93 protein-coding genes and 8 pseudogenes (2 of these 101 cut by a window edge) are annotated in these 114,975 nt (G+C 62.1%); 60 read left to right on the top strand and 41 right to left on the bottom strand.

The annotated features are described in order from the left end of the window. From yidC to ACSJJT_RS07230, 6 genes are all read left to right on the top strand, one after another. A protein-coding gene (gene yidC, locus ACSJJT_RS07255) for a membrane protein insertase YidC (protein ID WP_435917640.1) crosses the window boundary here: on the top strand, window positions 1-867 show its 3' portion. Its footprint begins 213 nt before the window's first position; only the last 867 of its 1,080 coding nucleotides appear in the window; the start codon falls outside the window, past its left edge; its stop codon occupies window positions 865-867. 75 nt (window positions 868-942) lie between these two features. Further along, window positions 943-1,548, top strand: coding sequence for a Jag family protein (locus ACSJJT_RS07250; RefSeq protein WP_435917639.1), 606 nt, complete (start codon window positions 943-945; stop codon window positions 1,546-1,548). Between the two features lie 293 nt (window positions 1,549-1,841). Beyond that, window positions 1,842-2,219: a hypothetical protein gene (locus tag ACSJJT_RS07245; RefSeq protein ID WP_435917638.1), complete on the top strand. Its 378-nt coding sequence runs from the start codon at window positions 1,842-1,844 to the stop codon at window positions 2,217-2,219. Between the two features lie 1,129 nt (window positions 2,220-3,348). Then, on the top strand, window positions 3,349-3,987 hold the full coding sequence (gene rsmG / locus ACSJJT_RS07240; RefSeq protein WP_435917637.1) for a 16S rRNA (guanine(527)-N(7))-methyltransferase RsmG: 639 nt from the start codon (window positions 3,349-3,351) through the stop codon (window positions 3,985-3,987). Window positions 3,988-5,456: 1,469 nt separating this feature from the next. Then, a complete protein-coding gene (locus ACSJJT_RS07235; protein WP_435917636.1) occupies window positions 5,457-6,449 on the top strand; it encodes a ParA family protein in 993 nt (330 codons plus the stop codon). Then, window positions 6,446-7,375, top strand: coding sequence for a ParB/RepB/Spo0J family partition protein (locus ACSJJT_RS07230; protein WP_435917635.1), 930 nt, complete (start codon window positions 6,446-6,448; stop codon window positions 7,373-7,375). The genes ACSJJT_RS07235 and ACSJJT_RS07230 overlap by 4 nt, the downstream gene beginning before the upstream one ends. A 315-nt stretch (window positions 7,376-7,690) precedes the next feature. Here ACSJJT_RS07230 and ACSJJT_RS07225 read toward each other — a convergent pair whose 3' ends face one another. The 3 genes from ACSJJT_RS07225 to ACSJJT_RS07215 all read right to left on the bottom strand — a co-directional run bounded on the left by ACSJJT_RS07225 (window position 7,691) and on the right by ACSJJT_RS07215 (window position 10,405). Then, complete coding sequence (locus tag ACSJJT_RS07225; RefSeq protein WP_435917634.1) at window positions 7,691-7,876, bottom strand: hypothetical protein; 186 nt, start codon at window positions 7,874-7,876, stop codon at window positions 7,691-7,693. Continuing rightward, window positions 7,869-8,816, bottom strand: coding sequence for a D-alanine--D-alanine ligase family protein (locus ACSJJT_RS07220; protein ID WP_435917633.1), 948 nt, complete (start codon window positions 8,814-8,816; stop codon window positions 7,869-7,871). Before ACSJJT_RS07220 ends, ACSJJT_RS07225 begins: the two co-directional genes overlap by 8 nt. A 242-nt stretch (window positions 8,817-9,058) precedes the next feature. Then, on the bottom strand, window positions 9,059-10,405 hold the full coding sequence (locus tag ACSJJT_RS07215; RefSeq protein WP_435917711.1) for an aminotransferase-like domain-containing protein: 1,347 nt from the start codon (window positions 10,403-10,405) through the stop codon (window positions 9,059-9,061). A 199-nt stretch (window positions 10,406-10,604) separates the two neighbouring features. On the opposite strand from ACSJJT_RS07215, the gene ACSJJT_RS07210 reads away from it, so the two are divergent. Continuing rightward, window positions 10,605-11,285, top strand: coding sequence for a hypothetical protein (locus tag ACSJJT_RS07210; protein ID WP_435917631.1), 681 nt, complete (start codon window positions 10,605-10,607; stop codon window positions 11,283-11,285). On the opposite strand, the pseudogene ACSJJT_RS07205 reads toward ACSJJT_RS07210, so the two are convergent. Beyond that, window positions 11,213-11,821, bottom strand: a pseudogene (locus ACSJJT_RS07205) ((2Fe-2S)-binding protein); the annotation flags it as partial. The gene ACSJJT_RS07210 and the pseudogene ACSJJT_RS07205 overlap by 73 nt on opposite strands. Before the next feature lie 249 nt (window positions 11,822-12,070). After that, the gene (locus ACSJJT_RS07200; RefSeq protein WP_435917630.1) at window positions 12,071-15,451 is read right to left on the bottom strand and encodes a PPi-type phosphoenolpyruvate carboxykinase family protein; all 3,381 of its coding nucleotides are present in this window, start codon (window positions 15,449-15,451) and stop codon (window positions 12,071-12,073) included. Window positions 15,452-15,778: 327 nt separating this feature from the next. On the opposite strand from ACSJJT_RS07200, the gene ACSJJT_RS07195 reads away from it, so the two are divergent. The 17 genes from ACSJJT_RS07195 (at window position 15,779) to ACSJJT_RS07115 (ending at window position 34,623) form a co-directional block, all read left to right on the top strand. Next, window positions 15,779-16,594 carry a DeoR/GlpR family DNA-binding transcription regulator gene (locus ACSJJT_RS07195; RefSeq protein WP_435917629.1) on the top strand — a complete coding sequence of 272 codons (816 nt, stop codon included), beginning with the start codon at window positions 15,779-15,781 and terminating at the stop codon, window positions 16,592-16,594. Between the two features lie 233 nt (window positions 16,595-16,827). Then, entirely contained in the window at window positions 16,828-18,354 is a 1,527-nt protein-coding gene (locus ACSJJT_RS07190; RefSeq protein WP_435917628.1) for an FGGY family carbohydrate kinase, read from the top strand. Then, window positions 18,344-19,390, top strand: coding sequence for an NAD(P)-dependent oxidoreductase (locus tag ACSJJT_RS07185; RefSeq protein WP_435917627.1), 1,047 nt, complete (start codon window positions 18,344-18,346; stop codon window positions 19,388-19,390). The genes ACSJJT_RS07190 and ACSJJT_RS07185 overlap by 11 nt, the downstream gene beginning before the upstream one ends. Before the next feature lie 14 nt (window positions 19,391-19,404). Continuing rightward, complete coding sequence (locus ACSJJT_RS07180) at window positions 19,405-20,055, top strand: class II aldolase/adducin family protein (protein ID WP_435917626.1); 651 nt, start codon at window positions 19,405-19,407, stop codon at window positions 20,053-20,055. A 63-nt stretch (window positions 20,056-20,118) separates the two neighbouring features. Further along, complete coding sequence (locus ACSJJT_RS07175; protein ID WP_435917625.1) at window positions 20,119-20,697, top strand: glycerol-3-phosphate responsive antiterminator; 579 nt, start codon at window positions 20,119-20,121, stop codon at window positions 20,695-20,697. A 74-nt stretch (window positions 20,698-20,771) separates the two neighbouring features. Beyond that, window positions 20,772-21,440, top strand: a complete 669-nt coding sequence (locus tag ACSJJT_RS07170) for an L-ribulose-5-phosphate 4-epimerase (RefSeq protein ID WP_435917624.1) — start codon at window positions 20,772-20,774, stop codon at window positions 21,438-21,440. Between the two features lie 242 nt (window positions 21,441-21,682). Further along, window positions 21,683-22,171, top strand: coding sequence for an RpiB/LacA/LacB family sugar-phosphate isomerase (locus tag ACSJJT_RS07165; RefSeq protein WP_435917623.1), 489 nt, complete (start codon window positions 21,683-21,685; stop codon window positions 22,169-22,171). Window positions 22,172-22,325: 154 nt separating this feature from the next. Further along, the gene (locus tag ACSJJT_RS07160; protein WP_435917622.1) at window positions 22,326-23,405 is read left to right on the top strand and encodes a DUF7973 family transport facilitator; all 1,080 of its coding nucleotides are present in this window, start codon (window positions 22,326-22,328) and stop codon (window positions 23,403-23,405) included. Between the two features lie 23 nt (window positions 23,406-23,428). Further along, complete coding sequence (locus ACSJJT_RS07155; protein WP_435917621.1) at window positions 23,429-24,283, top strand: HAD-IIA family hydrolase; 855 nt, start codon at window positions 23,429-23,431, stop codon at window positions 24,281-24,283. A 65-nt stretch (window positions 24,284-24,348) separates the two neighbouring features. Continuing rightward, window positions 24,349-25,911 carry an FGGY-family carbohydrate kinase gene (locus tag ACSJJT_RS07150; protein WP_435917620.1) on the top strand — a complete coding sequence of 521 codons (1,563 nt, stop codon included), beginning with the start codon at window positions 24,349-24,351 and terminating at the stop codon, window positions 25,909-25,911. 26 nt (window positions 25,912-25,937) lie between these two features. Next, window positions 25,938-27,302, top strand: coding sequence for a sn-glycerol-1-phosphate dehydrogenase (locus ACSJJT_RS07145; RefSeq protein WP_435917619.1), 1,365 nt, complete (start codon window positions 25,938-25,940; stop codon window positions 27,300-27,302). A 94-nt stretch (window positions 27,303-27,396) separates the two neighbouring features. Then, window positions 27,397-29,085 carry a ribulokinase gene (locus tag ACSJJT_RS07140; RefSeq protein ID WP_435917618.1) on the top strand — a complete coding sequence of 563 codons (1,689 nt, stop codon included), beginning with the start codon at window positions 27,397-27,399 and terminating at the stop codon, window positions 29,083-29,085. Window positions 29,086-29,247: 162 nt separating this feature from the next. Next, a complete protein-coding gene (gene tkt, locus ACSJJT_RS07135) occupies window positions 29,248-31,305 on the top strand; it encodes a transketolase (RefSeq protein ID WP_435917617.1) in 2,058 nt (685 codons plus the stop codon). 19 nt (window positions 31,306-31,324) lie between these two features. Beyond that, entirely contained in the window at window positions 31,325-32,296 is a 972-nt protein-coding gene (locus ACSJJT_RS07130) for a sugar-binding transcriptional regulator (RefSeq protein WP_435917710.1), read from the top strand. Window positions 32,297-32,443: 147 nt separating this feature from the next. Next, window positions 32,444-33,502, top strand: a complete 1,059-nt coding sequence (locus ACSJJT_RS07125; RefSeq protein ID WP_435917616.1) for an NAD(P)H-dependent glycerol-3-phosphate dehydrogenase — start codon at window positions 32,444-32,446, stop codon at window positions 33,500-33,502. 347 nt (window positions 33,503-33,849) lie between these two features. Beyond that, window positions 33,850-34,176, top strand: coding sequence for a thioredoxin (gene trxA, locus ACSJJT_RS07120; RefSeq protein WP_004809990.1), 327 nt, complete (start codon window positions 33,850-33,852; stop codon window positions 34,174-34,176). 9 nt (window positions 34,177-34,185) lie between these two features. Continuing rightward, on the top strand, window positions 34,186-34,623 hold the full coding sequence (locus tag ACSJJT_RS07115) for an OsmC family protein (protein WP_435917615.1): 438 nt from the start codon (window positions 34,186-34,188) through the stop codon (window positions 34,621-34,623). Between the two features lie 94 nt (window positions 34,624-34,717). On the opposite strand, the gene ACSJJT_RS07110 is transcribed toward ACSJJT_RS07115, so the two are convergent. After that, complete coding sequence (locus ACSJJT_RS07110) at window positions 34,718-35,647, bottom strand: alpha/beta hydrolase (RefSeq protein ID WP_435917614.1); 930 nt, start codon at window positions 35,645-35,647, stop codon at window positions 34,718-34,720. Beyond that, window positions 35,648-36,820, bottom strand: a complete 1,173-nt coding sequence (locus ACSJJT_RS07105; protein WP_435917709.1) for an MFS transporter — start codon at window positions 36,818-36,820, stop codon at window positions 35,648-35,650. It lies immediately after the preceding gene. A gap of 443 nt (window positions 36,821-37,263) precedes the next feature. Here ACSJJT_RS07105 and ACSJJT_RS07100 point away from each other — a divergent pair, with 443 nt between their 5' ends. Next, window positions 37,264-38,109, top strand: a complete 846-nt coding sequence (locus ACSJJT_RS07100; RefSeq protein WP_435917708.1) for a pseudouridine synthase — start codon at window positions 37,264-37,266, stop codon at window positions 38,107-38,109. 196 nt (window positions 38,110-38,305) lie between these two features. Here the strand turns inward: ACSJJT_RS07100 and trxB are convergent, their stop codons facing one another. After that, on the bottom strand, window positions 38,306-39,355 hold the full coding sequence (gene trxB, locus ACSJJT_RS07095; RefSeq protein WP_435917613.1) for a thioredoxin-disulfide reductase: 1,050 nt from the start codon (window positions 39,353-39,355) through the stop codon (window positions 38,306-38,308). 57 nt (window positions 39,356-39,412) lie between these two features. Continuing rightward, the gene (locus ACSJJT_RS07090) at window positions 39,413-40,459 is read right to left on the bottom strand and encodes a LacI family DNA-binding transcriptional regulator (RefSeq protein WP_435917612.1); all 1,047 of its coding nucleotides are present in this window, start codon (window positions 40,457-40,459) and stop codon (window positions 39,413-39,415) included. A gap of 161 nt (window positions 40,460-40,620) precedes the next feature. Here ACSJJT_RS07090 and arfA point away from each other — a divergent pair, with 161 nt between their 5' ends. The 6 genes from arfA (at window position 40,621) to ACSJJT_RS07060 (ending at window position 47,081) form a co-directional block, all read left to right on the top strand. Beyond that, window positions 40,621-42,138 carry an arabinosylfuranosidase ArfA gene (gene arfA / locus ACSJJT_RS07085; protein ID WP_435917611.1) on the top strand — a complete coding sequence of 506 codons (1,518 nt, stop codon included), beginning with the start codon at window positions 40,621-40,623 and terminating at the stop codon, window positions 42,136-42,138. A 56-nt stretch (window positions 42,139-42,194) separates the two neighbouring features. Next, window positions 42,195-43,523, top strand: coding sequence for an ABC transporter substrate-binding protein (locus ACSJJT_RS07080; protein WP_435917610.1), 1,329 nt, complete (start codon window positions 42,195-42,197; stop codon window positions 43,521-43,523). Next, on the top strand, window positions 43,523-44,491 hold the full coding sequence (locus ACSJJT_RS07075) for a carbohydrate ABC transporter permease (protein WP_435917609.1): 969 nt from the start codon (window positions 43,523-43,525) through the stop codon (window positions 44,489-44,491). The genes ACSJJT_RS07080 and ACSJJT_RS07075 overlap by 1 nt, the downstream gene beginning before the upstream one ends. Further along, the gene (locus ACSJJT_RS07070; protein ID WP_435917608.1) at window positions 44,488-44,697 is read left to right on the top strand and encodes an ABC transporter permease family protein; all 210 of its coding nucleotides are present in this window, start codon (window positions 44,488-44,490) and stop codon (window positions 44,695-44,697) included. The genes ACSJJT_RS07075 and ACSJJT_RS07070 overlap by 4 nt, the downstream gene beginning before the upstream one ends. Window positions 44,698-44,760: 63 nt before the next feature. After that, entirely contained in the window at window positions 44,761-45,318 is a 558-nt protein-coding gene (locus ACSJJT_RS07065; RefSeq protein ID WP_435917606.1) for a carbohydrate ABC transporter permease, read from the top strand. A 359-nt stretch (window positions 45,319-45,677) separates the two neighbouring features. Further along, the gene (locus ACSJJT_RS07060) at window positions 45,678-47,081 is read left to right on the top strand and encodes a S1C family serine protease (protein WP_435917605.1); all 1,404 of its coding nucleotides are present in this window, start codon (window positions 45,678-45,680) and stop codon (window positions 47,079-47,081) included. A gap of 80 nt (window positions 47,082-47,161) precedes the next feature. Here ACSJJT_RS07060 and ACSJJT_RS07055 read toward each other — a convergent pair whose 3' ends face one another. Beyond that, window positions 47,162-48,109: a sugar-binding transcriptional regulator gene (locus tag ACSJJT_RS07055; protein WP_435917604.1), complete on the bottom strand. Its 948-nt coding sequence runs from the start codon at window positions 48,107-48,109 to the stop codon at window positions 47,162-47,164. 186 nt (window positions 48,110-48,295) lie between these two features. Between ACSJJT_RS07055 and ACSJJT_RS07050 the strand changes: the two genes are divergently transcribed. After that, entirely contained in the window at window positions 48,296-49,084 is a 789-nt protein-coding gene (locus ACSJJT_RS07050; RefSeq protein WP_435917603.1) for an MIP/aquaporin family protein, read from the top strand. Window positions 49,085-49,145: 61 nt separating this feature from the next. Continuing rightward, the gene (gene glpK / locus ACSJJT_RS07045) at window positions 49,146-50,669 is read left to right on the top strand and encodes a glycerol kinase GlpK (protein ID WP_435917602.1); all 1,524 of its coding nucleotides are present in this window, start codon (window positions 49,146-49,148) and stop codon (window positions 50,667-50,669) included. Window positions 50,670-51,083: 414 nt separating this feature from the next. Here glpK and ACSJJT_RS07040 read toward each other — a convergent pair whose 3' ends face one another. Next, the gene (locus ACSJJT_RS07040; RefSeq protein ID WP_435917601.1) at window positions 51,084-52,889 is read right to left on the bottom strand and encodes a protein kinase family protein; all 1,806 of its coding nucleotides are present in this window, start codon (window positions 52,887-52,889) and stop codon (window positions 51,084-51,086) included. 67 nt (window positions 52,890-52,956) lie between these two features. Beyond that, on the bottom strand, window positions 52,957-54,888 hold the full coding sequence (locus ACSJJT_RS07035) for a DUF6049 family protein (RefSeq protein ID WP_435917600.1): 1,932 nt from the start codon (window positions 54,886-54,888) through the stop codon (window positions 52,957-52,959). On the opposite strand from ACSJJT_RS07035, the gene ACSJJT_RS07030 reads away from it, so the two are divergent. Then, window positions 54,887-55,129 carry a DNA-binding protein gene (locus ACSJJT_RS07030; protein ID WP_435917707.1) on the top strand — a complete coding sequence of 81 codons (243 nt, stop codon included), beginning with the start codon at window positions 54,887-54,889 and terminating at the stop codon, window positions 55,127-55,129. The genes ACSJJT_RS07035 and ACSJJT_RS07030 overlap by 2 nt on opposite strands. Before the next feature lie 20 nt (window positions 55,130-55,149). Here ACSJJT_RS07030 and ACSJJT_RS07025 read toward each other — a convergent pair whose 3' ends face one another. Further along, complete coding sequence (locus ACSJJT_RS07025; protein ID WP_435917599.1) at window positions 55,150-56,649, bottom strand: CCA tRNA nucleotidyltransferase; 1,500 nt, start codon at window positions 56,647-56,649, stop codon at window positions 55,150-55,152. 120 nt (window positions 56,650-56,769) lie between these two features. After that, complete coding sequence (locus ACSJJT_RS07020; protein ID WP_435917598.1) at window positions 56,770-57,024, bottom strand: hypothetical protein; 255 nt, start codon at window positions 57,022-57,024, stop codon at window positions 56,770-56,772. Window positions 57,025-57,073: 49 nt separating this feature from the next. On the opposite strand from ACSJJT_RS07020, the pseudogene ACSJJT_RS07015 reads away from it, so the two are divergent. After that, window positions 57,074-58,284 (top strand): annotated as a pseudogene (locus ACSJJT_RS07015) (glycerate kinase). A 175-nt stretch (window positions 58,285-58,459) separates the two neighbouring features. Here the strand turns inward: ACSJJT_RS07015 and ACSJJT_RS07010 are convergent. The 3 genes from ACSJJT_RS07010 to ACSJJT_RS07000 form a co-directional block, all read right to left on the bottom strand. Continuing rightward, window positions 58,460-58,699 (bottom strand): helix-turn-helix domain-containing protein, encoded by a 240-nt coding sequence (locus tag ACSJJT_RS07010; RefSeq protein ID WP_435917597.1) that lies wholly within the window; start codon window positions 58,697-58,699, stop codon window positions 58,460-58,462. Between the two features lie 597 nt (window positions 58,700-59,296). After that, the gene (locus ACSJJT_RS07005; RefSeq protein ID WP_435917596.1) at window positions 59,297-59,872 is read right to left on the bottom strand and encodes a P-loop NTPase family protein; all 576 of its coding nucleotides are present in this window, start codon (window positions 59,870-59,872) and stop codon (window positions 59,297-59,299) included. A 189-nt stretch (window positions 59,873-60,061) separates the two neighbouring features. Next, window positions 60,062-60,919, bottom strand: coding sequence for a mechanosensitive ion channel family protein (locus ACSJJT_RS07000; RefSeq protein WP_435917595.1), 858 nt, complete (start codon window positions 60,917-60,919; stop codon window positions 60,062-60,064). 124 nt (window positions 60,920-61,043) lie between these two features. On the opposite strand from ACSJJT_RS07000, the gene ACSJJT_RS06995 reads away from it, so the two are divergent. Continuing rightward, window positions 61,044-61,736 carry a suppressor of fused domain protein gene (locus tag ACSJJT_RS06995; protein ID WP_435917594.1) on the top strand — a complete coding sequence of 231 codons (693 nt, stop codon included), beginning with the start codon at window positions 61,044-61,046 and terminating at the stop codon, window positions 61,734-61,736. 4 nt (window positions 61,737-61,740) lie between these two features. On the opposite strand, the pseudogene ACSJJT_RS06990 reads toward ACSJJT_RS06995, so the two are convergent. Next, window positions 61,741-62,154 (bottom strand): annotated as a pseudogene (locus ACSJJT_RS06990) (substrate-binding domain-containing protein); the annotation flags it as partial. A 12-nt stretch (window positions 62,155-62,166) separates the two neighbouring features. Continuing rightward, a pseudogene (locus ACSJJT_RS06985) lies at window positions 62,167-62,564 on the bottom strand (LacI family DNA-binding transcriptional regulator); the annotation flags it as partial. Between ACSJJT_RS06985 and ACSJJT_RS06980 the strand changes: the two are divergent. Both ACSJJT_RS06980 and ACSJJT_RS06975 read left to right on the top strand, forming a co-directional pair. Beyond that, window positions 62,552-63,190 (top strand): annotated as a pseudogene (locus ACSJJT_RS06980) (carbohydrate ABC transporter permease); the annotation flags it as partial. The pseudogenes ACSJJT_RS06985 and ACSJJT_RS06980 sit on opposite strands and share 13 nt — an antisense overlap. A 1-nt stretch (window position 63,191) precedes the next feature. Continuing rightward, window positions 63,192-63,761 (top strand): annotated as a pseudogene (locus ACSJJT_RS06975) (hypothetical protein). A gap of 244 nt (window positions 63,762-64,005) precedes the next feature. Here ACSJJT_RS06975 and fumC read toward each other — a convergent pair. Further along, window positions 64,006-65,412: a class II fumarate hydratase gene (gene fumC / locus ACSJJT_RS06970; protein WP_435917593.1), complete on the bottom strand. Its 1,407-nt coding sequence runs from the start codon at window positions 65,410-65,412 to the stop codon at window positions 64,006-64,008. Between the two features lie 350 nt (window positions 65,413-65,762). On the opposite strand from fumC, the pseudogene ACSJJT_RS06965 reads away from it, so the two are divergent. Next, a pseudogene (locus ACSJJT_RS06965) lies at window positions 65,763-66,643 on the top strand (DUF559 domain-containing protein). A gap of 171 nt (window positions 66,644-66,814) precedes the next feature. Here the strand turns inward: ACSJJT_RS06965 and ACSJJT_RS06960 are convergent. After that, the gene (locus tag ACSJJT_RS06960) at window positions 66,815-67,678 is read right to left on the bottom strand and encodes a hypothetical protein (RefSeq protein ID WP_435917592.1); all 864 of its coding nucleotides are present in this window, start codon (window positions 67,676-67,678) and stop codon (window positions 66,815-66,817) included. 124 nt (window positions 67,679-67,802) lie between these two features. On the opposite strand from ACSJJT_RS06960, the gene ACSJJT_RS06955 reads away from it, so the two are divergent. From ACSJJT_RS06955 to ACSJJT_RS06945, 3 genes are all read left to right on the top strand, one after another. Next, window positions 67,803-68,639 carry a nucleotidyltransferase family protein gene (locus tag ACSJJT_RS06955; protein ID WP_435917591.1) on the top strand — a complete coding sequence of 279 codons (837 nt, stop codon included), beginning with the start codon at window positions 67,803-67,805 and terminating at the stop codon, window positions 68,637-68,639. After that, on the top strand, window positions 68,636-69,826 hold the full coding sequence (locus ACSJJT_RS06950; protein WP_435917590.1) for a galactokinase family protein: 1,191 nt from the start codon (window positions 68,636-68,638) through the stop codon (window positions 69,824-69,826). Before ACSJJT_RS06955 ends, ACSJJT_RS06950 begins: the two co-directional genes overlap by 4 nt. Before the next feature lie 113 nt (window positions 69,827-69,939). Further along, window positions 69,940-71,364, top strand: a complete 1,425-nt coding sequence (locus ACSJJT_RS06945) for a phosphoglucomutase/phosphomannomutase family protein (RefSeq protein ID WP_435917589.1) — start codon at window positions 69,940-69,942, stop codon at window positions 71,362-71,364. Between the two features lie 202 nt (window positions 71,365-71,566). On the opposite strand, the gene alr is transcribed toward ACSJJT_RS06945, so the two are convergent. After that, a complete protein-coding gene (gene alr / locus ACSJJT_RS06940) occupies window positions 71,567-72,694 on the bottom strand; it encodes an alanine racemase (RefSeq protein ID WP_435917588.1) in 1,128 nt (375 codons plus the stop codon). 238 nt (window positions 72,695-72,932) lie between these two features. Next, the gene (locus ACSJJT_RS06935) at window positions 72,933-74,441 is read right to left on the bottom strand and encodes an amino acid permease (RefSeq protein ID WP_435917587.1); all 1,509 of its coding nucleotides are present in this window, start codon (window positions 74,439-74,441) and stop codon (window positions 72,933-72,935) included. Window positions 74,442-75,063: 622 nt separating this feature from the next. On the opposite strand from ACSJJT_RS06935, the pseudogene ACSJJT_RS06930 reads away from it, so the two are divergent. Both ACSJJT_RS06930 and ald read left to right on the top strand, forming a co-directional pair. Further along, a pseudogene (locus tag ACSJJT_RS06930) lies at window positions 75,064-75,503 on the top strand (Lrp/AsnC family transcriptional regulator); the annotation flags it as partial. A gap of 230 nt (window positions 75,504-75,733) precedes the next feature. Beyond that, on the top strand, window positions 75,734-76,846 hold the full coding sequence (gene ald, locus ACSJJT_RS06925) for an alanine dehydrogenase (RefSeq protein WP_435917586.1): 1,113 nt from the start codon (window positions 75,734-75,736) through the stop codon (window positions 76,844-76,846). 64 nt (window positions 76,847-76,910) lie between these two features. Here the strand turns inward: ald and ACSJJT_RS06920 are convergent, their stop codons facing one another. The 4 genes from ACSJJT_RS06920 to ACSJJT_RS06905 all read right to left on the bottom strand — a co-directional run bounded on the left by ACSJJT_RS06920 (window position 76,911) and on the right by ACSJJT_RS06905 (window position 82,668). Continuing rightward, complete coding sequence (locus ACSJJT_RS06920; protein ID WP_435917585.1) at window positions 76,911-77,936, bottom strand: adenosine deaminase; 1,026 nt, start codon at window positions 77,934-77,936, stop codon at window positions 76,911-76,913. Between the two features lie 286 nt (window positions 77,937-78,222). Further along, window positions 78,223-79,509, bottom strand: coding sequence for a citrate synthase (locus ACSJJT_RS06915; protein WP_435917584.1), 1,287 nt, complete (start codon window positions 79,507-79,509; stop codon window positions 78,223-78,225). Between the two features lie 313 nt (window positions 79,510-79,822). Further along, a complete protein-coding gene (locus tag ACSJJT_RS06910; protein WP_435917583.1) occupies window positions 79,823-81,256 on the bottom strand; it encodes a septal ring lytic transglycosylase RlpA family protein in 1,434 nt (477 codons plus the stop codon). A 242-nt stretch (window positions 81,257-81,498) separates the two neighbouring features. Continuing rightward, entirely contained in the window at window positions 81,499-82,668 is a 1,170-nt protein-coding gene (locus ACSJJT_RS06905) for a L,D-transpeptidase (RefSeq protein ID WP_435917582.1), read from the bottom strand. Window positions 82,669-82,963: 295 nt separating this feature from the next. Here ACSJJT_RS06905 and ACSJJT_RS06900 point away from each other — a divergent pair, with 295 nt between their 5' ends. Then, entirely contained in the window at window positions 82,964-83,089 is a 126-nt protein-coding gene (locus ACSJJT_RS06900) for an acyltransferase (RefSeq protein ID WP_435917581.1), read from the top strand. A gap of 190 nt (window positions 83,090-83,279) precedes the next feature. Then, entirely contained in the window at window positions 83,280-84,020 is a 741-nt protein-coding gene (locus ACSJJT_RS06895; RefSeq protein WP_435917579.1) for a LolA-like protein, read from the top strand. A 446-nt stretch (window positions 84,021-84,466) separates the two neighbouring features. Here ACSJJT_RS06895 and ACSJJT_RS06890 read toward each other — a convergent pair whose 3' ends face one another. The 3 genes from ACSJJT_RS06890 to ACSJJT_RS06880 form a co-directional block, all read right to left on the bottom strand. Further along, window positions 84,467-86,713: a 6-phosphofructokinase gene (locus ACSJJT_RS06890; RefSeq protein ID WP_435917706.1), complete on the bottom strand. Its 2,247-nt coding sequence runs from the start codon at window positions 86,711-86,713 to the stop codon at window positions 84,467-84,469. Window positions 86,714-86,885: 172 nt separating this feature from the next. Continuing rightward, window positions 86,886-88,955, bottom strand: a complete 2,070-nt coding sequence (locus ACSJJT_RS06885; protein WP_435917578.1) for an NAD(+) synthase — start codon at window positions 88,953-88,955, stop codon at window positions 86,886-86,888. 38 nt (window positions 88,956-88,993) lie between these two features. After that, complete coding sequence (locus ACSJJT_RS06880; protein ID WP_435917577.1) at window positions 88,994-89,899, bottom strand: carbohydrate kinase family protein; 906 nt, start codon at window positions 89,897-89,899, stop codon at window positions 88,994-88,996. A 128-nt stretch (window positions 89,900-90,027) separates the two neighbouring features. On the opposite strand from ACSJJT_RS06880, the gene ACSJJT_RS06875 reads away from it, so the two are divergent. From ACSJJT_RS06875 to ACSJJT_RS06865, 3 genes are read left to right on the top strand one after another with little or no spacing between them, the layout of a single operon-like run. Continuing rightward, on the top strand, window positions 90,028-90,819 hold the full coding sequence (locus ACSJJT_RS06875; RefSeq protein WP_435917576.1) for a L,D-transpeptidase: 792 nt from the start codon (window positions 90,028-90,030) through the stop codon (window positions 90,817-90,819). Next, window positions 90,816-91,391 (top strand): hypothetical protein, encoded by a 576-nt coding sequence (locus ACSJJT_RS06870; RefSeq protein WP_435917575.1) that lies wholly within the window; start codon window positions 90,816-90,818, stop codon window positions 91,389-91,391. Before ACSJJT_RS06875 ends, ACSJJT_RS06870 begins: the two co-directional genes overlap by 4 nt. Next, window positions 91,388-91,783, top strand: coding sequence for a hypothetical protein (locus ACSJJT_RS06865; protein ID WP_435917574.1), 396 nt, complete (start codon window positions 91,388-91,390; stop codon window positions 91,781-91,783). The genes ACSJJT_RS06870 and ACSJJT_RS06865 overlap by 4 nt, the downstream gene beginning before the upstream one ends. A 12-nt stretch (window positions 91,784-91,795) precedes the next feature. On the opposite strand, the gene ybaK is transcribed toward ACSJJT_RS06865, so the two are convergent. Next, window positions 91,796-92,284, bottom strand: a complete 489-nt coding sequence (ybaK, locus tag ACSJJT_RS06860; protein ID WP_435917573.1) for a Cys-tRNA(Pro) deacylase — start codon at window positions 92,282-92,284, stop codon at window positions 91,796-91,798. Further along, complete coding sequence (locus ACSJJT_RS06855) at window positions 92,284-93,156, bottom strand: aminodeoxychorismate lyase (RefSeq protein ID WP_435917572.1); 873 nt, start codon at window positions 93,154-93,156, stop codon at window positions 92,284-92,286. Before ACSJJT_RS06855 ends, ybaK begins: the two co-directional genes overlap by 1 nt. Window positions 93,157-93,294: 138 nt before the next feature. Between ACSJJT_RS06855 and ACSJJT_RS06850 the strand changes: the two genes are divergently transcribed. Further along, window positions 93,295-93,942: a TetR/AcrR family transcriptional regulator gene (locus ACSJJT_RS06850; protein ID WP_435917571.1), complete on the top strand. Its 648-nt coding sequence runs from the start codon at window positions 93,295-93,297 to the stop codon at window positions 93,940-93,942. Then, entirely contained in the window at window positions 93,942-95,288 is a 1,347-nt protein-coding gene (locus ACSJJT_RS06845) for an MATE family efflux transporter (protein WP_435917570.1), read from the top strand. Before ACSJJT_RS06850 ends, ACSJJT_RS06845 begins: the two co-directional genes overlap by 1 nt. Window positions 95,289-95,359: 71 nt before the next feature. Here the strand turns inward: ACSJJT_RS06845 and ACSJJT_RS06840 are convergent, their stop codons facing one another. The 3 genes from ACSJJT_RS06840 to ACSJJT_RS06830 form a co-directional block, all read right to left on the bottom strand. Further along, window positions 95,360-97,969: an AAA family ATPase gene (locus tag ACSJJT_RS06840; RefSeq protein WP_435917569.1), complete on the bottom strand. Its 2,610-nt coding sequence runs from the start codon at window positions 97,967-97,969 to the stop codon at window positions 95,360-95,362. After that, entirely contained in the window at window positions 97,966-99,144 is a 1,179-nt protein-coding gene (locus ACSJJT_RS06835; protein WP_435917568.1) for a metallophosphoesterase family protein, read from the bottom strand. Before ACSJJT_RS06835 ends, ACSJJT_RS06840 begins: the two co-directional genes overlap by 4 nt. Window positions 99,145-99,241: 97 nt before the next feature. Further along, window positions 99,242-99,787: a YceI family protein gene (locus ACSJJT_RS06830; protein ID WP_435917567.1), complete on the bottom strand. Its 546-nt coding sequence runs from the start codon at window positions 99,785-99,787 to the stop codon at window positions 99,242-99,244. A gap of 140 nt (window positions 99,788-99,927) precedes the next feature. Between ACSJJT_RS06830 and ACSJJT_RS06825 the strand changes: the two genes are divergently transcribed. Both ACSJJT_RS06825 and ACSJJT_RS06820 read left to right on the top strand, forming a co-directional pair. After that, entirely contained in the window at window positions 99,928-100,419 is a 492-nt protein-coding gene (locus ACSJJT_RS06825; protein WP_435917566.1) for a MarR family winged helix-turn-helix transcriptional regulator, read from the top strand. Window positions 100,420-100,534: 115 nt separating this feature from the next. Further along, entirely contained in the window at window positions 100,535-101,941 is a 1,407-nt protein-coding gene (locus ACSJJT_RS06820; RefSeq protein WP_435917565.1) for an amino acid permease, read from the top strand. A 32-nt stretch (window positions 101,942-101,973) separates the two neighbouring features. On the opposite strand, the gene ACSJJT_RS06815 is transcribed toward ACSJJT_RS06820, so the two are convergent. Beyond that, complete coding sequence (locus ACSJJT_RS06815; protein WP_435917564.1) at window positions 101,974-103,746, bottom strand: chloride channel protein; 1,773 nt, start codon at window positions 103,744-103,746, stop codon at window positions 101,974-101,976. Then, window positions 103,743-104,261 (bottom strand): MarR family winged helix-turn-helix transcriptional regulator, encoded by a 519-nt coding sequence (locus ACSJJT_RS06810; protein WP_435917563.1) that lies wholly within the window; start codon window positions 104,259-104,261, stop codon window positions 103,743-103,745. Before ACSJJT_RS06810 ends, ACSJJT_RS06815 begins: the two co-directional genes overlap by 4 nt. A gap of 75 nt (window positions 104,262-104,336) precedes the next feature. On the opposite strand from ACSJJT_RS06810, the gene ACSJJT_RS06805 reads away from it, so the two are divergent. The 4 genes from ACSJJT_RS06805 to ACSJJT_RS06790 all read left to right on the top strand — a co-directional run bounded on the left by ACSJJT_RS06805 (window position 104,337) and on the right by ACSJJT_RS06790 (window position 109,947). Then, a complete protein-coding gene (locus ACSJJT_RS06805; RefSeq protein ID WP_435917562.1) occupies window positions 104,337-105,302 on the top strand; it encodes a 2-hydroxyacid dehydrogenase in 966 nt (321 codons plus the stop codon). A 417-nt stretch (window positions 105,303-105,719) separates the two neighbouring features. Further along, entirely contained in the window at window positions 105,720-107,354 is a 1,635-nt protein-coding gene (glpA, locus tag ACSJJT_RS06800; RefSeq protein ID WP_435917561.1) for an anaerobic glycerol-3-phosphate dehydrogenase subunit GlpA, read from the top strand. Further along, a complete protein-coding gene (gene glpB, locus ACSJJT_RS06795; protein ID WP_435917560.1) occupies window positions 107,351-108,694 on the top strand; it encodes a glycerol-3-phosphate dehydrogenase subunit GlpB in 1,344 nt (447 codons plus the stop codon). Before glpA ends, glpB begins: the two co-directional genes overlap by 4 nt. Before the next feature lie 2 nt (window positions 108,695-108,696). Then, a complete protein-coding gene (locus tag ACSJJT_RS06790) occupies window positions 108,697-109,947 on the top strand; it encodes an anaerobic glycerol-3-phosphate dehydrogenase subunit C (RefSeq protein WP_435917558.1) in 1,251 nt (416 codons plus the stop codon). Between the two features lie 276 nt (window positions 109,948-110,223). Here the strand turns inward: ACSJJT_RS06790 and ACSJJT_RS06785 are convergent, their stop codons facing one another. Both ACSJJT_RS06785 and ACSJJT_RS06780 read right to left on the bottom strand, forming a co-directional pair. Further along, the gene (locus ACSJJT_RS06785) at window positions 110,224-110,799 is read right to left on the bottom strand and encodes a DNA-3-methyladenine glycosylase (RefSeq protein ID WP_435917705.1); all 576 of its coding nucleotides are present in this window, start codon (window positions 110,797-110,799) and stop codon (window positions 110,224-110,226) included. Further along, the gene (locus ACSJJT_RS06780) at window positions 110,796-110,969 is read right to left on the bottom strand and encodes a hypothetical protein (protein WP_435917557.1); all 174 of its coding nucleotides are present in this window, start codon (window positions 110,967-110,969) and stop codon (window positions 110,796-110,798) included. The genes ACSJJT_RS06785 and ACSJJT_RS06780 overlap by 4 nt, the downstream gene beginning before the upstream one ends. A gap of 106 nt (window positions 110,970-111,075) precedes the next feature. On the opposite strand from ACSJJT_RS06780, the gene ACSJJT_RS06775 reads away from it, so the two are divergent. Further along, window positions 111,076-111,390, top strand: a complete 315-nt coding sequence (locus ACSJJT_RS06775) for an ArsR/SmtB family transcription factor (protein ID WP_036976361.1) — start codon at window positions 111,076-111,078, stop codon at window positions 111,388-111,390. After that, complete coding sequence (locus ACSJJT_RS06770; RefSeq protein WP_435917556.1) at window positions 111,374-111,697, top strand: hypothetical protein; 324 nt, start codon at window positions 111,374-111,376, stop codon at window positions 111,695-111,697. The genes ACSJJT_RS06775 and ACSJJT_RS06770 overlap by 17 nt, the downstream gene beginning before the upstream one ends. 104 nt (window positions 111,698-111,801) lie before the next feature. Here the strand turns inward: ACSJJT_RS06770 and ACSJJT_RS06765 are convergent, their stop codons facing one another. Beyond that, a complete protein-coding gene (locus ACSJJT_RS06765; protein WP_435917555.1) occupies window positions 111,802-112,812 on the bottom strand; it encodes a zinc-binding alcohol dehydrogenase family protein in 1,011 nt (336 codons plus the stop codon). A 70-nt stretch (window positions 112,813-112,882) separates the two neighbouring features. Continuing rightward, window positions 112,883-114,229: a replicative DNA helicase gene (dnaB, locus tag ACSJJT_RS06760; RefSeq protein ID WP_435917554.1), complete on the bottom strand. Its 1,347-nt coding sequence runs from the start codon at window positions 114,227-114,229 to the stop codon at window positions 112,883-112,885. Between the two features lie 664 nt (window positions 114,230-114,893). On the opposite strand from dnaB, the gene ACSJJT_RS12195 reads away from it, so the two are divergent. Beyond that, window positions 114,894-114,975, top strand: partial view of a metal-sensitive transcriptional regulator gene (locus ACSJJT_RS12195; RefSeq protein WP_462981540.1) — the beginning only. It continues 314 nt past the right edge of the window; the window shows 82 of its 396 coding nt (coding positions 1-82); it begins with the start codon at window positions 114,894-114,896; the stop codon falls past the right edge of the window.

Raw genomic sequence — 114,975 nt, 5'->3', positions numbered from 1 at the left:
GTCAAGCAGATCAACTCTGCGCGATCGATGCAGCTGATTCAGCCGAAGATGAAGGCCATTCAGGAGAAGTACGGCGATGACCGGGAACGTGCCGGTCAGGAAATGATGAACCTTTACCGCGAGGAAGGGGTCAACCCGGCGGCGTCCTGTCTTCCCGTGTTGCTGCAGATGCCAATCTTCCTGGCCCTGTTCCGCGTGCTCGACGGTGCCTCCCGCGGTATCGCCCGCGGTCACTTCTTCACCGAGAACCCGGGACTCATGGAGTCCCTGCAACATGCCAAGTTCTTCGGCGCTGAGCTGGCCGGCCGCTTCCTGCCGATGAACAACGGCTTCGGTGGCACCCAGATCGTCGCCCTGGTCCTCATCATCATCATGGTGGCGACGTTGTTCTACACCCAGCTTCAGCTGATGCGCAAGAACATGCCGCCGGAGTCCCTGACCGGCCCGATGGCACAGCAGCAGAAGATGATGATCTACCTCTTCCCTGCGATGTACCTGTTCTCCGGTGTGAGCTTCCCGATCGGCGTCATGCTCTACTGGTGCACCTCGAACCTATGGACCCTCGGTCAGCAGGAGATCCTCATTCGTAACAACCCGACGCCGAACACCCCGGCCTACATCGACTGGCGTGAACGCATGATTGCCAAGGGCAAGGACCCTGACGAGATCGAGCGTGCCCGTCGCGAGAAGCGTCGCCGCAAGGTCGTCGCCCCCACTGCGGTGGCAACCGCCGAGGATGGCGAGAAACCGATGGTTGCTCGTCAGGGTGTCACCCGTCAGACGGTGCGCAAGGACGTCAGTGGTGGTCGTCAGGTCGTCCGTCGTCAACAGCCTGCCAAGCAGACGCGAGCCCAACGCAAGAAGTGAGGTCGGGCCCCGGTCCGCCACGAACCATTCCACGGACCAGCATGACTGGTTGATCTTGAGAGGTAACGAACAACGATGAGCGAGAGCAGCGAGCGTATTGAGGAGCTCGACGTCGATCAAGTTGAGGATCGCGGCAGTCTTGATGTCGAGGATATTGAGGACGACGACGTCGACCTCGAGTCGGAGGATGACGTCGACGACGATGAGGAGGGCGGCGAGGAGTCTGGTGACCCCCTCGATGAGGAGGGTGACGTCGCCGCTGACTATCTCGAGGAGCTCCTCGACATCGCCGACCTGGATGGTGACATCGACACCTATGTGGAGAGCGGGCGAGCCCACATCTCCATCGTCACGGATTCCCAGATCCTCGTCGGCAAGGACGGCAAGGTCCTGGAGGCCCTGCAGGAGTTGTCCCGCCTGGCCGTCATGACTGAGGTCGGGCATCGCTCCCGCCTCATGCTTGATGTCGCCGGATACCGGGAGTCGCGTCGCAAGGAGCTAGTGGTCCTGGCAACCGAGGCAATTCAGTCGGTCAAGGAGACCGGTGAGCCAGCCCATCTGGCTCCCATGAACCCCTTTGAGCGCAAGATCGTGCACGACGCGGTTGCGGCCGCGGGACTCGTCAGCGAGTCCGAGGGTGTTGAGCCCAAGCGTCACGTGGTCATCACGCAGGAACAGTGACCCATACTCAGTCGAGTCATGAGCGTGGGACCCGGCGGGTGTGACACCCGCCGGGTCCCTTTTTGTGCATGAGTCGTGCCCGAAGTGAGCAGGTCAAGCCGACAGACATGGCTGTCATCTTTGATGAAGGGATTATTCCGACGTTGTGGTCAGAAGACAATTCCGTTCGCCTCATTCCCGTCCCTACGATGCTCGAGTTCATTGCGGCACGAAGGTCACGTTCTTTTTGCAAACCCCGGCTCGGGTGCAGGTGAAGGGGCAGTAGCGAGGTGAATGGATCGGGTCTTACGACGGTGACGAACTCACCTTGTTACCTGGCCTATTTTCCAGGAGGACCGGTCCTCAACGAGTACCGCAACGACATTGCCGAGCACCGTATCTGGGGTACCAAGACGATCAGGGACGCCATCACCAATCACAACGGCATCTCGCTAACCGAGGTGGAACTGGACGTCACGGCCCCTGAAGGCCAGCGCGTGACGTCGGTACTCAAACAGGGGACTCAGAGTGGCCACGGACTTGCCGCCGGAAAGCCACAGTTCAACGTCCAGCTTGCGTTGCGCCACGAGGACGGGACCCTCAAGACCGAGGACGAGCTTCGAGGGCTTGAACCAGCTGCTGAGGTGACCTGCAGGGCCCCGGTTGTAGAACCTTTGTGCGAGCCGCCCTGACGTGCTGAGGGTGAGTCGGTGGTGGCGCCACTCTCCTGCTGTCATCGCCAACCTGTGGGGACCGCCGAGCTGTATGGATGGCCGCGGTGCCAAAATCCTGCGTGCTGTTTGGTCATGGACGTCTGGCTGGGGGAGAGGTCGGAACTTGCAGGTCTCGCTCGGGCACATGGATCACCGACCCAGCGCGGATAGGATATTTATCGATAAACAGCTATATAGCTGGAGTCTGTCCCACGCGACACGTTCGAGTTCTTGAAGGGTGTCGTTGGTAGCCGATGCCTGGATATTGCCGGTCTTGTCGATGGGATACCAGAAGCGATACGTGAAGATGCGATGGTCCGTCCGCCGGCTGACCGTACGAAACCGAGCTCCATGGTGTGCCGATCGTATAAATCAGAGGACGATGTGTTCACAACTTGAGTCCTGAGGACTCTACAATTCGGGCATCACTGAGTCATGCTGGAGCCGAATGTTCGAAGCGCCACTCAATGGGTGACTGAAACATATGGCTGAAATTCTGTCGTGCACAAGTTATTGAATACCAGTGGTATCTTGAATTTGAGTAGAAGTATGGGTGACGAATTGGATGGGCCTCACTGGGTGGGTCTTACGAGCTAGGACGTCCAGTCCTCGCGTGAGCCGCGGCCTCACCGCGACGAGTCTGTGTTGAGGCAGCGCGCCACACTTGTTGGCACAACTGGGGCAGACCCTGAGATGGTCGGCCTTCACGGGAGGACAGTTCAAGGGCGTCGGTGACTACTCCCCCGGTGTGGGGCAACCAGTGTCGACACGTGGTCATGGTACCGCCTTGAGGCTTGTGGAGGTGATCATGGGCTTGGTTGGGTCTAATGGGGATGCCCGGTACTACCGGTGGCTGGGCCCGCGTCCGTGGAACAAGGAGCTCGCGGTGTGATGGAATCGCGACGATGGGAAGGTCGAGAAACCCAGGGTCCTCGGGGGAACGTGATGTGGCTGATACCCTCGAGGCGACCTGAGAGTCGCGATGAGCTCTGTCGGGGGTGGGCGGAACGAGTGGTGTCGGCGGATCGCGAGGACGCTGGAACTTGCCACCGTGGTATCGAAGTGCTGGAAGAGAGCGATCATGCTCACTGTATGCAGGCATGGCAGGATGTCTGCCATGACCCAGGTGACAGACGATGCGATAGCCGAGCGGCTTTACGGCGCCAGATATGAGACAATTAAACGATATGTCGATATATTGTCTAATCGCGGAGTTGAGTGGGGATTGATTGGACCCCGTGAGGTCGACAGGTTGTGGGAGCGCCATGTCCTCAACAGTGCGGCGCTGGAAAGCCTGATTCCGCAAGGATCTCACGTTGCCGACGTGGGAAGTGGCGCAGGCTTGCCTGGCATTCCACTAGCGGTTTTGCGACCAGACCTGGAGATGACCCTCGTTGAGCCGATGCTGCGACGCTACAACTTCTTGACTGACGCCGTTGATGAACTTGAGCTGAGCGATCGGGTGACGGTTGTGCGGGACCGTGCCGAAGACGCAGGCATTTCGGTCGACGTTGTCGTGTCCCGAGCGGTTGCGAAGCTGGTCACCCTTATTGCGTGGACGGCTGATTTGTTCGGACGGACTGGTTGTCTTCTGGCATTGAAAGGGCAGTCTGCCGATGAAGAAGTGGCCAAAGCGAAGAAGGAACTTTCCAAGCGTCATCTTTCTGCGGAGGTACTTCTCGTTCGCGCTGATAGATCGTCGGAAGTGACGCGCGCAGTGCGTGTCCGTCGATCTGAATCTGCCTGAAACGGTGTGATTGTCCAATAGCGAGATTCAAAGTCGAGATCCCCGACGAAAGTCTGCGTGATCGCTGTCTGACTAGGTTGGATTCGTAACCTCGATAGCGGGAGATCTGCTATGAGAGCTGGGTCGAGGTTGGGCGTCCTTCGTTGAGGTCAGGATGCCAGTTGGTTCACGAGGCGGTGTGGTGGGGTGCCTCAGTGGTGGGGTGGCCCATTGCCAGAGTGGCACCGTCGTGCGGTGTGGTTGACATAATGGTCTGTGGGGGCGAGGGCAAGACCTGGGTTCACAGCCATGCTCCGTGCGCGGAAGAAACTGACGCCACGGAGTGATTGGCGCAGCGAGCGTCGTTGGGATTTGTAGCGTGTATGGCCGAAAGTTGAAGTGACCGAGCTTGGTCGGTGCAGTGCGATCCTGGTTGCATCGCCGAGCGATCAGACAGTTCGACCGCGACCCGACTGAGATGGACCGGTCCTGTTTCACGTGAAACACGACTCCACATGCGTTGTTGGTGATCTCACGGTACCGATCGACATGACGCTGGCGAATCGTGCCGACCACCTCGTACTGGTCGACTTGGAGTAACCCCTGGTGCCGTCCCCATCAACATGGCCAGTAACGTAAAGTCCTCCGTTGGTGCGTGCATGACTCTGTACTGCGCAACAAAGATCGTTGGTGATGTTGCCCACAGGTGACCCCCACGTGGCTGCCAACTGTATTGGTGCAGCGTTGAGGGGCAACACCAACACCGAGTCGAAGGAGGAAGCGAAACTTTCTGAGGACTTATGTAGTCAGAAAGGTTACTGTCGACCGCGTGGCGGTATGAGGCACTGGAGGTAGTTCTCCAAGGCGGCGCATGAGGGGTGATCTGGTCACGTGGCGGGCCGGTCGGATCGACTGAGTCAACAGTTGGAAAGGCAGGTTCATCGGACAATTCAAGTGTCAACCGGGCTCGACGGAAGATTGCTACTGGGCGAGTTCTTGACCAACCAGGGGAAAGTGATCATGCGACATAGACCACGGTGCGACTGGGATCCTGGACCCGGTGGGTGATCTCGAGTGACTCTAGGTGTGAGGCACGCATCATGGAAGTTCGACCGAAAGACTTGGTATAACGGGATGGTTCTTGAGGCCGGAACGCGATGCATTTCCACGACCCGGATCACACAGGGGCAGTCTGTCTTGGGGACTCGTGAATTGATGTAGTCTTCAGCCAACATGAGTCGAGACAATTCCTGGCCTGGGGGTTCGTGGCGGAAGAGGCCGAAGAGAATCTTGAGTCGGCATGTTCTCAGTTCAATTATCTAAGTCACCGTTATCCACCTGCGCTATGAGGTTATCCACAGGATCTCGTGGTTGGGGTGTGTAGTTATCCACAGGCGAAGAGATGTCTCTAAGTCTGCGGGAGGTGCCCGGTAGAGTGACCAGACGACGGTGTCTCACGTGAAACATCACTCTCGCTCGCAACTGAAAGGATGCGCATGATCGACGAGGTCCCCATCTATGACGGAGCACCTAAGCGGGCGGCCTTTGATGGGCCCGAGGTGCCTGAGGCACCGGATCCAGCGGCCGATCGCGTCGACGATTCGAGGGCGTCTGCTGTACCATTGACACTCCCCCGTCCCACCAGAGCCACGACGATCGCTGTGGCCAATCAGAAGGGCGGAGTGGGTAAGACAACCACAGCGATCAACATTGCCGTCGCCCTGGCCATGAGCGGGCTAAAAGTGCTCATCATCGATACCGACCCTCAGGGTAACGCATCGACGGCCCTTGGAGTTGAGCATGAGGCAGGGACACCTGGAACGTACGAGGTCCTCATTGATGAGGAGGACATTGCCCTCGTCACCATGGAGAGCCCGGAGGCGCCCGGACTCGAAGTCGTACCTGCGACGATTGATCTTTCCGGAGCAGAGCTTCAACTTGTCGATGTGAAGGGACGAGAGCGTCGCCTTCGGAAGGCGCTGCGCAAGTACCTCAAGACTCACGACGTCGACTATGTCATTCTTGACTGCCCGCCGTCTCTTGGCTTGCTGACCCTTAATGCGCTTGTCGCCGCTGATGAAGTCTTTGTGCCCATCCAGTGTGAGTATTACGCCCTTGAAGGTGTCACTCAGCTCATGAGAACTATTGACGCCGTCCGTCGTGCGATGAACAAGGATCTCCGCCTGGGTTCGATTCTCATGACGATGTTTGACGGCAGGACCAGGCTGTCCACACAGGTGGATGAGGAAGTACGCACCCATTTCGCACGTGAGACGATGAAGACACGGATTCCGAGGTCTGTTCGGGTTTCAGAAGCACCTAGCTACGGTCGGAGTGTCCTCACATACGAGCCAAACTCTGCCGGCGCCGTCGCGTACCGAGAGGCGACCGCGGAGTTCGCCAAACGGCACGCACCTGCCCCATATTCCAGCGAGCATGGCGGTGACTCGCCAGTTGATACCTCCGATGCGAAGGAGAAGTGACGATGCCAGCAAAGCACAGCGGTTTGGGCCGTGGTTTCGGCGAGTTCTTCCAGAGGACTGATCTCGATGACGATGATGAGGAGATCCTTGACACGGACGGCGACTCCGCGGATGCATCTGCGGAAGATGGCATCCAAGGTTCACGATTCAGGCTCATTGAGGTCGACAAAGTCCGGCCGAATAGCAAACAGCCACGCAAGGTCTTCGACGATGATGAGCTGACGGAGCTGGCTGAGTCGATCAAGACGGTGGGCGTCTTGCAGCCTGTGATCGTCACGCCAGTTGACGATGGGTACGAACTCGTCATGGGCGAGCGACGGTGGCGTGCAGCCCGGAAAGCTGGTCTAGCGACGATTCCTGCGATCGTGCGAACGACGGCGAGCGAGGACATGCTGCGAGATGCCCTTCTCGAGAATCTCCATCGTGTCCAACTTAATCCATTGGAAGAGGCCGCCGCGTACGAGCAGATGCTCAGCGATTTTGGTTGCACCCAGGATGAATTGTCGGAACGTATTCGGCGGTCTCGGTCGCAGATTGCCAATACGATACGACTGTTGAAGCTCAGCGCAGGTGTTCAAAAGCATCTCCTCGAGGGTGACATCACTGCCGGACACGCTCGTCCACTGTTGTCGTTGGACGATTCGGAGCTCCAGAACAGGATTGCCGATCGTATTGTGGATGAGGGTCTGTCAGTGCGAGCGACGGAGGAACTCGTTCGGCAGACCCTGGATGACACGACGGAGGTCAAGCCCCATCAGCGCAAGAAGCCGCATAGGGACGCCGAGGCCGTGAAGTGGGGGGATGAGCTGTCCCAACGTTTCCAGACCGCGGTGAAGGTGAAGCGGCGCAACGGTCGGGGCACGGTCACCATGGCCTTCAATAGCAATGAAGAGTTAGAACGACTTATCGATAAATTGTCACAGTGACACGGTATCTGCGACAGCCGTGCCGGCGGTGGCTTCAGGTGCTGGAGAAGCGTGTATGGATGGTGACATACGCAGGCTCGGTCGTCAATGTCATCGGGTAGTCGGGCGTGGGTGATCAATCGTCGACACCGCTGTGACCGGTCAGTGCGAACGTCAGTGGCATCCCTGCCAGTGCCACGCACGTTTTTTGGCGCGCCTGTAAAGGGCCAGCCAAGAGTCTCGCCGGTCACGTCGTCGCCGTGTTGCACGTGAAACAGAGTACTGAGGCCGGCCAACCAACACTTCCAGTCGAAGTCAGGAGTACAACGGTCGAGATCACGGAGTCGTGATGACCGTCGTCAGCACCTTCTGCCAAGGTGACCGTGCGCTGGGTGGAATGGGCACTCTCTTACCCTTGCATACCTGATCAACCCCGGCCAAGAGAATGCCGACCAGCATGATGGGTGCCTGCCCGATGCGAGTGGTAAGGACGGTCCGTGAAATCTGGTCGATCTCAGCCATGGCTATGAGCGACATCGTCAACGAGCTCCGAACACACCTCGCCAAGATCCAAACCAGCAGCTTCCATGGCCACAGGGACAAGGGATGTTGCCGTCATGCCTGGAACAGCTCCGGCTTCCAGGAAGACTGGACGACCCGACTCGTCCACGATGGCGTCCACTCGTGAAATACCTGAGAAGTCGAGTTCACGTTGAACGATCCTGGCCATCTCGGTCGCAGCTTCTGCCGCGTCATCGCTGATGTCGGCGGGAGCGGTCAGACGAGCCTCGCCACCGGTATACATCGTCGAGTAGTCATAAAACCCGCCGACCGGGCGGATTTCCACAGCAGGCAGCACCTGCGTCCCTTGAGAGGTCGTGATCATGCCGATTGCCAGCTCCGTGCCAGTGATGAATTCCTCGACGACTGCCATGTCATCGTAGGAATATGCGTTGGCAATGGCTTGGGGGAGATCTACGGCATCGTCAACCTTCGTGACTCCCAAGCTCGAGCCGCCGCAAGCTGGTTTCACGACGACTGGGAGTCCGAACCGTTCCGCGATGGACTGGATGACGCTCCGAGCTCCGAGCTCTCGGAAGATGCCGTGGGGAAGAGCAACCTGCTGCGGTGTGGTGACACCCGCGGCAGCAACAGTTCGTGACGTGATGGACTTGTCGAAGGAAATGCGGCAGGTCGCCGGTCCCGACCCCACATAGGGAACACCCATGAGCGTGAGCACATCAAGAAGGGCACCATTCTCTCCCAGGCCGCCATGCAAAAGGGGGAAGACAACAGCTCCATCGTTGGCACGCAGGGTCTCAATGAGGGAGGAGTCGACGTCGGCCTCGACGACCTCATGCCCGACTCGGCGCAACGCCTGTGCAACGGTGCGACCTGACTTCAAGGAAATGTCGCGCTGGTGGCTGAGTCCCCCTGCAAGGACGACGACTGTCTGCAACATGGAACCATTCAACCAGCGTCGAGACGAGGACAGGGATACCGACCCCCCATGTCAGCCAGACAGGGCACACAGCCCTAAACAGACGCGGCTCACATACATCGATTCACAGATAAATCGACAAATCGTTGTTTTCTGGTCGACGACCACGTCACTCTCGCGGCCCATGAATCATTGCCCAGTCAGCCAGACGTGGCGTCGCGCCCACGGGCAAGGTTCTCACAGACTTCGCGCCCGTAGGGGGATTAGGTGAGGTTCGGTCCTGGGCCAAGATCGCGAGTATAACGTTGGCCGTCAGCCAATTCGAAGGTCTCGGCGATCTCGAGCTCCTCGCGCATCACACCGGCAAGTCTCTCGACGCCGACCTTGATCCGCTCAGGCGTCGGGTAACAGAACGACAGTCGAATATTTCGCTGTCCTCGTCCGTCGGAGTAAAAAGCCGTTCCGGGAGTGTAGGTGATGAGCTTGGTGACGGCCCGGGGGAGCATTGCCGCTGAGTCAAGCGCTCCCGGCATCGTCAACCAGACGAAGAACCCACCAGATGGACGAGTCCACGTCGTCCCTTCAGGCATGTGCTCGGCCAGACAGGTCAGCATGGTGTCGCGACGGACGCGATACATGTCGATGAAGCTGCGGATCTGCCCGCGCCAGTCCCAATGTGTCAGGTAGCTGGAGATGGCGAACTGAGAGAAGACCGGCGGGCACAAGGTTGCCGACTCCTGGGCGAGGACCAGCTTGTCGCGCACGAAGGACGGGGCGAGCACCCAGCCGACGCGGAACCCCGGCGCAAAGGTCTTGGAGAATGATCCCAGGTAGACGACGTTCTCGGGATCCATCGATTTCAGGGTCGGCAAGGGATCCCCGTCAAGATTGAGCAGACCGTACGGATTGTCCTCGACCACGAGCAGGTTGAGCTCGTCCGCCACGGCCAGGACCCCACGTCGCCTGTCGGCAGACTGGGAGATTCCCGACGGATTCGAGTGGTTGGGAATCGTGTAGAGGAACTTGACCGACTTGCCCTTGCGACGGGCGTCCGTAACCTTCTCGCGCAGCGACTCCGGCACCAGGCCGTCGTCGTCCATGTCAACGTGGATGACCTCAGCTTGGTAGGAGGCGAAGGTGTTGAGAGCCCCGACGTAGGACGGCGATTCCGCCATGATGACGTCGCCCGGATCGCAGAAGACTCGAGTCACGAGGTCGAGTCCCTGCTGGGACCCGCAGGTGACGGTGACATCGTCGGGGTCAGCGACGAGACCTTCGACGGCCATGACCTCACAGATGTGCTCGCGGATTTCCGGCTCGCCCTGGCCTGATCCGTACTGCATGACGATAGCGCCGCGGGTGTCGACGAGTTCCTTCAACGATTCGCCGACGACGTCGAGGGGTAGGTCGGCGATGTTCGGCATGCCACCGGCCAGAGAGACAACCTCGGGCCGATTCGCCACCGCGAAGAGGGCTCGAACCGGAGAGGTCTTGAGACCGAGGGTGCGGACGGAGTAGCGATCATGGAACTTGTCGAAGGTGGTGTCGACGCGACGGGTTGCGGTGGCCCCAGCGGCCTTGGGAGCGGCAGTGGCGGCATTGATGCGCACGTCATCGGTCGAAGGGGCGGGCTGCCTGATGATGTGGTCTGTGCTGCTCACCCCCTCACTGTGCCCCACCAATGCTTCGGAAATCTAGAATGACACTCATACGGATGTGGTCTATGTCACCCACCGCGACGTGACAAAAGGCCCTGTCGGTAGTGTTCATCGCCACCGGCCATGCATGGGGCTCATTGGAGGAGGCATCGTGCGAGTCAGACACCTGACGACCCTGGAAAGGGAGGATGTCGCATCCCTTGGTAGGTCCGGAAATCTTCGTCCCTGGGGGATCGACGCCGATTCGCCCTTTCCTGACTGGGCTGACGCCGCGTGCCGAGCCTGGGGATTCCTCGGGGTCGCAAGTCGGCACGGGGACGAGTTCGACGGGATCATTCTGGTGGCCCCCGAATCCTGTCTTCCCCTCGAACACCCGATTTCGAAAATTCCCCGTACACCGGGGGGAGCGGTTCTGGTGGGCTTCCTGCCCCATCGAAATGACGTTTCTTGGGGACGAGTGCGTACCTCTTTCCTGGCAGCACGCCTGTACGGGTCAGTTCCGGTCATCGAAGCCGGTGGTGTCGTCGGACCGTGTGGTGATCGACGGCTCGCGCCGGTGACCTGGTTGGAGTCGTGGGGATTTCAGGAGACCGACCCCATGTGCGCGGGGCCCGTTCGACGGATGAGGCTGGATCTGCGCAGGTCAGTCAAGGCTGAGGAGAGCTGGGCGGAACGCTGGTTCGGGTGGCTGCGCGGTAACGGGCTCGCCCCGGCGGACGTCGGACGGTTGCGATGGCCGACGGGTTCAGCGCGCCAGGATCATGAACCGACGGCGACCGTTGAGACCAGGACGCAGTCCTTGCAGCAGGCGATTCGCGAGCCGCTCACCTGATAGTAGAGGCAGCAACTGCGTCGCTGAAACCTTGGACCGGCAGTGACATCAGGGCGAGGGTCGACCATGACCAACAATTCGGTTGCAGCATTGATGGCCGCCTGCCGTAGATCGGGACGGCAGCGGGAAATCATGACGACCGACGTGCTCACCGCTGAGGCCAGGTTGTCGAGAGCGACAGCTTTGCTCAGCCCGGCGTCGATGAAGGCATCGGTGATTCGTCTCACCGCCGAGTCGGTGATGTTGGCTGGTCCAGGTTTCCAGGACACCGAGATCGGAACGGGGGCTGCAAGCACATCCTGGAACCAGAGATCCTCCAATCGGGGGAAATCGACGTCATGGCCGAGCGTGCGAGCCGCGACCACGGATACGACGAGCCTGGCGACAATCCCCAATTGGGTGGCGGACAAGGCGACTCGACGGGCAACCGGGCCTGAGGCTGCCGCGACGTCGTGACCGTGACCGGCCTTTCCCTCGTGACGCTGGGCCAGCAGGGCCTCATGGGTGTGGTTGATGCGACGTCCCATGACCTCCGGGGTGACGAGGAGAGTGCCGGGAAAGGGCTGGTTCTTCGCAGTGAGGGGCCATTTGGTAGTCACGGGCCTGTTTTTGGGCAGCAGTGGGTCTCAGGTGCGAAAACCCCCGCCCCGGACAGGGCTGATGCACTCGTCTGCGTCGGGCCCTGCTGAGGCGGGGATTTTTGTCACCAAGAGGGCAGAGGGTGGTTGTGAATGACCCCGGGGAGAGAAATCGGCTCCCGGTGACATCACCTGGAGCCGTCAATCTCAGCGGAAGTTGACCTGTCGGCCGAGAGTTCCCACCAACTGCTGGCGATATTCCACGCTGACGGCCCGGTCGTGGAACCTGCGGACGTGGTTCAGGCGAGCCTGGACGTCGATCTCCTCGCAGGCAGCGGCGTTGCGCGGGTCAGCCATGAACTCCTCGAGTTGTGCAATGCCCTTCTCGGAGCGCCGGACGTCCTCGGCCTGCTTGGCGTCGAGGCGCTCGGCATACCAGTCAGAGGCCAGCACGGACTCGTGGGTGAACATTTCTCGCAACTCGGGATCGTCCAGGGTCCAGCCCTCCGAACAGGTCCCGTTGGCCATGACCTCGAGCAGGGCCCGAATCGGTGGCACGGCCAGTGAGATCGTCCCGTCGTCGAAGTAGGCCTTGGCCACCCGGGCGTGAGTCATCGAGATCGTCCGCACCGAATCAGCGAAGATCTCGGCATCCTGCAGCTCCGGACGCAGCATCTCCGGGGTGAAGACCGTGTCGGGGTGCAGGAAAATGCGGCCGAAGTAGGCGCGCATGAACTTCTCGGTCATGCGGTAGCCCAGACGGGAAGCAAGAATGACCTCCCCGTCCTTCTCGAAGTCCTCCATCTTCTCCAGGTACCCGCCCTCGATGAGGGTCTTGGCATCCCTCTCCTCCGGCGACATCCGGGAGAAGATTTCCGGAACGAGCAGGGAGATGTCGTGGGCCACCTCGACGTTGGGTCCGATGAACCCGGCCGAGGACAGCCAGCCGTCGTAACCCGACAGCACGAAGGACAGGAAGGAGGAGTTGAGGTCGAAGACCGCCGGCAGGGCATTGAACGGAGCTTTCGTCAGCGCCCCCTCCGAACCGGCACCCGTCGTCGAGGGGCTCTTGCCGGTCATGGAGGAGATGAACTCCATGAACAGCTCCGGCAGCTCCATGTAGTGCAGCGGGTTGTAGGCGCACAGAGCCGGAATCTTGTCCTCCGGCGGGTTGTTGCGGCGTCCAGCGGCCACGACGTCGACCGGGAGCGGCAGCGGCTCGTTGACCCGACGGTCGTAGTACAAGTGGCTGGCCAGGTTCGCGATGGCCGTCTCGCGCGGCTTCGCGATGTCGGGACGAACCTGCAGGTAACGCGGGTTACGCGACCGCACCCCGTCGATGAGACGCGGGTCCGCACTGGAGACGACGTACTTCGGCGCCTCGGAAGGATCGGAGTCGGCGAAATTCGACAGGAAGGTGCGCATCGGCTTGGTGAACTTCGAGAACGCGACCACATCGTCGCGCATCGCCGTGACGTCCTCGCGAGTCAGCGGCTGATAATTCGAGATGAACAGGCCACGCTCACTCATGTCGCGCTCGGTCTGGGTGTCATAGCCACGGTGAATGGCGTCGTCAGGACGCTGGAAGAGGAGAGCCTCACAGTTGGCGACGACCTTGCGCGACAGGCCCTCCGGACCGGTGACCATGCCGGGGGAGGTGACGATGGAGGCCGTCATGTCGTCCTCCGTCTGCACCTTGATGGCCGGGGCGTAGTCGTGGCGCAGGGTGAACAGACGCCAGGAACCGTCGGGCTGGAAACCGACGCGAGCCATGCTCACTAGGATCTTCTGCCCGTCGAGTCGCACCATGTTGCCGTGCCGACCATTCGTCGGCGCGACGGTGAAGTGGGAGCGCCAGTCGTCACCCCATTCCGGCTTGTAGTAGCGCTTGATGGTGAAGACGAGCTCCTTGCGGAACGACGGAATGGAGTTGATCCAGTCGTTGTACCAATCGGTGAAGTCCGAGGACGGAGTCAGCAGCTTGATGACCGACCCGACAGAACGCTCCGCCGACAGGATCGGACGGTGATCCTTGCCGTTGAGCTCGGGATCGGCGAATCGGGTCGAGAAGTCGCGATGCAGGATGTCCTCGACGGCATCCATGTCGGCCTCGAAGTCCGGGACGTAGGCGTTGCCCTGCAGGAAGGTGTCCGAGATCGCCTTGGAGATCTCCGACTTGCCTCCACCGGAGACGGTGCAGCACTTGTGCAGGGTCGTCGACTCACCGTAGGTGCCCTTGAGGTACCACTGGTCGTCGGCCTCGTTGTGGATCATCGTCATGCGGTAGCCGTCAGGGGAGAGGTACTCGGTGTCGGCCCGCATCGGGATGGACTGTGCACCGTCATCCCAGGAAACGGTGCCATCCCGCAGGCTGAACTTAGTCCCGCCGGGCACCAGCAGGACGTTGTCGATGCCGAGGACCTTCGCATGGCCCTTGTCGAGCATCTCGAAGTCATCCGGGTTGTCCGCGACGACGTCGGCGACCGTCTGCTGGCAGCTCGGGGTGGCGTACTCCTGGCCCTGGTTGTGGGAACGGTAGGCGCGGGCACCGCCGGAGTGCTCCTCCTCGGCCAGTCCGAAGAGGTTCGCGGAGTAGGAGATCTGGGTCTTGACCTCCTTCTTGCAGTAGCCGAAGTAGTTGTCGGCGACAATGGTGAGGATGACTCCGGACTCGTCACGGGCGCACAGCTTGAACGGCTTGCCCTCGTTGTAGAGCTCGGACTCATCGGACCAGCACATTCCGTCGCGACGCTGCCGGTCGGTGGCCTGGTCGATGTGAGGCAGACCGACGTCGACCTTGCGGACGAGGTTGAGGTGCGGGGCCAGGATGACACTGCCGCTGTGGCCGGTCCATCCAGCGGGGGCGAGGGCGGAGTCGTTGCCCGGCAGCAGCGGATCGCCGGCATTGCCGAAGATCCCCTCGACGAAATCGAGGTTGGAGACCAGACCACCGGGGGCGAAGAAGCGGATCTCCATCCGACGCTCGGAGACGAAGTCGGGAATCTCGGGAACCACGAGCGGGCGGAGCAGCAGGGACACCCAGGTGTGAGCCTGACGCTCCACGGGCTGGGTGGAGGTGTAGGGGAGCAGGGTGTGTTCCGGTGGGGCCTGGAAGGCGAGGTCGAGGAGGCGAGCGACGACCTCGATCGGAACGGCCTTCTTGTCGTCGGGGATTGCCAGCCCGCCCTCTGCGACGTGGAAGACGCCGGCCGTGGTGCGGCGGTCATTGCGCGGGTTGTGCAGCACGCCGTTGGCAACCCGGTAACTCGCGACCAGGTCGGAGGTGAACTCGTCACCATCGACGGGGAGGGAAAGGGCTCGGGCCAGACCGGGCTCATCGAGAGTCAGGGTGGTTTCGGGCAGGTGGGGATGGACGGGAGAGTCCTCACCGAGGTAACGGTCGATGAATGCTTGGATGCGTCGGTCAGCCGGGCAGAGGAGCTCGGGGACCTCTCGCCTGAGCTCCCGTTGACGAGCAAGTACTGGGGCGACGACGTCGATGTCGGAGGCGCGCGCGGCTGTCGGCAGTGGCAGGCCGTTGAGCGCCAATCTGAGGTTCACGGAGTCGGTGTGAGCTTGGGTGGCCATGGATCCATTGTCCCCTGAGTTCGTGAGCTTTCCATGAAGAATGGTCAGAAGGGCAATGGGCCTGAGCGGGGGTGGGCGTAAGGGCAGTCGTCCTTCACTCCCACCCCAGCGGCTGCCCAGGCTCACCATCGACGAGGCCATCGAGCTTGGCACGCCGTCACCACGCTGAACTCAGCAACCTTCGTGATGTGTGGGGTGGCGGCGGACAATGGTGCCGGGTTCTGGCATCACTCGTGGTCAACCGCCGATCTCTGCTCTTGTCAACAGCGTGCGACCATCTTGTCGATAGAATTCTTGCGAATTGGACGTGTTGGGAGGCGATGAGTGATGGCCGGCAGTGGGACCACGGCTCCCAAGGGTCAGGACGGGCCGCGGGCGCGTCAGCTTGCGATTGCAGAGGCGGTCGTTCGAGCGGGGTCGGTCACCGTCGAGGATCTCGTTGAGGCCACCGGCGTGTCTGCCATGACGGTTTATCGCGACCTTGCGATCCTCGAAGCCAGTGGAGTGCTGCAGCGCCACCGTGGCCGGGTCGTTGCGGTGGCCAACGGTTTGCACGAGGCGGACGCCACATTTCGACTGGAGCAGAGTTCGACGGACAAGCAGGCGGTGGCCGACCTTGCTGGTGATCTCATTGGCCCAGGATGCTCGATCATGCTTGACGACTCGACGTCGGGAGTGTGGCTGCTGCGCTCCCTCGGAGACCATTCGCCACTGACGGTTGTCACCAATTCCCTCTTGGTGGCCGACGAGGTCATTGCCAATGGTTCGGACAAGCTCGTCGTCTCAGGTGGCGAGTACCAGTCGTGGGCAAAGTCGTTGATGGGCCCCGCGGCGGTTCGGATGATCCGTTCCATGCACGCGGATCTGTGCGTCCTGTCCGCCTCAGGGATTTTCGACGCCGGCTGTTATCACCCGTACCAGGAGGTCGTTGAGGTCAAGCGGGCCATGCTCGAGTCCGCCGAGAAACGGGTCCTGCTGCTCGACCACACCAAGTTCGGGCGACGCGCGCTGTTCAAATTTGCCGATCTGACAGAGTTTGATCACGTCGTCGTCGACGCCCACACCCCGCACGGGATTCTTGACCAGCTGCGCGATCTCGGGGTTCACCTCATGGTGGCAGAAAGTCCTACGAAGAAGTCGTGACTACTGGCGGGGCATTGTTCTCCAATCCCCTTGATCTGGAACGTATGGGGTGACACGATGGGGTGACACCCGCTGATGGCGGGCAACCCTCTCGCCTTGGTTTTGGGTTTGCGAAGGGTGATCGGTGGAGTGCGTCCGCGTGGACGCCGAGCCGAGAAACCACGTGGTCACAGATGTCGATCGGATGTATTCCGGCGACAAGGACCAGCAAACACACTCACGAGGAAGTGGCCATGGCTGAAATCGTCATTGGTGTCGATGGGGGAACGACCGCAGTCAAGGCGGTCGCATTCAGTCTTTCGGGCGACGTCGTCTCGACCCGTCATGAATCGGTCCCAGTCAGGTACGGCGATCATGGCGAGGCTGAGCAGGACATGAATCAGATCTGGGAGGCTGTCGCAACCTGTATCCACGGTGTCGCGGATGCCTTGGGCCCAGAGGACGACGTCGTGGCGGTCGGTCTGACCGGTCAGGGCGACGGAGCGTGGCTGATAGACGAGGATGGGACTCCTGTCCGGCCTGCGGCAACGTGGCTGGACGGTCGGGCCAGCGAACGAGTCGAGCAGTGGAATGACGATGGCCGAGCGTCCCGGGTCTTTGACGTGACAGGGACGAAGATCTTCGGCGGGCTCTTCCCCGTCCTCATGGAGGAGCTGTTGGAGACTGATGGATCTCGTGTCCGCCGTGCAGCGACTCATCTCAACTGCAAGGACTGGATACGATTCAAACTCACGGGGAATCGTCTCACGGATTACACCGAGGCCTCCCGATCATATTTGGATGCGACGACTGCTCAGGGATTCTCGCGCGGATTGGCGGAGGACTTGGGGCAATCGGAATTACTTGACCTTCTTCCGGACATTCGACGTTGCGAGGACATCGGGGGTTATCTCACGGAAGAGGCATCCCATGAGGTAGGGCTTCCGGTCGGTACTCCGGTCGGAGTGGGCATGCTCGACATCGCTGTCACTGGCGTTGGTCTGGGCGCGGCTCATGACGGGGATGGCTGGCTGATTCTGGGAACCACTGGATTCGTCGGGACCCTGCTGCCGTCCATCGAGGACCGTAGGTCCAAGGAGTCCATGCTGGTGGCGACCGGTCGTGGCACCCAGGTGCTGGAATTCATGGCGCCCATGACGGGCACGCCAAACCTTGACTGGATCCGACGGACCCTGGGGTTGGCCGATGAGAGCTGGCAGAGCATCGAGGCCCGCGCTCGCCGGTCCACCCCTGGGGCGAATGGCGTCGTGTACCTGCCCTATGCCTCCCCTGGGGGCGAGCGCGCGCCCTTCGTCGACACCAACGCCAGCGCATCGTGGATGGGGATGTCGCTCACCACGACCCCCGAGGACGTGTTGCGCAGCGTCTATGAGGGCGTTGCATTGTCCCTGGCCGACTGCGTCTCACACTTGGCGATGAGTGGCGATCTCGTCGTGTCCGGCGGTGGGTTCAGGTCCGACCTGGTCTGCGAGATTCTCGCTGACATTACGGGCAAGTGTGTGGTGCGACAGAGCGCGCCGGAGGCCGGAGCTCGCGGAGCAGCTGTTCTTGCCCTGGTCGCGGCCGGCCGTTACGAGACGATCGGGGACGCCTCTGCAGCCATGGCATGTTCCTTCGAGACCTTCGACCCGCATCCGGAGCGCGGTGAGATTTACCAGGCCGTCGCGGATGTGTATTCCGAATCCCGTAATGCCATCAGGCCGGTGTGGCCCCAGATGAGAGCCCTTCGACAGATCAAGGAGGCTGACAATGAGCGTTGAGTGTCCGGTGAAGGTCCTTGTGGCAGGAGATCAGTTCGAGACCGTCGAGGTGCTTGAAGACGCCTTGCGCAAGGCTGTTCCCGATGCCGAGATCACTGAGCTGTCATCGCAGTGGCCCATCACGCCAATGGGTGACGTCGACGAAGTGCACGAGGCAGCCGGTGACGTGGGTGAACTCATTCAGGCGCTTCAAGGGATCGACGTGTGCGTCAGCCACACCTATCCATTCACTGACGAGGTGTTCGACGCCTGCCCTGAACTCAAACAGGTGACCATCACCCGGGGTGGTCCGGTCAACGTCAACATCGAGTCGGCCACCCGTCATGGGGTCCTGGTGACCTACGCACCGGGTCGCAATGCGACGGCAACCGCGGAACACACCGTGGCCATGATCATGGCCGCGGTGAGGCAGATCCCTGCTCACCACGTCACCCTGACCTCAGGCACCTGGGAGGGCGACGCATACCGGTACGACCGTGTGGGCATGGAGATCAGCGGAAATGACGTAGGAGTCGTCGGCTATGGTGCGGTCGGTTCGCGGGTTGCCAGGGTCATGGCAGCCATGGGAGCCACGGTGCGGGTGTTCGATCCCTGGGTCGATCCCGACGCGATGCCAGATGGCATCACGGTCTGCGAGGATTTCGACGAGATGCTCAAGGTGAGTCGCATCCTCACGCTTCATGCCCGCGCCAACGAGAGCAACCATCACATGATTGCGGCTGGGCAGCTTGCGGAAATGCCTGAGGGTTCCGTGCTCGTCAATTGTGCTCGCGGTTCGCTCGTCGACTACGACGCAGTGTGTGATGCCATCGACAGTGGCCATCTTCACGCTGCCGCCTTTGACTGTCTACCCCACGAACCGTTGCCGCCGGATTCCAGGCTGCTGCACACCCCGCGTGTGGTCCTCACCCCGCACATCGCCGGAGCATCCAAGCAGGCCGCAGAACTTGCGGCGCGTATTGCAGCTGACGACGTCGCCGCTCTGGTGCAGGGACACACTCCCACATATCTTGCCAACCCCGACGTCATTGAGTGAGTTAGGAGAACATCATGCTCTTGGAACAACAACGACAGGCTGTCGTGGACACATGCCGAACGATGCAAGCCCAGGGTCTGGTCGTGGGAACTGCAGGAAATGTGTCGATTCGCGTCGACGACATGGTGGTCGTGTCACCGTCTGCGGTGCCTTACGAGAACCTGACTGCGGCTGACATCGGTGTCCATGACATGGAGGGCAAGGCCATCGAGGCGAAGTACAAGCCCTCTTCTGAGCTTCCGTTGCACCTGAGTGTTTACCGAGCCAGCGACGCAGGGGCGATCACGCACAACCATGCCCCGGCATCAACAGCTCTGGGCCTCGTCGTCGACGAGATTCCGTGGTCCCACTACTACTCCGGAATGTTTGGCGGTACCGTCCGAGTTGCACCGTACGCCGAGTTCGGAACCGATGAGCTGGCACGTAACGTCACGAAGGCGCTCGAGGGACGGTGCGCAGCTCTGATGGCCAACCACGGTGCGATCACGACGGGGCCGACGGTTGACAAGGCTCTCTGCCTGCTTCCCTACCTCGAGTACATTTGTGAGGTACACCTCCGCGCGATGTCCACTGGTCGTCCCATCAAGGTACTTGATGACGAGCACATCGCCGATGCCACGCAGGGGATTGCCGGTTACAAGCCGAAAGCTGTCGATGAAGGCTGAGAATCCCGAATGACGTTGCTCTGCCTCAGCCCCTGAAACGTCCGGAACAGAAGGAGAACGCAGATGCCGAAGCTCGGACGCGGCATGGTTATACCATCTGCCACGAGCCAGACGTTGCAGGCTGCCCTTGCGGCTCCCTCGCCGAATGTCCTGCTGACTGATGTGGCTCTTGACGAGCTCCCAGAACTGGCGAAACACGTGCTGGGAGCCGGTAAGCACGCGATTGTTCACGCTGATATGACATCAGGCTTGCACCCAAACGCAGCGGGGCTGGCGTTCCTGAAGGACCATTGCGGAGTTGAGACGATCATCAGTACCAATGCCAGGGTCATCGAGGCAGCTCGCCGCCAGCACCTACAGACAGTATTCAGAGTGTTCCTGCTTGACTCAATTGCGCTGCGGAGCGCGGTACGCACGCTGGGAAACATTCACGTCGATGCCGTGGAGATCCTGCCGGGGCCAATGGCAAGGTCCGTCATTGAACACATCCGGGCCACCGGTCCTGATCGCACATTGCTTGCGGGTGGTTTTGTCCGGGCGTCGCAGCTTGTCGAGGATCTGTTTCGCGTCGGGTTCGACGGGGTGACGACGTCCTACCCTCCACTGTGGTCGAGAACGTCACTGAGGGAAGATGCCTGCTGAGCACAGCGTGTCGGATCACCTGTCGTCATCGGCCGACACAGGGCGCACAACCTGTCCAGAGAAGGAGAACAGTCATGTTGGAGCATCTCAAGGCCGAGGTCTGCGATGGTAACCTCGAGCTCCCACGCCACGGCCTTGTGACATGGACATCGGGGAATTTGTCAGCCCGTGATCCTGAGACCGGGTTGGTGGTCATCAAGCCATCTGGCATGTCGTATGAAGGGATGACGCCCGACGACATGGTCGTCGTCGATCTTGATGGCAAGGTCGTCGAAGGGGTGCACGGACCCTCGTCCGACACGGCGTCGCACCTGTACGTGTACCGCCGGCGTGCTGACATTCGCAGCATCATTCACACTCACTCGACCTTCGCGACGGCGTGGGCCGCGACCGGCCAGGACATCCCGTGTTGCTTGACAGCCATTGCCGATGAGTTCGGTGGGCCGGTGCCGTGCGGTGACTATGCCCAGATCGGTAGTGAGCAGATTGGTGAGCAGATCATGAGGTTCGTTGATCAGTGCCCTGCAGTCCTGCTGAAGAAGCACGGTGTCTTCACGGTGGGCACGTCGATGGAGAAGGCCGTCAAGGCTGCCGTCATGGTGGAGGATGTCGCCCGGACGGTGACCTACGCGAAGCTCATCGGGGAGATCTCGTCGTTGCCACAGTCCGAGATCGATGCGAACCATGACCGATACACCAATCGGTACGGAACCGCGGAGGCATCGTCAGGTGTGACGCTCTGACCCGATGCGTTCTCGCAATGCCCCTGCCATCCCTCGAGCCAGACCTGGTAGCAGGGGCATGTGACGTCTTGACATCGCGCGGCTGGGGCCTGCGCCCGAGCGCGGTACCCAACTGTGGCGAAATCCACACGCTGAACCCTTCCTTTTCACATGAATGGTGTTAATATCAACACCATGAGTTGTTGCTTCTCGCATTTGCGAGTGAGACTCCCCAACGCACGGCAACGAAGCATGGAGGGATCATGGGACTGAGAATCGTCGTCGCTGCGGATCCGGCGGCAGTGCAGTACAAGGACGCCATCAAGGCCGACCTTGAGGCCGACTCGCGAGTCGACGAGGTCATCGACGTCGGCGTCCAGGAGGGTGATGACACCCTGTACCCGCACATCGGCGTCAAGGGAGCCCACGTCATCAAGGACGGCAAGGCCGATCGAGGCATCTTCCTCTGCGGCACCGGAATGGGCATGGCCATCACCGCCAACAAGGTGCCGGGCATCCGGGCCTGCACCGCCCACGATTCCTTCTCCGTGGAGCGCCTCATCATGTCCAACGACGCTCACGTCCTGTGCCTGGGACAGCGCGTCATCGGACTCGAGCTGGCTCGTCGTCTGGTACACGAGTTCATCGGGTACACCTTCGACCCGAGCTCTCACTCCAAGACCAACGTCGACCTCATCACCGCCTACGAGTCAGGCGCCAGCGACGGGCAGACCGCCCCGGGCGGCTGCTGACACAGTGTGGCGCGGGCGCCCGAGCCACACTCACATCTGAGCCATCCCACCCCTGGGGACAACCTCCAGGACACCCAGAAACAACGTGTGCGGCACCGTCGTCGCCCACGGACATCCGATCGCGGGTTCACCTCGCCCTCATGAAGGAACACCGATGTTCACCACCTCTGTCGGAGTCTTCATCTTCGGACTCCTTGCCGCCATCGCCGGCGGCGCTGTCGGGGCTGCCATTGGCGGCAACTACGCCTTCGTCCTCACCGGCTTCTGCGTGCTGGCCTCCTGGGGAGTCTTCGCCGCAACCGGAAACACCTTTGGCCTGGACTACCTGGCCTTCGGCCCCTTCATGGGCCCGCACATCGCCTTTGCAGGCGGCGTCGCGGGAGCCATTTACGCCCGCTACCACGGCCGTCTCGATGACGGCAAGGACGTCAACACCCCGCTGGCCGGCATCGGTCGCCCCGACATCCTCCTGGTTGGTGCCCTCTTCGGCGTGTTTGGATACCTGTGCCAGATTGGCATCTCCAACATTCCGTGGTTCGGCAAACACACTGACTCAGTTGCCCTGACGGTGCTGATCTCCGGTCTGCTCGCCCGCCTCGTCTTCGGCGGTGTCCCCGGAGAGGGTCTGTTCCGCGGCTCCCTGCACAACCCGGAGCTCTTCCACGAAGACGCCACCACCTTCCCCGCAAAGATCAAGCCAGGCCCCAATGGACGCTGGCTGGAATGGCAGGAGAAGCCCAGCCAGTTGCTGACCATCGGCTCTCTCTTCGGCATCTTCGCCGGTGGCGCGTCGCTCTTCCTGGCCGCCAACGTCGGTGCACGCCTCACCACGATGGGCTTCGACAACAACCTGGCTGCTTTCAACGCCAACAGCTTCTGCTTCGGTATCTCGGCCGTCATCATCCTGTTCCTCATCACCAACCGGAACATGCCGGTCCAGCACCACGTGACGAACATCGCCGGTCTGGCCGCAGTGCAGTTCTTCCCGCTGCTGATGGGCGAGAACATCGGTACTTACACCTGGACGGCCACCTCGACGTGGGATTCCCACACCTGGGCAATGGCAGCGGTCGCCCTGCTCATCGCCGCGATCTTCGGCATCTTTGTTGCTGGCCTCGGCGAGTTCTGCGCACGGCTGTGGTACGACCGCGGCACCAGCCACATCGACCCGCCTGCTGCTGCCATCTGGCTGAGCAACACCGTGGTCGTCACGTTGGCTGCCCTGTTCGCCTGATCTGATCCAAGGAAATAGCAACCATGAATGACGTCATCGACGCACCAACCGAATTCGCCAAGGCCTATGTCTTCGACATGGACGGCACCATCTACCTCGGTGACCACCTGTTGCCCGGTGCCCGCCGCATGATCGAGGAACTGCGTCGCCGTGAGATCCCGGTGAGGTTCCTCTCGAACAACCCGACGAAGGATCCGAGTCAGTACGTTGAGAAGCTCGAGAAGCTGGGGCTGCCGACCGCCATCGAGGACATCTCCAATACCGTCGTGACGACGACCCGCTGGCTGGTCAACAACCACCCTGGCGCCAAGGTCTTCGCGATTGCGGAGGAGCCCCTCAAGCGGAGCCTGCAGAAGGCCGGTATCGAACTGTGTGAGGACCCCGAGAAGATCGACATCGTCATCGCCTCGTATGACCGCACCTTCGATTATCGCAAGCTGCAGATTGCCTTCGACGCCATCTGGTTCCACAAGCGCGCCTTCCTCGTCCAGACCAACCCGGACCGGTTCTGCCCCTTCCCGGGCGGCCGCGGCGAGCCCGATTGCGCTGCCGTCACAGCGGCCATCGAGGCGTGCACCGGACAACAGTGCAAAGTCAGCCTGGGCAAGCCGTCCCCGGTCATGCTCACCGAGGCGCTGGCCGGGCTGGACGTCGATCCGTCGGAGTGCGTCATGGTCGGCGACCGACTGCAGACCGATATCCAGATGGCCCTCGACACCGGCATGAGGTCAGCCTGCGTGCTGACCGGTGAGGCCACCGCGGATGACGTCGCAGCCCTGGACGCCGAGCACCGTCCGACCTGGACCCTGGATCGCATTGACCGGCTCATTCCTGCCGCGGTATGGCAGGAACTCGGCTGGACCGAAGACAACGATTGACACGACGGTGGGGCTGCAAGCATCGCGGCCGCAGCCCCCTCAAGACACTCTCGTAGGAGACAACGATGTTGAACAACGGCCCCTACCTCTTGGGCATTGACTACGGCACCGAATCGTGCCGGGTGGCAATTTTCGACCTTGAAGGACGTCCGCTGACCTTCGCGGCGACACCGTACAAGACCACCCACCCCCGTCCGGGCTGGGCTGAGCAGGATCCTGAGGAATGGTGGAAGGCCCTCCAGGCTTCCTGCCACCGTGCCATCGCGGCTGCCGGAGTCTCCCCGGCCGCCATCGCCGGTATTTCCTACGACGCCACGACCCTGACGATGGTTGCCATGGACGAGCGCGGCAACGAGCTGCGTCCGGCCATCATGTGGATGGACGTCCGCGCCACCGAGCAGGCCGCTCGTGCAGAGGGATCTGACTCGGTCGCCCGCCTCTACAACGGCGCCGGAACCTCCCCGGCCACCGCCGAGTGGTACCCCTTCAAGGCCGCTTGGCTGCGCGAGCACGAGCCGGAGACGTACCGTAAGGCCGCTCACCTCGTTGACGCACCGGACTGGGTGACCTACAAGCTCACCGGCGAGTGGACGACCAACATCAACTCTGCCGCCATCCGGATGTACTACAACCGTGACAAGGGCGGCTGGCCGGAGGACTTCTACGACACCATCGGCTGTGGTGACGTTTTTGACAAGATCCCGGAGCGAGTCCTTGATCTCGGCACCCCGGTCGGCACCCTCGGCACGATTCCTGCCCAGCTGCTCGGGCTGCGTCCGGGAATCCCGGTTGCCCAGGGTCCGGCCGACGCATGGGCCGGTCAGATTGGCCTGGGCGTGCTGTCCCCGGGTTCGATGGCCCTCATCACCGGTTCCTCGCACGTGTTGACCGGCCAGTCCGACACCGAGATCCACGGCCAGGGATTCTTCGGTGCGTACACCGACGGCGTCATGCCCGGCCAGTACACCGTCGAGGGCAGCCAGGTCTCGACCGGTTCGGTGCTCAAGTGGTTCAAGGACAGCTTTGCCGCCGACTACACCGCTGCCGCGGAGAAGATCGGTCTCAATCCCTACGACGTCCTCAATGAGCAGTCCCGGAACATTCGTCCCGGATCCGACGGCCTCATCATCAACGAGTACTTCCAGGGCAACCGCACCCCCTACACCGACTCGAAGGCCCGCGGCATCATCTGGGGACTGTCCCTCATGCACACCCCGGCGCACTTCTACCACGCCATTCAGGAGTCGGTCTGCTACGGCACGGCCCACAACCTGCGGGCCATGAAGGCTGCCGGTTTCGAGGTTGACCGCATGGTCGCCTGCGGCGGTGCCACCAAGAGCCGCGACTGGATGCAGATGCACGCCGACGTCGCAGGTGTCCCGATCGCTCTGACCGAGGTTGGCGACGCCGTCGTGCTCGGTACCTGCATGGTCGCCGCCGTCGGTGCCGGTCTGTTCAAGGATCTGCCCGAGGCCGCCAGGCAGATGGTTCACGAGATCGACCTCATCGAGCCCAACCAGGAACGTCACGAGGAGTACCAGTACTACGTGGACAAGTACTGCGACACCTACCCGCAACTGCGTCCCATGATTCATGACATGGTCGACCACGAGACCGACAAGAACTGACGATCACACCGATCAGAGGAGAAGCAATGTCCGAATTGATTGACAAGGCATTGGCCGATTGCGATGACACCGACGTCGTGATCATGGGTCATGACGTGCTTGGTGAGACCGGGCGCGTGTTCAAGGAACTGTTCGGTGACGCCAAGGCAATCCTCATCTCCGACGAGAGCACCTGGGCCGTTGCCGGTGAGCAGACCAAGGCGTCCTTCGAGGCTCACGGGGTCGAGATCGTCGAGTCGATGATCCTCCCGGGACGTCCCACCGTCTACGCCTGCTACGAGAACGTCGAGAAGATCCGCGACCACATCCGTGATCTTGACGGGATGATTGCCTGTTCCATCGGTTCGGGCACCCTCAATGACCTCACCAAGCGAGCCAGTGACGAGCTGGGGCGGCGCTACATGAACGTCTGCACGGCTGCATCGATGGATGGATATGCCGCCTTCGGCGCTTCCATCACCGAGAACGGCTTCAAGCACACCATGAGCTGCCGCGCCCCCCAGGCCCTCATTGCCGATCTGCCGACGATGGCTGGTGCACCCCAGCGCTGCACCGCCACCGGACTCGGTGATCTCATCGAGAAGGTCCCGGCCGGAGCCGACTGGATCCTCGCTGACGAGCTGGGTGTTGAGCCGATTGACCGCGAGGTGTGGGACCTGGTCCAGGGTCCGCTGACGAGCGCGATCAGTGACCCGGAGGGCCTTGCGAACGGAAAGCCGGAGGCATTCAACGGCCTCATCGAGGGTCTTGTGATGTCCGGTTTGGCGATGCAGAAGTACCGCATCTCGTCTCGTCCCGCATCGGGTGCCGGCCACCAGTTCTCCCATCTGTGGGAGATGGAGCATCTCGGTATGGATCACGAGCCCCCGTTGACCCACGGGTTCAAGGTGGGCCTGGGAACCATCTCGGTGCTTGCCCTGTGGGAGAAGGTGCTGGAGCATGACTTCACGACTCTTGACGTCGACGCCGCCGTCGCCACATGGCCCACGGCGGAGGACATGGAGGCCAAGGTTCGCGCGAATTTCTCCGGTGACATGCTGGAGCCGGCGGTCAAGCAGACGATGGACAAGTACCTCGACGCCGATGCCCTGCGTGAGCGTCTGGAGGTCGTGAAGTCGAAGTGGTCGACCATCCAGGAGCGCTGCCGCGCTCAGGTGATGCCTGCGGCCCGTGTGGAGGAGATCATTGAGGCCGTTGGTGGCATCTACCATCCGGCCCAGATCGGCCTGACCCGGGAGCGTTTCCACGACACCTACTACCGGTGCCAGATGATCAGGTCGCGTTACACCCTCCTTGACCTGCTGGTCGAGACGGGGACCATCAGCGACTTCGTCGAGCCGCTGTTCGCGCCTGACGGATTCTGGGGCCAGCGCCCTTGGCCGCAGGACTGACGAGGTCCGTCAGGACTGACACATAGACCGTCGTGGGGGTGCAGGTCGGCTTACTCGCCCCGGCCCACCCCACGACTGCATCGAGGAGAGGATCATGACCGACAAGTTCGTGGTGGGACTGGACTTTGGCACGCTGTCGGGCCGGGCAGTCGTCGTCAGGGTGAGCGACGGCACCGAAATGGGCACTGCCGTCCACGAATACCCACATGGCGTTATGGATCGGGTACTCAGTGCGGCGGACGGACAACAATTGCCGCCTGATTTTGCGCTTCAGGACCCTGCTGACTACATGGAGACACTCGAGGTCATAGTTCGCAAGAGCATCGAGGATGCCAGGATCGATCCCGCGCACGTGGTTGGGATTGGTCTGGATGTCACCTCGGCGACGGTCGTGGCCGCGAAGGCGGATGGCACACCGATGTGCCAGCTGTCTGAATTCCGTAATGAGCCTCACGCATGGGTGAAGCTGTGGAAGCATCATGGCGCGCAGGACCAGGCGGATCGCATCGTGAAGCTCGCACAAGTGCGCCGGGAGCCGTGGCTCGCCCGCTACGGAGGGATACTCTCCTCCGAGATGCTCATGCCCAAGGTTCTTGAGACCTTGGAGTGGGCGCCGGACGTTTACCACGCCACCGATGTCTTCTGCAATGCATTGGACTGGTTGACGTGGAGACTGACCGGAGTCCTCGCCTTCTCGGCGGGGGATTCGGGATACAAGCGTATGTATCAAGACGGCCAGTACCCGTCCCAGGAATACCTGGCCAACCTGAACCCTGAATTCGCTGATGTCTTCGTCGAGAAGATGAATGCACCCGTGCTGCCGTTGGGGGCGCGGGTCGGTGGATTGACACCTGAATTTGCGGAGCGTCTTGGCATGTCGGCAGGAATCGCCGTCGCGACCGGGAATATCGATGCCCACGTCACAGCAGCAGCTGTTCAGGCAGTTGAGGATGGCCAGATGACGGCCATCATGGGAACTTCTGCCTGTTACGTCGTCCCGGGGCCGCAGTTGAAGGAAGTCCCAGGGATGTTCGGCGTCGTCGACGGAGGCATAGTCGACGGCTCATGGGGTTTCGAAGCTGGTCAGACGGCTGTCGGGGACATCTTCGCCTGGTTCGTCAACAACTGTGTCCCAGGATCCTACTATGACGAGGCCAGGCGTCGCGGTATGGGCATCCACGACTTGTTGACCGAGAAGTGCGCGGGCCAGGAGGTTGGAGCCCACGGACTCATTGCACTGGACTGGCACAACGGCAACCGATCAGTCCTGGCAGATGCCAATCTGTCTGGAATGATCCTTGGTCAAACCCTCGCGACAACCCCGGAGGATCAGTACCGGGCCCTGCTGGAATCAACAGCGTTTGGTGCCCGCACCATCATTGAGTCGTTCCGCAATTCGGGTGTTGACATCAATGAGCTCGTCGTCGCTGGTGGACTGACCAAGAACGCTTTCCTCATGCAGCTGTTCTGTGACATTTGTAGGGTGCCTCTGAGCGTCGGGACCGCGCAGCAACCGGGTTCGCACGGATCTGCAGTCTTTGCGGCAGTCGCAGCCGGTCTCTATCCAGATGTCAAAACGGCCTCTGCTGCCATGGGAGCGAAAGAGGATGGTGTCTACCAGATCAATGAGGACAGAGCTGCTCAATACGACGCCTTGTACGCCGAATACGCCCACCTTCACGACTACTTCGGTCGTGGCGGAAATCAGGTCATGCACCGGCTCAAGGAGATCCGACGCAAAGCCCATGTGCGGGACCGGGAAGTCACGATGGGTGACGAGTGACGGCATCGCTGCACAGTTGTGACATCAGTATCCGCACAAGTGCATGACAATGAGGTTGTGAATAGGATTCTCATGAGGACCTGAACCCCCACCCCTCATCGCCGTGACGAGCGACAACACATCACACAGATCAGGCCAACAAGCCGATACGAGAGGAACATCGTGGCTACCGAACTGACGTGGACCGACACCGACAAGCTGGCTGTCGACACCGCACGAGTGCTTGCGGCCGACGCCGTCGAGAAGACCGGTAACGGACACCCCGGCACCGCCATCTCCCTGGCCCCGCTGAGCTACCTGCTCTACCACAAGATCATGGCCATCGACCCGTCCGACCCGAACTGGCTCGGTCGCGATCGCTTCATCATGTCCGCAGGACACTCCTCGCTGACCCAGTACACCCAGCTCTACCTGGCCGGTCTGGGCCTCGAGCTGTCCGATCTGGAGTCTCTGCGTACCTGGGGATCCCTGACTCCCGGCCACCCGGAGTATGGCGTGACGAAATTCGTCGAGACCACCACCGGCCCGCTCGGTGCCGGCGTTGCCAACGCCGTCGGCATGGCGATGGCAGCTCGTCGTGAGCGTGGCCTTCTCGACCCGGACGCCGCTGCCGGAACCAGCCCCTTCGACCACTACGTGTACGCCATTGCCGGTGACGGCTGCATGCAGGAGGGCGTCGCGTCCGAGGCGTCGTCCTTGGCCGGAACCCAGGAACTGGGCAACCTCATCCTGTTCTACGACGACAACCGGATCACCATCGAGGGCGACACCACCATCGCCTTCTCCGAGGACGTCGAGGCTCGGTACGAGGCTTACGGCTGGCATGTTCAGCACGTCGACTTCACCAACGGTGGCACCACCTACGAGGAGAATGTCGAGGCCCTCATGGCGGCCATCGACAACGCCAAGGCCGTCACTGACAAGCCGTCCTTCATCCGTCTGACCACCGTCATCGGTTGGCCGATCCCGGTGCTTGCCGGTCTGGCCCAGGTGCATGGCGCGAAGATCGGCACCGAGGGCATCAGCGCCCTCAAGGAGAAGCTCGGTTTCGAGGACAAGCCCTTCGCCGTCGACGTCGAGATGGTCCAGAAGGTGCGTTCCGCCTTCGCCGAGCGCGGCAAGGGCCTGCGCGAGGCCTGGGACAAGAAGTTCGCCGCCTGGCACGACGCGAACCCTGAGGGAGCCGCCCTTCTCGAACGGATGCGTGCCCACAAGCTGCCCGAGGATCTCGAGATCCCGACCTTCGAGCCCGGCAAGATGAGCACCCGTAAGGCATCCGGAGCGGTCCTGAGCGCCCTCGGCCCTCAGATCCCCGAGCTGTGGGGTGGATCGGCAGATCTTGCCGGTTCCAACAACACCACCATCAAGGGGGCCGACTCCTTCCTGCCCGAGGACCGCTGCTCCGAGGAGAATCCGGGTGGCCCTTACGGTCGCACCATCCACTTCGGAGTGCGCGAACACGCCATGGGCGGCATCCTCAACGGCATCACCCTGTCGGGTCTGACCCGCTGTTACGGCGGAACCTTCTTCGTGTTCTCCGACTACATGCGTCCCTCGGCCCGTCTTGCGGCTCTCATGAAGGTCCCGTCGATCTTCGTGTGGACCCACGACTCCATCGGTGTCGGCGAGGATGGCCCCACCCATCAGCCGATCGAGCACCTGGCCTCATACCGTGCCATCCCCGGCCTTGACATCGTCCGTCCGGCCGATGCCAACGAGACTGCGGTGGCGTGGCGCACTATCCTGGAGCACATCGACCGCCCTGCCGGACTGGTGCTGTCGCGCCAGGACCTGCCGACGATCGACCGCAGCGAGTATGGCTGTGCCGAGGGTGTTGCCAAGGGCGCCTACGTGGTGTCCGAGGCCAGCGCCGATCCCAGGCTCATCCTCATCGGGACCGGATCCGAGCTGTCAGTGGCCCTCGAAGCGCAGAAGAAGCTGGAGGCTGACGGGGTCCCGACCCGCGTCGTCTCGATGCCGTGCCAGGAGTGGTTCGACGAGCAGGACGAGGAGTACCGCGAGTCGGTCCTGCCCAGCTCGGTGACGGCTCGTGTCAGCGTCGAGGCCGGTATCGCCATGGGATGGTCGAAGTATGTCGGCTGCAAGGGTGCGTCGGTCTCGCTGGAGCACTTCGGTGCTTCTGCTGCCGGAACCCTGCTGTTCGAGAAGTTCGGCTTCACCGCCGACCACGTCGCAGAGGTCGCCAAGTCCGTGCTGTGACGCGGACTGAGGCATGACGATGTCGAACCGACGCCGGGCGGGTCAGGACGAGGAGATGCTCCACGTCGCGGAGATGTACTACTTCGAGCAGATGACCCATGCCGCGATCGCCCAACGGCTCTCCATGAGCCGTTGGACGGTTGGCAGGATCCTGGAGGAAGCTCGCCGCACCGGGATGGTCAAGATCACCATCGACCACCCACTGGCCCGGCATCACCGACTCGAAACCGAGTTGGTGGAAACCTACGGGTTGCACTCAGCCGTCGTCGTGCCCGTCCAGGCCAGTGATGAACTGACCCTGGACCTCGTCACTCGGATGGCAGCTCAGCGGCTGTCCGAGTGGCGACCCCAGCCGCGGGTGGTCGCGGTGAGTTGGGGTCGGACGACGGCTCATCTCGCTCAGCACCTGGGGTCCGGTTGGGATCCCGATGTCGTCGTCGCCCAGACCAACGGCGGTGTTGCGGTCACGAGGAACGACCTGGTGGGACGCTCCGTCGTGCGGATGGCCGAGCTCGGTCCGGGCAGATCTCTCGCCTTGCAGGCCCCGACGATCGTCGAATCGACAGATCTGGGAGAGATGCTCCGCAAGGACGCGTCGGTCTCACGCCCGCTGGAGGCTGCCCACAAGGCTGATCTCGTCGTCTATTCGCCCGGAGCTGTCAGTACCGATTCGATCCTGGTGACGGCCGGCCACGTCACGAAGGACGGTATTGAGGAGCTGCGTCGCAAGGGGGCCAGCGCAGACATCATGAGCCACTACGTCGACGTCCACGGCGAGGTCGTTGATGAGGAACTGGATTCGCGCACGATTTCAGTGGATGTGGACTGCGTCAGGGTGACTGACGACGACCACGACAACTCGCGTCCGCGACGAGTCCTGGCTGTCGCATCGGGAGCCGAAAAGGTTGAGGCCGTGGGGACGGTTTTGCGGGGAGGACTGTGTACGGACCTCGTTGTCGATGCCGAGGCCGCGGAGCAGGCTCTGCAGTGATCCTTGGTGTGGTCGGAAGGCCCGGATCGTCATTTCTGCACGCAAGTGCAGATTGCTGACGAATGCGGTACTCGCGTGTGAGTGGCGGTTAGCGTGCATGGTGTCGGGCCCGTCGCTGGGTCATAACCCACCTTCGGAGGTACGAAGATGCTCAAGATTGCAGTGCTCGGTGCGGGCGTCATGGCCACCGCACTGACCTTCCCCGCTGTCGAGAACGGCAATGAAGTCCGTCTCATCGGCACCCACCTCGATGACGAGATCATTGATTCCATCCAGGCCACCCGGCAGCATCCTGTTCTCGAGCTCAAGGTCGACGAACGCGTCAAGGCCTACCACTTTGCTGACGCAGCCGAAGCCATCGAGGGAGCCGACATCATCATGAGCGGCGTCAACTCATTCGGCGTGGACTGGGCCGGTGAGCAGCTGGCCAAGCTGGCGAAGCCGGGCCAGACCATCCTGTGCGTCACCAAGGGTATGCAGGCTGATGAGGACGGTACCCTTCACATCCTCCCAGACGTGTTGAAGAAGCACATGGGCGACCTTGCCAACGAGGTTCACTGGGCAGCGATCGTTGGACCATCGATTGCCGGTGAGCTGGCTGTGCACCGCGACACCTGTGTGGTGTTCTGCGGCGAGGAACAGGAGGTGCTGGACAGACTTGCTGCGGCATATCGCACCAATTACTACCACGTCTGGACGTCCACCGATTTCATCGGACACGAGGTCGGCGCCTGCATGAAGAACATTTTCGCCTTTGGGGGGGGATTTGCGGCTGGCATGCTCGAGAAGGCCGGCCAGACTGACGCAAAGTACGTCATGTACGACTACACGGCGGCCCTGTTCGGTGAGGGCGCCCGCGAACTCAAACAGATGGTTTCCTTCATGGGCGGTGATCCCGAGGTGGCCACCGGTCTGGGTGGGGTTGGCGACATGTTCGTGACGACGATGGGCGGGCGCAATGTGCGCGCCGGGACCTATGTCGGGGCTGGGGTGCCGTTCTCGGAGGTCCGCAACGTCAAGATGAAGGGCATCACCCTCGAGGGGGTTGCCGCCATCGGCGTCGTCGGCGAGGCGATCGGAAGGATGACCGAGCGCGGGATCATTGCCGAGACCGATTTCCCGCTGGTGCGGGCGCTGTACGAGATCATCGCCCATGATGCGCCGCTTGACCTGCCTTGGGAGAAGTTCTTCGGTGGGGAAAGGTGATCACTGGCCCGCCTCGGTAGGGGGTGGGAACCCAGTGCGGGCGTGACGGTGCCCGAGAGCCGTGAGGCTCTGCACACCTTCCCACGGCCATGAGCACCCACCGTCACTGGTATCTGCCGTCGGCACCCACCGCAGCGGGTGCAAAAACTGCCGACTCGAGAGGGTCTTGAGCACTCTGGTGTTTCACGACCCCGCGGGTCGGTGTTTTTGTGCACCGGGACTGGATTGCTGGGTGCTTCCAGTGGTTTTGCCTGGATGGGCCGGGTAACCGCTCGGTGGTTGTGAACCGGAGGTGCCCTTCGAGCCACCACGACCTAGACTCATCTGGTCGAACTAGAAAGGCTGTCATGAACAACGTCATCGAGGTCACCGACGCGACCTTCGCCTCCGAGGTTCTCGGGGCTGCCAAGCCCGTCCTCGTCGACTACTGGGCTGACTGGTGCGCCCCCTGCAAACAGCTCTCCCCGATCATCGAGGAGCTGGCTGGGGTCTATGGCGACCGGATGGTTTTCGCCAAGGTCGACACCAACGCCAATACCCGGATTGCGGCCGAGCAGGGAATCATGTCCCTGCCCACGATTCAGGTCTGGCAGAGCGGCCAGCTCGTCAAGTCGCTGCAGGGCGGTAAGACGAAGAAGGCGCTCGTCAAGGTCATCGAAGAGTTCGTGCGCTGAGGAGGAATCATGCCGTCCGCCACCAAGAAGGTTTCCCTGGTCCGTCGTAGCGAGGGCCACTACACCGCCACCAACGCGCGTGGCGGTCAGATCCGTTTCGGCTCCGGTCAGGATGCCGAGTTCACCCCCGTTGAGTTGCTGCTGGCAGCCATCGGTGGATGCTCGTCCATCGACGTCGACACCGTGACGAGCCGTCGCGGCGGGCCGACCCAGTTCACTGTGTCCGTCATGGGCACCAAGGTGAGCGACGAGGAGGGCCGAGCATCCCTGGGGGACGTCTCGGTCGACTTCCAGCTCACCTTCCCCGACACCGACGAGGGGCGCGAGGCTGCCGGGCTGGTCAACCGCGTCGTTGCCATGTCGCGCGACAAGAACTGCACCGTCTCGCGCACGGTCGAGGCTCAGACCCCGGTGACCTTCAGCGTCGCCGGCGAACCGCTCGGCTGAGGCTTTTCTCGTAGGGGTCTTCAGGCCTCTGTCTTGGACATGACGACGGTCAGGCCCGGTGACGAAAAATCCCGGGCCCGGCCGTCGTATGTCATCAGGAGATGAGATCGCGCAGCCAGGCGACCATGGTGTCTTCAGCTTCCTTCGCCTGGGGGAAGGCGAGGGTGAAGCTCTGGGTGGCGTGTGCCATCCCCGGGACAGTCGTCAGCTGCACGGGTACACCGGCCGCTTCCAGCTTGCGCTGCCACGCGAAGGAGTCGTCGCGTAGTGGGTCCACCTCGCAGTTGAGCAAAAACGTCGGCGGAAGGCCAGTGGCATCCTCCAGGCAGATCGGGTTGCTGCACGGGTCGTCAAGGCTTGCCCCATGGGACAGGTAACGAACGTGACTGTGGTGCAGCGCGGCCGCGAGATCGGGGGCGTCGCGCTTGGCCTCCGCCATCGCCTCAGAAGTGTCTGAAAGGTCGAGAACTGGCATCTCGAGGATCTGCCCGAGAGTCTTTGGGCCGCCCTCGTCGCGGCAGGTGATTCCTGTCGCGGCCGCTAGATTTCCGCCGCCTGAGTCACCACCCACGACAATTCTGGACGCGTCGAACCCCTCGGCCTCGGCGTCTTCGGCAACCCACCGCACGACATCAACGACGTCGTGCAGATTCTCGGGGTAGTTGTGCTCGGGCAGCAATCGGTAGTCGACACTGACGACGCACATGCCGACGCGCTGGGCAATACTGGCCGTGCGGGAGAGCACGGTGCGCGGGGAGCCGTGAACGAAGGCCCCGCCATGGGCCCACACCAGGACTGGCGTGGGATCAGGGAGGCTCTCCGGCCGCTGGATCAGGACCGGGATGGGATGATCGCGGCCTGGCACCATGCGATCCTCGAGCTCGAGGGAGTCAGGGATCTCGGGTGTCAGTTTTCCCCGCAGACTTGCTGCGAAGTCATTTTGCTGCGCCCGCTGCTCGGCGAGCGTCTGTTCCTTCTGGGGCTGACGCTCCAGGATCTCTGCCAGTCGTGGATCGAGTTTCATTTACTTCACCCTTGTCACTCGTGTGATGCACAACGATCCGAGGATGACCAGGATGATCGTTGCGATGAAGAGTCCGGGGTAGCCCGTCGTCTTCACCAGGGTCGCGCCAATACCGGGGGCGAAGACGATCGGCAGGGAGTTGGCGGCGTTGAGGAAGCCCAGGTCACGAGCCGAGTCGTCGCGGTTGGGCAGAACCTCCACCATGAGTGCTCCATCGACGGCCATGTACGTACCGAAAGCGGCGCCGCCCATGGCTGCGAAAACGGTGAGAGTCCAGGGCTCGTTGACGAGGAGGAGGGGGATGACACCTGCACCTGCGACGAGCGGGGCGATCATCGTGAAGGGCTTGCGACGCTTGATCTTGTCGGACCAAGGCCCGGTGATGACGTCGAGGACGACTGCAGTGACTGCGAGCACTGCCGAGTTCATGGCAATGAGTTTTCCAGCGGCTGCCCGCGTCATTCCCATCTCGTCAGTGGCGATGTAGAGCTGGAACTGCATCACCATGAACAGGGAGATGACGAAAAGGAACCGACCAACCAGAATCCACCAGAATTGTCCGTCCGTGGGCGGCTTCATCTGGGACGCGAACTGACGCCAGGTGACCGGTGGCCGTGGGGATTGATTGCGCAGCGGGTGGGGTGGCAGAAGGATGACGACGATGACGCTCGAGATCAACAGCATCCATGCCGCGACGAGGAATCCGTGGGATGGTCGGGTGACCAGCGCTCCAGCGATGACCGCGCCAATGATCTGGGCCAGAAGATAGCCCGCGCCGCCAAAGGCGGACACCTTGCCGAGGACGGAGTCCGGCACGTAGTCCGGCGGAATGGCGTTGAAGGCGCCGAGCATGCAGTTGAGTCCGCCCTGGTAGATCATGTGCGCGATGACGAGAAGGGCGGGACTCCTGGTCAGGCCGATGGCCGCGAAGGCCAGGGTTGCGACGATTGCGCCGCCGATGATCCAGGGATTGCGCGGGCCGAACCTTGACCTCGTGCAGTCTGACAGGGTGCCCGCCGTGATCATGCAGATGACAGCTGCGATGGCTCCCGTGGTGGTGAGCAGGGCGAGGAAGTCGACCTTGTTCTCAGGCTTCACCTCGGCTGCCAGCGCCGCCAGCAATGTTCCGCAGGCTGCGCCGACGGCGGCCCAGCCCAACTGTCCGATGAACATGATTGCACCAAGACGGCCGGTACTCGCGTACTGCTCCTGTTGAGGCTGAGCAGCTTCGGTCGAGGTTGTCGTCATGGGTTCGCTCCTTTGCCGGGGAGGTGCGGGGCCGACCTCCACAAAACCCTAGTGGTACTAGGTATTGTAGGGCATGGTTACCTCCGTGGTCGACATCTGGGGTGGCTCGAGCACGTTGGAGAACCCAAATCCCGCCTCGCGCGCGGTTGAAGCACTGCCTTGAGCTGTGAGCCCGCGAGACGGGGTTCTTGTGAACCGGAACTGGAGGAGTGGTGGGCCGCGTCGGCGACCCGTAGGCTGACACGGTGCCCCGATCGCCTCTTCCACAACGTCACGGCCTGGAATCGGCATGGGTCCACACTCCCGATCACGGGGAGTGCCGCAGGTTGGCGAGCGCACGAGGGAGCGACGGCTGGCCCTGGCCAACGATGCGTGACTATCTGGTTGAAAAACTCGTCAAAGTGGGCGAGCAGCGGGTTGACGAGATGCTCGACGGCGAGAGGTTCGTCGACGAATCCGGAGGTGCGTTCACGAGGAGCTCCCCGTTCGCTCCGCAGACATTTGTTTTCTTCCACCGCGATCTTCCCGAGGAGGCCCCTGTCCCGGCGGGTATCGGGATCCTGTACGCCGACGATCGGATTCTGGTCGTCGACAAACCGCACTTCCTGTCGTCAATTCCGCGAGGTCAGCACGTTCTCGAGTCGGTGGTTGTCCGGCTGCGGACCCAGCTGGGGTTGCCAGAACTGACCGTGGCTCATCGCCTCGACCGGGTCACTGCTGGAGTCCTGCTGCTGACCAGGGAGAGGCAGTGGCGTCGGCCCTACCAGGAGATGTTCGAGCGCCGGGAGGTGTTCAAAAAGTACCGGTTGGTTGCCCCCGTGGTGCGCCACCGTGCTGGGGACGTGGTCGTGGTGACGAAACACCGCTGGCAGGTGAGGTCGAGAATCATCAAGGAGCGGGGCATCCTGCAAGCTCGTGAGATCCCGGGGGAGCCGAATGCCGTGACTGACGTCACTTTGCTGGACCAGCATGATGGGCTGGGTCTCTACGAGGCCAGACCGAGGACAGGTCGCACCCACCAGATTCGTCTCCACATGCAGAGGCTGGGCGCTCCCATCGTCAATGACCCCTTTTACCCGGTACTTCTGGACACCCCTGTCGACGACTTCAGCCATCCGCTGCAGTTGCAGGCCTGGCAGATGGGATTCACCGACCCCATCTCCGGGGAGCCAAAGGTCTTCACATCAAGGTTGGGGTTGGCCGCCTGGCGATGAGCGGCGTGAGTCTGCCCAAGGATGAGATGACGAAAACTGTCATCGCGCCGGGGTCCGGTTCACAGGAGTGCTTCATGCCCGTGCTGAGGCGTTATTTTTCGACACCCGGGCACGCGCCGGCATTCACCCCGGAGCAGTAGTTCGCCGCATCGCCTCGTACCTTCACGAAGTGATGCGGCGACAACAGTCGAGAGACTCAGCGTCCCAGCTCGGCGAGGAACCTCTCCGCATCGAGGGCCGCACGACATCCGGACCCGGCCGCAGTGATGGCCTGCTGGTAATGGGAGTCGACCAGGTCACCGCAGGCGAAAACCCCCGGCAGATTGGTGCGGGTGGACGGCTCGGCGCACACGACGTACCCGGCGTCGTCGAGGTCGACCTGGCCGCGGACCAACTCGGAGCGCGGGTCGTGTCCGATCGCCTCGAAGACTCCCGCCACCTCGAGCTGACGCTTCTCACCGGTCTTGGTGTCACGCAGGGTCACCGACTCCAGCTTGGACTCGCCCTGCATGGAGACGATCTCGCTGTTCCAGGCGAAGGTGATTTTGGGGTCGGCCTTGGCACGGTCGGCCATAATCTGGGAGGCGCGCAGCGCGTCACGACGGTGAACGAGGGTCACAGAGTTGGCGAAGCGGGTGAGGAAGGTGGCCTCCTCGACAGCGGAGTCGCCTCCGCCGACGACAGCGATGTCCTTGCCGGTGAAGAAGAACCCGTCACAGGTGGCGCACCAGGACACGCCTCGACCTGACAGACGGGCCTCGTCCTCGAGCCCGAGCTTGCGGTAGGCCGATCCTGTGGCGAGGATGACGACGCGAGCCTGGTGAGTCGTTCCGTTGGTGTCGATGACCTTCTTGATCTCACCGGTGAGGTCGACCTCGGTGACGTCGTCAGCGACGAGCTCGGCCCCGAATCGCTCGGCCTGGGCTCGCATCCGAGCCATGAGGTCGGGGCCCATGATGCCCTCGGAGAAGCCCGGGTAGTTCTCGACCTCGGTGGTTTGCATGAGGGCGCCACCGGCATCCATGGACCCTTCGAGGACAAGGGGCTTCAGCCCCGCGCGCGCGGTGTAGACGGCCGCGGTGTACCCGGCCGGGCCGGAACCGACGATGATGACCTCACGGGGGTCGTCGCCTTGGGTGTCGGTGTCGACCTTCTCGGTGGAGGGCTGGACGGTGTCGGTCTGCGAGGAATCGGACAGCGAGATGTTGCCGAGGATGGTGTTGGACACAAAGGGCTGAGTGGTCATGGCGTCTCCTGGTCGGTTGGCTGGTTCAAGGATCAACCTATCCAGCGCACAAAGGATTCAGGGCATTCCCGGAGGGGCTGAGGGGCGTACGGTAGGCCCTCCGGTGCTCTCACGAATGATGAGGTGCCAGGGTACAGGGACGTCGGTTCCGGGCTGGTGCGCGTCACTGGTGGATTGACCGATACGTCGGGTGAGGATCGTCAGGGTCTTGTCAGCGAGCGCGTTCAGGTCAGGAGCGATGGTGGTCAGGGTCGGGGTTGAGTAGGCGCCCTCTTCAGTGTTGTCGAATCCCGCGATTGCAATGTCTTGGGGGACTCGCACCCCCGCTTCGTGGCAGGCGCGAACCGCACCGATAGCCATTGTGTCGTTGAAGCAGAAGACGGCGTCAGGCTTCTCCGGGAGGCCGAGTAGGCGGTTCATGGCATCAAACCCAGCTGATCGCGAGTACGTGGGTACGCCCACGACGAGGTCGTCGTCGAAGGGAAGGGCTGCTGTTTCGAGCGCCTGACGATATCCGGTGAGCCGCGTCGATGCAGTGCCCTGATTTGGGACATGACCTATGGCGGCGATTCGTTGGCGTCCAACTTCAATGAGATGCGCGGTCATCCGGCGTGCAGCGTCGACAGATCTCACTGCGACATGGTCATGATCGGGCGGAGTTGCCCGCTCACCGAGTAACACCATGGGGACACTGGTGGGATGGTCGGAAATCTCCTCCGAGGTCAGGGACAGGGGTGAGAAGACAACTCCATCAACGACACCCCGGCCGAACCGAGTGAGTACTCGACTTTCCATGACGGGATCCGCGCCAGTCAGTTCCATCAGAGCGACGAGGCCCTCCTCCTTGGCCCGCTCTGAAATACGAGAGGCGAGCTCTGCGAAGTAGGGGGTCTCAATTTCTGGGAGGGCCAGAGCGATGAATCCAGTTCGTCCGGCTTTCAATTGGCGCGCTGCACGATTGGGTTGGTAGCCGAGTTCCTTGATGGCCTGCTCGACCCGAGCCCGAGTGCCGGGGCGGACGTGGGGGCTCTCGTGTACAACGTTGGAAACAGTCTTGACGGACACTCCTGCAGCTTCGGCGACATCCACGAGACGCGCTGTCATAGTCATGATTTTAGATCCTCATGATGATTCGAGCAATGCCACCGGACTGGCAGTGCAGGCGTGTACCTTGCATGTTCCGTTACATCGTTGTAAGAATGGATTACAACGTTGTACAGGAGCTACGGAGACGGCACCGACGTCGTCGCATAGAGGAGACATCCATGAGGACAACGACTGTCCACGTCCATCCCGCCTATCAGGTGGGAGAAGTAAACCGGAGGATCTTCGGCAGTTTCGTCGAGCACATGGGTCGCTGTGTCTACACCGGCATCTTTGAACCGAATCATGCCGATGCTGATTCCCGCGGATTTCGGCGTGACGTGGCAGCACTCGTCAAGGAACTAGGAATTACAGTTCTGCGCTATCCCGGCGGAAATTTCGTCTCGAACTACCGTTGGGAGGATGGCGTCGGACCGCTCGAGGAGCGACCGAGGAACCTTGATTTTGCGTGGCGGTCGGTTGAACCCAACACTGTTGGGGCCAATGAGTTTCTCGCATGGTGTCGACGCATGGGTATTGAGCCGATGCTCGCAGTCAATCTTGGGACACGTGGGCTCAACGAGGCCATGGAATTCCTCCAGTACGTGAACGGAGATACCGACACCCGTCTTCCCCAGTTGCGTAGGAGCCATGGGTGGGAAGATCCGTGGAACGTCGAGACCTGGTGTCTGGGAAACGAGATGGACGGACCTTGGCAGATGGGCCACAAGACGCCCGACGAATATGCCCGGACGGTGACCGAGGTGGCCAATGCCTTCCACCGCTTCGACGACAAGCTGTCCCTCATTGCGTGCGGTTCGTCATCGCGGTCTATGCCGACGTTCGGACGCTGGGAGCGCGTCGCCGTCGATGCAGCGTTCGACAACCTCGACATGGTGTCAGCCCACGCCTACTACGAGCCCATGGATGATGATGTCGCCTCCTTCGCCTGCTGCGCAGAGGACATGGAGAGGTACATCCGTGATGTCGTCGCCACCCTCGACCACGTCGCGGCCATGCATCACAGCGACCGTCGACTCAAGATCTCCTTCGACGAGTGGAATGTCTGGTATCAGAGCCGGTTTGGTGGGGAGAATTCTATCGGCATGGAGCATGCGCCACACCTCATCGAGGACACTTACTCGGTCTTGGACGCGATGGTCGTGGGCTCCCTCCTCATTACCCTGCTACGTCATACGGACAGGATTGGTGTCGCATGTCAGGCGCAGCTTGTCAATGTCATCGCTCCGATTCGTACTGAAGAGGGTGGTCGCGCCTGGCGGCAGACGATCTTCCACCCATTCGCGTTGATGTCACGACACGCTCGCGGGGTGGTTCTTGATACTCGCTGCGAGGGACCGGCAATCTCCACACAACGGTGGGGAGGGGCCGATCAGGTGTGGACCGTGGCGACGTGGGATGCCGAGAACCATGATCTCGTGGTCTTCCTCGTAAACCGTGACCTTCACGAGAGAGCTCGGGTGCGGATCGATCTGCGGGCCTTCGGCGACTGCAAGGTTGTCGAGTGCCTCGCTCTCGACGATGAGGACATTGCAGCTGTCAACACTGCAGACCGACCAAACCGCGTTGAACCGCGCAACGCTACCTGCGACATCACGTCAGGAATTCTCACTTTCGATGCCAATCCGGCGAGCTGGAATTGCCTGCGGCTGAAGACCTCGTCCAATGAGGACAACTGATTTTCGGAATGGGTGGATCGATGTCGATCTGACCAACAGGAAAGGAAGAACACAGCATGATTGAAAATCTGACACGACGGGGTTTCCTCTCTGGCGCGGTGGTGGCCGGTGCGGTAGTCGGCCTGACTGGTTGCGGTGGCGGTAAGTCTGCCGGTGGCACGACGAGCGACCAGGTATCGGGCAATGGCGGAAAGACCTACGACGGTCCCAAGGTTGAGCTCACCTTCTGGAATGGCTTCACTGGTGGTGACGGCACCTTCATGAAGGAACTCGTCAACAGATTCAACTCCAGCCACGACAACATCAAGGTCACCATGCAGTCCATGCAGTGGGCCGACCTTTACAAGAAACTTCCGACCGCTGTCACAGCGGGCAAGGCCCCTGACGTGGCTGTCATCCACCTTGACTCGGTGGCGACCATGGCGGCCCGAAAGTCCATCCAACCTCTCGACGACGTGGCCAAGGCACTTGATCTGAAAGGCTCCGACTTTGCGAAGGTGCCGTGGGCAGCTGGAATCTATCGCGATGTGCGGTACTCGATTCCGCTCGACGTCCATCCCATGGGCCTGTTCTTCAACAAGACCGTCATGGACAAGGCTGGGCTGGATCCCAACAAGCCGCCGCAGACCCAGGACGATTACATGTCTGCGTTGGAGACACTCAAGTCCAAAGGGGTTGCTGGGCACTGGGCATCGCCGTTCCAGTTCACCGGAGGAATGAGCGTCTTCAGCTTGGTGTCCCAGTTCGGTGGAGGACTCTTCTCGGAGGATGCCTCCCATGCGACGTGGCACGAAGAGCCGGGTATCAAGGCCATGACGTGGTGGATGGATTTGGTCAAGAAGGGGTATTCCCCAGCCAAGGTTGCCCAGGATGCGGACTTCGTCGCCCTTCAGAACGGGAAGACCGCTTTCAACTGGAATGGCATCTGGTCGCTTAACACCTTGGCTGAGAACAAGGCTCTGGAGTGGGGGGTCGCCCCGTTGCCACAGATCGGTGCGCGTGAGGCCGCCTGGGCCAACTCTCACCAGTTTACGATCCCGACACAGCGCAATGGGAACTCAAACCGTGCGGATGCTGCCAAGGTGTTCGTCAACTGGGTTTCCCAGCAGTCGCTGGAGTGGGCCAAGGGCGGCCAGATCCCGGCACGTAACTCGGTCCGCGAAAGTGATGGTTTCGCCAAGCTGACTGGCCAGTCAACCTTGGCCAAGCAGATCAACGATGTGGTGTTTCCCCCAACCGTCCCTGGCATCAGTGATGTCATCGGTGAGTTCTATCGCGCTGTCAACGAAATCATGCTTGGTGGCAAGGCAATTGAGTCGACGTTGAAGGAATCCGCCAGCAGAGCCGACAAGATTCTCGAGGAGAACCGAAAGAAGTATCAGTGATGTCGGTCTCAAGGGAAGGAACTACAAGGAGGAAACGTAAGAGCGTCGAGGGCTCTGCGGGTGTTGCGTTAGTCTTCCTCGCTCCCTACCTCGTCGTGTTCACGGTCTTCGTCGCCGTTCCTGCAGTGTACGGCATCTGGATCAGTTTGCATGACTGGGACTTCACCCTCCCGGCGCGTCCTTGGGTGGGGTTGCAGAACTATGCGGACCTGTTTGACCCACAATCGGTGCAGTACGAGCAGTTCTGGCGAGGCATGGCGAACACCGGTATCTTCACGGTGGCGAGTGTGCCTTTCCTTGTAAGCCTTCCGTTGGGGCTCGCAATCCTGCTGAACATGAAGTTCCCGGGGCGGACGTTCTTCCGGGCAGTGTTTTTCGCTCCCTACGTGCTCGGCGTCGCTGTCATCGGTGTCATGTGGAGATACCTGCTGGACGGCAACTTCGGTCTGGTGAACGCCATCTTCCACACAAACATCCAGTGGACCACCTCCCAACCCTGGGCCTGGATTGGTCTGGTCGGTGTCACGGTCTGGTGGACGATCGGGTTCAACGCAGTGATCTACATGGCCGGCCTGGCCAATATCCCTCAGGAACAGTATGAAGCTGCGGCCATCGACGGTGCTGGACGGTGGCAGCAGTTCAAGTACGTGACCATGCCAGGGCTGCGTCCCGTGTTGATCTTCGTCCTTGTCACAACGGTGTTGGCCAGTGCCAACATGTTCGGCCAGTCTTACACCATCACCCAGGGTGGCCCGGCTGAGTCGACACGGACCGCGATCATGGTCATCACCGACCTGGGGTTCAGCCAGAACCGTGCCGGTCAGGCCGCCGCTGAGAGCTACATCCTTGCAGCCATCCTCGTGGTGATCTCAATCACACAGTACTACGCCACACGCGATCACAAAGAGGCGAAGGACCGACGCCGGTTCCGTCATGCTGCCCGGTCCAGGAAGGGCGAACCGTCATGAGGAAAACATGGAGAAATCCGCTGTTCTGGGTGATGATGGTCATTCTTGCCGTCATCTTCCTCGGGCCTCTCGTGGTCATGATCCTCACCTCGTTCAAGACGAACATCGAGGCAAAGCAAGTTCCGGCCACATTCTTTCCGCGCACCTGGACGTTGCGTGCCTACCGGCAGTTGTTGTTCGTAGATGATGCGAGTCCGGTTCTTTGATGGGTACTGAACTCATGTGCGGCTGCGACGGCCAATTCGGTACTGACCTGCTTGTTTGCCGCGATGGCTGCCTACGCCTTTGCCCGGCTGCGGTTGCCCGGGAAGAACGTCCTGTTCGTAATCGTCCTGTCGACGATGTTCGTGCCAGGGTTCATCTTCCTCATGCCGAACTTCGAGTTGATGTCAAGGCTTCAGTGGTTGGACTCGCTTCCCGCGATCATCTTCCCGGGAACCGCAGGAGCCTTCGGAGTGTTCTTCCTCAGACAATTCTTCGTGGCGCTGCCGAAGGAGTTCGAGGAGAGCGCGAGGATCGACGGAGCTGGACCGTTCAGGACCTTCTTCACGATCGTGCTTCCCAACGTCAAGGGAGCCTTGGCGACTCTGCTTGTGCTGTCTTTCCTGGGTAACTGGAATGACTTCGTCTGGCCAATTTATGTGTTGTTCAGCGACACGAGTCTCACGCTTCCAGTCGGTCTGACCCGCCTGCAAGGAAGTTACACAATTGACTACCCGGTCATCATGGCTGGTGCGACGATGGCAGCCGTTCCGGTCCTCATCATTTACGTAGTCTTGCAGCGGTACATCATCGAAGGCGTTGCCAGTTCCGGCCTCAAGGGGTGAGGAAATGATGGCGAAGCGGCGTTTCGCAGCGCTTGTGCGGGGGTTCTGTCTGATCGTGGCGGGTTGTGAGCCAGTAACCGGTCGAAACTGACCTCTCATGCGACTCCGGGATTGCTGCCGGTCAGATCGTCAACCCAGTGTCGCGCAGCTTTGTCGGCACCCGGGCCGATCCGTCAGTCATCAGAGGTGTGGACGGCGGGCTCCCTGACTGGGGACTGACGCGATCTACGTGGCGCCTGACCACGGTCGGATCCGATTTGTTGGAGGGTGGGACTGTGGCCTTGAACTTTCTCCGCTGACGGCAAAACGCTGCTGGACAGGGCATCGACCACTTGGAGCGGTCGTGAACACTTGGAGCCATGAGTGAGTCGACGAATGGTCCCCGTGAGCCGCGTGAACCCAATCCCTCCCAGCATGGCGGGGAGGGGGGTTACCCCGCTTGCCCTGACGACAATCACCAGAGCTCGGCGCAGGATTCATATTGGTCGCGCAGTAACGATTCCTGGGCGACCCAGGGGAATCCGTCAACTACCCAACGCCCTGCGTGGGAGGTGTCTGAGCAGCCGGCCTCGAGTGCGAGTGACAAAACTCCCGACCCATCGAAGGGCTCGTCGCGATCGGGCCGTAAGGGCTTTCGTGGCGGGACCGTTGTCCTGGTCGCCGTAGTGGCGGCAGCTGTTGGTGGCGTTTCCGGGGGTTTTGTCGATCACTCCCTGACAAGGAACGACGCTTCAGCTGTGACGTCGAGCTCGGCGTCACCCAGCAGCGTCACCAAGGTGGTTCAGGGTTCGTCCTCCGCCCCGGACTGGACCGCCACCGCCTCCGCCGTGTCGAATTCGGTGGTCGCCATTACCGTGAGAACGGGTCATGGTGGAGGCGAGGGATCGGGAGTCGTCGTCGATACGAGTGGCAACATCGTCACCAACAATCACGTCGTTGCCGACGCCGCTTCGGGCGGCGAGCTGACGGTTTCCATGGGTAACAAGACCTATGAGGCCAAGGTTGTCGGTACGGATCCATCGACGGACCTTGCCGTCATCCGAGTGACGAACCCGCCGAAGTCCATGAAGCCGATCAGCTTTGCTGATTCCAGCAAGTTGACCGTCGGGTCCCCGGTGATGGCCGTCGGCAATCCGCTCGGCCTGTCAGGTTCGGTGACGACCGGAATCATCAGCGCCCTCAATCGCCCGGTCGCCACCACGAATCGCAGTAATTCAGGGGATTTACTGAGCTCGCGGGATTCGTCGTCGGGTGTGGTCGTCACGAATGCCATACAGACCAGTGCAGCCATCAATCCGGGAAACTCAGGTGGTGCTCTTGTCAATTCCGACGGTGAACTCATCGGGATTAATTCGTCGATTGCCAGCCTCTCGTCAAGCCGATCTGAGTCGTCGGGAAATATCGGAATCGGCTTTGCCATCCCGTCGAATCTTGTCAAATCTATTGCTGATCAGATCATTGCCACCGGAAAGGCAACTCACGCCTTCCTCGGAATGTCGGTGCGTGACGCTGCTGCAAGCAAGGATGGCGTCCAAATCCTCGGGGCCGGGATCGCCGCGGTCTCGCCGAATTCGCCCGCTGGCAAGAGCGGTCTGCAGCGCAGTGACGTCATCACGAAGATTGACGACACCGATATCGCCTCCGGGGAGTCACTGGTCGGACTCGTGAGGTCGTTCAAGCCTGGCCAGAAAGTCAAGATCAGCTACATCCGCGGGTCGCATCAGGCCACCGCAAACGTTACCTTGGGGACGGCGAAGTCCTGACACCACGTGTCACATGGCAGGAAAGAGTCCCGCAGCTGCAGTAGCTGCGGGACTCTTGTGACGGGCACGGGACTGGCGAGTCACATCAGATCGAGGACCGCACGAGCAGTTGCATCGTCGACGACGAGGTCCGTCGCCACCCTGGCGCGCAGCGCTGCCAACAGTCCGACAGCTTTGGCGCGGCCAGCGACGACACAGAGCCGCCGCGGTACGCGTTGCAACTGGAAGGGGGCCAGTCCGGTCGCTCTCTTGTTGAACTCGACGTCATAGGCGCCGTCGGCCTTGAGGAAGACGGTGTTGACGTCACCAACAACTCCAGCACGCACCAAACTTGCCTTTTCCTCATCGGTCACATAACCCGAGGAATAGACGTGAGAGGGGACCGGGCTGTTGAGGGCTCCAACGCCGAAAACGGTGAAGTCGAGCTCACGGTGTGCCTTGAGTACAGCCTGAACTGATCGCTCTTGCCACATCGCAGCTTTCGTTGATGCATTGTCGAAGAATGCTGGCACTGGGAAGTGAATGACTTCGCCGCCGAATGCGGAAGCCATTCTGGAAAGAATGGATCCAACGTAAGGGATCCCCGAACTTGCTGGGTTGGCCGACCCATTCATCTGGACGACGCGCACCCCTTTGACGTCCTTGGGGACGACGTAATGGGTGACGGCGTCGAGGGTTGTCCCCCAAGCGACTCCGACCGCGGAATTGTCCTCGACCATGTCCGTGACCATCTGCCCAGCGATCCTGGCGACCTGGTCAAGACGGTGAATCTCGGTGGTTCCTGATTTCACTGGTACGACAGTGGTGTTGACCCCGAACATCCTCGTCAGGGTGGAATCCAGGCCACTGCGTAATCCAGCCGGCTCTGACAAGGTGATACGCACGACCCCGGATTGACGTGCCTGTTTGAGAAGGCGAGACACGGTCGAGCGGGATGTGCCGAGATGGCTGGCGATGGCATCCATTGTCTCACCCTGCATGTAATACATGGACGCTGCTGTCCACACATCATTGGACAATTTGTTCATGCCTCCCCCCTTGCCATGCACATAAGTGCAGAATCGCGATTCTTCGGCGCCGTTGATGTTTGACTGAGCCACGTCCAGCCCCCACAGGGTCGGGACGACGGTCCCCGTTTGCTGAATCCTACGGGATTGACCGCCACCGGCGAGTAAATCGGTGTCAATGGATGACACCACGACGAAGGAGTCCTCATGCTTCTCGAAACCGCGGTGCCCGCCGCGACGATCTTCGGATCTGAGTTCTTGGGCACCATGATCCTCATTGTGCTGGGTTGTGGCGTCGTCGCCAACAACCTCCTTCCCAAGTGTAAGGGTCACGCCAATGCCCCCGGTTCCCTCCAGATCAACTGGGGATGGGGCTTCGGCGTGATGTTCGGTGTTTACGCCGCCTACAAGACCGGTGGTCACCTCAACCCTGCCGTGACCGTGGGCCTGGCCCTGGCCGGCAAGGACCTGGCGGTCGGTATCCCGGCCACCCCCGCCAACATCATCCTCTACATCCTCGGCCAGTTCGCCGGTGCCTTCGTCGGTGCCATCCTCTGCTGGCTGGCTTACAAGCAGCACTACGACGAGGACTGCGACCCGGCCCTCAAGCTCGGTACCTTTGCCACCGCCCCTGAGATTCGCAACCCGCTGTGGAACACCATCACTGAGATCATCGGCACCTGGGTCCTGGTCCTGTGGGTCATCATCTCCAACTACACCGCCGCTGCCTCGGTCGACCTGAAGACCGGCGTATTCTCCGGCACGGCCATCGGTCCGCTGGCCGTGGCCCTGCTCATCGTCTCGATCGGCGCCTCCCTTGGTGGCCCCACCGGTTACGCCATCAACCCGGCTCGTGACCTCTCCCCACGTATCGCCCACGCCGTCCTCCCCATTAAGGGCAAGGGCGGGTCGGACTGGGGCTACTCCTGGGTCCCGGTCGTCGGCCCGATGATCGGTGCTGTCCTGGCCTCCGTCACCTACCTCATCTTCTGGTGAGTCCGGGCCCCGGCCCGTCCACATTGATTCAACGTCATAGTCGACACTGAAAGGCATCATCATGAGCGACGAGAAGTTTGTACTTGCCATCGACGAGGGCACCACCTCGACCCGGGCCATCGTCTTCAACCACTCGGGCCAGATCGTGGCCGTCGGCCAGCAGGAATTCGAGCAGATCTTCCCGCGTGCCGGATGGGTTGAGCACGACCCGATCGAGATCTGGGAAGCTGTTCGCGATGTCGTCGGACTCGCGCTGACCAAGGCCAACATCAACCGCCACCAGCTGGCTGCCGTTGGAATCACCAACCAGCGCGAGACCGCCGTGGTGTGGGACAAGAACACCGGCGACCCGATCTATAACGCCATTGTGTGGCAGGACACCCGTACCCAGAAGATCTGTGACGAACTGGCTGGCGACGAGGGTGCTGACCGCTTCAAGCACATCTGTGGCCTGGGTCTCGCCTCGTACTTCTCTGGCCCGAAGGTCAAGTGGATCCTCGACAACGTCGAGGGTGCTCGTGAGAAGGCTGAGGCTGGCGACCTGTACTTCGGCAACATGGACACCTGGGTGCTGTGGAACCTGACCGGAGGCACCGACGGCGGCGTGCACGTCACCGATCCGACCAACGCTTCCCGCACCATGCTCATGAATGTCAAGACCCTCGAGTGGGACGACTCGATGTGCGAGGTCATGGGCATTCCGAAGTCGATGCTCCCCGAGATCAAGTCCTCCTCCGAGGTCTACGGCTACGGCCGCAAGAACGGCCTGCTGATCGACACCCCGATCGCTGGCATTCTCGGCGACCAGCAGGCTGCCACCTTCGGCCAGGCCTGCTTCGAGAAGGGCATGGCGAAGAACACCTACGGCACCGGCTGCTTCATGCTGATGAACACTGGCGAAGAGGCCATCTTCTCCGAGAACGGCTTGCTGACCACCGTCTGCTACAAGATCGGCGACCATGCCACCGTTTACGCCCTTGAGGGCTCGATCGCCGTTGCTGGATCCCTGGTCCAGTGGCTGCGTGACAACGTCAAGATGATCGAGACCGCCCCGGAGATCGAGGCTCTCGCCAACACCGTCGAGGACAACGGCGGCGCTTACTTCGTGCCGGCCTTCTCCGGCCTGTTCGCCCCGTACTGGCGTCCGGACGCCCGTGGCGCCCTCGTCGGCCTGACCCGTTACGTCAACCGTGGACACGTCGCCCGCGCCGTACTCGAGTCAACCGCCTACCAGACCCGTGAGGTCCTCGAGGCCATGAACGCCGACTCCGGTGTGCCGCTCACGGAGCTGCGCGTCGACGGTGGCATGACTGCAAACGAGACCCTCATGCAGTTCCAGGCCGACCAGGTCAACGTTCCGGTGGTTCGCCCGGTGGTTGCTGAGACCACCGCTCTGGGTGCCGCCTACGCCGCTGGCATCGCCGTCGGCTTCTGGGAAGGCGAGAAGGACGTCACCGCTAACTGGGCCGAGGACAAGCGTTGGGAGCCCAAGATGGACGAGGACGAGCGTGAGCGTCTGTTCCGCAACTGGAAGAAGGCCGTCACCAAGACCTTCGACTGGATGGACGACGACGTCAAGGAGTGATTCTGAGTTGATCCTGATGGACTGATGACACTTGGTGCCCCGTGCTTGCGAGCACGGGGCACCACTGCGTTTGGGGCCCTCGCCTTCGTGGATGGTCCGGTAGTTTCCCGTTGCGGGATTGTCGCGACGAGCCCCTGCCGCACAATCTTTCTCCACATGCCCCTCATGCCAGCCCCAACAACGACCAGACTCCATGACGAAAAGTGTCAGCTCGGGCGTAGGTTGGTGAATCCTGGTCTCGGGAGCGCGACGAGTTGGGAGTTTTCGTCATCGAGGTGGCGGACATCGGTAGACAAGGATGCCTCACTCGACGACGGCTCGGTCGGAAAGCCTTCGGTCAGCAGCTGGTGCCGCCACTGGGACGCACCCGCCGGAGAGTGGATGGCCGCCGGAGCGTGGCGTCGAAAAACGTCGTCAGGACCCGGTGACGGTGATGTCTGCGATCCCACCCTGGAACCGCGCGGTTGATTTCGGAGGAAGCTCCGTCAGATAGATCAGGAGATGACGGGTCCTCGTCTTGCCGGATGGTTTCAACATGACCGTCGATCCGGCCCCCGGTACCGCCGCCACCTGGGTCCACTCCTTGATCGTCGTCATAGGAGCTTCATCGGAGGAGACATCGCTGGTCGGCTGCCACAAGGAAATGTCCGTACCGGACCCAACCAGTCGCACCTTCACCGACGTGACCTCGGTGACGCGTCCCAAATCAATGACCAGGCCGACTCCGGGCTTGAGGTTCCCGAGTTTCGCAGAGTTGTGATAAATGAGTGTGTGCCAGGCCGTTGACGGGTCGCCGTCGATCGCGAGTCTGACCTCGTCGTGGTTTTCCTGGGCGTCGCCACCATCCCTTTCGGGATCAAAATCCTGGACGTGGGCCATCCTGACGGTCGTTGGCTCGCTGGATGCTTCCGGAGCGCTGCCGCCTGAATGGCGCACCCCTGCGACAATGAGACACACGATCATGACCACGCCAACGGCAGTCATGAGTATTGGTGGCCATCGACGGTTGTGAGGGCGTGGTTTCGCCAAGGCCGACTCGTCGTTGTCGTCCTCCGGCCATTCCTGCCCAGCGGGGGAGATCTGTGTGGTGTGGGGGTCGTTGTTGCTCGTCCACGGCACCGGACCTGCCTGACGACTCCACTCCCCGGCGGCAGCGTCCGGGGACCAATACCCCTCATCGTCAGGTCCGTACTCCTCTGCCCGTTCTGGCTGATCCTGGCCTGGCGCGAGAGTGGCGGATTCGTCGGATCGCCGTGGCTCCTCCCCGGCGCGGGAAGCCGGTCCCAGTGGGAACCGGATACGACGCTCGAGGTCAGCGGCGGCATCAGCTGAGCCGAGGGTCCGGCGCAGGGAACGTGCAATCTCATTCGCGGTGCGCAATGGCACTTCGTCGTAACGCGGAACCTGCGAGAGGATCTGGTCGCAGAGGACATCGAGGGCTGGGGAGACTCCGGAGCGCACTTCACGTGGGGTGAGCCAGCCGTGGGAGTCAGTAGGGGCGGGCGGCAGCCCCCAAGACATTGTCGAGGTCGGCTCGACGGATGGGCGGTGGCCACGTCCGACTGGCCAACGTGAGACCAGGCAGGCGTAAAGAACCCGTCCTATGTCCGTCACGTCGGCGACCTCGCGGTCCGGCCACGGACGAGAATTGTCGCCCGGTTGAGGATGCAACGCGGCTTCGATGAGCAAGCCGCTGATCTTGAGATTTCCAGTCGAAGTGACGAGCACTGTTCCGGGGTTGATGCGCTCGTGGAAGACCCCTTGGGCATGCAAGGGTGCCATCGCATCGGCGATTTCATGGGCAATCCAAGCCGCCTCCAACGCCGAGAGGGGCCCGGTCTCGAGCAGCTCCTCGACCGACTTCCCGGGAGCGTATTCGCTGACGACCCAGGATGCGGAGTCGCCCGGTCCGACGACGGCGTCGAGGACCCGCAAGAAGCGTGAATCGGTGGCGACGGCGGCCCGTCGGGCTGCATCCAGGACAGCGGGTGTGCGACGACCGTGCGGGGCCAGAGCGTGGATCAGGACCGGGCGATGCAGCTTGGTGTCGAAGGCTCGCCACGTCAGTGAGGACTCGGGATGGGAGAGCTCCTGGTCGAGGCGGTAACGCCCGCCCAGAAAGGACCTGGGGAGAAGATCGGGGAGGTCATCCTCGGCATGGAGATCCGAGTCGTGCTCACCGCCGTAGCGATCGGCGGGGTCCTCGAGAGACACTGCCACCTCCTGCCCGATCGATCCGAATGTGCATCGTCAACGATACCGATCCGTCTCGCGAACCTCGGGATTGTCACTCGGCGGGGTTGTCCTTACCGGTGGGGAGGCGATGTCCAGAATCGTCGTTCGGCGCGGTGTCAGTACTCTCTACCGCCAAAAGGGAGGGCGTGGTGTCAGAAATGTCATCGGGGGTCGAGTCAGTGGTGGGGTCGCTGGTCTGGGACTCACCGTCGGATTCGGCCTGACGTCGGGAATTTGCGGTCACCTGACGAATGCGCAGCACGGTGACGATGATGAGTACCAAGGCCGACACGACAATGATGATCCAGCCGACATCGTCCATCTGAGTCGCCTTGACGACGAAACTGGTCTGAGCTTCCAGGGAGCGTCCCGATGGTGTCGACAGGTGTGCCTGCATCTCGACGACGCCATTCGAGCTCGCCTTGGGAGCGAACTTGATGGTTTGTGTCTCCTTGGGCTGGATCGTGACGACCTGGGTGTCCGGGATGTCGATGCGCTGCGGGTTTTCCGAAGAGACGACGACCTTGACGTGAACCGTCTGCGCGAGCGAGTTCGTGACCGTCAGCGGAAAGTCATTGGTCGAGGAGGACATCACGAACTGCGGGGCCGAATGCAGGACCAGTCCGTTGCCGGCCATGGCGGCTGTCGCCGGGCGCATGACGTCAGTAGCCCATGCCCCGCGATCCTGGAGCGACGATGACAACGACCTGCTGACAAATTTCGCCGAGGTCAAGGACGTCATCTCTGGCGAGGCTCCCACGAGGTCAGACCAATCGTCCGAGTCGATCCCGACGTCATGTTGGACGCGCCACCAAGGGTCTTTCAGGATGGTGTCACCAGCGCGTGTTCCCGGCAGCCGCAGGCCCGGCTTGGCTCCAGTGAGAACTGCCGAGAGGCTCTGTAGATGCAACCACCCGACTGGTGCGGTGGCCTGGACATCATCTGCGGTGGTGACGAGGGTGACCGCCGGAATCGACTCGTGAGTCATGAGGAGGGCCTGGGACAGCAACATTCCCCGCCGCTGGGGGTCGCTGTTGGACTGTGGATGGCCGTCGGTTCGAGCGGTGTCGGCCAGACCGATCACCTTGACTCCGGCCTCTTCGCGGACGCCGCCACGAGCCGATGCCGCACACGTCAGGACCAGCGCGGGTGAGAGCTCCTTGGTGAGGGTCTTGAACGATGACTTGTCGAGTTCAGCTGCTGGGTCGACGATCGCCAATGGCAGCTTCGCGGCTGGATTCAATGGGTCCAGGGCGTGTTTCACCGTCAACAGGACATCGGGGCGGCCCTGTCGAACCGCTCCAATGACATCGGCATTTCCGTACGGTAGGCGATATGCCTGGCCGGTGGTCAGTAATGGTTCGACGAGGTCGAGCCATTCCCTGGCAGTTTGCTGGCCCCTGCCCTCGATGGTGGCCGAACCCTTGCCAGCGACGCGATATCCCGAGGCCATCGCGCGGACCTCATCGATGAGACTTGGATCAACGAGAACTGTCGCGTTACGGGTGCGTGCCGCCTCGGCCAGAGGTTTCAGTCGATGGGTGATGTCATTTGCGAGTGACTCATCAGTGAAGGTCCCGTCGATCCTGTGGGTGGGTACGGTTGAGAGCACGATGACGGGAGCAAGGTTCGCGCTGGTGTGTGCGTCTGAGAGCACCGTGAGGACTCGTGCTCGACCGACAGTTCTGCGCGACTGGTTTTCGGGGGACGCCTGCACGTGGACACCGACCGCGTAGACGGCGTTGGGTGACGTCAACCCCATCTGGGCTGGCGTTCCAGTCACGGTGAATGACCCGCTGTCACCTGGTTTGAAGGTCTGGTTGGCCTCAGGGTCGGTGATGTTGAAAATTGACGCTTCGTTGGGCTCCCGGTACCACCGCATGCCGACCGGCACGGTGGCGGGGGATGCCAGCAGGTCGGAAAGGTCCCGGGTGTCGTTGATCTGGTCCTGGGAGCGCCAGAACGACGCTTGGACCCATGTCATCGACACCGCGGAGGTATTTGTCACCGTCCCCTTGATGGTGATGGGAGTTTTGGGATCCCCTGTGGGTGGGCTGACGGAAGTAATCGCAACCTTGACCAACTCCGGTGCGGTACGTGCTTGGGCAGGAGAGGATCCTGCGGTGACGGTCGCAAGGACCATCAACAATCCCAGCAGCCAAGCGGCTGGGCGAAGGCGGGAAGCAGGTGACACGGTTGTCATGGTAGTTGGCTGGGTCGGGTGAACCCGCGGTCCGCGGGAGGATCAGTGCTCTTGCTCGGCCCACCACGCCAGCAGCGCAGCCTTTGCCTCGTCAGGAGTGTGCGGGCCTTCGTCGAGACGGAGGTTGAGGAGGAACGTGTAGGCCCTGCCCACCGCTGGTCCGGGTTTGATGCCCAGGGTGGCCATGATCTCCTCGCCGTCGAGGTCGGGACGAATCGCAGCCAGCTCTTCCTTGGCGGTGAGTTCGGCGATACGCCTCTCGAGGTCGTCGTAGGCGAATTCCAGCCGCTCAGCCTTGCGACGATTCCGGGTGGTGCAGTCGGAGCGGGTCAGGATGTGCAGACGCTCCAGCTGGTCGCCGGCATCACGGACGTAACGACGCACTGCCGAGTCCGTCCACCCCTGGTCACCGTAGCCATGGAAGCGCAAGTGCAGTTCGATGAGTTTTGACACGTCCTTGACGATCTGGCTGGGGTAGGTGAGGGCCTTGAGACGTTTTCGGGCCATTTTGGCTCCGACGACGTCGTGGTGGTGGAAGCTCACCTTGCCACCGGACTCGAATTTACGAGTCGGCGGTTTGCCGATGTCATGCAGCAGAGCAGCCAGACGACCGGTGAGGTCTGGCTCGTGATTGCGGTGCTTCTCGAGATCGATGGACTGGTCCAGGACTGTCAGGGAATGCTCGTAGACGTCCTTGTGACGATGATGCTCGTCACGTTCCAGACGCAGGGCCGGCAGCTCGGGGAGCACATGGTCAGCGATGCCAGTGGTGACCAAGAGGTCGAGGCCGTCGCGCGGGTGGTCGGTGAGGAGAGTCTTGGAAAGCTCGTCACGGACGCGTTCGGCGGAGATTATCTCGATGCGCGAGGCCATGTCAGTCATGGCGGCACGAACGTCATCGGTGACGGTGAAGCCGAGCTGGGACGTGAAGCGAGCAGCCCGCATCATGCGTAGCGGGTCGTCGCTGAACGACCGCTCCGGTGGGAAAGGAGTGCGCAAAATTCCCGCCACGATGTCGGCGAGTCCGGCGTAGGGATCGGAGAATGCTCGAGTTGCGGCATGCAGCGCCATCGCGTTGACCGTGAAGTCGCGACGAATGAGATCATCCTCGAGGGTGTCTCCGTAGACGATCTCGGGCTTGCGGGAGTCAGGGTGGTAGGCGTCGGCTCTGTAGGTGGTGACCTCCACCACCCATTCGCCGATGTGGGCACCGATCGTCCCGAAGGCTCGGCCGATGTCCCACGTCGCATGGGTGCGTTTGCGAAGAATTGCCTCCGTCTCGTCGGGGTGAGCGTCGGTGGTGAAGTCAAGGTCGTGTCCCAGACGGCCCATGAGGGCGTCACGTACTGACCCGCCGACGAGACAAAGATCATGGCCCGCCTGGGCAAAGACCTCGCCTAGTTCAGCGACCAGCGGCACCTGCTCAAAAAGCACATCGATGCGGTGTTGGAGCAACTGGGGCACGGTCATCCCCGACTCGTCGGGGGCTGGGCGCAGGGTGGTGGACAGCGTCGAGGGGCTGTTGACGTTTTTCTCAGGCATGGCGGCAGACAGCCTACGCGACAGTGGCCACCTCGCCGGCCACGGAGGTGTCAGGTGAGAGAGGAAGCGCCGGAACCGGGGCAGAAGAGGCCTGCGCTGTCGCGCTGACCGATGTCTTGGTCACGACAACTTACGACCGCGCGAGCTCTGGCGGGCGGTACCGCGGGACTTACCAATGCGGGCCAAGGTTCGCACGCGGGACCACTCGCAGAACAGGGAGAACAGCACAACGCACGCCAGCGTCACTCCAGCTGCCCAGCCGGGTAGATGACGGTACGCGGCCACCCACAACACGAGGGCAAGAACACTCAGGGACAGGTAGGCGCGATTCACCATGCCTCCAAGTTTACGGGTTGTGACGAAAACTGCCGACATCGTGGATGTCGGGGACGTCCCGTGACGGAGACAGACCTGAGATGGGGAAATGGTCATTGAAGTTGAGGGGGAGCCAGCTTCGGGTACGTCATGTTCGCGTGTCATGCTGAGAGCATGCGTTCTGATCCGAATGCGCCCGTGGTTGTGGCCGTTGACTCGTTCAAGGGGTCGCTGAGCTCCGGCAAGGCATGTCGGGCGGTACAGCGGGGATTTTCCGCAGCTGACCCGGATCGCGATGTACTGACGATCCCTGTTGCGGATGGCGGCGAGGGGACTGTGGAGGCCGTCCTGGCAGCCGGATTTCACGCCGTCACTGTCAAGTGCCACGGTGCCACTGGAGACCTCGCCGAAGTCGATTACGCCTTGCGCGGCGACGAGGCCGTCATCGAGATGGCCACGTGTTGCGGTCTGGAGCGAGCGGACAGGGTTTCCGGACCGCCGACTTCACGACGGGGATTGGTGGCGTCCAGCCAGGGGCTCGGGGAGGTCATCGCTGCTGCGTTGCGCAGTGGCGCGACTGACATCACCGTTGGTGTTGGGGGATCGGCATCCACTGATGGCGGTGCGGGCATGTTGGAAGCCCTTGGGGTGCGCTTGCTCGACAAGAACTTGGCGCCCATTTCTCCCGGTGCAGCGGGGTTGACGGACCTTTCACGCGTCGACCTGTCCGGGCTGAACCGAAAACTGGCAGGAGTGAAACTGACGGTGGCGTGTGACGTCACCTCTCCGCTGCTGGGGCTGAACGGCGCAGCGGCAGTCTTCGGCCCGCAAAAGGGATTGGACGAGGAAGGGGTTGAGGTTGCTGAAGCCGGTCTTACCGAGCTCGCTGATCTCGTGGAGGCGACCATTGGTAGCGCATACCGGGACTGCCCTGGCTCCGGTGCTGCCGGTGGAGTTGGTTGGGCGCTTCGTTGTCTGGGCGCGGAGTATCGCCCGGGAGCAGCCACAGTGCTCGGATGGGCCAAGGCGGTGTCAAAAATCTCGAGGGCGGGGTTGGTCATCACAGGCGAGGGCAGACTCGACCAGCAGACCCTTCTCGGGAAGCTACCCGACACCATCCGCAAGATTGCTCTCGATGCCGGGGTTCCCGTCTGGGCAGTGTGCGGCAAGTGCGACCTACCAGAGGACAAGCGCGGTGCCTTCCAACGGATCATCAGCCTGTCCGACATCGAGCCGGATCCTCACGAGTCGATGGTCCACGCAGGGTCATTGCTCAGTCGGGCGGTCGAGGCGGCCGTGCGGGAACAGTCGGCGGGCTGAGAGGTGAGAGGCCTTTGCGCATGGCGACTGCGGCGATTTCGGGTCGATGCCGGACTGGCCGTTGAGCACCGCACGAATGGCGTTCATGAGGGAGGCGCCAGTGATGGATTTGAGGAGGCAACCGTCTGCCCCGGCAGCCATGCGGCGTGCAGGTGATCGCTGCTTGGCAGCGCCGTCAGAAGAATGATGCTGCCTTTGTACCCCCATGCCTCACAGGATTTTGGCGGCCTCGATACCAGTACGCCCCGGGCAGGTCGATGTCGGCGAGGACGAGATCGGACATGAGCCCAGTGGCTGCCGTGACCAAGCCGTCACCACGTGCGACGCGATGAATGATCTCGAATTCGGGCTCGGTCGGCAGCAGTGCCTCAGCTACGAGCTCAGAGTCTTCGGTGACGAGAATTCTTGACGTCATGGGCATCCTCCGTCACCACGATGCCCGTCCTGGGCTGCTGGTGGGGAAAATCTCACCGGGGACCCGAGACGATGAGCATCTTCGCGGAGCCGTTGGAGGGAGAACGTGTTCGTGTCCCCGGCGACAGCGTAGTCAGTATGGTGGCGCGCTCAGGCAGTCCGCCACCCATCAATGGGCTGTGGGGCTTCTGGGCCTGAGGATGACCGGAACCGCCTGACAACCGGAACACTTGGGCCGGGCTGGGTGCGAAGCATTCACGCCCTATGACGAGTTTCGTCAGTTCGCGGCACGGAATGACACGTGGGTGCACAGAGGTGTCGAGAAATGGGAGAAGCCCGCGAAGACGCGGGAGTTTAACGGTTGGTCAGTTCATGGGGCCAATGGGACAGCTGCCGTTCGGTGCTCTTGGTGAAGCGTTGGGAGGCCCAGAACACAAAATCGGTGAACCAGCACAAGGTGCCGAGGAAGGCGAGCCGGGTGCTCACTAGGGCAGGAACGTGCATGACGACATCCGGTCGAAAAGACAGACCGATGGCCAATCGAAAGCGGAGAAAACTACCGAGCTGAACCAAGCACCGTCAATCTTATGGCCCAGACTCACGGGACGCCGTGGGCCCAGCCGTTGGCTTCGTCGACAGAAACCGACGCCGCACAGTTGGCACTGGAGGTTGCCGCATCGTGAACGGCGATGCCGATCGCCATCCACATGGCGAAGTTGCCTCCCGGAAGATCAGCGGAGTGGGTGGTGCGGAAAAGCGGGAGATACAGCATCGTTGGCAGGGCGGGGTTGAAGATCAACGTCGAGCGTCGGAAAGGATGGCCCAATTCGCGCCAGAGGCGCTTCAGGGAGATGGAGAAGTGGCGGTGCGCCTCCCGAGCTGCGACTGTGGTGAGGGTCCCGCGGCCATGTCGGGTGTCCTTGTGGATCTCGTCCCAGACGTCGCGGCGGGCCTCGACGTCTATACCCGCGGTCGGCTCATTGAGGATCAGGAAGTCCGGACCGGGCAGCCTGGAGGGGATCAGTTCCGAAGACGTCCGTGCGACCGGCGTCGGGGCGGGTGGGGCCCAGAGATATGTCGATAGTGTGTCGATGGTCCTGGATTTCTCGGTGCCGTTCGGGCCGATGAGAGCAACCACTTCGCCGCGTCCAACCGTGAAGGAGATGCCCGTCACCGCGTGAACAGTTTTCCCGGCTGGGCCACGTGTGGTTTTTCATCATGAGCCGTTTCTGTCCAGTGGAGTTCCGTTGGGAGCGACCCTTCTCAATGAGAAGATCCAGAACCCATCCAAGGACCTATCGAGGCGCGGTATCACACGACGGTGATGACAGGTGTCATGTTTTGTCGAAAACGACCCGTCAGATCAGAACGCCCCGCGAATCCGCGCCGCGTCGAAGGCGTCCTTGCATTCGCGACGCAGCGCCCGAAGTACAGCGGGGTGCTCATTCGCGATGCACTTCGTCATCACTTGGAACGTCATAGTGTCGCCGGTAATGTCCCCGACTCCGAGCACTACAGGCTTGTCGAGAAGAATATTTTCGAATTCGGCTTCGAGATCGTTGAGGACCTTCCGGATAACGCGAATTACCTGATGTGGATCTTCCAAGGCGTGGACTTTGATATCGGTGCAAGAGGTGGTCCACCCCTGGGTAATGTTGCCGACCTTGATGATCTCACCATTGCGCAAATACCAGGCTGCCCCATTCCAATCTCGAATTCGAGTAACTCGAAGGCCGACATCCTCAACGAGTCCTTCCACCTCATTGATCTTCACCGCGTCCCCGACGCCATACTGGTCCTCGAAGATGATGAAAAGTCCCGCCAGGACGTCCTTGACGAGGGTTTGTGCGCCGAAGGCCAGCGCCACGCCGACGATTCCGGCAGAGGTGAGGATCGGAGTGATTTTGATGCCGATCGTGCTGAATCCCGATAGCAGGGCGACGATGATGATGACCGCGACGCCGACGTTCGACAGCAGCCCGCCGACTGTTGTGGTGCGTTGATTCTGCCTGTCGAGGCTCGCACCGGTCGCCCCCGCAAGGATACGACGGGTGCGCCCGGGCATAGTGGCCTCGCGCTTCTCTGAGCGCGACACCATGAGGCGAATGGTCCAGTCGACGCCTTTACGCAGCAGCCAGCGGGCGACAATCGCAAGAGCGAGGATGATGAGGATGTGGATAAGAGTGTCCCATGTCCACACGTCGGATTTCAGCGGAGGCATGCTCTCCCTTCACGGTCGGGGTCAGGTGACAAAAGTGTTCTTGGCAACACCTCCACCTTCCCACTGCGGGCAAAAATCCCCCTTCGCGGACACGCTCGAGTCGTCAACGTGACAGGATCGAGGTATGAGTGACGACAATGTCTCCCCTGCAGCACGCCTTCCTGGCGGTGACCAGTCGGCGGCAGAACGACCGCTTGACCCACAAGACCTGCCTGAGCATTTGGCCGAACCGACGCAGATGCCTTCGACCGGTCCTCAAGTCGCCCAGGCGGTGGTCGAGGCAGTCGGTGGCACTCCTCGCGCTGATGGCATGGTCGATGCCTCTGAGGAGGTTCGCATTGACGTGCTGTCCTTCGCGGACGCACCGGCGCCGGGGTGGTCAACCTGGTCGACCGTGAGCTTGCACGTCGAGCCGAACGCCATTGCCCTCGCCGACGGCACCAGCAGTGACATTCGTGCCGAGCTCATGGTGGTCGGAGCTCCCGGTTCTGACGTCATGGGCAAGGTTCTCGGATCCTGTGCCTTTGCGGTGCTGCGTGACCATTGGCCGATGGCCCCCGGCATCGTCTTCGGTGACGTCGTGTCGATGTACGCGCCGAATTCCACCACCCCACACCTGATGTGGTGTCATCCATTCACCACCCCCCAGCTCGACCGGGTGGAAATCGGCGACCTCAAGGTGCACTGGTTGCTGGGAATGCCGATCACCGAGGCTGAACGTCAGTGGTTGGAGACCAACGGATTCGACGCGTTCGTTGAGCTGCTTGACGCGAAGGCGGTCAATTACACCGACCTGCAACGTCCGTCGGCGGTCTGATCTCTCAGGCTGACTCGCGCCAGACTATGTCGTTGGGTAGAACGAGGTGGCGCTGGAGGAGTTTCTGACCGCGAATCTGCGCAACGGCCATGTCTGCCAGGGCAGCTCCTGTTGCCTTGGCATCGCTGCGCACTGTTGACAGCGGGGGATCGTTGAGTGCTGCGACGGGTGCGTCATCAAAACCGACCATGCCCACGTCCTGCGGCACTCGTCGACCCGCCTCGCTGAGGGCCCGGATCGCGCCGGTGGCGTGCAAATCGGACGCCGTGACCACTCCGTCGAGGTCCGGACAGCGCTCGAGGAGTTCGGACATTGCCCGCTCGCCTGCAGCGGGGGTCCATCCGTTGACCGTGGTGTGCCCGATGGCGGCATTTTTCGCACCTTGGTGAAAACCGTCGAGGCGCATCTGGGTGACGGGCCCCTCCAACGTGTCGGTGTCCGCCGATGGGATGTCAGATCCAGGGAATGGCAGGGACGCCGTAACGAGAGGGATGGTCGTCGTCATGAGACGCCGGATCAATGGATCTTCGTTGGTCATGGCGACGAGAATTGCCGCGTCGAAGGATCCTCCGGCAATCAATGTCCGACGCGTTCTGCCGAGTGGGGGGAATCGACGAGCGCGAGCAGCATCTGGTAGCCGTGTTCCGACAGGCGAAGACTCGCTCTGGATGCCATCTGAGAAAGGGTCGGCTCGGTATAGAAGACGTTGACGTTTTCTCGCGCCACCAGCACCACGGTGCCAGTCGATTGAATCCGCAGCGACCGTACTGCCCGATTTGGCACGTAGCCGGTGGCGATGATTGCGTCAGCAACAGCTCGGGCTGCAGAACTTCCACGAGGTGTGCACGAATACGGCCTTTCGGAGCCGTCCAGATCCCGATCATGATCCTGGCCGTCCTGTTCCTGGCCCTGGTTATCGACTCCCATTTGGTGCGCCATGTCGAGTTCTGCCGACTCTCCTACTTCCTGCCCTACGCGGTTCCGGGCCTTGCCCGCGCAATCATGTGGACCTACCTCTACCTGCCTGAAATTTCGCCGTTCGTCGGGCATCTCAGCTTCAGCTTGCTGAGCTCTCACGTCATTCTGGGCTCAATGGCCAACATGACGACGTGGACGTTCACCAGCTACGACATGCTCATCTTCTTGGCCGCTTTGCAGGCGATGGTGCTTCCGGATGGCAGATCGTGACGAAGATCAAGATCTCGATGGTTCGCGGTGCTGCACTGCTGGCTGTCCTGTTGTCGATTATCGACGCCGTCCAGCTCTTCAGCGTGGCCACCCAGGCGACCTGGATCCCGCGTGACTACACCCCGATGATGATGGCCTACAACGCCATGAATGGAAACAGCAGCCCGAGTGGTGCCGGACCGGCCTCGGCGGTGTCCATCATGATGGCGTTGGTCGCTGGAATGCCCACAATGATCTATGCCCTCGTCCAGAGGAAGGCGGACTGACATGGTTCACGCCGAGACTGCCGTCACCAAGAACGGCATTCGCTACCGTTCGTCGCCGGCAGGGCTGCCGCCGCGCTCCATCGCTCCCTCAAGGACGGCTAGGGGGATCACTTTCGTGATCTTGGTCTTTGTGGCCTGCTGCTTCTTCCTATCATCTGGTTGATTATCGCATCGACCAAGAACAACACTCACTTCGTGAGTACCCCTGAATTCGCCCTCGGCGACTTCAGCCGGGTCACCAACTGGCGTTCCCTGATGGTTTGGACCAAGGGGCTGTTCCCGCGTTGGGTCCTCACTCGTTGGTCTACTCGACCGTGGCAGGTGCCGCTGGGACGATCATTACCATGGTGTTGCGCCTGCTTGCCCATGCCATGGTGACGATCTTCTTGTTCATTTTCGTCGCCACGTGGAACAAACTCCTGTTGCCGTTGATGATCACCAACGAGAGCGTGCCGCCGGTGGCCCAAGGGCTCTACGGCATGAGGGCCCGGGCAAGGGCGCGGTGATGCTGGCCACTGTCATTGACGTCATCCCGCTGGTGATTTTGCTCCTGGTGCTTCAACGTTACTGACAGTCTGGGCTCGCCGCCGACGCCGTCAAGAGCTGATGCCAGATGGAGTCCAACTGGACCCCGGCCGCATAGATTCCTATGTCTGGGTGGGTTTTCCTGTCTTAGGATCCACCAGACGTGCGACGGATCATCTCGTATTTGAAACGGCCTGCTTTCCCTGATCCTGTTCTCGTGTGTCCAAAAACATCGGACCGGTCACTGTCAATGCAGTGACCGGTCCGATGCGTCGTCGGGACGACGAAAATCACTCGGCAGCGCTGGGGTGAGTCATGTCAGCGGGGACGACCCACCTGTCGAAGTCCTCTTCGCTCATGTCACCGACCGTCAGGGCAGACTCGCGCAGGCTGATGTCCTTGTGGTGGGCATTCTTGGCGATCTTCGAGGCCAGGTCGTAACCGATGTGACGGTTGAGAGCCGTGACCTGCATGAGGTTCTTGTCAAGGTTCTCCTTGATCTTGTCCGGGTTCGGCTCGATGCCGTATGCGCAGTGCTTGTCGAAGCTCCTGCACGAGTCGGCAATGAGGCGAATCGACTCCAGGCAGGCGTGGGCCATCACGGGCTTGAACACGTTGAGCTGGAAGTTGCCCTGTGACCCGGCGAAACCGACCGTCGCGTCGTTGCCGAAGACGCGAGTGACGACCATCGTCATGGCTTCACACTGGGTCGGGTTGACCTTGCCAGGCATGATCGAGGAGCCGGGCTCGTTCTCAGGGATGAGGATCTCGCCGATACCATTACGCGGTCCGGAGGCGTACCAGCGGACGTCATTGGCGATCTTCATTAGGGCGTCGGCGAGGACTCGCAGCGACCCGGATATCTGCACTAGGGCGTCGTGGGCGCTCAGGGCAGCAAAAAGATTGTCGGCCTGCCTGAACTCGATGCCGGTCTCCTCGGTCGCATGCTTAGCGACGGTCGGACCGAAATCAGGGTGGGCGTTGAGGCCGGTGCCGACGGCGGTGCCGCCGATGGCCAGCTCACGAGCGCGGGAGTCGGCGTAACGGATCCCGTCCAGGGCGAAGTCAATCTGGGCGACCCAGCCGCTGATGACCTGGCCAAGACGGATCGGGGTGGCGTCTTGCAGGTGGGTGCGACCGACCATCACGACGTCGTCGTACTTCTTGGCCTTCTCGTCGAAGGTGTCGCGAAGTTGCTGGACGGCGGGGTACAGGCGCTCGTTGATGGCGCACACGACGGCGATGTGCATGGCCGTCGGGAAGGTGTCGTTGGAGGACTGGCCGCGGTTGACGTGGTCGTTCGGGTGGACAGGTTCCTTTGAACCGCGCTCGCCACCGGCCAGTTCAATGGCGCGGTTGCTGATGACCTCATTGGTGTTCATGTTGGACTGGGTGCCCGAACCGGTCTGGAAGACCACCAGCGGGAACTCGTCGTCGAGTTTTCCGGCGATGACCTCGTCAGCGGCCTTCACGATGAGGTCGGCGATATCGCCCGGCAGCTCCCCCAGTTCCTTGTTGGCCAGTGCCGCGGACTTCTTGAGAGTTCCGAGAGCACGGATCATGTCCCGGCCCCAGACGAAGGTGTCACGGCCGATTTCGAAGTTGTGAAGGGAACGCTGTGTCTGGGCGCCCCAGTAGTGCTCGGCGGGTACTTCGACCTCGCCCATGCTGTCTTTCTCAGTGCGCATCTCTGCCATGCCGCAAGCCTACTTTGCAGGTTCATGATGGGACCGGGTGGGGTGTCGGGATTTTTCGTCAGCGAGTGCAAGTGGCGGGAACAACACAGGGCGTCCCTTCCTGGCAGGTGATTTACCGGAAAGTAGCGGTCCTGGTGGGGGACTCGGATGACAACTGTCATCTCGCTGGTGCCACAGGCATTGGGGCGCAGGTGACACGTCTGGACCGACGGTTTTCGACGGGAAGAGACGAGGCTCGGATGTCGACTCATGAAGATGCTTGTGGATAACGCCGAATCCACATCCACGATTTATCCACAGATTTCACATTGGATGGCGGAAACGCCCACCCCGAGACGACAACTGAAGACATGGAGCTAGTCGACATCCTTGAGGCCAGCGGTGGCGTGGCGAGAATCAGTTCGGTGGGCCGGATTGCGCGACAGGCGCGCAAAGCCGCGCGAGAAGGTCGGGTCATCAGACCCTTGCCCCGCATCGTGATGACGATGGAGGCGGCGCGGCGACCTGACGCCTGGATGCGGGCTGTCATGCTGTGGCGGCCGAATGCAATCTTCACCGGGCGTGCCGCGCTCTACTTAGCAGGAATGACGGACATTGACGTCACGGAGATCGACGTCATAATCCCGCATGTGATGCCCCGGTTGCCAAGGAGGAGCTGGCTACGTTTTCACCGAGCCGGATGCGAGTCAATCACTGACGACCGTGATGGATTCAGGACGACTCACGCCTACACGTGCTTCTGGTTGGCTCTTCGAGGGGACTGGGAAGCAGCCACGGCATCCCTTCGCGCAGGATGGGTGAGTCCTGAGGAGCTCCGACACGCCCGACATCGCTTGGCCCGTAAGGCGTCACCTCGAACCACCAAAGAGGTGCTGCGGCAACTCCTCGATCGACCATGGTCGGTAGCCGAACGGGAGCTTCATGCGCTCTTGCACGAGTACCGAATCAGCGGGTGGAAGGCGAATGAGAGGTTGTGGATCAATGGACGCGTGCTCTTCCCCGATCTCTGGTTCAAGCAGGAGAGGGTGATCGTCGAGGTTGATGGCTACGCCTTTCACGGGAAGTCCCGGGATTACGAGATGACTGCTCGGCGTCATGCCCTCCTGGCAGGGGCTGGGTGGCGCGTCATCCGCGTGCGCCGACGATGATCCGCGAGGCTCCAGAGCTGGTTCTTGACACCATCAGGTCAGCATTGTGGCGTCGACATCGAGGGACATTCGTCCCGGTATGAGGCGCGGCTGCCAATGCCTCGATCCGGAGCGTTGGAGCGGCCCTGGATGGGGCGACGCGAGTGCGAAAACTGTCACCTCAAGAAGGGGCGCAGCAAATTCGCGTAGATCCCGTTGTGCAACGGAGGTTCTTCACGCCTCACAGTGAGAGGTCGGCCGCATGTCGAAGGTTGTCAGTGTTGCGAGAAGATGGACGACGTCAACAGACATGAGCCGTGGTCCTCCGAAGCGTCATGGAGGCGCATGGTCGATGGCTCCTGGGTCATGGAGATGGCAGCCGAACCGCAATGGATGTCGTCGAAGCGATAATCGGCGACGACCTTTGCCGTGCCGGTGCTGGTGGGAGACTTTACGGCTACAGCAGAGAGGTGTTTCCCTTGAGTAGTGGGAGTTTCCGGGGATGCCGATGAATGCGCGCTGCACAAGGGGAGTGGGGGCGCTTCGGGAACTGAGAGACTCGCCGTATCAAACCGGGGGGCAGGGATCTCGGATGGAAGGGGTTCGTAACTGTAAATCCCCACGGGTTCGGGGACGTTCCCATCGGGGTCTGGGGTAGTAGACGGCGAAGGCTGCGCATACGTCGGTGTTGGGAGGGTCTGATGATGAGGACGTACAGGTTCATCGTGCTTCTCGGGGTCGTCAAGAATGCCCGGGAGCGCACCAGTCAGGGCGGTGAAGGAATCGCTGAGCAACTTGTCATCTGAGAGGTCTGACGACGTATCAGCAGCATCCGCCGATGGGTGGGGTCGACGTTCGATGACGTTCTTCTGCTCCAAGGAGTCGGGGCTCGGGCTCAGCGGTTCATCGTTGTCCGCGTCAGATTTGTGCTCGTAGTCCCAACCAGTGCTGCGTTTCTTCTTGTCCTTCTGCGCCTGAACGATCCACATGATGACAGTCACGAGTAGCGCCAGCCCAATGGCCCCGTCGAAGCCTGTGTCCTTCATGACGAAAAGGAGGATGGTGAAAAAGACTACTGCCGATGAGTATTTGCTAGCCGACGAGCCTTTGCCCGGGGTGCCCTTGCTACTGATGGCCATGTCATGAGGATACGTGATTGCTGGCGCCAACGGTCTGCCGGCAAAAATGGAAAGGGATCACCTGAAGTGACCGTGTGCCGTCCTCGCTGCGTGCGAGAACGAGACGATTCCTAGGATTACTCACATGACACACGATCCCGTGACACAACGAGCTCCTCACAAGGCCGTCATCATGGCTCGAGGCCTGGGAACCCGCATGCGCAAGGCCGCTGTGGGTGTCTCCCTCACTGCAGAGCAGGCAAGCGCCGCACAAGCGGGCGTCAAGGCAATGATCAGTCTGGATGGCCGTCCTTTCCTCGATTATGTGATTTCTTCCCTCGCAGATGCCGGGTTTGACCAATTCTGTCTGGTGATCGGTCCGGAGCATGATCTGATTCGCGATTACTACGACTCTTGCGAGAAGTCACGAGGCGAGATCACATACGCGATTCAGGAACAGCCGCTAGGTACTGCTGATGCAGTTGCAGCTGCCGAGGACTTCGCCGGTGACGACAGAGTCCTTGTTGTGAACTCGGACAATTTCTACCCCGAGGACGCTGTTGCCAGGCTTCGCGAAGTACCCGCATCGGCGACGCTCGGCTTCACGAAGCGTGCCATGATCGATCAGTCCAATATCGACCCGGAGCGTATTCGTGCCTTCGCTCTGCTGGATTCTGACGATTCTGGTCAGCTCACCGACATCATCGAGAAGCCGGCCCCCGAAGTTGTTGACGCTGCTGGGGAGACCGCGTTGGTCTCGATGAACTGTTTCCTGCTTACCCCGAGGATTTTCGAAGCCTGTCGTTCCATCGAGAAATCTGCGCGTGGTGAGTACGAGATCGTCGATGCGGTGCGGTGGATGGTCGAGCAAGGCGAGCGGTTTGCCGTTGTTCCCGTCGAAGCGGGCGTTCTTGACATGTCGAACCGTGGGGACATCGCCTCGGTGGTTGACGCGCTCGGTGGTCGCGAGGTGAAACTATGACGCGTTGGTTCGTTCCAGGGCGTATCGAGGTCCTCGGGAAGCACACCGATTACGCCGGTGGGTCGACGTTGGTGGCCGCAGTGGATCGCGGCGTGACAATTTCGGTGGAGCCAGGGGACAGGGGGCTCACAGCATCGACCGACGCAGCTCCCGGTGAGTTGTCGTTGAAGGCTGGCTACGATCCAAAATTGCCGGCAGGGCACTGGGGCAGGTACGCCCAGGCCGTACTCGATCGCCTGACGGCCAATTTTGGCGACCTGGCCCCGGCGAGGATCCGGTTGACCTCCGACCTGCCGCTTGCCAGCGGGATGAGCTCCTCGTCAGCTCTGGTCAGCGCGATTGTGCTTGGTCTGGCCGATTTCAACGGGCTGTCGGATACCACTGCTTGGCAAGACAACATCACCGATGACGTTGACCTGGCAGGATACCTGGCCTGCCACGAGAACGGCATGACCTTCAAGAACCTTGCTGGTGCCGCTGGCGTGGGAACTTTTGGCGGCTCAGAGGACCACACGGCGATGGTGTGCAGCGAGGACGGTCGACTCGGGCAATTCCGCTTCTGCCCGATCCGACTGGAGAGACGAGTCCCGTTCCCCGAGGACATGTCGTTCGTCGTCATTGTTTCTGGGGTGGCGGCTGAGAAGACCGGAGCTGCGCGGGATCTCTACAACGCAGCGTCCCTGGCAACTCGGGAGATCGTCAGTCGGTGGAATTCGAACACTGGTCGTCATGACGCGGTCATCGGCGATGTCCTTGCCGTTGACCCTGACGCCGAGAAGCTTTACGAGGTGGTGCGGGATCGAGAGGACCTCACCCGACGCCTGGATCATTTCCTGACCGAGTCCGAAAAGATCATCCCGGAGGCGTCCAAGGCGCTATCGGGTGGCGACCTCGAGGAGTTCGGTCGAATGGCCCAGGAATCTCAGCGAGCGGCCGAGGATCTTCTTGGCAACCAGGTTCCGCAGACCGCCGCCTTGGCGCGCATCGCGCATGATCTCGGAGCGGTTGGTTCAACCTCCTTTGGTGCTGGTTTTGGCGGCTCGGTGTGGGCGTTGGTTCCGTCCGCGGAGTCGAAGGAGTTCGCCGAAAAATGGATCGCCTCGTATCGCGACGAGTACCCGGAAGAAGCGTCCCAAGCGATGACTGTCGTTGCCCGTCCGGGACCCTCTGCTCGGCGCCTGGACTGAAAAGCCGGGAGTCCGCTCATCGCCATCTCGCCATCGCGCAGGGGTGGTGAGCGGATCTTCGCGACCGCGGTCGTCCTGGAACCTGAAAGGGTTTTCCAGCTTATTCTTGAGTCGTGGCGGACGAGATCGAATTTGGCACTGGCGGCTGGCGAGCGATCATCGCGGATACCTTCACTCGTTTCAATGTTGAGCGAGTCGCTCAGGCGTTATCAGACCGTATACATGACGAGAATCAACAGCAGCGCCCGGTTGTCATTGGGTACGACCAACGCTTCCTCTCCCCAGAATTCGCATGGTGGGCGGCAGAAGTGCTCGCGGCTAATGGGCTCACCGTTCGGATCATTGACCGGCCTGCCCCGACCCCGATGATCATGTGGACTGTCCGCGATCTGGACTGTGCCTATGGCATGGCGGTCACGGCCTCCCACAACCCCGCGACGTACAACGGACTCAAGGTGTTCACGGAGGGCGGTCGTGACGCCAAGGTGGAGATCACTGAACCCATCCAGCGTCGTGCCAATTCCATCGGCCCATCCGACATCAAGCGCGTACACCGCGCTGACGCCCTTCGCGACGGGCTGGTCGAGGTGCAAACCTCGATGAACTGGTACATCGATGCGATCCTCGACAACGTTGACCTTGACACGATCCGGCACGCCCACCTCAAGGTTGTCCTCGACCCGATGTTCGGAGTCTCTCGCACCTGCCTCCAGACCATCCTCATGACGGCTCGTTGCGACGTCGACACCATTCACGAGCGCCGCGACACCCTCTTTGGTGGGCGTCTTCCTTCCCCGAACTCCAAGACTCTGCAAGCGTTGACCCAGGAGGTCGTCGAGCGGGGAGCCGACATCGGCATCGCCACCGATGGTGACGCTGACCGACTTGGTATCATTGATGATCAGGGACATTTCCTGCACCCCAACCAGATCTTGGTCCTGCTGTACACGTACCTGTTGGAGGACAAGGGCTGGAAGGGCGGGTGCGTGCGCAACCTCGCGACGACACACCTGCTCGATCGCGTTGCCGAGGCCCACGGGCAGACGTGCTACGAAGTTCCGGTCGGTTTCAAGTGGGTGTCGTCCAAGATGGCTGAGACCGGCGCTGTGATCGGCGGTGAGTCCTCGGGAGGTTTGACCGTCAAGGGACACATTGCGGGCAAGGACGGCGTCTACGCGGGCACCCTGCTGGTGGAAATGATCGCCAAACGGGGCAAGAAGCTCTCCCAGATCTACGCTGACATCGAGGAGCGTTACGGTCGCCTCGAGATGGTGGAGGATGACTTCTCCTTCGCGTCCGAGGACAAGGAGGCGCTCAAGAAGCGCATCTACGAGGAGAAAGATCTTCCCGACTTTGGCCTCGAGATTGACCACATCAGCGACATGGACGGAGTCAAGGTGTACTTCGCCAACGGTGGGTGGATCATTGTTCGCTTCTCCGGTACCGAGCCCCTGCTACGAGTGTTCTGCGAGATGCCGGCCGTTGGGACAGCCCGCGCGTGCATCGACAAGGTCGTCAAGCACTATCACTTCGAGTGACTGGTTGGCCAAGGGGTTTGGTCCGGCGAGCCGAGCCGTTGGCCCAGCGATGGATTTACCCGTTTGGTGTGTGGTTGCGGCAAAGGTGTGACGTGACCACACATGAGGCGGGGATTCTTGCGTTGTGGGCCCAGGGCAGGGAGCCATAGGGCTGAATCGGGATGAGGTCGTCCTTGCCCAGCAGTCCAATGAGATCGGCCCGTCAGCCCGCGGTCCAACGACGATCCACCCGCTTCGAAATGTCACAGGTGACCTCGTAACTGATTGTTCCGAGCTGCTCAGCCATGTCGTCGGCGGTCAGAACCTCGTCCCCCTGGGTTCCGATGAGAACTACCTCATCGCCCACGGCGACGGTCGAATCAGGGCCGAGATCGACCATGAACTGATCCATGCATACCCGACCGACGATAGGATGAGCAGCGCCTCCGATGAGTACCCGCCCCTTGTTTGACAATGCCCTGGACAGGCCATCTGCGTATCCGACAGGCACGGTGGCGATCTTTGTCGTCTCGCTTGCGGTCCAGGTCCTTCCGTAGCCGATGGTGTCGCCCGAACCGACGGTTTTGACGAAGGTGATGTGACTCACCCAGGACAACGCAGGGTGCAGCTCGACGCGATCGGCGTGTGGGTCAGGGTCGTATCCGTAACCAACGATGCCAGCGCGCACCATTGACGTTCTTCCCAGGTCATGACCAAGGATGGCACCGGAATTCGCAAGATGCACCAGCGGGAAAGGCCCGGTCCTTGTCTCGACCCGGGAGACAGCGTCCATGAAGGTCACGATCTCGTGACGGGTGAAGTCCTCACCTTCGGGAACGTCACTGATGGGTAGGTGAGTGAAAACTCCCTCGACTTCGACGTTCTCGGCACGATTCGCGGCGGCTGTGAGTTCGCCAAGTTGTTCAGGCCGCAACCCGATACGCCCCATACCGCTGTCGACGGCAATGTGAACCTTGACGGTAGCTCCCCGTTTTCCAGCGGCAGAGTTCACAGCATCCAAGGTGTCGAAATCCACCACCGTGAGTCGCATGCCGGATTCGACAGCGGCGTCAAGGTCCCAGGGGTCAACGGGGGACAGCTTGAGGATGGGGAGGGTGATGCCGGCTTCCACCAGTTCTTGACCTTCCGCGACAGTGGCGACGGCGAGCCAGTCAGCGTAGTGATGCTTTTCGACATAGCGGGAAACTTCGACGGCGCCGTGTCCGTAGGCATCGGCCTTGACGGCAAAGAGGACTTTCCGATCACCAGCCCGTTTTCTGACGACGGCGAGGTTCGCAGCGATGGCAGACAGGTCAATGGTGGCATGTGAGGGCGACGGGCATCTTGACATGTGTCATAACTCCTTTGAGCTGTCAGAAATTGCGATGCGGTCAACGAACTGGGGAGGGCAGCACAGGCAAGCGCGACGAAATAGTGGAGCTAGCCACGTCCGCGTGGATGGCGGACGGTTCATCCTGGGCACGTCATTGCTGAACGGTTGCCCACCCGGTGTGTCATCGGGCTTTGTGCTCGGGTCGGGATCCCTACCAGCCAAGGTCTGGTGCGACCCCGATAGGACATGCTGATCATCATCGTCGCTCAGCTGTCCCTTTCGAATCGGCGTCATCCGTGCCAGTATCGTCCCGAACGGCGTGGTGGCGGTCGAAGAACCAGCCGATTCCGAGAAGGACGAACCAAAAAGGCGTGAGTGCGAGAGCACGGGCGGTGTCAGGTTCTTGGGCCAACAGCACGAGGATGAAGACGAAAAACGCCAGGATTGCCCAGCACATGCCGCGCCCCCCAGGCATAGGGTATTTGGATGCTGAATGGGCGTCCGGAACAATCTTTCGATACTTCATGTAGCTGATGACGATCATGCTCCAGACAAAGATGAACAGTACTGAGGAAATCGTCGTCACAAGAGTGAAGGCCTCGACGAAGGATTCCGATGCCGCCAAGACAAGCGCAGTGCTGAGAACCAAGACGGTGACGACGAGCCCCCATCGCGGGACACCACTTTTGCTGAGTCGCCCAAACTGTCTCGGTGCCATCTTCTTGTGTGCGAGGCCAAAGAGCATCCGTGAGATGGAGTAGATTCCGGAGTTCGATGACGACGCGGCGGACGTGAGTACGACAAAATTCATCACGCTGGCGGCTCCAGCGAACCCGACGAGCCCCAAAACCTGCACGAATGGTGATGAATCCGGGCGGACCTCGTTCCAGGGCACGACCGTCATGATTGCGGCCAGAGAGCCGATGTAGAAGATGAGGATTCGTGCCGGGACGGCGCTGATGGCTCGGGGAAGCGTCTTTTCAGGATCTTGGGTCTCGGCAGCGGTGGTGCCGACGAGCTCAATTCCTACGAATGCGAATGCCGCCATCTGGAATCCTGCGAAGAACCCACTCCATCCTCGAGGCATGAATCCTCCGTGATCCCACATGTTGGCGAACGATGCGGCGCTCCCGGAGTGGGGTTTGAACGCAATGATTGCCAGAACGATGGCAAGAATGATAAGTGAGATGATCGCGATAATCTTGATTAGTGAGAACCAGAATTCCAGCTCACCGAACATTTTAACGGTCATGAGATTCAAGCAGAGAAGTAGGGAAAGCGTCGCTGCCGCTAATAAGGTAGCGTGACCATGGCTTTTGACCCAGAAATTCCAGTAATTAGCGATTCCAATGAGCTCGGCCATTCCTGTGACAATCCAGCAGAGCCAATACGTCCAGCCCAGAAAGAACCCTGCCCAGGGGCCGATCAGGTCGGCCGCGAAATCCTGGAAGCTCTTGTACTCGAGGTTGTACATCAGCAACTCACCCATGGCTCGCATGACGAAGTAGAGCATGGTGCCGATGATGAGGTAGGACACGATAATGCTTGGTCCGGCAGCGTGGATGGCTTTGCCGGATCCGAGGAACAGGCCGGTTCCGATGGCGCCACCGATCGCGATGAGCTGGATGTGGCGATTGCTCAGATTGCGATGAAGGTGTGTCTCACTGTGTCCCTCGGAATGTGGTGAATCCGCAGTCCGGGAAGCCTCGCTCGTTGGCGTTTGAGAGCGCCCCCAACCGTCTGGATTTTCGCCAAAACCAGCCATACTCGCCTCCATGAAATGAGCGTCAGAGTCGCACAGTGAAGCACGATAAGGGTGAATCTATGACGATCAACCTATATCAACAACCATTGAACCATCCGACCAACTACCGCGTCCGTGGTGCCGACAGCTTCGGTCGGATGGCCACTTCCAGAGGTCGACGACGATCAACCCAGTGTCTCCTTGAGCTGCTTGCGGTGGCGATGGAAGAAGCTCATCGAACCGCTGAAGATGAACCAGATCGGCGTGACGAATCATTGCGATTCGCGTCGTCGGGTCCAAGGCGCGGGTGCTGAGGCTGATCGCAAAGAATGCCAGCACAACTCAGCACTTCGGGACGCCGTCAGGCATCGTGTACACCGATTTCTCGTCCAGGGGGGCGATTCTTCGTTGATCCGCCTGGGCACGACCTTGTCACTGGAAGTACGCAGCGGCTCGTGCTGCAGATGTGCGCAGAACCAGGAGGGTTGCCGCATATTACTTCCAACCGAGGTGTGAAACGTTTGGGAATCTTCCCAGTGGCGGCGGAGGAGACACATGCACGAAGAGCAAGACCAACGGCTCGTCAACGTCGTGCACATCGACCTGCGTGTCACCTGGGCCAGAGGGGCAAAATTTTAGGTGTCTCTCCGATATGGTCATCGACTGGATCGGTGGGCTGTGCGGTGTTCATGGGTCACGCAGTGCGCTGTGACGTCGGTCGTCATTGGGCGGACGCCTGGCGCAGCTATGCCCTCAACACGTTGGAGAAAACTGTTGCCAAGAGCTCGCAGTCGGGAGAGTTGTGGATGGTGCCGTCAGACGATCTTGATCGTGAGCTGGCACAGCTGCTTGCGGCTGACGGACGTGCCAGTGGGACCTCTTTGGCCAGGATCCTGGACATTTCGGCGAACACGTTGCGTCGCTGGTTGCAACAATTGCTCACCAACCGGCAGTTCCAGCTCAGGTGTGACGTCTCCCGGGAGCTGGGCGGGTGGAATCTGGGGTGTACCTGGACGGCCACCATCCCCCAATCACAAGACGAGGGTGCTGGAGTTGGGTCAGCAGTTGTCGCTGCGGTCGTGCCACCGGGGAGTTCATCTGTCCTCCACCGATCGGAGATCATGAGAGAGGCGATCACGAACAGCGCCAGCTCCGGATGAACGGCTCTCGAGGTTGCCGCACGATTTTGAAAAAAGTCAGGAATCTGCCTTGCTGAGTGCTGCCGCTGGACCGTGTAAGTGCCTATCCTCTAGGTGTTACCTGCAGCTGGTTGACGATGATGTCGACGAGCACACTGCAAAGGAGAAGGTGAAATGCGTGTTGGTATCCCCACAGAGATCAAGAACAACGAGTTTCGTGTGGCTGTCACGCCCGACGGGGTTAACTCGTTGGTCAGTCACGGTCACGAAGTGATGGTTCAGGCCGGCGCGGGAGAGGGGTCAAGGATCCCGGACGTTGAGTACAAAGACGCTGGCGCGAAGATCATTGATGACGTCGACAAGGTGTGGGATGACGCCGAGCTCATCCTGAAGGTCAAGGAGCCCATCGAGGATGAGTACCATCGCATGCATGAGGGGTTGACCCTCTGCACCTATCTGCACTTGGCCGCGGATCGTCCGCTCACCGAGGAGCTCCTGAAGCGCAAGGTTACCTCGATCGCCTACGAGACCGTCGAGATGAATGACCACTCCCTGCCGTTGCTGTCTCCGATGTCGGAAATTGCCGGTCGACTCGCAGCCCAGGTCGGGGCGAACTGCCTCATGCAGCCTGCTGGTGGAAATGGCGTGCTCATTGGTGGCGGCTCCGGTGTCCGCAACGGTCGAGTGACGGTGCTCGGCGGCGGCGTCGCCGGATTCTGCGCCGCCCGCGTCGCTGACGGTATGGGCGCCGACGTCACCATTTTTGACGTCAACGTCGCTCGGATGCGCTACATCGGCGAGGTGACCGGAGGACGTATCCGCACTCAGTTCTCCAGCCTGCTGGCCGTCAAGGAAGCTTGCAAGGAGTCGGATTTGGTCATCGGATCCGTGCTGGTTCCGGGCGCTCGTACCCCGCACTTGGTCGACAACGAGACCGTCGCGCAGATGATGCCCGGTTCGGTGCTCGTCGACATCGCCATCGATCAGGGCGGCTGTTTTGAGGATTCCCACCCGACGACGCACGCCGAGCCAACCTTCAAGGTCCACGATTCAGTGTTCTATTGCGTCGCCAACATGCCGGGCGCCGTCCCGCACACCTCGACCTACGCGCTGACCAATGCCACCATGCGTTACGCGGTCCTCATTGCCGACGAAGGATGGAAGGGCGCTTGCAAGAACCGCACGGAGCTGGCTCGTGGCCTGACGACTCACGACGGCAGGCTCTACACCGCTGGCGTGGGAGAGGCCCTCGACATGGACGTCTCCTGCGTCTCCGAACTCTTCTGAGGTGTTGAATGATCATGGCGCGGTGTCTCAGAGTACCGCCCCATGATCACGTCAGGGGCTGGGTTCACACCAGCAGGGGTGCCAGGGACTCCTTGTCGGTCGAGGTGCAGAAAGCGGCCTGTAGGGCATTGCACTGGACCGAGAGGGCGTCGTCGCGACTCCAGGCGAGTGCCTGGGACACCAGGGATACCTCCCGGGACGTCGTCGTGCGGCTCATGAGGCGGTTGTCACAGCTCAGCATGATGTTGAACCCCGCTGGCCACAGCACCGACAGCGGATGATCGTCAATCCTGTGACAAATGCCGGTCTGGGTGTTCGAGGACGGACAGACCTCCAGTGGCACCCTGTGTGACAGCACTCGCTGGGCCGTCGGCCCCCATCCGGATACGTCGCGGTCCTCGATGATGCGCACCCCGTGGCCGAGGCGCTCCGCCCCATGGTCGAGGGCGTCGAGAACCGACTCCGGGCCAGCGGCCTCGCCAGCGTGGACGGTCAGGTGGATTCCGGCAGCTTGAATGCGCTTCAGGGCATCGCTGAAGGGAGCCAGGGGGAAACCGTCCTCAGGACCAGCAATGTCGACGCCAACGACTCCCGGAGCATGGTTGACGGCGAGGTCGACGACATCTTCGGGGACGTCGAGATGTCTCATGAGGCACAGGACCTGTCGCGCGACGATGATTTTGCCCGCGCTGGAGGCGGACTCCATCCCCTCCTGGAGACCGATCTGGACTGCCTCGGTGGCCTCGACGGCGGTCAGACCACCCTCGAGATGCTGCTGGGGAGCCCATCGAGTCTCGGCGTACACGACACCATCGGTCGCCATGTCCTCGACGAATTCCCGCGCTATGCGACGCAAGGAGTCAGCATCCTGCATGAGGGCGACAGTCTCGGTGAAAGTGTCGAGGTATCTGGCCAGGGAACCGGAATCAGCTGCCTCGAAGAACCAGCTGGCAAGACCCCCAGGCGTGTTGGCCGGGGCGGGTCGACCGTGTTCGGCGGCGAGGTCCAAAATCGTCGCCGGACGCACCCCTCCGTCAAGATGATCGTGCAGCACAACCTTGGGAAGACTCATCGCTTCTGCCAAATCCATGCGCCGGAGTTTATCGACGAGGCCTCCGTTGCGAAGCCGCGTGCGGCGATCCCCAGCGCTGATGGGCGAAATTTCCCGGTCCAGGAGTGGCCCCGGCTCTGGAGTGACGTGTCGCTCGGGGAACCGACGGAAATCGTCATGGGGGTGGGGAATGGTGTCAGCCTCGCGGCGGAAACTGGAGGTCCGGTGAGTGCCGGTGCCTGGCAACACGCCAAAGAGTTGCCGCGTGCCGGAGCATCGGGCATGAAAAGGCCCGGGAGTCGAAGCCCCAGGGCCCTTTGCACACTCAGGCGCGCTGATCCAGGGGCACGTAGTCGCGCAGGTCAGCTCCGGTGAAGATCTGACGCGGACGCCAGATCTTGTTTCCGCCAGTGGCTACCTGCTCGCGGTAGTGGGCGATCCAGCCGGGCAGACGCCCCAAGGCGAACAGCACGGTGAACATGTTCATCGGGAAGCCCATGGCCTCGTAGATGAGACCGGTGTAGAAGTCGACGTTTGGGTAGAGTTTGCGCTCCTTGAAGTAGTCGTCGCTCAGCGCGGTCTCCTCGAGTTCCTTGGCGATCTCGAGAAGGTCCTCGCGACCGGTGTGGAGCTCCAAGATGCGATCGGCGTGCTCCTTGATGATGGCGGCACGCGGATCGTAGTTCTTGTAAATGCGGTGACCGAAGCCCATCAGCTTGATGTCGGACTGCTTGTCCTTGACCTTGCGGACGAACTCCTTCGTCGTCATGTCGGAGTCGCGGATGTACTGCAGCATCTCGAGGACAGCCTGGTTCGCTCCACCGTGTTTCGGACCGGACAGCGCATTGACGCCGGCGGCAATTGCGGCATACATGTTCGCACCCGACGACGCGACCATGCGGACCGTCGAGGTTGAACAGTTCTGCTCGTGGTCGACGTGCAGGATGAGGAGGGTCTCCAGGGCCTTGGTGATCTGGTCGTTGAACTCGTAAGGCTCGGTCGGGAAGCCGAAGCTCATCCGGATGAAGTTCTGGACGTAGCTCAGCGAGTTGTCGGGGTACAGGGTGGGCTGGCCCATCGAGTTCTTGTAACCGAAGGCGGCCAAGGTTGGGACCTTGGCGATCAGACGGGTGGTGGCAGCCTCGACCTGCTCCGGATCGGTTCCCGACGATTTCTGGGAGAAGGTCGACAGGGCCATGATGCCTGCGGCGAGCACTGGCATGGGGTGGGAATGACGGGGGAAGCAACGGAACAGGTCGCGCATGCGCTCGTCAATGAGGGTGGTGCGGCGGATTCGCTCCTCGAATCCCTCCAGCTGTGCCCTGCTCGGTAGCTCACCGTAAAGAACGAGGTAAGCGGTCTCGAGGAAGGTGGACTGTTTGGCGAGCTGCTCAATGGGGTAGCCGCGATAGCGCAGAATGCCCTTCTCACCGTCGATGTAGGTGATCTGAGACTCGCAGGATGCCGTGTTGACGAATCCCGGGTCGATCATGACGTTACCGGTCTCGTTGAGCAGACCCTCAACGTCGTAACCCACCTGGCCGTCCGTGGCGACGACCTTGTTGAAGGCGAGTTGGGTGTCTTCGTCGACGAACCTTGCACTCAAACCCATCGTGCGATCCTTCCTGGCGGCCTCGTCCGGACATCACGGGTGGCCGAGCATACGTGGACGGGCGGCACTGCGGGGTCGTTCCCGAGCGTCACCGCGGTGTGAACAATGGCACATCCAGGCTACGGCTCGCCGACGCGAATAACCAAGAAACCGACGTATTGTCCGGCATGGTTGAGGGTTCCTCGAATGTCGGGTGACAGTTTTCGACACCCGCCCGGCGGACGAACGGTAGGCGCCTGAGGAGACGCGGGTGGGGGCGGCCCGCCCATCGGCGAACCGCCCCCACGGGGAAGGTGTGCTCAGTCCCTCGTCATCAGTCGAGGACGGTGTAGGTGATCGGTGTCGTTCCCTGGCCGAGATCGGCGATCCGGGCGAAGGAGGCGCGCGACAGGTCGACGCAACGACCGGCGACGTACGGGCCACGGTCGTTGATCCGAACGACCACCGAGCGACCGTTGCGGACGTTGGTGACACGGATGTGAGTACCCAGAGGCAGGGACTTGTGGGCAGCGGTGATGGCGCTCGGGTCGAACTGCTCGCCCGAGGCGGTCGACTGCGGTTCGTCGTAGAACGAGGCGATGCAGCGTCCGCCAACGCCACTGGAGCCCTTGGAGGGACGGGCCTTCTCGCGGCTGGTGTTGTTGTGGTGTTTGGCGGGGGTTTGTGTCTTGGGTGTGGGGATTTTGCCGGTGAGGTAGGTGCGGTAGAGCCAGCCGGTTTTGCCGTTGGCGTGGACTTGGATCCAGTTGCCGTTGGTTTTGCCGGTGACGGTGACGCCTTGGTTCTTGGTTAGGTGGTCGATGATGGCTGATGTTGATGATGCTGAGGCGCGTAGGTTTAGGCCGTCGGTGGTGTGGGTGGCGGCGTTGTCGCGGCTGGTGTTGTTGTGGTGTTTGGTTGGGGTTTGTGTCTTGGGTGTGGGGATTTTGCCGGTGAGGTAGGTGCGGTAGAGCCAGCCGGTTTTGCCGTTGGCGTGGACTTGGATCCAGTTGCCGTTGGTTTTGCCGGTGACGGTGACGCCTTGGTTCTTGGTTAGGTGGTCGATGATGGCTGATGTTGATGATGCTGAGGCGCGTAGGTTGAGGCCGTCGGTGGTGTGGGTGGCGGCGTTGTCGAGAGCCGGACGGGCCTTCTCGCGGCTGGTCGAGGAGTCGCCCTTGGCGTCGGTGCTCGGCTTGGCGGGAGCAGGGGCTGCCTTGCCGGTGGTGAGGTAACGACCGTAGATCCAACCCGACTTGCCATTGACGGAAACAGGGACCCAGCTGCCGTCAGGACGACCGGTGACCTGGACCTCCTGACCGCGCTCGGCGGCGGTGAGAACGTTGCCGGCATTGCGGGAGTCGTCACGCACGTTGACCGGGACGGTCGCGATCATGGTGTCAGGAAGCGGATCGGACCCGAAGTGCACCGGGAGGGTGTTCTCCTCGGTGAGGAAGCGCTGGTAGATCCAGCCGGTGGTCCCGTTCACGGTGACGGGGACCCACCCGCGCACCTTCTTGCCGGTGACCTGCACCGACTGGCCACGGGCCGCGATGGTGAGGACCTTGCCGGAATTGGAGGAGGCAGACCGTACGTTGACATCCGTTGTCGCGTACATCGTCTGCGTGTTCGCTGCGTGTGCGACCGCACCAATGACGGCGGGCGCAACGACGCTGATCCCAGAGGTGAGGGCGATGGTGGCGGCAGCACCTCGGACAGAGCGCTTGGGGCGGATCACGGTGTGACTTCCTCTCGCCGTTGAAGGCATCGGAGCTTTCGATCCCGGCGTTTCCGGGACGAGTGGGACACTAGGAATCCACAGCTGTTCAACCCAAGGACGTTGAGGGTTTGAGCGTGTCGTGGCAACTGTCATGAGGGGTGGACGATGACCGGGAAAACCGCGTCATGAGGCGAGAAACACGTTGCGATGGGGTGAGGCACCCCGACACGGCAAAACCCTCTACCTTGCATCGAGGTAGAGGGTTTCATGGCACATCGGATGAGAGTTGTTCAGAGTGCGCTCAGCTTCTGCCAGCCCTCCCAGTCATAGCACCAGCAACCGATGCCTTCGTCGGGCTTGAACTGTCGGTTCGACCCGGTGTTCATGACGGGGTCACCAGCCGAGCACAGGTTGTACAGCCACTTGGCATTCGCGGTGGACATGCCGATGCAGCCGTGGGAGACGTTCGCAGAGCCCTGCGAGCCCGCAGACCAGGGCGCGGCGTGGATGAACTCTCCGGTGTTCGTCACTCGCATGGCGTACTTCACTTTGACGTTGTAGTACCCACTGCTCCCCTTGGGGACGCCGACGGTCGACGAGTCCATCACCTTGACAGCGTTGCGTTCGATGATGACCTTGGTCCCCGATCGGGTCGTGGTTCTCGCACCGGGCTTTCCGGTCGTCACCGGGATGGTGCGGACGGTCTTGCCGTTGACGACGACGTCCATCTTGTGCTTGGCGATGTACACCTTGAGAATCCGCGAATCACCGACACGGAGGGACCCGGTGACGTTGTTCGTGATCCAGCGGTGGCTCGACGTCGGTAATCCGGTGAGGTCAGCCTTGACGCTGACCTTGGTGCCGGCTTCCCAGAACTTCTTGGGACGCCACGCGAGCTGGGACTGGTCGAGCCATCCCCACGCCCCCTCTTGGTTGGGCGAGACGTCGATCTCCATCGCCTCCTGGATCTTGGCGCGCATGTCAGCGTCGATGACGTCCTTGCGGAACTTGATGATGACAGGCATGCCGACGCCGACGGCGGCATCCTTGTAGAGCATCTCGGCGACGTTGACGTCACCGTCAAGGCTCTTGACCTTCGTGGTCACAGTGGTCGTCGCCCCGGCATGGGGATCCGTGTTCGTCAGGGTCGCCGTCACGGTGTAGCGGGTGTTGAGGCTCCACGGTTCCTCCGGGGTCCAGGTACTCTCCTTGAGAGTTCCCTTGACCTCCCCGTCATCCTTGTCGGTGACCTTGACGTCCTTGAGAGCACCATTGACGACGGCGAACTTCAGGGCGTCGCCAGGCTGCAGCTCGGTGATCGGGTGGTCCGAGGTGATCGTCAGAGCTGCTGGGGTTGGGGTCGGAGTGGGCGTCGGGGTCGCGGACGATTTACCGGCGTTGTCTCCGGGGCCAAAGCCGTCCCCGCCCAGGGACGTCTTGGCACAAGCAGCAACAGTCATTGGCAGAGCCACGGCACTTGTGGCCATAACCGAACGCCGGGTCAGTCTCGACGGCACAGTACCTCCATGCTTTGTGTGCGAGATGAGAACTCTGGTCCATTTCGCGGGAAGGATGAACGGGATACATGGTACAGCGCTGAACCGGCGACTTCCCAAACGTCAGCTGGGCCTTGGGTGGGCACTTTCACTGCCCGCTGATCGGCCTCGGACGGTCCTTCCATGGGGGTAGGCAGTCATGATTTCCAGCTACTCTTTCATGGACATCACCGCGTGAAAACTGGCCTGGAGGTATCTCATGTCTGAAGGCGACCCGACCCCGCCCCGCCAACATCCTGACTGGCTGACGTGGGTGATCGTCGTCATCGTGACGATCATCGGCGTGACGATTCTCGGGCTGTGGGCGTGGGCCATGGTTCGGTAATCCCGTGAAGGCCACTGGTGTCACGATGAACATGACCCCGTCGAAGTTCGGGGCCCTCAGTATTCTCACGGCGTCGTGAACAACCAAGGTTTTGGGTCGCCTCATCGTCAGGGGTGGGACGACCCAGGCGCGCCGGGAAGCGCCTAGCATCGGAGGTGGAAAGGCCGGCACATCCCCAGCCGGAACATGTATGCGAGTGTTTTCACGTACCCCGTTGAAGGTTGCTGCCGTGGCGCTGGTCGCGACGACGAGTTTGTCTCTGGCTGCGTGTGATGGCGGATCGAAGGCGGGTGACAGCCATTCCAACTCCGCAGCAGCTAATCCACTGTTCAAGAAGGGGAAGGTCGACAAGACGAGGTTCTCCAAGGAGGTCAAGACCTCCATGGGAAAGGTGAAGACTTACCGTATGGAGGCCACCCTGGACGGCTCGATGAATGGTCAGAAGACGAATATGAAGGCCATCACGGACTACGACGGTACGAATTCGTCCAAGCCCAAGGTTCACATGGTCACGACGGACCCTGGGGTGAACGGAACCCTCGATCAGGTGATCATCGGCGATGAGAAATACACCAAGCAGGGGTCGCAGTGGCAGAAGACTCCGTCTCAGACCAAGAGTGATGAAACCGCTCCCGGCGCCATGGCAGCCGGATTCACTCAGGGTATCGACAACCTGACCTATGTCGGCAAGGAGCCCCGGGGTCATCGCTACGACGCCACGGTCTCGGCAGATTCCAACAGTGTGACCCCGAGCGCCTCGCCGAGTGCGGGCGAGAAGAAGACCACCGGCAAGGTCACTTATTGGCTTGACGATTCCAAGCGGTTCAAGGGCGTCAAGATGTCGATGCCCGCCGGTCAGGGCGGGGACATGGCTATTGACATCACCTTCTCCAAGTACGACGAGAAGGTGGAGATCCCGAAGGTCGCCTGAGTACTGCTTCCTGGCCTCCCCTGACGAAAACCGTCAGCTCACCGGTCCGATCAGACGAGGGTCGACCGGGGTGGTCCCGCCCACCGAGTTGGCGCGGTGACCGACCTGGTTGACCCTCGGCACGTTGGCAGTCAAGTCACGTGCCTTGCCGATGTGGGTGGCCAGCCCCCGCGCATGGGCGACGTTGAGGTGGGCCGGATCGCGCCATTCGCCGAGGTCGTCGGACTCTCAGAGCTGTCGTCGATTTTTCGCATCCTGGCGGTGGCCGCTGCACTCAGGAGCCCGGACCCACATGTGCAGTGGGGAGTTTTGTCACCGCGCTCTCCGGTCCATTCGAAGTAGCCGTCATGGGTACGACGCAGCGTTGGGAAGCCATCGCGGTACGAAGCATCCCATTGGTGACGATGAAGTACCGCGGCTGCCAGGAAGTGCCGAGGTGTCTGAACTCAGCGCACCTCGTCGGACACCATTCGTCCCACCTGCGACATCGTCAGCCACCACTGCTCGCGGGGACGACGGTGAGCGGAATCGACCAGAGACGGCATCATCTCCATCTGGCTGGGACACATACCCGACTCGTTGACACCGATGAACCACGACCCGTCCTGGCGGGCAGCCAGCTCGTCGTCAATGAGATTGAGAGCGCGGTAGGCGAGGCGGTTGGCCAACAACCGGTCGAAGGGGGAAGGAGATCCGCCTTGTTGCATGTGACCCAGCACGACCTGGCGCACGTCGTACATGCCGTGGGACTCCTCCTCCAGTAGTCGAGCGATGAAGTCGGTGGTGTAGTTGCGAGAGGCGTTCTCGTTGCGGACGGCCAGGAAGAGGCGTCGTCCGTGGGCGAAGGACTCGCGCAACCAGTGGACGTCATTGGCCAGATCGTCCAGGGAGATGCCGTCCTCGTTGGTGTAGATCCGCTCGGCGCCAGCGGCGATTCCGGACATCAGGGCGAGGTATCCGCAGTCACGGCCCATCGTCTCGACGACAAAACACCGCCGCGACGCGATGCCGGACTCCTTGATCCTGTCCACCGCCTCGACGATGACATTGAGGGCGGTGTCGGCGCCGATGGACAGCTCGGAACCGGGGAGATTGTTGTCGATCGAAGCAGGGATGCACACCGTCGGGATGCGCAAGGCCGGGTAGCGGTCCCGTTCCGTCGTCATGGTGTGGATGCCCTCGTAGGCCGAGTAACCGCCGATGACGAGCAGGGCATCGATGTGATTGTCCTCCAGTGCGCGGCTGACGGCGTAGAGGTCACGGGGGCTCGGGCTCTCGCGGCGGGTGCCCAGCTCGGCACCGCCCTCCCCGGCCCAGCCCTCGACGTCGCCCCAAGCCAGTTCCGACATGTCCCCGGCAGCCAGACCGACGAATCCGTTGTGGATTCCGATGACGGTATGACCGCGAGAAATGGCCAGCCGGACGGCCGCGCGCGCAGCAGTGTTCATGCCTGGGGCAGGACCGCCGGCGTGCATGATCGCAATCCGCCTCTGATCGGCGTCCCCTACCCCCTCGGTCGTGGTGCGGGCTGGCTCGCTGAGTTCGGTGAAGATGGCGTCCATCTCGACGAAGGAACGCCCCCTCATCCTCATGGCCTCGTTGAAATCACCCCGCTCAATGAGGCCCGGCACCGACTTGGTGTCGGCCACGGCCTTGACCAGGGGCAAGCGGTGGATGCGGTTCGCACTGGTCCCGATGACGCGTCCCTCGGCCTCCGGGGTCGTCGAGAGCACCTCGTGAACGGCGTGATAGCCGAGCCAGGTAGAGGCCCAGCGGTCATAGGCAGAGGGGCGTCCACCGCGCTGGACGTGGCCCAGAATGGTGACGCGGGCGTCCTCCCCGAGCTTGTCCTCGAGGACCTGGCGGACGTACTCGGAGGTGATGCGGTTACCGACGCGATCGGTGGCTCCTTCGGCGACGATGACAATCGAGTCGCGGCGACCTGCCTGTCGGCCTCGCTTGAGCTCGGCGCACATCCGATCCTCCCAGCCGTCCTCCGGTGGGCGCTCGGGGATAAGTACGTAGTCGGCACCACCGGCGACCGCTGCCATGAGGGCGAGATAGCCACAGTGACGACCCATCACCTCGACGACGAAGGATCGTTGGTGGCTGGCCGCGGTGGAGGTGAGGTCGTCGATGGCATCGACGATGCGATGCAGGGCCGTGTCCGCGCCGATGGTCATGTCGGATCCGACGAGGTCGTTGTCGATGGAGCCCACCAGGCCCGCGATCATGAGGCATGGGTGCTCGCGGGCCACTTCGGGGCTCACCCGACCCGTATCGACGAGCTCGGCGACGAGGTCGGTCCACTCGGTGCGCAACACGTCCAAACCGCTGAGTGAACCATCGCCACCAATGACCACGAGACGATCGATTCCGTGCTCCAAGAGGTTCTGGACAGCCTTCAACCGACCTGAGCGTTCGCGCATCGCTTTGCAGCGAAAAGTCCCGATCACGGTGCCACCGCGGTTGAGGATCGAACCGACGTCATCCCATCCGAACTTCCGGATACCGTTGCCTCCGTCGATCATGCCTTGATAGCCCTCGTAGATCGCATAGACCTCGGCGCCCACGCTCAACGCAGAGCGCACCACGGCGCGGACAGCGGCATTCATGCCCTGGGCGTCGCCACCGCTGGTCAGGATGCCGATGCGCAGCCCATGGCCGTCGGGGAGGGTGGGGGTAAGCCTCAATTCGTCATCAACATGCACGGTTCAATACTGCCGCGTCGGAGTGGCCGCGGGGTGAACTGTGACTATGAGGTTTTTCGGTCGGGAGTTTTCGTCACTGGTGTGGTGACACGGCGGAGGGTCGAATGGACCCGCGTGAGCATTTTTTCCCCCCGGGGCGTAGGCCATACGAGCCTCAGGAGCGCCCGTCGGGAACCGTCTCGAGGTCGTCCATCCAGGCCCGAGCCACGGCGTCGGAGGGCATCCGCCAGTCACCACGCGGACTCAAGGACCCACCGGCGACCACCTTGGGTCCGTTGGGCAGGGTGGAGCGCTTGAACTGGTTTCCGACGAACCGCCACAGGAACAGCCGCGTCCAGTCCTTGATGGCCGGAAGGTCGTAGGAGTGACGGTCCTCGTCGTGGAACCCGGGTGGCCAGGACCCCACGGAGGAGTCACGCCAGGCGTGATGGGAAAGGAAGACGATCCGGCTGGGACGCATGCCGTGGCGCAGCAGGTGGTAGAGGGTGAAGTCCTGCAACTCGTAGGGGCCGATCTTCGCCTGGGTGGACTGGATCTTCTCCCCGGGGCGAGCCGGGACGAGCTCGGGGGAGATTTCCGTCCCCAGCACCGACTCGAGGACGACATTCGTGGCTTCGTCGAACTGACCCGACGAAATGCACCACCGGATGAGGTGCTGGATGAGGGTCTTCGGCACACCGGTGTTGACCCCGTAGTGGCTCATCTGGTCACCGACGCCAAAGGTGCACCATCCCAGGGCCAGCTCGGACAGGTCTCCGGTGCCCATCACGATGCCGCCACGCTGATTGGCGATGCGGAAGAGATAGTCGTAACGCAGGCCAGCCTGGACGTTCTCGAAAGTGATGTCGTAAACCTCGGCCCCGTCACCGGCTGGGTGTCCCATCTCCTTGAGCATCTCGGTGGCTGCTGGGCGGATGTCCAACACCTCGCAGGGAATGCCGAGTGCTCGGCACAGGTCCAGGGCGTTGTTCTTGGTGTGGTCAGTCGTGGCGAATCCGGGCATCGTGAAGGCGAGGATGTCGGTGCGCGGGCGGCCCATCTGGTCCATCGCCTTGGCAGCGACGAGCAGGGCATGGGTGGAGTCCAGGCCACCCGAGACACCGATGACGACCTTGGGCGACCCAATTGACTCGACGCGACGACGCAGCCCATAGACCTGGATGTTGTAGGCCTCGTAGCAGTCCTGGGCGAGCTGGCCGGCCTCATTGGGAACGAAGGGGAAGCGGTCGACAGGCCGCTCGAGACCGATGTCTTCGTGAGTCGGGTCAAGGATGAAGGTGTTGGTGCGCCAGCCCTTGCCGTTGGGCTGGGCCAGGGCATTGTCGTCGAAGGAACCTTGACGCATCCTCTCCTGGCGCAGCAGGTCAAGGTCGATGTCAGTCAGACAGTACCCCGGTTCAGGGGAGAACCGATCAGTCTCGGCCAGCAGGGACCCGTTCTCGTAGATCATCGTCTGACCGTCCCAGGACAGGTCGGTGCTCGACTCCCCAGGGCCAGCGGCTGCATAGACGTAGGCCTGCAGATTGCGCGAGGACGTCACCTTGCACAATTCGTGACGTTGGCGGGATTTTCCGACCGTGATGGGAGACCCGGAAAGGTTGACCTCGAGGACAGCCCCTGCGAGTGCGGCCTGGGAGGAGGGGGCGACCGGAACCCACACGTCCTCGCAGACCTCCACGTGAAAGGTGAGGTCGGGCAGGTCGGATGCCTGGAAGAGCTGGTCGGGGCCGAAGGGGACTTCGGTCGAGGTCACGCGAGATTTCTGTCGGCCCGACAGGTCGATGGTTCCGCTGGTGCCTGCACCGGCGGCGAAGTGACGTTTTTCGTAGAACTCCCGGTAATTGGGGAGGTAGCTCTTGGGCACCACGCCGAGCACCTGGCCGCGGTGCACGACGACCGCACAGTTGTACAGCCGGTTCCCTCGCTGCAGCGGCGCACCGACAATGATGACGGGGAAGAGGTCACGAGAGGCCTGGCGCAGGGTTTCGATGGCGTCGAGGACCGCGTCCAGGACGACGCCCTGGAGCAACAGGTCGTCGATGGCGTAGCCGGTCAGGCATAGTTCGGGGAAGACGGCGATGGCCACGTCACGGGAACTGAGTTCCCGGCAGGTGTCGAGAATTCCCGCCACGTTCGAGGCTGGGTCACCGATGTGCACCGTCGTGGTGCATGCTGCGACTCGTGCGAAGCCTTGGTCATATGCCGAGTGGAAATTCCCCTTCATGGAGCCAGTCTCGCAGAAGCCGGGGTGGGGAGCCCCGTTCACCCCAGTTCGTTGCTACGCGGGGGGTTTGCGCCGGCCCGGGAGACGGTGATGGCGGCGACGTGGGCGGCCCTGTGCATCACCTGACGAAGGATGTCAGGCTGGATGCGACCGAGATCCGCGCGATGTTCGGCCCCCAACAACCCGGCAGCCCACAATCCGTCAATGGTCGCCGACATGAAGGAATCCCCAGCACCGACAGTGTCGACGACCTCTGTTTGTTCCCCGGGGACGCGAATTTCAACACCTGCGGACGTCATGGCCACCACGCCGTGTTCCCCCATCGTCAGGATGCCGATTTTTGGCCCCATTCCCATCCAGCCGGCGAGCATCTCGACCGGATCAGCGCCTTCTCCCAGCCACGTCAAGTCCTCGTCGGAGGCCTTGACGACGTCAGCCAGCCGCACGAACTGCTCGACGCCATGGCGCGCGGTACCCGGATCCCCGAGCAGGCTGGGCCGACAATTCGGATCGAAGGTGATCGTCGCCGAGTCCCGGGCAGCGGCCACCGTCTCGGCCACCACTTGGCGTCCCGGAGCGATCCCACACGCCAAAGATCCGGTGTGGACGACCACGCAGTCAGCGGGAATCTGGACCGACGGCAGCGCCCACTCGAGATCGAACTCGTAGCTCGCCTGGCCTCCTGTCAGGGTGGCGGTGGCCGTGGACGTACGATCGGCGTCTCGAGAAGAGCTACTGAGACGGACGTTGTCAGCCCCGACGTGGGCCTCGATTTCTCGACCGTGATCGTCATGACCGATCCAGGTCGCCAACTCGACGTCGCGTCCCAGGCGTGCCAGCCCGATCGCGACGTTCATGGGTGAGCCGCCTGGATGCTCGCTCACTCGTCCAGCATCGTTGACGACGTCGATCAGTGACTCCCCGATGACAAGTGCGGTGGACATGGTCTCTCCTCCCGGTGCTGCCTCCAGTCTCTCGTACGGCTCTCGACGTACTGGCGGAGGGGTCAACCATCGTTCTACTACCAACATTGCATTCGAATAGCCCCGATGTGGTCTCTAGACTGGATGCAATGATCGCCTCCGGAAATACCCCGACCTCGGAACCGTGCGCCGGCTCTGGCCTCTGGCGTGGCGGTGGCCTTCTCGCTGCCCTGGTGGCAATGGTGTGCCTGGTCGCCGGCTGCGGATCACCCATGCCCGCCGCGACGGCGTGCATCGATTCGGTTCCTGGTGCGGGCGATCATCGCGCGCGTCACCGCCATACCGTGACATGCCCGACGGCATCCCCCGAGCAGACGGCCAAGGCGTCCTCGAGTGAGAAAACCCAGGACAGACCGAGTGTCAAGAGCGGTGCCGACGAGCCCGAGGACTCCGCCAGCCCTCAGTCGGGCGACCCAGGGCCCTCGATTCCCGGCTTGACGCCACCTTCGGCATCTCTGGCAGTGGGTGAGGAGTCCTCGGCGGGTGCTGGAACCTATGTGTTGTGGATCAAGGCGGAGAATCACGTCTACCTTGTTGACGATGGTGTGGTGAAGCGCGCGATGCTCACCACCGCGGAGCCGTGGAAGACCCCGGTCGGGGATTACCAGATCGAGTACAAGGCTCGACACGCTGCATCGACCGAGGACGGCATTCGCTGGTACATCCCCAATTTCCTGGCTTTCTATCAACGCCCGGGCGCGGTCGGCCGCATTGGCTTCCACCAGATTCCGTGGGACGAGAAGACCAAGAAACCTGCTCAGCCCGTCTACGCCCTGGGCCTTCCGGGGTACTCGAGTCACGGCTGCGCGAGGTTGGCGCCGAACGATTCGGAGGCCCTCTACTCCTTCGCTCACAAAGGCACGAAGGTGAAGGTGCGGTGAGTCGTCGACGCGACGAGGAGAACTCCTCCGGTCTGAGAATGTTGCTGGGTCACAACGTTGACCAGGGCAATCCAGACACCTTGGGGGCGACGACCGAATCTGCCCGGGTCGGTAGGTCTGCCGGCGCCTTTGTCGCGGTAATGGTCATCACCGGAGTGGTGTGGGGTCTCAGTCTGGCGATCTGGGCCGTCACGCCTGGGGCCAATGGCACCAGCGGAACAATGCCGGTGCGTGGCTGGGTCGGCAGTCTCCTCGTCGGTCTGCTTTATGCGATGGGCGTGACGGTGATCCTCATCATCCCAGTCGTCGTGCTGGCAGCTTTGCTGGGTGCGCGACTGGAGCAGCGGAGGAGTCAGTGTCTTGCCGGTGGGATCGTCGGGGGAGTGACGGTGCTCCTCGGAGCAGCTGGTCTTTATGCTTTGATGCCAGTGCTCTCAGCGGTGGCCGAGGTCACGTGGCCTGCCCTCCTGGCAGCCATCGGACTGGGGGTCTGGTGGGGGCCGTGGGTCATGGAAGGACGCCGTTCACGACAAGGCCGGGACGGCCATGGTGACCTACAGTGTGAGTCATGACACAGAACAACCCTGTCGTTCCCACCCCTCCCAAGGCCCTGACGATCTCTGCTTGGGTCGCGGTCGCCTCCGTGATCCTTCAGACTGTGTTGGCCTGGTTCATGCTCTCTGGTGTTCACGGTCTCGGCGACGTGCACATGGGATTCGGAATTGTGACCCTGGTGGCCGCCATTGTGACTGCCGTCCTGGCTGTCATGTGGAAGCGCCGCGGTGGACCCTCGGCGATCGTCGGACACGCCATTGGCATGGCGGTACTGGTCCTTGTCCAGTTCGGCCTCGGCGAGATGAGCAGCAGCGGTGCAACCAAGTGGATCCACGTGATCCTGGGCGTGGTCATCGTCGTCGGGTTGCTCGTTCTGCCCCAGTCGATCGCCAAGTCTTCCCGGGAGTGATGCAGGCTGGCGTCAGCTGGCAATTTTTGCCGTCGAGGCCTCGGTGACAGCCACCAGGTCTGATGGTGACAATTCCACTGACAGCCCGCGACGCCCGCCTGAAACCAGCACCCGCGGCTGCCCCAGCACCGGTTCGTCGATGCACGTGGGCAGCCGCTTTTTCTGTCCAAGTGGCGAAATTCCCCCGACGATGTAGCCCGTCGCGCGCTCGGCTGCCGCGGAGTCGGCCATGGCGGCTTTTTTCGCACCCATCACGGATGCGAAGGCCTTGAGGTTGAGCTGGCCACTGACGGGGACGACGGCAACGGCGAGTTTTCCTGAGGAGGCGAGCTCGACGACCAAGGTCTTGAGCATGATGGCCGGGTCGAAGCCGAGTTTTGCGGCTCCCTCGTCACCGAAGTGGTGGTTCGCGGGGTCATGGTCGTAGCTGTGCAGAACATGAGCCACCTTGGCCTGGACAAGGGCTTTGGTCGCGGGGGAAGCAGAGTCCGAGGCTGGCATCAGTCCTCGAATCCGGCCCACATCCGCAGTCGGTGGGTCATCTCGTCGTCCTGGGGAGCTGGGAGGCCGTCAATGCTCAGAATGGGGACGATGCCACGAATGGATGACAGCAGCCAGGCCCCTTGAGCACGCAACACCTCGTCGCGCTTCATGAGGCGGGTGGAAGTCTTGAGCCCGTTGTCGTCAGCGGCTTCGAAGACGGTATCGACGGTGATCGAGCTGAGGATCCCCGTTGCGCCGGTCGGGGTTGTCCACAACCCGTCGGCAGCTTCGACGACCAACCCAGAGGTGGGGCCTTCAAGCAGATAACCCTCGGTCGAGGTGAAGATGACGTCGTCAGCGCCCTGGGACTTGGCATGACGCAGTGCCGCGACGTTGACGGCATAGGACAAGGTCTTGACGCCGCCGAGAAGCCACGGCGCATCAGCGAAGGATTCGCTGGTGACCCCACGCGACAGGCACAGCACATCGATTCCTTCTCGCTCTTCCTTGTGGGTCTCGGAGAGGGGAGCGATGGTGAGGAACCCTCGCGGAGGTCCTGGGACGACTTCGCGACCGTTGGTGTAAACGAGTTTGAGAGTGGCCTCTCCGGGGATGCGCCAGTTACGCGCAGCATCCTCGATGAGGTGAGTCCACGAGTCCATGTCGGGCGTGGGTCCGTCCACGCCGGCGATTGATCGCGCGAAGCGGGAGAGATGATCCTCGAGATGATCGATTCGGGACGTTCCATCTTGGGCGGTCACGATACGAGTCGCGTCGAAAACTCCGTCGCCACGCAGCAGCCCGAGATCGTCTCCATGGCACACGGTGGTCGAGGACGGCACAACCCCTTCGCCAAGTATCGCTAGTAGGTATGGAACACTTGAACGCATGCGTTCAGCCTAGTTGAGTGCAAGTTGGATGGACACAGAGGTTGTCATCCGAGACCACAGCAATGTCACGTATGGTTGGGCGTCGATGTTCAGCCACTCACGCTGACGTCATAGTACTAACGGACCGGGAGATCATTGATGACGGAGTCGTATCGCTCGTCGCAGACACGTCAGACCTACCACCATGGCCATCTGCATGAAGCCCTTGTGGAAGAGGGTTTGGAGATGGCTCGCAGTGGTGGCGCCGAGGCGGTCGTGCTTCGTGAAGCGACTCGCCGAGCTGGCGTGTCACCCAACGCGGCGTACCGTCACTTCACGAACCGTGAAGCCCTTCTCGATGAGGTGGGTTTGGCGGCTGCCGAGCAGATCGGTCGTAAGATGTGTGACGCCATGGCTGAGGTTCAGCCTGGAGACGATGAAGCTGAACCAGTTGCCAAGCTGGTGGCTGCTTGCCGCGCGTATCTTGACTTCGCTCTGGCCGAGCCGGGGCTTTTCGACGTCGCATACCGCATCTCGGATGCCGGTTTCGACATGATCAAGACAGAGCGGCCGACGGCACCGAACTTGCCCGACTCGGTCATCGGGAATGTTCTCACCGGCCCTGACATCAAGCTCTCGGAGCGAGTCGATGTGCGCGGTCTCGGCATCCTGCTGTGGTCGTTGCTCCACGGGTTTGCCTCGTTGTCGACCTTCGGTCCGCTGCGCGGCGAGAAGACCTCCGAGCGAGTCGAGAACATCCTCAACGTCATTCGCGCTTCCCTGCGTGGTGCGATTGCTCGAGCCTGATGGCTCGAGCAGATCACAATACGGACTCCACAGCTGAGGCCGGGTACCGCCAGATCCTGAATCTGGCGGTACCCGCTTTCTTGTCCTTGGTGGCGGAGCCGTTGTTCCTCGTCGCTGATTCCGCCGTCGTCGGCCACTTGGGCACCGACCAGTTGGCCGGTCTCGGTGTTGCCTCGGCGGCCCTGACGACGTTCACGGGCCTCTTCGTCTTCCTCGCTTATGCGACGACGGCCACGTCCTCGCGCCGGATGGGGGCGGGGGATCGGCACGGTGCGGCTCAGGCTGGTGTTGACGGACTCTGGCTGTCCGTCATCATCGGAGTCCTCGTCGCGATCATGCTGGTCGTCATACCGACGACGGTTGCCGGGTGGTTCGGTGCCAGCGGGGTGGTCGCTGAACAGGCCGGACGATATCTGCGCATCACTGGGTTTGGTGTGCCCGCCATGCTCGCAACGATGGCCGTCACCGGCGTACTGCGAGGATTCCAGGACACCCGGACGCCCTTGGTCGTCACCGTCATCACCTTCAGCCTCAACCTGGTGCTCAACCTGTGGTTCGTGCTCGGAATGGGCTGGGGGATCGAGGGATCAGCAGTGGGCACCCTGATGTGCCAGATCGCCATGGCGGTGGCCCTGGTATGGGTGTTGCGAATACGTACCCATGGTCTGGAGTTGAGCCTGGTGCCCCACCTGGGTGGTATCGCCTCGAGCCTGCGCGATGGTGTTCCGCTACTCATTCGTACCCTCGCGCTGCGGGCTGCCCTCTACGTGACGACATGGGTGGCAGCACGAGCGGGAGCCGTCACCATGGCTTCCTACCAAGTGACGATGACGATCTGGAACCTGCTCCTCATGACGATGGACGCCCTCGGCATCGCTGGCCAGGCCCTGACGGGAGCGAGCTTGGGAGCTGGCGACACTCGCCGTACCCGGTCCTTGACCGGCACCATGACCCGGTGGGGAGTGTGGGCCGGAGTTGTCATCGGGGCTCTTCTGGCAGCATTCCACCAGTGGGTTCCTGCCATCTACACGAATGATCCGGCAGTTCACCGGGCGGTGGCGGTTGGTCTACTCGTCATGGCTGTTGAGCAGGTCATCGCTGGGCCAGCCTTCGTTCTCGACGGAGTACTCATCGGAGCTGGTGACGGGCGCTGGTTGTCGGGGGCCCAGGTGATCATGTTCGTGGTGTATCTGCCGATGGCATTGGCGGTTCATCTTTGGGCTCCGGCAGACCCGGTGGCCGCGGTCGTCTGGTTGTGGATCGCCTTCGGTGGATTCATGGCCGTGCGCTGCGCAATTCTGGCCTGGCGGGCTCACGGGGATGCCTGGATGCGGACCGGGGCCTGAGCGAGCTCCGGCTGGTTCGCTGGTCCGAGGCCGATCGGCCTCGGACCAGCTCCCTCGAATGACGGATCGGTTCAGTCGAACCGGACCTGGTGGGCCCCAGGAACCGAGTCGTACCTCTCAGGCGCACTGGTGAGCACGACGATCTGACTCGTCCGAGCTCCTTGGGCGACCTCGGTGAGGATGTGCCTGACCCTCACCGGGTCTGAGTAGACCAAGGCATCGTCAAGAATCACGGGCACTCCGTCATCGGGGTCAATGAGGCGAGCCGCTGCCAGTCGGACCACCAGTCCCAGCTGTTCTCGGGCCCCTGATGACAGCTGATCCCATTCCAGGCGTGCGCCCTTGAGCTGGCGAGCCACCACCGTCAGCGTGGAGTCGATCTCGACGTGGAGATCTTGACCAAACACCGCCCTACCGATCCGGTCGATCTCGCTGGTGAACGGGGCCACGTAGGACTGGCGCACCTGGTCGAGGTGACGGCTGAGGGTGTCGTACAGCAGCTTCGTCGATCGTGCCCGGCTTTCCAGCCCGGCAACGCGTCGGGAGAGCTGGTGCTTCCTGCTGGTCAAGGCATCGACGTCGGCCTGGCGTTCCTGGCGACCCAGGCCCAGCAGCTGCCCCTTGAGCTCCAACTGACGATCGGTGTCCTCCTTGAGGCGAGCGGTTGCCTTGCTGAGAGCCAGCTGGCTCCCCTCGGCCTCGGCGTGGACCTGGTCAGGGTTACGTTCGGCGAGGGTGGCTGCGGCGCGGTCGGCGTCGGCCTTTGCGACGCGGTCCTTCTCCTCGGCGGTCGTGAGGGCGTCGAGGAGGGCGTCGTCCGGGATGGTTTCCCGTGCGGCGGCAAGTTCCTCGGCGAGTCGGGCAACGGTCTCAGCCGCATTGTCGAGGTCGATATTGGCGCGGAATGCCTTGTCGTGGGCTTCCGCGCCACGTTTGTCCACCGCTTTGACGCGGGCCTGGGCCTGGCGTTCGGCATTACGAGCGTCGTTGGCCGTGGCGACGGCGTCATCCTCCAGCTTCTGGGCTTCCGAGGCCGGGAGGGAAACCTCCTCACTGGCCTGGTCGGCCAGCGCCTCGAGTTCCTGAATGGTGCTCTCGCCCTGCTCACGCTCCAGCTGTTCTTGCCAGGAGGCGAGGTTTGACTGGAGAACCTTGCGCTCGGCCATGCGGGCCTCGGCCTGTTCCAGACTGGCCACGCCGAGCTCCGCGAGGAGGGACACGACCGCGTGGTGCGCCTTCTCCGCGTCACGTCCCAGGTTCATGACCTCGGAGGTGGGGGAGATTCTCAGCCGCCAGGCATCGCCCATCTCCATGACGAGCTCGCCGTCGACGCTGCGCTGGCTCGTCTGGCCGACGGGCAGGTCAAGCTCGGTGCCGTCGATCCGTAGTGGATCTTTCCCGTCCAGGTGCTCGATGATGAGCTGGGTGCTCGCCAGCGCCGCTGCTTCCCGGGCGAGGTCGTCGGCCTTGACGGCTTTCTTGAGCTTGGTCAGCAGCTGGTTCGTCACCTTCTCGGATTCGAGACGGTGCTGTCCTGCGGAGATGCGCTCCTTGAGCTCGGTGACCCGGTCCAGTTTCTTGCGTGCCTTGGTGGCCTCCTCCCTGGCTCGCACGGCGGCGAGGGTACGTCGTGCTTCCTCCTGCGCAGTCTCGGCCTCAGCGACCTTGGACGTGGCGTCGTCGAGGGCGCCCTGGGCCTGCGCGAGTTCAGTGGCGAGGGCCCGGCCCCTCTCGGTGTTCTCGGTGGCCAGCTGCTTGCACTGCTCGTGTCTGTCGCGAGCTGCGGTGAGGCTGGCAACGAGTGTGACTCGCACCTCGTGAGCGGATGTGGCCTCGGCGTGATGCTGCGCCGCGTCCTTGGCGGCGCGACTGGTGGCCTCAACCTCCGCCTCCAACTCGGTGAGACTGTCGAGAGCAGCCTTGGCCTGTTGACACTCGATCGTCTTCGATGCCACCACGTCGTGGTCGTGACGGATCTGCTCATTGATCCTGCTCAGGGCCTCGACGACCTCGTCGACCTCCTTGAGACGCGCAGCGGCCTCCTCGAGTTCCTCACTGACCGCATTCAGTTGCTCCCGCTCCTGGAAAGCTCCCTTGCGTTCCTTGCCGGTGGTGGGTTGGTAGTACACCTCGTACTCGGCACGGACTCGGTCCATGAGACCACCGATCGAGCCTTCGTCGGGTTTCTGACCGCCCGTCTGTTCGAGCGCTGCTGTCAGGGCCGTGGAGGAGTCCAACCGCAGTGGCGACAGGCCGCTGGCCTGCATGAGCCGCAGGGCATTCCACAGCGTCATGTCCGCACCAGCGAGCAGGGTCTCCATCGTCTTGACGGCCTCGTCGCCGGTGATGATCTGCCCGGCCCGCGGACCGGAGATGAACCTCAACGAGGACTCCTTGTCCGTGAGGAAGCTCTTGCGGTGGACGAAGCGATGCTCACCGATGGTCATCTCGGCCTCGACGACGACCGGGAGCGACGTGCCGTAGGGCTGGGCCTGTCGGACTTCCTGCGCCTTCGAGGAGGCCTTGTACTTGGTGCCGAGAACCAGGTCCAGCGCCTCGACCATTGAGGTCTTTCCCACCTCATTGGGGCCGGTCGCCACGACGATTCCCGCATCGGGCAACTCCAAGGTGCGCTCATCAATGGCCTTGAAGTTCTCGACATGGATGCGATGCAGCTTCATCGGGACACCTCCGCAGGGTGGGTCGCGGTCGCGGGATTCTCTGCGTTCACGAGACGGTGCAGGAGGGTCAGGGCTGCGACGGCGTCCTCGTTGGTGGCACACATGTCTGACAATTCCTCAGCAGCATCCCTCACCCAGTTCGGCAGATCGGCGCCGGCCAGGCTGGCGTCATCCCCGACGACGGTGAGATCGTGGCGGTTCTCACTGGGCTCCAAGCTCGCGAAGACCGTCTCGTGGTCGGCAATGATCTCGTCGAGCTCGGCCTTCTGGGAGATGGTGAGCTGGCCGTGCAGGTCATAGCGGATGATGGTGCGGTCCCGGTGGTCGAAGGACTTGAACCGGTCCGTCAAGGCCTCCAGGTCTGCCTCGCCGGCGACCTCCTGGCTGATCCGGGCGTGCAACCAGGTGCCAACCTCGATCGTCGTGCAGGTGAGAGGGTCGGTGAGATCGACGACGACTGCTGTGCCGACGGTGTCCTCGTCGAAGCTCGTCGTCTCCTGGGTGCCGCTGTAGCGAATTGCAGCGTGGTCGTCGCCGACCGGCCATGCGATGTGGCGGTCTCCCAGAGCGACGTACGTCAACGCGCCACGGGCAATGGCGTTGTCCAGAGGAGCCCGCGAGATGAGGGCTTCCCGGGTGTCACCCGACAACCCCTCCAACTGGCCGTGACCAACCAGGATGCGAGGGGCCTGGGTGGGCTCCAGACTGGTGGCGAGTTCTGCCAGTGGATCCGTCGATGGGTGCCGGGTCGTCAGGGGAGCGGCGACGATCGTCGCGATGACGGAGCCATTGGCATCAGTGACGTCGACTTCCGTCTGATCGCGCAGGACGTGGACATTGTCGGGGCAGCGACGGGTGAACTCCGTTCCATCCCACAAGCATCCGGGCTCCAGGCTGTCGTGGTTTCCCGGGAGGAGATACACGGGCAGACCGATGGAGGCCATCGCCTCGCAGCTACGGGCGATGATTTGAGCAGAAACGTTCTGGGTCTCGAAGACGTCGCCGGCCACGACGACGAAGTCGCATTCTTCCTGCCGGGCGACCTCGCCCAGTCGGCGCACCGTCTCTATGCGATCGGCAGTGAATCGTGCCTGCGGGTCGTCGTCGCCCCGCTTGGACAGATAGTGCCGAGTCATCCCCAGTTGCCAGTCCGAGGTATGGAGGAATCTCGTCATGGCTACACGGTAGGAGACGACGCGGACACTTCTGCGCAACGGATGTTCCGTCAGTGTTCTGGCTTGTCACGTCAAGGTTTTGGTGGAGTTGTGGCAATCAGTTCTGCTTGATGGCGCTGATCTCGAGTTCCAGGGCAACCTCGTCGGACACCAGCATGCCGCCGGTCTCCAGAGCGGCGTTCCAGGTCAGGCCGAAGTCCTTGCGGGAGATCTTGGTGCGTCCCTCGAAACCGATGCGGGTGTTGCCGAACGGGTCGAGAGCCTCGCCACCGAACTCGAACGGGATCGTCAGGGACTTCGTCACTCCCTTGATGGTGAGGTCGCCGGTCAGCTCGAGGATGTCGTCGGTGATGGCAGCCGAGGTGGAGCGGAACGTCATGGTGGGGTGGTTCTCGGCGTCGAGGAAGTCGGCGGACGTCACGTGAGTGTCCCGGTCGGCGTTGCCCGTCGTCAACGATGCCGTCTGGGCGGTGACCTCGACGGACACGCTGGAGGTGTCGGAACCGTTGCCCGAAGCGGTACCGGCGAACTCGTCGAAGGATCCACGTACCTTGGTGATCATCGCGTGGCGGGTGATGAAGCCCAGACGGGAGTGGGCAGGGTCGATGGTGAAGGTGCCGTTGACAGCGGTGACGTCAGTCATGTGATTCTCCTCGTTCTCCGGATGTTCTGATTGATGTGTCAACTATGATGGCAGAAGAAAGGTGACACGTCAATAACAGGAAGTTTCCAGGGCTCTGGCGTGCCTACTGGGCCCCTATACTCAGTGACAAAGGAGGCACAGTGACAGAGGATCGCACCGTGTGGCTGGATGATCACCAACAGCGCGTCTGGCGCCTGTGGTTGGAAGTGACGACGACCCTGCCAGCCGTGCTCAATCGTCAGCTGTCGCGCGACTCGCAGCTGTCCGTGCAGGATTTCGAGGTCCTCGTCCGGCTCTCGGAGGCCGACGACGCTGAGATGAGGGTCGTCGCGCTGTCGGAGCACATGGGATGGGAACGGTCGAGGCTGTCCCATCACCTCACCCGTATGGAGAAACGCGGTCTCGTCGAGCGTCGTGTCTGTTGCTCCGATGGCCGCGGAGCCATCATTCACCTCACCGATCAGGGGATGACGGCGTTGCAGCAGGCTGCCCCGGGTCATGCGGCCTTGGTGCGGCGGGTTGTCTTCGGTGGTTTGGACCACGGTCATCTCGACGACCTGGAGACCATTCTCAGCCGCATGTGCGACGGCCTCGTCAAGGAGGAGAGGAGCCAGCTGGCCGATCCTGAATGACCCTCGAAGGTCGGTCGTGTCAGTTGTGGTCCGTCCCACCTACGGAAACAGCAGTCTCCAGTCAGTGGACTCGGCCCTAACATCAACCTCACCCACACGCAGGTGAGGAGCGACCATGGCCACACAGACGACGGACGTCACGCGGGCGTCCACGGGCCCTGCCGGAGGCAAGCCCCGGATGAAGGGCCGTCATCTCGTGATGATGAGCCTTGGCTCGGCTATCGGAACCGGGCTTTTCGTCGGCTCTGGCAAAGGGGTTGCGGCGGCTGGTCCGGCCACCCTGGTGGCATACGACGTCGCCGGTCTGCTCGTGATCGTCATCATGTACATGCTCGGCGAGATGGTTGCGGCCGATCCCGATTCCGGCGCCTTCTCGGTCTACACCTCGCGTGCCATGGGCCCGGCTGCCGGGTTCGCAATGGGCTGGGTCTGGTGGATCGAGTTGGTCATCGTCGTCGCGGCCGAGGCAATCGCAGCGGCGGCAACCCTCGTCGCGATGTGGCCGATAGCGCCGGTGTGGCTGCTCACACTCATCTTCCTGGTCGTCCTGACGGCCATCAACTTGCTGGGGGTCGACCGCTTCGGGGAGTTCGAGTTCTGGTTCGCCCTGCTCAAGGTGGCCGCCGTCCTCGTCTTCCTCGTCATCGGCGTGCTGCTCATCTGTGGCGTATTGGCAGCTCCCGCAGCCGGAGCGTCCAACCTCGTCGAGCACGGTGGGTTCATGCCCAACGGGTGGTCCGGTGTCGCAGCCGCCCTCCTCATGGTGACCTTCAGTTTCGGTGGCATCGAGATCATGGCCGTGGCCGCTGCCGAGACCGAGGACCCGGCTCACAACGTCTCCCGCGCGGTCCGGACCATCGTCTGGCGAATCCTGCTGTTCTACATGGGTTCGGTGGCCATCATGGTCATCGCGGTTCCCTGGGACGACCCCAAGCTCGGTACCTCCCCCTTCGTCGCCGTGCTTGACCGCGCCGGTATCCCGGCCGCTTCCGAGATCATGACCCTGGTCATCGTCCTCGCCCTGCTCAGTTCCCTCAACGCCAACCTCTACGGCGCAGCCCGAATGTTCGGCTCCCTGGCCGAGCGTGGCATGGCTCCCCGCGCCGCGACGCGGACGAGGGGACGGTCGGTGCCTGCAGTAGCCGTCCTCGCCAGTGTGCTCTTCGGATTCTGCTGCGTGCTGGCGACCTTCAAGTGGGGTGACGCCGTGCTCGGGACCCTGCTCAACATCGTCGGCTCGACGATCATCGTCACCTACTTCTTCACGATCTGTTCCCAGTACGTGCTGCGTCGTCGGGTTGAGAGCGAGGGCACTGAGCTGCCGATGCGCATCAAGGGATTCCCAGTGGTGTCCTGGGCCTCGATGATCCTGTTGATGGGCATCATCGTGCTGGGGATGTTCGCGCCCGATGTGCGCGCCCAGTTGCTGTCAACCGGTGGTCTCGTCGTCGTGCTGTACCTCGTCGGGGTCGCATGGTCGCTCCACGATGGACGCAGCCCGTTCCGCCCGACGACTGACTGAGGGCGGGCTGACCCGGACGGGACCGGTCGAGATCAGGCGGGCGAGGGGCCCGGGTCCTCCGGCGGCTCGGGCGACCGGGCGAGGAGTTCCCGCTTGCGGTCCCCAGCCCGAATGACCTCCGGGACGATCTTGGTCGACGCCGCGGCACGCACCCGGTCGGAGGCCGTTGCCGTCGCCTGGGGTGTCGTGGACGCGGATTCAGGGGATTCCACGACGACGGGCCGGGCCTCTGTCCTGCCCAGGATCGGCTTGCCGAGAACTGGTTTCTTCGGCAGGGCGGTCTTCGTGCCGTCGGTGTTCTTGGTTGCCGGTTCATCGGTGAACGGCTTCGGGCTGGCCACCTCGTTCTCGGGCTTGGCCTCGGCTGGCTTCGTGACGCGACCCATGGCGTGGACGCGACGACCTTCCAGGCGGTCCTTGAGCTGGGAGGTGTAGATCGAGGTGTCTGCGACCACTCGTCCAGCCACGGCGACGGCAATCATGCCGGGAGCCAGCATCGACAGGTTCCCGGTCATCTCGCCGACCATGAGCAGCATGCCGAGCGGGGCGTGGGCCACCGATCCGAAGCAGGCGATCATGCCGACGATGACGAAGCTCATCGGTGAGGACGGGATACCCGGCAGGCCTTCGAGGAGCCGCCACAGCGCAGCTCCGGTGGCGCCGCCGATGACCATGCCGGGGCCGAAGACGCCACCCGAACCACCCGAGCCGATCGACAGGGTCGTCGAGAGGATCTTGGCGAACGGGATCGCCAGCACCATGAGAAGGGGCATACGCATGAGGTTGTCGGCGAACATCTCCTGCTGCACCGATCCGTAACCGGTTCCCAGGGCGGCCGGAATGACCAGGCCGAGCAGGCCGACGCCGAGGCCGCCGATGGCGGGGACGAGCCAGCCAGGAACCTTCTCGAGCCGGCCGAACAACGTGGTACCGCCGTAGAAGACGCCGACGTAGAGCTTGCCCATGAGGCCGGCAGCCAGGCCGAGCAGAACGTACCAGATGAGCTGTAGGGGCTGGGAGAACTGCACCCCACTCAGCGATCCGAAGATCGGCTCGAAACCGTAGACCGATCCGAAGACGGCGAAGGCGACGATCGAGGACACCAGGGACGGCATGATCGCGTCGGATTCCATGTCGTCGCGATAGAGCAGTTCAGCACCCAGCAGGGCGCCACCCAGCGGAGCACGGAAGATTGCGCCGATGCCCGACGCGGTCGCTGCCGAGACGGCGATGCGGGCGTCCGGTGTGGTGATCTTGAGCTTTTTGCACAGCGAGGAGATGACGGTGGCGCTGATCTGGGCGGTGGGGCCCTCACGACCACCTGAGCCTCCGGAACCGATCATGAGCGACGAGGCGATGATCTTGACGGCCGCGACCTTGCCCTTGAGTGCCGTCGGGTCGTGGTGGACGGCGTGAATGGCGTTGTCAGTGCCGTGACCCTTGGCAGTGGGGGCGACGAAGTGCACCAGGATGCCTGAGACCAGCGCGCCACCGGTGACGATCAGTGGGATGGCCCAGGGCCGGGTGAGGCCGGTTCCCGGCTTGCCGCCTCCTTCACCAAGGGTGCCCGGCGGGGTGTACCCACCCAAGGTCTCCAACAGGTAGTGGGTACCGGTTTCCAGACAGAAGAAGAAGATGATGGCGCCGATACCCGAGACGATCCCGATGACCGTGCCCATGAGCAGCCATCGGTTGAGGGAGTCTCGGAAGGCTTTCGGGCGGTGCGGGACGAGGGCGCGGCGCAGACGTCTCAAACGTTTGGCCCACGCGGCTCGGGCCTCGGGATGGACGGCGGTCTCGGTCATTGCTGGCTGGGGTCCTCTGGGCAGGAGCGATCGGAAGTGGGAGTGCCGTGGCCACTGGCCTCGGCGGCGCGGGTGAACAGGGTGAACCCGGTGACGACGGTCTCGATCTGTCCTGGTTCCAGATGGTTGAGCAGGTCGATGAGCTGACGTCGACGATGCTCGTTGACGTCCTGGACGAGCTCTGAGCCACGCGGGGTGAGGGAGAGGACGTTGGCGCGACGGTCGTGGGGGTCGGGGGAGCGGTCGATGAGTTTCTTGGTGACGAGGCGCTCGACCATCCGCGCGATGGTTGAGGAGTGAACCTCCAGGTCTTGGGCCAGGTCGACCCCGCGCGTCACCCCTGCGTCGATGAGAACGAGAAGTCGGTACTGGGGGGCACTGACGTCCTCGGCAAGTTCGACGAGGGATCGGGCCGCGACGTCGACGAGGGCCCATGACGCCTGCAGCGCCGTCTCGACATCGGCATGGTTGGGATTCAATCCCTCCGATGTCGTTGCGCCCTGCGATATCTGCACAGCGCAAGTGTTGCACACTGCATCAATGTGTGCGACCTCCTGTGGCGGCGGGTCGTGCTCACCTACAGTGATGCCATGGCTCGCATCATCGTCACCACGCCGCAGCTCATGTCCGTTGTCAACGAGGAACTTCCCGGTCACGAGACGGTGGGAGGCGACCATTTCATGGATCGCCAAGAACTCGCCGACCGGATCCCCACCGCCGACGCACTCCTGACGAGCTTGTCCGACCCTCTCGACGCCGAGATGATCGGGAAGGGCGAGAAGCTCAAGGTCATCGGACAGTGCGCCGCTGGGTTCAACAACATTGACCTTGACGCAGCAAGGCGAGCCGGAGTCGTCGTCACCTCGACCCCGGGCGTCCTTCATGAGGCCACAGCGGATCTTGCCTTCACCCTGCTGCTCGAGGTCACCCGTCGCACCGGCGAGGCGGAGCGCTGGGTGCGCGCCGGCAAGCCTTGGCGTTACGACCACACCTTCATGCTGGGTGCCGGGGTGCAGGGAGCCACCCTCGGCATCATCGGCCTGGGGCAGATTGGCGAGGCCATGGCCCGACGCGGTGCTGCGTTCGGCATGAACGTCATCTACAACGCCCGCCACGAGAAGGATGTCGCAGCGATCGACGCGGTCAACCCGAACACCCAGCCGACTCGTCGCGTCGAGCTGGACGAGCTCTTCGCCACCTCTGACGTCGTCTCCCTGCACTGCCCGCTCACCGACCAGACCCGCCATGTCGTCAATGCTGACGCCTTGGCTGCCATGAAGGAGACCGCCTACCTCGTCAACACCGCTCGTGGTGCATGTGTTGATGAAGCTGCTCTCGTTCAAGCCCTCAAGGCTGGGTCGATCGCCGGTGCCGGACTGGACGTCTTCGAGGACGAACCGACGATCACCGCGGACCTGCTGACGATGGACAACGTCGTGTTGCTGCCACACATCGGATCAGCTGCCCTGCCGACCCGCGAGGCCATGAGTCGGCTGGCTGCTCGCAACATCGCCAAGGTGCTGTCCGGGGAGCCAGCTGAGACTCCGGTGGAGTGACCCGTTCGCTCACAGCGTTGCGACCGCGAGCCCGGCTCCTGTCGGCAGGGCTGTGTTGTCGGGGCCTGGCTCAGCTGTGTCGGGCGGTACCGACGAGATCACGTGATGACGCGGCGGAAGTTACTCCAGAGCGGGGTTGAGTGGCTATTCCCGCAATTGTCGTTCCATTATTTAAACAAGCTATTTTTTGCCTATATTCCGACGTCGGAAACGCGCTACGGGCGAGCGAAAACCGCGCCATGAGGCCGTTTGCACGTCTGTTCCCAGGGGTCTGCACGAACATGCACAAAAGCCGGTTCAAGTGGTTGTGACCCATTGTTTTCCCTAACCTTGACGAGTACCTGGCAACGGTGGCGGGGCAGCGATAACCCCTTACGTCACACCCCACATGCCGGATGTTTTCGAAGGGAGCATTCAATGAGGACCATGGACGCAGACGTCGTCGTCATCGGTGGCGGTGCCACCGGTGCGGGCGTCGTGCGGGACGTCGCGATGCGTGGATACCGCGCCGTTCTGTTGGACAAGGCCGACCTCGGCCAAGGAACCACCGGTCGTTACCACGGCCTGCTCCACTCCGGTGGGCGATATGTCGTCTCGGATTCCGGGTCGGCAACGGAGTGCGCCGAGGAAAACGAGATCGTCACCCGGATCCACGCTGATGCCGTTGAGAAGACTGGCGGCCTCTTCGTGGTGACCCCCGAGGATGACTTGGAGTTCTCCGATCAGTGGGTCGAGGGCGCCAAGAAGTCCAAGGTGCCCTTCGAGGAGATTTCCACTACGGAGGCACTGCGCCGCGAGCCCCGCCTCAACCCTGGCATCAAGCGTGCCTTTGCTGTTCGCGACGGCTCGGTGGATGGCTGGCAGATGGTGTGGGGTGCTGCGCACTCCGCCATTGAGTACGGCGCCAAGGTGATGACCTACACCGCTGTCACCGAGATCATCCGCGAGGGTGACCAGATCAGCGCTGTCGTCGCCCACGACCTGAAGCACGACGAGCAGATCCGCATCGACTGCAAGTTCGTCATCAACACCGCCGGTCCGTGGGCCGGACGTATTGCCGAGCTCGTCGGCTGCCACGACGTCGACGTCGTCCCGGGTCGCGGCATCATGATCGCCATGAACCACCGCTTGGTGAACACGGTTGTCAACCGCTGTATCTACCCGGCTGACGGCGACATCCTCGTGCCGGTGCACACCGTGTCAATCATCGGCACCACCGACGTCAAGGCCGATGATCCGGAGCGTCTGTCCATCCCGCGCAACGAGGTGCAGCAGATGCTCGACTCCGGCGAGGCCCTGGTCCCCGGATTCCGCGACGCCCGAGCCGTGCACGCCTGGGCCGGTGCCCGCCCGCTGTTCAAGGACAAGCGGGTCTCCGCCACCGACACTCGTCACATGTCTCGCGGCATGAGCATTCTTGACCACGGTTCCCGCGATGGCGTCAACGGCATCGTGACGATCATCGGCGGCAAGCTCACCACCTACCGTCTGATGGCCAAGAACGTCGTCGACGTCATGTGTGAGCAGTTGGGTGACGATCGTCCCTGCCGCACCGCCGAGGAAGTCGTGCCCGGTTCGACCGCCGGCAAGAACTACCTCATCACCCATCGTCTGGGCGAGAACGAGGAGCGTCGCGCGAGCACCGGTCTGGTTCGCGGTGGCGATCCCGAAGCCGTCCCGATGTCTAAGAAGCTCGACGACCAGATCATCTGTGAGTGTGAGCTGATGAGCCGCAAGATGTTCACCGACTTGCTGGCCGAGCAGCCCGACGCCACCTTCGACGACCTGCGTCGTCAGCTGCGTCTGGGCATGGGCCCCTGCCAGGGCGGCTTCTGCTCGATGCGCGCCACCGGCGTTGCCGTCGAGGAGGGTAACATCGACGCCGAGCGCGCCACCGGTCTGCTGCGTCTGTTCCTCAAGAACCGGTGGATCGGCCTGTGGCCGATCCTCTACGGCGAGCAGGTTCGTCAGACTGCCCTCGATGACTGGATCTTCCAGGGCACCTTCGACGTCGAGCACCTTCCCACCCCGCAGCAGGAGGTCGAGCTGTGAGCACCGCAACCGTTACCACCTCATCGCCGACCTCCGACCGCTTCAAGGCGCCGCACGTCGTCGTTGTCGGATCGGGCTTGGCCGGCCTGACCGCCGCCCTGCGTCTTCGCCGTGGTGGCGCCCGTGTGACCCTCGTCACCAAGGGTGTCGGCGGCCTGCAGCTGGGCCAGGGCACCATTGACGTCCTCGGTTACACCCCTGAGCGCGTCGAGAAGCCTTACGAGGCCGTCAAGAAGTACGCCTCCGAGCATCCCGAGCACCCCTACGCCAAGATCGGCGTGGAAGCTGTCAAGGAGGGCATCGACTTCCTGTGTGAGGTCGTCGGTGAGTCCTTCCTGGTCGGCGACGCCGAGTCGACGATCAATCTGCCGACCGCTGTTGGCGCGATCCGTCCTACCGCCCTGGTCCCGCCGTCGATGATCAATGGCAACCTCAAGGACGGCGACACGGTCGTCGTCATCGGCCTGGCTCAGTACAAGGACTTCCACGCCGGCCTCATCGCCCAGAACATTGACCGCACTGAGCTGCCCGGCGGTGGCCATGCCTCCGCCCGCGCCGTCGTCGTCGACTTCGAGCCCCGCGAGGGTGAGTACGACGCTTCCGGCCTGAACATGGCTCGCTCCCTCGACAACGCCCGTACCCGACGGGTGCTGGCCGAAAGTCTCAAGGGGTTCATCAAGCCCGGTGAGATCGTGGCGTTGCCGGCCGTCCTCGGCATCGACAACCACGACGAGGTTCTGGCCGACTTCAGCAAGATCCTCGGCGCCAAGGTGTTCGAGATCGCCTCCCTGCCGCCCTGTGTGCCCGGCATGCGTCTCAACAACAAGCTCGTCGTGATTGCCAAGAACGAGCGCGTCGACTACATGCTCGGCTCCAAGGTCACTGGTTGCAAGGTTGTCGACGGCAAGGTCGTCTCCGTGCATGTCGGCACTGCCGGCTCCGGCAAGGACATCAAGGCTGACGCCGTCGTCCTCGCCGGTGGCGGCTTCGAGTCCGGAGCCCTCAAGCTCGACTCCCACGGCCAGCTGCACGAGACCATCCTCGACCTCCCGGTCACCATGCCGGATGGCGTCAAGGAGGAGGATTTGATCCACGGCGACTACTGGGGCTCGGCGCAGCCACTGTTCCAGTGCGGCGTTGAGGTCGATGACAACATGCTCGTCACGTACCAGGGCAAGCCCGTCCATTCCAACGTCTACGCCGCCGGCAGCGTCATCGCCGGTGCCACCAGGTGGCAGGAAAAGTCGGGTGAGGGCATCGCCCTCGGCTCGGCCATCAAGGCCGCAGATGCCATCCTGTCATCGGTCGGGGCCGGTGCCGCGGCCAAGGAAAGGAACTGATCATGGGTGTTATCGAGGAGACATTCGCCGGACACGAGGCCTCGCGTCAGTCGCTCGACGCCTGCGTCAAGTGCACGATCTGCGAGACGATGTGCCCGGTTGCCAAGGCCACCCCGCTCTACACCGGACCGAAATACAACGGTCCGCAGGGTGAGCGTTACCGCGATGGAGCTTCCGTTGATCACTCCCTCGAGTGGTGCAACTTCTGCGGTATCTGTACTCTGCACTGCCCGCAGGGCGTGAAGATTGCCGAACTCAACGAGCAGGCCTCCGCCAAGATGAAGCACCAGAATGGTGTTCCGCTGCGTGACCGCCTCATCCCGTTGACCACCCTTGAGGGACGCGTGTTGTCCCCGATTGCTCCGCTGGCCAACTGGGGCCTCAAGCAGAAGGCGATTCGCATCGCCGTCGAGAAGATCATCAAGGTCCACCGCGATGCGCCGATGCCGACCGCTCAGACTGAGACCCTGAGCAAGTGGATGCGTCATCATAAGCCGGCCAAGCCGGCCACCAAGGGGCCGATCGTCTTCTTCCAGGGCTGCGCTGGCGGCTACTTCGAGACTGAGACCTCCAAGAAGTCCATCGAGGTTCTTGAGCACCTGGGCTACGAGGTGCTCGTGCCGAAGCAAGGCTGCTGCGGCCTGGCCAAGCAGTCGAATGGCCTGTTCGAGGGTGCCACCAAAGACATCCTCAACCTGTGCGACAAGATCATCAGCCTCGGGAAGGGGCTGACGATCGTGTCCTCGTCGGGTTCCTGCGTCGGAATGATGAAGCATGAGGCTCACGAGATCATGGGTGTTGACGATCCTCGTCTGCACGACGTGTCGGTGCGCTCTCGGGACTTTTCGGAGTTCCTCATGGATGAGTACCGCAACGGCGAGCTCGACGCCTCACAGTTCCGTCCGGTCGACATCACAGTTCCCTACCACCAGCCTTGCCAGGTCAAGAGCCAGGGCATGGGATTCCCGGCCGTGCAGCTCATGGAGCTCATCCCGGGCGTCAAGGTGCTGGAGTCCAATGAGCCGTGCTGTGGCATCGCCGGTACCTACGGGCTGAAGGCCGAGCGCTACGAGGTTGCTCAGAAGATCGGTGCAGGTGTGTTCAAGCACATGCAGGATCACAACGAGGGCATCGGCGTGTGTGACACCGAGACCTGCCGTTGGCAGATCTCGAAGTCCTCGGGAGTGAAGATCGTCCATCCGGTGTGGTTGCTGCACCACTCCCTCGGACTGTCGGACAACCTGCTCGACTGATCGAGGAGACCTACTGAGCCAGACCGCTCCTCGATGGTGGGGCTCAGTTTCGCCGGACCCCTGTGATCCGGAGTCGGCCGGGACCTGCTGTGGGGGCGGGTCCCGGCCTTTGTACGTTCCCTCCCACCTGGCGTCGAAAAATCCCGACTCGCGAAGGGCTCACATCATTGGAGTGATACGACCCTTCGCGAGTCGGGATTTTTCGTCACGGTGAGCCAGGTGTGTGAGACGCGTGGTCCAGAAGGCGTCCTTCACGGCACCCGGCTGGCTTGATTCCTACTTCCGAGGCCCGGACACCGTCGGGTCCCTCGGGATCCACCACCGCCAGGGAGCGTTGACGTTTCTGCTGATTCCCACCCGGGGGCCTTGACGAAATTCGACCGCGTGGTCCGCGGGCTGAAGCCGCCATCCCGACGTCGAGGTGGCGACGGGGCTGATGAGCTCCACCGGGTCCCCGGACTCGTCGAGGGTTGCTCCCAGGGCCGAGCCCATATTTCCCGGTCCGCAGGCGAGACGGTTCTCGGGGACTCCTCCGCGGCGAAGGCGAGCGTCGTTCTCGCCGGCGACCACCCGTCCGCCGCGCAGCAGCACTGCCGAGGCCACACCATCGGGGGAGCAGACGAGGTTCACGCAGCGATGGATGCCGTAGGACAGGTACACGTAGACGTGGGAGGGCGGTCCGAACATCACGCGGGCACGTGGAGTCGGTCCACGGAAGGCATGGGATGCGGGATCGTCGAGCCCCATGTACGCCTCGACCTCGGTGAGGCGGACTCCCACCGGTCCGTGCCAGATCGTCGCCCCGAGGAGTGAGGGGGCAACGTCAGTGGCGGGCGCCGACAGGTCGATCATTTCGTGGCGTCGCACAGGATGTTGCAGGGGGTGCGGGTCGCAGCAGTCACGGGCCATGCGCCGATCTTCTTCGCCAATCCGTGGGAGGCGCCAAAGGCACCCAGGTAGGTCGCTCCCAGGGTGTCGGCGACCTCGGCGGTGTTGACGTCTTCAGCCTTGTTCAACTTCATAACCCGAGTCTAGGTACCGAACCGGGCGGTGCCACCCAGATGAAGATGAGAATGATAACCATCAAAATAGTTGTATATACAAATCTCCTGATATACAGTCGTGGACATGAGCAAGAACGTGGAATCGGGGGAATTCGACCCCGTCGTTCGGCTGTTCTCCGCCTTGGCGAATCCGATTCGGGCACGGATCGTCAATCGCCTCACTGATGGTGAGGCATCGGTTGGAGAACTGTCGGAGATCGTCGGCGTCAAGCAGCCGCTGGTCTCCCATCACCTCAAGGTGTTGCGAAGCGCGCATCTCGTATCTGCGCGTAAGGACGGGCAGAAAGCCATGTACTCGCTCATTGACGACCATGTGGCGTCCATCTTTCTGGACGCCTTCAACCACATGAAGGAGCACGACCATGACTGTCACCACTGAGCATCGTCCCGCTGAGACCCACCACCACACCCACGGCCCGAACTGCGGCCACGAGGCTGTCATCCACCACGACCACGTGGACTACATCCATGACGGTCACGCTCACCACGAGCACGACGGCCACTACGACGAGTGCACCACCTGTCAGTGTGGACACTGCGACGATTCCTGCGCCAACTGCAGCTGCAAGGAGTGCACCTGCCCGACGTGCGATCACAAGGAGTGCGAGTGCGGTCACTGCAGCGATTCCTGCGGTAACTGCACCTGCGATGACTGCGCCTGCCCGACCTGCCAGCACGCCGCCTGAGTTCATTTTCTCCAGCTACGCACGTCAACTGAACCCCCGGCAAAACCGGGGGTTCAGTTGTGTTCTGAGCCATCCGCAACGGTGCGGGTGACTGGTGAGGATCGTCACAGCGTGATGACGACCTTGCCGATCATGGCCCCGGACTCGACGAGCTCGGTGGCCTCGCGGACGTGCTGAGCCGTCAGTCCCTCGATCTGGCGGGTCATCGTCGGGCGGATCCGGTCATCCTCCACCAGCTGCGCGATACGAGCGAGAACTTGTCCCTGTTTGGCGACGTCGGCGGTGCCGAACTGTGGACGTGTGAACATCGACTCGCTGGTCACCGACAGCGACTTTGGTTTGAAGGCCATGAGGTCGAAGGAGTCGGTGCCGTCGATCATGACGAGGTGGCCGAAGGGAGCCATGATCTCGGCCAGCACGGCCGCCGGCGGGGTGTAGGCCGACAGGATGCCGTCGAAGCCGTCAATCCCGGCGTCCCTGACCTGCGGGGCCAGGGGTTTGCGGTGGTCGATGATTCCGGTGGCGCCCATGTCGCGACACCACTGGGCGGTTTCTGGACGCGAGGAGGTCGCGACGACCGGTCCGCTGGTGATGGTGCGGGCGAGCTGGATGGCCGCGGATCCGACTCCGCCGGCCCCTCCGATCATGAGGAATGCCTTGTCATTGCGCTGGTCCGGGGTCCCCAGACCAATGTGCTCGACGAGTGCCTCCCAGGCCGTCAAGGTGGTCAGCGGCAGAGAGGCAGCCTCGGCGATCGTCAGCGATGACGGACGCCTCGCGACGATCCGCGAATCCACCAGGGTGAACTGGGAATAGGTGCCGGGATGGCCGCGGCTCCCGGAGTGCCACACCTCGTCACCCACGGCGAAGTCGTGGACTTCTGAGCCGACGGCACGTACGACGGAAGCGGCATCGAAACCTAGCACCAGGGGCGTCGACGGGGTGCCAGCTCCGTTGCGCAGTTTGACGTCAATGGGGTTGACGGAGACCGCCTGTACTTCGACGAGGAGGTCGTGCGGACCCGGTTCGGGTACCGGCAGGTCAATGTCAACGAAACACTCGGGATCGGTGACGGGCAGGGAGCGTGTGACGGCGACGGCATGCATGCTTTCCATGTCCCCACGGTAGTGCCGAGCGGGTTGATTGAGTACTGCGATCAGTTGACATCCGACCGAGCCAGGAGTCTCAGCGCTGCATGTCGACGAATCGCGAGTAATGGCCCTGGAAGACGACCTGAACCGTTCGCGTCGGTCCGTTGCGGTGTTTGGCGACGATGATGTCAGCCTCCCCGGCGCGCGGGGACTCCTTGTCGTAGACGTCCTCGCGGTGCAGAAGGATGACGACGTCAGCATCCTGCTCCAACGAGCCCGACTCACGCAGGTCGCTCATCATCGGTTTTTTGTCATTGCGCTGCTCAGGCCCTCGGTTGAGCTGGGAGAGTGCGACGACTGGGATCTCCAACTCCTTGGCCAACAGTTTGATCTGGCGTGAGAACTCGGAGACCTCGAGCTGACGAGACTCCACCTTCTTGCCGGAGGTCATGAGCTGCATGTAGTCGATGACGACGAGTTTGAGGTCGAACTTCTGCTTCATCCGGCGGGCCTTGGCGCGGATCTCCATCATCGTCAGGTTGGGGGAGTCGTCGATAAAGAGCGGGGCCGATGAGATCTGGGTGGTCTTGTCGACCATGCGCTGCCAGTCCTCCTCGGAGAGACGACCGGAGCGCATGCGCTGCAGCTCGATCCCAGCCTCCGCCGACAACAGCCTCATGACGATCTCGTTGCGACCCATCTCGAGGCTGAAGATGGCCGCTGCCAGATGGTTCTTGATCGCAGCAGCGCGGGCGAAGTCCAGGGCGAGGGTGGACTTTCCCATGGCAGGACGGGCGGCGACGATGATCATCTGGCCAGGCATGAATCCGTTGGTGAGCTCGTCGAGATCAGTGAATCCGGTGGGGATGCCGGCCATGGCGTCGCCGCGGGCCTCGATGGCCTCCAGCTCGTCGAAGGTGTTCTCGAACAGCTCGGAGAGCGGGTGGTAGTCCTCGCTCGTCTTGCGGGTGGAGACGTCGTAGAGGGTTTGTTGGGCGGCGTCGACGATGTCGGCGACCTCTCCCTGGCCCTGGTAGCCCATCTGGGCGATTCGGATCGACGCCTCGACCAAGCGACGCAGCACGGCTTTGTCGGCCACGATCTTGGCGTAGTACGTCGCGTTGGCGGTGACGGTGACGTTGCTCAGCAGCTCGGCGAGGTACAGACGTCCACCGGCGCGTTCGAGTTCCCCACGACGATCGAGCTCGTCGGCGGTGGTGACGGTGTCCGCCGGGTCGCCGCGACCGTAGAGGTCGGTGATGGTGTTGAAGATGAGCTCGTGTCCGGGTCGGTAGAAATCGACACCTTTGAGCTCCTCGACGACGTCGGCGATGGCGTCCTTGGAGGAGAGCATGGCTCCGAGAACGGACTTCTCGGCGTCAAGGTCCTGGGGAGGGTTGCGGTCCAGGGATGGTCCGGGTTCGGCGGGTGCGCTGGACATGACTGCTCCTTCAGGGTGACACGGGGTGACGGATATCTCGACGTTTACCGTCAGGGCGAGGACAACGTTCCAACCTCGCTCCGACACCTTCCCGAGTGGGAGTGTGTCACGATTTCGGATCGCCTGCAGGTGAGTTTTCCACAGCCCCTGTGGGTAAGGAGTCGATGCGTGTGGACTGCTTGGGGAAACCGTGTGGACAACTCAGCGGATCTGGGGATGTGGCGTGGATTACTCGCCTGGAAAGGACTTCTGACCAGGGGTGATGGTGACGTAGTGAGGAAATGGACGAAAGTTTTCGGCGTGTCGGTTTGGGGATGAGCCACGTCATGGGTGCGGGTAACGGTGGTGTCACCAGCTCGAAAGCCCCCTGTAAGCAGACTTATCCACAACGTCTGTGGATAGTGGACAGTGGCCTGTGGGGCCGGTCAGAGCGGGATTTGGGGGTGGTTGGCTCGGGTGCGTCGGTGTGTTGCGAAAACCCCCGGTCCGGGAAGCGCAGAGTCACTGGGGTGAACCGAGACGAGGCGAGCCGACGAAAATCATCAACCAGCGTCGAACTGCTGTGCCGTCGGGCCACCCCTCCTCTCAAGCGGGGTCTTGAGATCGGTGAGGCGACCCTTGCTTCAGATACCCCCAGAGGGTATTCTCCTCATGGAGGAGGACCATGACCCACTCGGATGACTGCTGTCACACCCCTGAGCCGATCCCCGCTCGTCGCGATGTCGAGAAATGGACGTCGAGCGACG

The organism is Cutibacterium nasicola, from assembly GCF_051303185.1.
GTDB lineage: Bacteria > Actinomycetota > Actinomycetes > Propionibacteriales > Propionibacteriaceae > Cutibacterium.
The sequence above is the reverse complement of the archived record's forward strand: the minus strand, read 5'-3'. Positions and strand labels throughout refer to the sequence as shown.

What these genes read in the sequence shown, in the direction of transcription:
- ACSJJT_RS07250 (WP_435917639.1), top strand. Translation starts at nt 943, where the DNA reads ATGAGCGAGAGCAGCGAGCGTATTGAGGAGCTCGACGTCGATCAAGTT.
- rsmG (WP_435917637.1), top strand. Translation starts at nt 3,349, where the DNA reads ATGTCTGCCATGACCCAGGTGACAGACGATGCGATAGCCGAGCGGCTT.
- ACSJJT_RS07235 (WP_435917636.1), top strand. Translation starts at nt 5,457, where the DNA reads ATGCGCATGATCGACGAGGTCCCCATCTATGACGGAGCACCTAAGCGG.
- ACSJJT_RS07225 (WP_435917634.1), bottom strand. Translation starts at nt 7,876, where the DNA reads ATGGCTGAGATCGACCAGATTTCACGGACCGTCCTTACCACTCGCATC.
- ACSJJT_RS07220 (WP_435917633.1), bottom strand. Translation starts at nt 8,816, where the DNA reads ATGTTGCAGACAGTCGTCGTCCTTGCAGGGGGACTCAGCCACCAGCGC.
- ACSJJT_RS07200 (WP_435917630.1), bottom strand. Translation starts at nt 15,451, where the DNA reads ATGGCCACCCAAGCTCACACCGACTCCGTGAACCTCAGATTGGCGCTC.
- ACSJJT_RS07195 (WP_435917629.1), top strand. Translation starts at nt 15,779, where the DNA reads ATGGCCGGCAGTGGGACCACGGCTCCCAAGGGTCAGGACGGGCCGCGG.
- ACSJJT_RS07190 (WP_435917628.1), top strand. Translation starts at nt 16,828, where the DNA reads ATGGCTGAAATCGTCATTGGTGTCGATGGGGGAACGACCGCAGTCAAG.
- ACSJJT_RS07185 (WP_435917627.1), top strand. Translation starts at nt 18,344, where the DNA reads ATGAGCGTTGAGTGTCCGGTGAAGGTCCTTGTGGCAGGAGATCAGTTC.
- ACSJJT_RS07180 (WP_435917626.1), top strand. Translation starts at nt 19,405, where the DNA reads ATGCTCTTGGAACAACAACGACAGGCTGTCGTGGACACATGCCGAACG.
- ACSJJT_RS07175 (WP_435917625.1), top strand. Translation starts at nt 20,119, where the DNA reads ATGCCGAAGCTCGGACGCGGCATGGTTATACCATCTGCCACGAGCCAG.
- ACSJJT_RS07170 (WP_435917624.1), top strand. Translation starts at nt 20,772, where the DNA reads ATGTTGGAGCATCTCAAGGCCGAGGTCTGCGATGGTAACCTCGAGCTC.
- ACSJJT_RS07165 (WP_435917623.1), top strand. Translation starts at nt 21,683, where the DNA reads ATGGGACTGAGAATCGTCGTCGCTGCGGATCCGGCGGCAGTGCAGTAC.
- ACSJJT_RS07160 (WP_435917622.1), top strand. Translation starts at nt 22,326, where the DNA reads ATGTTCACCACCTCTGTCGGAGTCTTCATCTTCGGACTCCTTGCCGCC.
- ACSJJT_RS07155 (WP_435917621.1), top strand. Translation starts at nt 23,429, where the DNA reads ATGAATGACGTCATCGACGCACCAACCGAATTCGCCAAGGCCTATGTC.
- ACSJJT_RS07150 (WP_435917620.1), top strand. Translation starts at nt 24,349, where the DNA reads ATGTTGAACAACGGCCCCTACCTCTTGGGCATTGACTACGGCACCGAA.
- ACSJJT_RS07145 (WP_435917619.1), top strand. Translation starts at nt 25,938, where the DNA reads ATGTCCGAATTGATTGACAAGGCATTGGCCGATTGCGATGACACCGAC.
- ACSJJT_RS07140 (WP_435917618.1), top strand. Translation starts at nt 27,397, where the DNA reads ATGACCGACAAGTTCGTGGTGGGACTGGACTTTGGCACGCTGTCGGGC.
- ACSJJT_RS07130 (WP_435917710.1), top strand. Translation starts at nt 31,325, where the DNA reads ATGTCGAACCGACGCCGGGCGGGTCAGGACGAGGAGATGCTCCACGTC.
- ACSJJT_RS07125 (WP_435917616.1), top strand. Translation starts at nt 32,444, where the DNA reads ATGCTCAAGATTGCAGTGCTCGGTGCGGGCGTCATGGCCACCGCACTG.
- trxA (WP_004809990.1), top strand. Translation starts at nt 33,850, where the DNA reads ATGAACAACGTCATCGAGGTCACCGACGCGACCTTCGCCTCCGAGGTT.
- ACSJJT_RS07115 (WP_435917615.1), top strand. Translation starts at nt 34,186, where the DNA reads ATGCCGTCCGCCACCAAGAAGGTTTCCCTGGTCCGTCGTAGCGAGGGC.
- ACSJJT_RS07110 (WP_435917614.1), bottom strand. Translation starts at nt 35,647, where the DNA reads ATGAAACTCGATCCACGACTGGCAGAGATCCTGGAGCGTCAGCCCCAG.
- ACSJJT_RS07105 (WP_435917709.1), bottom strand. Translation starts at nt 36,820, where the DNA reads ATGTTCATCGGACAGTTGGGCTGGGCCGCCGTCGGCGCAGCCTGCGGA.
- ACSJJT_RS07100 (WP_435917708.1), top strand. Translation starts at nt 37,264, where the DNA reads ATGCGTGACTATCTGGTTGAAAAACTCGTCAAAGTGGGCGAGCAGCGG.
- trxB (WP_435917613.1), bottom strand. Translation starts at nt 39,355, where the DNA reads ATGACCACTCAGCCCTTTGTGTCCAACACCATCCTCGGCAACATCTCG.
- ACSJJT_RS07090 (WP_435917612.1), bottom strand. Translation starts at nt 40,459, where the DNA reads ATGACAGCGCGTCTCGTGGATGTCGCCGAAGCTGCAGGAGTGTCCGTC.
- arfA (WP_435917611.1), top strand. Translation starts at nt 40,621, where the DNA reads ATGAGGACAACGACTGTCCACGTCCATCCCGCCTATCAGGTGGGAGAA.
- ACSJJT_RS07080 (WP_435917610.1), top strand. Translation starts at nt 42,195, where the DNA reads ATGATTGAAAATCTGACACGACGGGGTTTCCTCTCTGGCGCGGTGGTG.
- ACSJJT_RS07075 (WP_435917609.1), top strand. Translation starts at nt 43,523, where the DNA reads ATGTCGGTCTCAAGGGAAGGAACTACAAGGAGGAAACGTAAGAGCGTC.
- ACSJJT_RS07070 (WP_435917608.1), top strand. Translation starts at nt 44,488, where the DNA reads ATGAGGAAAACATGGAGAAATCCGCTGTTCTGGGTGATGATGGTCATT.
- ACSJJT_RS07065 (WP_435917606.1), top strand. Translation starts at nt 44,761, where the DNA reads ATGGCTGCCTACGCCTTTGCCCGGCTGCGGTTGCCCGGGAAGAACGTC.
- ACSJJT_RS07060 (WP_435917605.1), top strand. Translation starts at nt 45,678, where the DNA reads ATGAGTGAGTCGACGAATGGTCCCCGTGAGCCGCGTGAACCCAATCCC.
- ACSJJT_RS07055 (WP_435917604.1), bottom strand. Translation starts at nt 48,109, where the DNA reads ATGAACAAATTGTCCAATGATGTGTGGACAGCAGCGTCCATGTATTAC.
- ACSJJT_RS07050 (WP_435917603.1), top strand. Translation starts at nt 48,296, where the DNA reads ATGCTTCTCGAAACCGCGGTGCCCGCCGCGACGATCTTCGGATCTGAG.
- glpK (WP_435917602.1), top strand. Translation starts at nt 49,146, where the DNA reads ATGAGCGACGAGAAGTTTGTACTTGCCATCGACGAGGGCACCACCTCG.
- ACSJJT_RS07035 (WP_435917600.1), bottom strand. Translation starts at nt 54,888, where the DNA reads ATGACATGGGTCCAAGCGTCGTTCTGGCGCTCCCAGGACCAGATCAAC.
- ACSJJT_RS07025 (WP_435917599.1), bottom strand. Translation starts at nt 56,649, where the DNA reads ATGCCTGAGAAAAACGTCAACAGCCCCTCGACGCTGTCCACCACCCTG.
- ACSJJT_RS07020 (WP_435917598.1), bottom strand. Translation starts at nt 57,024, where the DNA reads ATGTCGGCAGTTTTCGTCACAACCCGTAAACTTGGAGGCATGGTGAAT.
- ACSJJT_RS07010 (WP_435917597.1), bottom strand. Translation starts at nt 58,699, where the DNA reads ATGACGTCAAGAATTCTCGTCACCGAAGACTCTGAGCTCGTAGCTGAG.
- ACSJJT_RS07000 (WP_435917595.1), bottom strand. Translation starts at nt 60,919, where the DNA reads ATGCCTCCGCTGAAATCCGACGTGTGGACATGGGACACTCTTATCCAC.
- ACSJJT_RS06995 (WP_435917594.1), top strand. Translation starts at nt 61,044, where the DNA reads ATGAGTGACGACAATGTCTCCCCTGCAGCACGCCTTCCTGGCGGTGAC.
- fumC (WP_435917593.1), bottom strand. Translation starts at nt 65,412, where the DNA reads ATGGCAGAGATGCGCACTGAGAAAGACAGCATGGGCGAGGTCGAAGTA.
- ACSJJT_RS06960 (WP_435917592.1), bottom strand. Translation starts at nt 67,678, where the DNA reads ATGGCCATCAGTAGCAAGGGCACCCCGGGCAAAGGCTCGTCGGCTAGC.
- ACSJJT_RS06955 (WP_435917591.1), top strand. Translation starts at nt 67,803, where the DNA reads ATGACACACGATCCCGTGACACAACGAGCTCCTCACAAGGCCGTCATC.
- ACSJJT_RS06950 (WP_435917590.1), top strand. Translation starts at nt 68,636, where the DNA reads ATGACGCGTTGGTTCGTTCCAGGGCGTATCGAGGTCCTCGGGAAGCAC.
- alr (WP_435917588.1), bottom strand. Translation starts at nt 72,694, where the DNA reads ATGTCAAGATGCCCGTCGCCCTCACATGCCACCATTGACCTGTCTGCC.
- ACSJJT_RS06935 (WP_435917587.1), bottom strand. Translation starts at nt 74,441, where the DNA reads ATGGCTGGTTTTGGCGAAAATCCAGACGGTTGGGGGCGCTCTCAAACG.
- ald (WP_435917586.1), top strand. Translation starts at nt 75,734, where the DNA reads ATGCGTGTTGGTATCCCCACAGAGATCAAGAACAACGAGTTTCGTGTG.
- ACSJJT_RS06920 (WP_435917585.1), bottom strand. Translation starts at nt 77,936, where the DNA reads ATGGATTTGGCAGAAGCGATGAGTCTTCCCAAGGTTGTGCTGCACGAT.
- ACSJJT_RS06915 (WP_435917584.1), bottom strand. Translation starts at nt 79,509, where the DNA reads ATGGGTTTGAGTGCAAGGTTCGTCGACGAAGACACCCAACTCGCCTTC.
- ACSJJT_RS06910 (WP_435917583.1), bottom strand. Translation starts at nt 81,256, where the DNA reads ATGCCTTCAACGGCGAGAGGAAGTCACACCGTGATCCGCCCCAAGCGC.
- ACSJJT_RS06905 (WP_435917582.1), bottom strand. Translation starts at nt 82,668, where the DNA reads ATGACTGTTGCTGCTTGTGCCAAGACGTCCCTGGGCGGGGACGGCTTT.
- ACSJJT_RS06900 (WP_435917581.1), top strand. Translation starts at nt 82,964, where the DNA reads ATGTCTGAAGGCGACCCGACCCCGCCCCGCCAACATCCTGACTGGCTG.
- ACSJJT_RS06895 (WP_435917579.1), top strand. Translation starts at nt 83,280, where the DNA reads ATGCGAGTGTTTTCACGTACCCCGTTGAAGGTTGCTGCCGTGGCGCTG.
- ACSJJT_RS06885 (WP_435917578.1), bottom strand. Translation starts at nt 88,955, where the DNA reads ATGAAGGGGAATTTCCACTCGGCATATGACCAAGGCTTCGCACGAGTC.
- ACSJJT_RS06880 (WP_435917577.1), bottom strand. Translation starts at nt 89,899, where the DNA reads ATGTCCACCGCACTTGTCATCGGGGAGTCACTGATCGACGTCGTCAAC.
- ACSJJT_RS06875 (WP_435917576.1), top strand. Translation starts at nt 90,028, where the DNA reads ATGATCGCCTCCGGAAATACCCCGACCTCGGAACCGTGCGCCGGCTCT.
- ACSJJT_RS06865 (WP_435917574.1), top strand. Translation starts at nt 91,388, where the DNA reads ATGACACAGAACAACCCTGTCGTTCCCACCCCTCCCAAGGCCCTGACG.
- ybaK (WP_435917573.1), bottom strand. Translation starts at nt 92,284, where the DNA reads ATGCCAGCCTCGGACTCTGCTTCCCCCGCGACCAAAGCCCTTGTCCAG.
- ACSJJT_RS06855 (WP_435917572.1), bottom strand. Translation starts at nt 93,156, where the DNA reads ATGCGTTCAAGTGTTCCATACCTACTAGCGATACTTGGCGAAGGGGTT.
- ACSJJT_RS06850 (WP_435917571.1), top strand. Translation starts at nt 93,295, where the DNA reads ATGACGGAGTCGTATCGCTCGTCGCAGACACGTCAGACCTACCACCAT.
- ACSJJT_RS06845 (WP_435917570.1), top strand. Translation starts at nt 93,942, where the DNA reads ATGGCTCGAGCAGATCACAATACGGACTCCACAGCTGAGGCCGGGTAC.
- ACSJJT_RS06840 (WP_435917569.1), bottom strand. Translation starts at nt 97,969, where the DNA reads ATGAAGCTGCATCGCATCCATGTCGAGAACTTCAAGGCCATTGATGAG.
- ACSJJT_RS06835 (WP_435917568.1), bottom strand. Translation starts at nt 99,144, where the DNA reads ATGACGAGATTCCTCCATACCTCGGACTGGCAACTGGGGATGACTCGG.
- ACSJJT_RS06830 (WP_435917567.1), bottom strand. Translation starts at nt 99,787, where the DNA reads ATGACTGACGTCACCGCTGTCAACGGCACCTTCACCATCGACCCTGCC.
- ACSJJT_RS06820 (WP_435917565.1), top strand. Translation starts at nt 100,535, where the DNA reads ATGGCCACACAGACGACGGACGTCACGCGGGCGTCCACGGGCCCTGCC.
- ACSJJT_RS06815 (WP_435917564.1), bottom strand. Translation starts at nt 103,746, where the DNA reads ATGACCGAGACCGCCGTCCATCCCGAGGCCCGAGCCGCGTGGGCCAAA.
- ACSJJT_RS06805 (WP_435917562.1), top strand. Translation starts at nt 104,337, where the DNA reads ATGGCTCGCATCATCGTCACCACGCCGCAGCTCATGTCCGTTGTCAAC.
- glpA (WP_435917561.1), top strand. Translation starts at nt 105,720, where the DNA reads ATGAGGACCATGGACGCAGACGTCGTCGTCATCGGTGGCGGTGCCACC.
- ACSJJT_RS06790 (WP_435917558.1), top strand. Translation starts at nt 108,697, where the DNA reads ATGGGTGTTATCGAGGAGACATTCGCCGGACACGAGGCCTCGCGTCAG.
- ACSJJT_RS06785 (WP_435917705.1), bottom strand. Translation starts at nt 110,799, where the DNA reads ATGATCGACCTGTCGGCGCCCGCCACTGACGTTGCCCCCTCACTCCTC.
- ACSJJT_RS06780 (WP_435917557.1), bottom strand. Translation starts at nt 110,969, where the DNA reads ATGAAGTTGAACAAGGCTGAAGACGTCAACACCGCCGAGGTCGCCGAC.
- ACSJJT_RS06775 (WP_036976361.1), top strand. Translation starts at nt 111,076, where the DNA reads ATGAGCAAGAACGTGGAATCGGGGGAATTCGACCCCGTCGTTCGGCTG.
- ACSJJT_RS06770 (WP_435917556.1), top strand. Translation starts at nt 111,374, where the DNA reads ATGACTGTCACCACTGAGCATCGTCCCGCTGAGACCCACCACCACACC.
- ACSJJT_RS06765 (WP_435917555.1), bottom strand. Translation starts at nt 112,812, where the DNA reads ATGGAAAGCATGCATGCCGTCGCCGTCACACGCTCCCTGCCCGTCACC.
- dnaB (WP_435917554.1), bottom strand. Translation starts at nt 114,229, where the DNA reads ATGTCCAGCGCACCCGCCGAACCCGGACCATCCCTGGACCGCAACCCT.